The following is a 115343-nucleotide window of genomic DNA, read 5'->3' on the forward strand; positions in this document are numbered from 1 at the left end:
CCACCGGAGAAAGGTTACAGTCTGGTTTCCACCATCAACAAGGAAATTCAGATGGCCGCCCAAGAGGCGATAACGGACGAACTGCGCAGACTCCCGAAGGCAATTACGGGATATGCAGTAGCCATGGAAGTGGATACGGGAAATGTGGTAGCGATGGCGAGTATGCCGGATTATGATCCGAACGATTGGGATTATGACAAAATCAAGTATGTGTTTCGAAACGGAACCACCGAGTCGTTCCCACCGAATGATGCCAAGCCTAGTCGTGCGGAATCCGTAGTACTTCTTGGATCGGTAATCAAACCGCTAAGTGTGCTGATTGGATTGAAAGAGGGATTATTTACAGCAGGACAGACCTATCATGATCAGGGATATGCCATTCTGGGGAAAGATGGACGACAAGTAAAGAACTCGCATTCTGCTTATAATGGTTCTATTACGGCGAGAAGAGCGATCGAGAAATCCTCCAATGCGTTTATGATCGATATGGTAGGTAAACGTTTGTTAAGCAAATATGGCTCGGATAAAGGAATTGATATCTGGGACAAACACATGAAGGAATTTGGCTTGGGTGTGTCCACTGGTGTAGATCTGCCTAATGAATTTCTGGGTAGGCTAGAATATAATAATGAAGACGAATCAGCTCTAACACGTTTGGCGTTTGCCTCATTTGGTCAGCAAGCCAAGTATACCACGATGCAACTCGCCCAATACACGACCATGCTTGCCAATAAGGGCAAACGGATGGAGCCTCACTTAGTGAAGGAAATCCGTGACGCGGACGGCAATGTAGTGAAGGAGATCAAACCTAAAGTACTCAATGAAGTTGATTTTGCCGATGCGCACTGGAATGAAGTGCATAAAGGAATGGTTACCAAAGTAAGTTCATTTGACGGTTTCCCTTACGATTTTGCTCGGAAAACAGGAACGTCAGAGCAGGGGACCGGACCGAACAAAAAAGAGAATGGTGTATTTATCGCCTTTGCACCACGAGATAATCCAAAGCTTGCTGTAGCTGTTGTTGTACCTGAAGGTGGGTTCGGGTCAGTCAGTGCGTCGCCGATTGCACGGAAAATCTTCGATGCATACGATGAAGTGTACGGTCTTGACGGAACACCAAAAGGGAAAAAAGACGAAGCAAAAGACAAAGAGTAACGCAAAGAACATCGCGGGAATCAGCTCTTTTAGCATTGTAACCAAAAGGTTCATGAAGTGAATTAAATGTATATGAGGACAGGCAGGGGAAATAATCCCTTGCCTTTTTTTTTGGCTTCGGATAAAATTTGCACAAGGGAAACATTATTAGTCTTGATTAAAACTTAATACCTTGTACAACAAAATTAGATGTGGACAATACTTTTAGGAGAGGGAAAGGGGACGATTGAATTGTTAATGGTGAAGATGAGGAGTATTCAGAGGGGAGTCATCACGCTAGCGGTTCTGGTGCTGGTTGTCGTACTTTCAGCATGTTCAAGTGATGCGGAGACGAGCAACGACGGCAAGCTGCAAGTAACCGCTACAACGGGCATGATCGCTGACGTAGCACGTGAGGTAGGCGGAGCATATGTTGAGGTTACCGGGCTCATGGGCCCGGGCGTTGACCCCCACTTGTACAAGGCATCCCAAGGTGATATTCGCAAGCTGGAACAAGCAAAAGTCATTTTCTATAATGGACTGCATCTCGAAGGCAAAATGACAGACATTTTGGAGAAAATGTCCTCAAGCAAGCTGGTTACAGCCGTTACAGAGACCATTCCAGTCGAGGAGTTACACTCAGGCAAAGATACAGGCGGCACCGAATATGACCCACACGTCTGGTTTAACGTCAGCCACTGGATGCATGCGACAGAAGCTGTACGCGATACACTCGTGGAGGCGGACCCGGATCATGCGGAAGAATACAAGGCTCAGGCAGAGGCATACCTGGCGAAGCTCAAAGATCTGGATACCGAGGTACGTGAGAAGATTCTGGAGATTCCGGAAGCAAGCCGGGTATTGGTCACGGCACATGATGCATTTGGGTATTTCGGTCAAGCTTATGGCATGAAAGTGATGGGGCTTCAGGGCATTAGTACAGCAGCCGAATACGGTGCAAAAGATGTTAGCGAACTGAGGGATTATCTCGTGGATAACCATATCAAAGCCGTTTTTGTTGAATCAAGTGTGCCTGCCAAAGCGATGGAAGCCATTATTGCCGGAGCAGCTCAAAAAGGGCATACAGTGAACATTGGTGGAGAACTGTTCTCGGATGCCATGGGGGCTGAAGGAACGGAAGAAGGCACATACATCGGTATGATTCGCCACAATGTTGAGACGATTGTAGAAGCCCTGAAATAATGAATCCTATGAAGAGAGGAGTTACAGGATTATGAATGATACAACTTTATCGGAACAAACTCCTACGAATCTGAACAACAGCCACTTGCAGGGAACGCTGCCTACGTCGGCTCCTCTTAGTGTGAGGGATCTGGCCGTGGCCTATCACAAAAAGCCGGTGCTTAGCAGCGTATCCTTCGATATCCCTGAAGGGCAGCTTATCGGAATACTCGGACCGAATGGTGCCGGAAAATCAACCCTGATCAAAGCCGTTCTGGGACTGGTACCGAAGATGCATGGTGAGGTACGGATCTTCGGACAATCGTACCGGGAACAACGTCGTCGCATCGGTTATGTACCCCAACGGGAATCGGTCGACTGGGATTTCCCTACGCATGCACTCGATGTAGTCATGATGGGACGGTATGGTCATCTGGGCTGGTTCCGTCGTCCGGGGAAAAAGGAGCGGGACCTGGCAGCACACTGCCTGGAACAAGTCGGCATGGGCGATTACATGTACCGGCAGATCAGCCAGCTGTCGGGTGGACAGCAGCAACGTGTCTTTCTGGCGCGGGCACTCGTGCAAGACGCAGATCTGTATTTCATGGATGAGCCGTTTGCAGGTGTGGATGCCACCACGGAGAAAGCGATCATTTCCCTGTTGGAGCAGTTGAAGAAACAAGGCAAGACGGTACTTGTCGTTCACCATGATCTGGCGACAGTCGAGGAATACTTCGACCATGTGCTGCTGCTCAATGGACGACTGGTGGCTGGCGGACCGACAAGTGAAGTATTTGTACCAGATACACTGCAAGAGACGTACGGAGGCCGGATTGCCATGATCGGAAGCCGGACGGAGAAAGGCCAGGTGTAGTACATGTGGAACTGGATCATTGCCATCTTGTCCGACCCCAATACCCGTTGGATATTGCTTGGCTGTCTGTTGCTCGGATTCAGTAGTGGAATTATTGGCTCCTTCACCTTCCTTCGTAAGCAGAGTCTGATGGGGGACACCCTTGCTCATGCTGCTCTGCCTGGGATCTGTATTGCATTTATGTTAACGGAAACGAAGTCTGTAGGGTTATTCCTGTTCGGTGCTCTGGTGGCCGGTATCGTTGCTACCTTCGGAATTTCGTGGATTACACGCTACTCCCGGATCAAACAGGATGCGGCGATGGGCATTGTGTTGACCGTATTTTTTGGGATTGGTGTAGTGATGCTGACGCGCATCCAGCATGGAGCGAGCGGAAGCCAAAGCGGACTTGATAAATATTTGTTTGGGCAGGCGGCATCCATGGTCATGACGGATGTGTATGTCATGGGTGGTGTATGTCTCGTATTGCTGATTGCCTGTCTGGCCTGGTTCAAGGAATTCAAACTGGTGAGTTTTGACCCGGGATTTGCACGAGGTATGGGACTGCCAGTAGCCATGTTAGAGCAGCTCATCCTGCTCTTGACGGTGATCGCGGTGGTGGCCGGGATTCAGGCCGTTGGTGTGGTGCTTGTTGCAGCCTTGCTGGTAACTCCGGCAGCAGCGGCACGTTGCTGGACCGACTCACTCGCACTGATGGTGGTGTTGGCAGGCATATTTGGTGCATTGAGTGGAGCAACAGGAACCATCTTCAGCACGCTTGTACCTAATCTGCCGACAGGACCTGTAACCGTTCTTGCGGCTACGGTGTTGTTTGCCGGATCAGCCTTGCTCGCACCGCGTCGTGGATTATTAGCCAGGCGGTTACGTAGTATTCAGGCGAAGTCCGCATATATGCGTGAAGAGCGGGCTACACTTCAGACTCTCGCCACACAGCGGAATCAGCAGGAACGGGGGGAGATGTAATGGCAACATTTTGGATTATCTTGACGGCCGTACTGGTTTCTTCTGCCTGCGCCATCCTCGGTTGTTTTCTGATCCTGCGGCGAATGGCTCTGGTCGGTGATGCGATCAGCCATGCGGTTCTCCCTGGTATTGCGATTGCTTTCCTGTGGAGCGGTTCCAGAGATTCGTTATGGATGCTGCTCGGTGCCACCGTGTTTGGTCTACTGACGGTATTCTTCATACAGAGTTTGCAGGCGGGTGGACTCTCGTCAGATGCCTCCATCGGAATTGTGTTCACAGCACTCTTCGCAGTAGGCGTCATTCTGATTAGTCTAAACGCTCAGCACATCGATCTGGATCTGGACTGTGTCTTGTTCGGCGAGATCGCTTATGTGCAGTGGGATACGCTAACCCTTGGGGGCACAGATGTGGGGCCGAGGGCAGTCTGGATGCTTGGTATCACGTTACTCGTTATCCTCGTCGTCATTGGGCTGTTCTACAAACAGTTCAAGCTATGTGCCTTCGATCCGGCGCTGGCTGCTGCCTGTGGCATTCCAGTAGTGCTGTTCCACTATCTGCTCATGGGACTCGTTTCCATGACATCCGTAGCTTCATTTGAAAGTGTGGGTTCAATTCTCGTGGTGGGCATGCTGATTGTACCTGCGGCGACGGCGTACCTGCTCACAGATCGTCTGGGCAAAATGATTCTGTATGCCGTCTTGATCGGAGCAGCTTCCTCGGTTGGAGGTTACATCATGGCATACGCCCTGGATGCTTCCATCGCGGGCTGCATGGTGGCAGTAGCTGGGATTTTGTTTGTTCTCGCACTGCTGCTGTCCCCGAAACATGGCATCGTATTCCGTTACGCTCGTCGCAAATTCGCAGCACGGTAATTAAAGTTTAAATTGAATTATAGGTGAATAAACAAAATTATAACAATGAGGGTGTCCCATAAGTCATGAATATGACGAGGGACATCCTCATTTAGTGTTATTTTGTTTTAATGAACCTGATACACGCTATTCGCTCCCATTTGCCCAGATCTGAGAACTAACGAACTATAGAAAAGCTATTTCGTCGATTTACTGGTTTTTATAGGTTGGGAAGCCCTGTTATGACGAAATAGCGTTAGTGAGGTTCGTTAAATCTTGCAACCGTTGATGATGCGCCTTTTAAGGTGCGGTAGGTTCGTTAGCACTTGGAGCGAGGCGGCGTTCCTTCTGAGACAGCCCCTTTCTACGTGTCTGGACGTATGACTTCGAAAAGGGCAACCGGATATAAGATATACAATATAAAATGATATTGTAGCGTCATACTGCCGATTACGGGTTATTTTGTTGCATACAGATGATCTGTGGTAAAATGTCGTTAGCTGTGACGTCCGGAGCGTCCGTTTTTACGGGTGCCGGGCGATCTTGTTGTGAAAGAATGTTTACCAATAGATAAAGAGAACCTTCAAGTTGAACTGGAGAACCAATGTGGAACTGAGATGGCAGAAAGGATCTAGAGAAGGGAAATTTGTTTATGAATTTCCTTCTTGATGGTAGGTGTTATGAGCTCTAAATACAAAGGTGATGTAGTGAAGGGGGCGGAATCAATCTGAAGAAGCGATAGCGTGCGCCTGAAAGCTTTCTGCATGAAAGCTGCTTCGAAAGCATACGCTGTCTCCGAATTTCTAACCCTTAAGAAGAGAGAATCTAGAAAATTTGGAGACAAAGCGATCGGAAGACGATCCGTACACGTAACGGTTACCTCGTATAATCTCAATACACTAAAGAAAAAGGTAATTCTAAAACAAAGATACTACGACTCGAAAGGTTTTCTGCCCGCGTAGTGCCTGAATGGATATCCATGAGTTCAACTTGGAGAGAGAGACAACCTAGGGAGGAACTACTGTATGAGTGAACTGAAATACAAATTGCTTGCATTGGATATGGATGGAACATTGCTTAATGATAATCATGAAATTACGCAGGAGACCGCCAAGTGGATTCAGATTGCTATTCGTCGGGGGGTACATGTGTGCCTATCCACGGGAAGAGCCGTATTCCACGCGATGCCTTATGCGGTGCAGCTTGGGCTGGAGACACCAATGGTTACCGTTAACGGCAGTGAGGTCTGGAAAGCTCCGCATGATCTGCATATGCGTCATCTGATGGACCCGGCATTGATTCGCAGAATGCAGGAGATCGGTGAGAAATATAACAGCTGGTACTGGGCATACTCCGTGGAAGAGCTGTTCAACCGTGATCGCTGGACGGACAATATTGAAGGTCTGGAATGGTTGAAATTCGGCTTCAATACCGAAGTGGATGAAGTTCGTCACCAGATTATGATGGAACTGCAACAAATGGGTGGTCTGCAAATGACGAATTCCTCACCCGTTAATATTGAGATCAACCCTGCAGGTATATCCAAAGCTAGTGGTGTAGCGGAAGTCTGCAAGCTGCTGGGCATCGAGATGTCCGAAGTTGTTGCTGTCGGAGACAGCTTGAACGATCTGGCTGTCATTGAGGCGGTAGGTTTGGGTGTAGCTATGGGTAATGCGCAAGAGCAGGTGAAGGAAGCGGCTGATCTGATTGTAGCGAGTAACAATGAAGACGGCATCGTCGAAGTGATTCGTGAACATATTTTGAAGGGGGAGTAACCTTTGCTCGCAACCGTTGCCTGGATTTTAATTGTGCTGCTGTTTGCAGTGGGGATGGCCGGAACGGTATATCCCATACTGCCTGGTGCTGTAGCGATTTTCTTCGCGTTTCTGGTCTACGGCTGGTTCTTCAGTTTTGATCCGTTCGGTGTGTGGTTCTGGATCATCCAGATTCTGATTGTGGTTGTGTTGTTTGTGGCTGATTATGTCGTCAGCGCATGGGGTGTGAAGAAGTTCGGTGGCTCCAAGTTATCGACCACGCTGAGTACCATTGGTGTTATCATTGGCCCATTTGTCATTCCGGCATTCGGACTGGTGTTGGGACCATTTATCGGTGCTTTTATTGGGGAATTGATCGGTGGGTCTTCACCTTCCAAAGCATCGAAAGTTGGATTTGGTTCCGTCGTGGGACTATTTACGAGTACTGTGATGAAAATTATTTTGCAAATCGTCATGATTGTTCTCTTTATTATCTGGGTGGTTAGATTCGCCTAAACGTTCAGGATTAGCTTCAACGGGATGCACGTCCGGTGTGGAGGAAAGAAGGGGAATTCGTTTGTCTAAGAAAGAAACATTCATTAGGGGTACGCTCATTCTGGCAGCCGCTGCGCTAATCGCGAGAGTACTCGGGTTGGTTCAACGGGTGCCGCTGGAGCATATCCTCGGAGATGTCGGTAACGCATCGTTCACCATCTCCAATACGGTATATTTAATGCTGTTAACTGTAGCAACGGCGGGCATACCGAGTACACTTAGCAAAATGGTATCGGAACGCTATGCACTCGGACGCGCGGGTGAAGCCCAACAGATTTACCGTGCAGCCCTGATCTTTGCGGCTGTCGCCGGGGTAGTCATGTCTGCTTTATTGTGGTTCGCTGCACCTTATTATGCCACGTATGTCTCCAAAGTACCGGCATCGGTCAGCGCCATTCGCGCCTTGGCTCCAGCCTTGCTGCTGTTCCCGGCCATTGCAATGATGCGTGGATATTTCCAGGGAAGAGGGAACATGACAGCGGGTGGTATTTCGCAGATTGTGGAACAGTTCGCCCGTGTAGGTACAGCTATTATCGTGGCTTATGTCATGCTGCAATGGAATTATGATGATCAAACGATTGCTGCGGGTGCCTCATTTGGTGGGGTATTAGGAAGTGTGGGTGCCTTTGGTGTCATGCTGTACTTCACCTTGAAGCTGCGTCGTAGCGACCGTGCGGCCCAATTGAATTACGAGCCTGCAAAGCAGCTACCGATGCGAGGTATCTACAGCGATATCTTCAAGCTGTCTATTCCCATTGTGCTGTCCTCACTTGCAGTTCCAGCCATTAACTTCATCGATTCATCCCTTGTGGTTCCGCTGCTCAGTGGCCAGATTGGACTCGAAGAAGCGACAGGCGTTCTTGCGATCTTGGGAGCTAAGGCCCAAAGTATTGCGGGTATCCCTCCGATTCTGGCGATCGCTTTAAGTCAATCGTTGGTGCCTGTTATCTCGGCAGCATTTGCCCGCAAGGATGAAGCGCATCTGAAGAGTCAGGTTACACTTGCGATGCGTATTTCGATTCTAACAGGTATGCCGATTGTCATTGCACTTTGTGCAGCAGCGTATTCGGTCAACGGATTGCTGTTTACCAATCTGGATGGAACGCCGATTATTGCCTTGCTGACATTCGGTACTATTTTCCAGATTACGATGATGACCACCAACTCCATTTTGCTTGGGGTAGGGAAACCGCGGATTACGATGATTAGTGTGGCAGCAGGTGTTGTAGTCAAACTGATCGCAAGTCTGATTCTGGCGCCGATCTTTGGCATTTACGGCATCATTATTGCAACGGCCCTTTGTTTCCTGGTGATCACGTACCTGAATCTGCGGGTCCTTCGCAAAATCGTTGATTTCTCCATTATGGGAGATCGTTGGAAAGGTTTTATCATTACAGTGTTGCTTGCAGCAGGTGTAGGATTTGCAACGAACTGGATTGGGAATACGATCTTTGGACTGTTCCTGCCAGCGCGTGTATCCTTCTTGCTTACCTGCCTTGTGGTTGGTGTGCTTGTTGTGGTGGTGTATCTGGTTCTCATGGTTGTGCTGCGTGTATTACGCAAGGACGAGCTGGGCAGTTACCCCCGTATTCTGCAAAAAATTCTCCGTCCACTTATGCGTCTTCAACGTGGAGCCGGGCAAAGAGGTTAAGAATACACGGAGCATCATTCAAGCTCCAATATGTTGTGAACATCGGATAAATGATAAAAGTTCATGGATAAAAGCTCTGTCTGCTGTTAAGCGGACAGGGCTTTTTGTATCGCGAAGGCGAGCTGCGTGACTGCGTTGAATATTAGCCCAGCAAGCGAGAATTAGCGGTACATTGGGAAATTCACATCATCCGGCTTTACCTGTTCCATATGATCTTCAGCATTAGTGTGTGATGGCTTTCGCATCATGAGCCAGTGCTGTTTTCAACATGCCATACCGATGTTCGTGACTCATCTCAAACAGCCATGGCCGGCGCGGTGCTGTTAGATAACCGAGACAATCCCGAGTCTGAAGCCAGTCTTGTCTGGTAATCGGTTCATAAGGCGTGTCGCCCCATACGGATAGCAGTTCCGGACTATATAATCGTTGCCCTTCTGGAAGCCATTCTTCATCAAGTAGCGCTTGCGCGTATAATGTATGATCACCTGCCTCTTCTTCACGATGGGTAAACAGGCCAGGCCAATATTCGGCCCGTGAACCACGATGGGGAACCGAACGTGCGAACGCCAACACTTGTGTGTGGACTTGCTCCACCCCAAACAACAGAGCATATAGGCCTTTGCCAAACATGATCCGCTCATCCAACTTGCCAAAATGTTCAATGACGCGTCCCGCGAGGCCTGCTCCCCGACCAAGAGGAAAGACGATATGATTAAGCCCCGCCAAATTATGCAGATGGAATGCAGGTTTGGAGAGTACTTCTTTTTGAAAATAAGGATGCTGCACGACCCGGCTCTCGATATAATTCTGCTCATTAATAATTAATGCCACACTAAGCAGTGAACTGCACCGTTCCAGCCAAAAGCGTTCCCAAAACGGCGTCATAAACGCAGATACGTGAAAGTGTGACAAGAGATGGAAACAGCTTCGTCCAATCCGGCGACTGTTCATATATAGCTGTAGCTGGGGATATGCATCCTGGAAAATGAGTGCATTGCATCGCTCCAGCAGCCGATACATATGCTCGCGATCGCTCTGATTCTGCAGATTATGCATTAAGTCACTCTGAAGATCTGTCATGTGATATCCGCCGTTGCGAGAGACCATATGGGCCAGCAGAGCCCAATGCAGTTCAGGGTATTGCTCATAACATTCCAGATAGGCTGACGTGCGGGTAACATTACTTCGGTTATGCTCCTGGGTCAGTGTCTTTATCTCTTCCAGAATGATGCAATCTTCTTCACAGACGAGTGCGCTTTGAACCTGGTCCGCGCGTGCAAAAGACTTGCTGCTGGCAGGTAACAGACGCTCTATCTCAGACTGTATGGCAGCTGCCGTATCGGTATCCCACTCGATGTCACGCAATGGGTGACGAAGCTGTGCTGAGGCTTGCCATGCAGCCTGTTTGCCACGCCAGATTTCCCGGGCAGCACCCGGAATGGAACGGACAATCTGCAAGAGGGATCCGTGATGCTGTTCGCTGGAAGAATCGGTTCTGGTGGAAGTCATGATGTGACATCCTTTCATGATGTTCTGGGTTTAAATTCACAGACCATGTGGTTTATTCTAAGTATGCGCTGATTATTTGACTTCCACTCGCCAATTTGCTTCACTTAGGATAAGACAAGGTACAGAAAGGGAGATGAACCGAATGGAACAGATTACTTCCAAACCGGCTTTTGATGTAGCCATCCAATCCCCACGTTTGACGATTGCCGTATTCAAGGCAGACTGGTGTGGTGACTGCAAATACATCGATCCGTTTATGCCTGAGGTTGAAGAGAAATATGCACGTGAACTGACATTGATTGAGGTCGACGTGGATCAGGTTGGGACGGTTAGTGAAGAGCAGAATATTCTTGGCATTCCGAGCTTTGTGGCGTATACAGATGGGCGCGAACTCGTACGGTACGTGAACAAGCTGCGCAAGTCGAGAGAAGAGATTGAGCAGTTCCTGGATCGCGCAGTTGAAGTGTACAATACGATCCATAAATAATGTTATATACGTTCAAATGATGAATATCTACACAAACACTCCGATGACAGAATAACCTTTTGATCGCTGTTATTGTGTAAATGTTTCATTGAACTTATATAAAAGTATGACAGGTTCATGCTGTAAAAGGGTATACTAGATGAAACGCCATTTCTCTTGAAATAGGGAAATGGCGTTTGTGTGTTCGACATGTTTTATGTTAGAAATTTGATGTACATATCCCCAGTGACCTATGGGTCATTATTTCATCAGACGTTAACATTTTGTCACAAAGCGCGGACGTCAATGAACATTTTATCCGGTATAATGAATTTAGTTGTGAAATAAGTGTCAAAGTATCGAAACAAGCGAAGGATATTCTTCGCCATCTTAAACCAACAGCGGGTGAGAAAAAATTGAAACACTTAACTTTATTTAAATGGTTAACCGTATTAACCTGTCTTGTCATGTTTCTGGCCACTTTTGGTGGAGGCATCGTAACCAAAACGGAATCGGGCCTTGGCTGCGGAACGGAATGGCCTTTATGTAACGGGAAACTCGTTCCGGCACATACTGTGGCTTCACTTATTGAATATTCCCATCGCGCTGTAAGCGCACTGGCTGGATTGTTGTCCATTGCCTCGTTTGTTGCTTTTCTGCTGTTTGGCAAGTCACGTCGTGACCTGCAATTGTTCTCTTTCTTAACCCTGGTATTTGTTATCGTGCAGGGGATCATGGGGGCTTTTGCCGTTGTCTTCTCCCAATCTTCAGCAGTCATGGCACTGCATTTCGGCTTTGCACTGATTGCTTTTGCCAGTTCCCTGATGATGGCGCTGGGCATAAGGCAGGAGGCAAAAGATGGCGGATTGGAGCGCCTGAATAAATACCCTCGGGTGAGCAAAAAATTCAGGAATCTGGTCTGGTTCTCCACCATTTACACATATCTCGTGGTATACACGGGTGCATTTGTGAGCCACACGAATTCTGCTGGCGGATGTTCCGGATTTCCGCTCTGTAACGGGCAGATTATCCCTGAGCTTTCAGGAGGGGTAGCGGTTGCTTTTGCTCACCGTGCAGCAGCAGCGTCGCTCGTTATTGTTATTGCAATTCTGGGTCATTTCGCTTACCGTAATCATCCGGACAACAAGGAAATGCGTACCCTTGGCGTGGTATCCGTTGTTCTCATCCTGATGCAAGTCGTGATTGGTATTTTCATGATGGTGACAATGAACCGTCCGGAAGTATACATGTTCGTAGCTCTCGCTCATATGCTGGATATCGCCATATTGTTCGGAGTTTTAACGTATATGAGTTTCCTGGTGTACAAGCTGCATCGACCGGTTAATCGGTTCTAGATACAGATACAGTTCTCTTGAAGGTACTCGGCCTAATATGAAAGTCCACCATCCAGTGATGTACATCTTTGGACAGGTGGACTTTGTTTGATGTCAGGGGGATCAGGGCAACCTATGGCAAGCAGCAATTACGGAATGGATGAAGTGTTACGGTGATGAAATGTTGATTCGGAAAAGAGGAGGTTAAATATGCTGCGAACGTTGTTGGGGGAAAAACCGCGTATAAACGAAGGTAAATTGAAGGAAGCGATGGACTCCATGGCGCATACACTTGAGCTCTTTCAGCGGCAAATGCATGTGGATCATGATCCCACGCATGACTATCGGAAACTGTATGTGTGGACTCAGGGACTCATCTCCTCACTGGATGAACTGGAGCAAAGCAGCTTCGCTGCAGCTCATTTTCGCAAAAAGGTCGTTGCAGGCTCAACGGACGACATGACGCCGACTGAAAAAGCTGAGTATGCCCGATATGTGTATTTCTACAAAGATGGCTTCATCCGCTGCTTTGCCATTTTGGATAAAGTCGGGACCGTATTGAATGAAATATTCCAGCTGAATACTTCAAATACAAAAGCGCATTTTTCTTATTTTACGGTGTTAAGGCAGTTCGATTTTGCGAGGGAGCATCATGATCTTGCATTGAAATTAATTCAGATCAAGGACTCATATCGGGAGCCGATGAGCAAGCTGCGCAAACGACGTAATATGGAAATTCACTACATGAACTCGGAAATGCACGATGACTTGTGGCAGTTACACCAGACCTTGCAAGGTAAGGTGAAGCTGGAGGATCTGAATCAGCATGTGCAGGAAATGCGTCAGGGCGTGGATATGGTCTGTGAAACGTTAACAGCCTCTTATCGTTATATCAATAAAATATGGCAAAGAAATAATTCCCTTTGACAAATCGGAATACTTGGAATATACTGAGTTTCAATTAGAGTGTTGCAATGACAAAGAATGAACAGATCATCTCAAAATTTACATTCACATTATAAAGCATGAACTACATGAACTTATAAAATCCTACAATAACATATTTCTTATCGAGAGCGGCGGAGGGACAGGCCCGATGAAGCCCGGCAACCGATTTGTAATGACATGATACATGTATCATTCGTTATAGATGTTAGGTGCTAATTCCTACAAAATGGTGCAAGGCACGATTTTGGCAGATGAGAAGGTATATTCTTTCACGTGAAGAGCCCTCTTTGTTTCTGCAAAGGGCTCTTTTTTGTACTTTAAGGGGAGTTTTCCTTTAGATCGGGTAAAGATACATGTAGGTGGTTGGAAAGGGGCAAGTGCGATTGATTGAATTAAAAGGATTAACCAAAACGTACGGCAAAGGAAAAAAGTCTACAACAGCGTTATCCGAGCTGAATTTGAACATCCAAAAGGGTGAAATCTACGGCGTTATTGGCCATTCCGGAGCGGGTAAAAGTACACTGATTCGCTGTATTAATTTGCTGGAGCGGCCTACGGAGGGTGAAGTATGGGTTGACGGGATCAATCTGACTGAACTGAGCAAAACCGAATTGCAGCAACAGAGACGCAAAATCGGGATGATTTTTCAACACTTCAATCTGTTATCCTCTGCAACGGTATATGATAATGTGGCTTTTCCACTAAAGCTTGTGAATACACCCAAGGATGCCATTGATCGCAAAGTGAAGGAAATGCTCAATCTCGTTGGTCTGGAGAACCATAGCAACAAATATCCAGCTCAATTATCAGGTGGACAGAAACAACGTGTGGGGATTGCGAGAGCACTTGCGAGTGATCCGAATGTACTTCTCTGTGATGAGGCTACTTCAGCGCTTGATCCGCAGACGACAAATTCAATTCTGAAGTTATTGCTCGACATTAACGAAAAGTACAACCTTACCATTGTGCTGATTACTCATGAGATGCATGTCATTCAAAACATCTGTGATAAGGTGGCTGTCATTCATCAAGGTGGCATTGTGGAACAGGGACCTGTAACCGAGGTGTTCCTGAAGCCGCAACATGCGATTACGCGGGACTTCATGATGCGTGACCATGAAGCTGGACTGGCTCTGGAAGAGACCGCTCTGGCGAATGCAGGCATTGAATTGCAGGCAGGTGTTGCTTCGAAACTTGTGAAGATATCCTTTCTGGGGAACAAAACATATGAAGCGATTTTGTCCAGAACGGTTCGTAAGACGGGTGTGGATTTTGCCATCCTGCAAGGAACGATCTCTACGATCAAACAGGTTCCTTATGGACAACTGACCGTTCGGTTCGAAGGTGATTCCAATGCGATTGATCGGACGATATCCGAATTGACCGCTGAGGGACTTGATGTGGAGGTGCTTCGTTAGATGGATTTTTCAACAGTTCGTTGGGAAGAGGTTGGTAAAGCTTCCATAGAGACACTGCAAATTTTGGGTGTATCAGGCCTATTCACCGTTATCTTTGGTTTACCACTCGGAGTTCTGCTGTTTATGACAGCCCGATCTGCTTCGATCAAGTCACGGACGGTGTACATTATATTGTCCTTGATTGTAAATATTTTGCGATCAGTTCCATTTATCATATTGATTGTTGCTCTTATTCCATTCACTCGTATACTTGTCGGTACAGCTACGGGGGTTCTTGGTGTTATACCTCCTTTGGTTATTTCAGCAGCTCCTTATTTTGCTCGATTGGTGGAGACAACGTTGCGAGAAGTTGACCGTGGTGTAATTGAAGCGGCGCAGTCAATGGGGGCATCGACCGGACAGATTGTAAGACGGGTGTTGCTGCCTGAGGCGTTACCTGGTCTGGTTGCTGGGATAACCATTACCATCGTTACGCTTGTCTCCTATACGGCGATGGCGGGCATGGTTGGTGGTGGTGGACTGGGAACGCTGGCAATCAACTACGGATATTTCCGTTATCAAAATGAAATCATGATCATATCCGTAGTGTCGATGATTATTCTCGTGCAAATTCTCCAGATGGCTGGAGATCGGTTAGTTACATTTTTCACCAGGAAATAACACATAGATAACATGTTGGCTGTGCAGTCATTCAAACGCCACATGAAAAAATGATTAGAGAAGGGGTTTTACACATGAAAAAATGGTCATTCGCTCTACTTAGTCTTATGTTGATTGCTGTTCTCGCAGCTTGCGGGAACAACAAGGATGCTGATAGCGGTGCAGACAATTCAGCAGGTGCACCACGCACGGTTGAATTGAAAGTGGGAGCTTCACCTACGCCACACGCAGAGATTCTGGAAAGCATCAAACCTGAACTGGAAGCACAAGGCATTCGTCTGCAAGTCGTTACGTTCAATGATTATGTACAACCCAACCAGCAACTTGCTGATAAAAAATTGGATGCAAACTTCTTCCAGCACCAGCCTTACTTGGACACAGAGAATAAAGAACGTGGTTTCAACCTCGTTGCTGTAACACCTGTTCATGTTGAACCTTTTGGCGGATACTCTAAAAAGATTAAATCTTTGGATGAATTGGCTGATGGCGCAAAAGTAGCCATTCCAAATGACCCATCCAATGGTGGACGTGCACTGTTGTTGCTCGCGAAGGAAGGCATTATTACGCTGAAAGACAATACAAATATCACATCTACGATTCAGGATATCACAGCCAATCCGAAGAACCTGGATATCATCGAGCTGGATGCAGCCATGATGCCTCGTCAATTGGATGAAGCGGATCTGGTATTCATTAACGCCAACTATGCGCTTGAAGCGAACCTGAATCCGGCAAATGATGCCTTGCTGATCGAAGATCTGCAAGGTAACCCGTACGCGAACATTCTCGTTTCTCGTGAGGACAACAAGGATTCAGATGCAATTCAGAAACTGGCTGCTGCCCTGCACTCCGAAGAAGTGAAAACCTTCATCAAAGAGCGTTATAAAGGTGCAGTTGAACCTGCAACTGAATAATTTAACGATATGTATGAGTTGAATGTATGAGTTGACGTGAGCTGATAAGAAGAGGATGTCCCATAAGTCATGAATATGACGGAAGGACATCCTCTTTTTGCGTTATTAGCGCTTGTAGCGAGGTGCAATTTTTGAACAGCCACTCCCCAAGTCTGTGCTGAAGCATGGATCAACATAAGTCACAACATAGGTCAAAGTTTCTCTGATGTATCAGCATTGGAGTGATGTCCAGATTGGCGGTAGTAGGATAATTCATTCTGATCAGCATGCTGCTGTTCATCTGCTTCTTGCAGGTACGTCCGCTCGGAGGGAGAGAGTTTTTCTTCATCTCCGTATGAACTTTTGATTTTGTATCTGATCCAGCCGACTAGTCCAAGAACGACAACCAAGATTAAGGCCCATCCTTTTTTGAGCAAAAGAAGAGCGCTAAATTTTTGGGAAGCCGTATACCCGATTCCGCCCATCAGAAGGCTGTTGAGCCCTATGGTCGAAGTTTTGTCAGTCGATGCATTATATTCCTCGTAGGTATGTCCTGCATTGATGTGAAGTTGATTAAGGACGGTTTCCTCGAATGCCTGGCGGCTCTGTTGAAAGTTGGCCGTATCGATAACCAGAATGGCTGTGATGTACCCTTCGCGTGTCAGGAGTTTTACATTGTAATTCACCATGGCTTGCTGATCAGCATTCTTGAAACCTAGGGAGTAGACCAACTGATGTTTGGTCTTATCGTATGCCGGTTCGATTTCCCAACCTGTTATGTACGTTCTGTATTCGGGATCGAGCTCTCTGTTCTCTTCTTCTGTGCCTCGGATATAACTGCTTAACAGTTCTTCGCCATTCAAATTTTGATCATCATCATGAATATGACCTGTCTTCACGTATTCAAATACAACATACCACGAGCCGTATTCACTATTGCTGGTTAGGCTTCCGATTTCATTCCCGTTAGGCTTTCCACCGCTGTTAAGTATTGAGCGTTGGGTATTGGCCTTATCCAGAAAGGAATGACTTTCAGGGACTTTCAGTGTGGCTTTGCCATCGAGCGTTACAGATGCAGGGCCAATAATCCAATCATACTCATCGGGTGATTGATACGTCTCACTTTCTGCTGATACCTGTAAGGCACTAGAGACTGTGAATACACTCACCATTAAAAGTGTAAGAAATGATATCCATCGTTTGTTCTTCATATTCAAGTAGAGGTCCTTTCGGGTTATATCCTCGACAGTACCATAGGTATTCGATTCCGATCAAGATATATTTGGAATTAAAGGTGGATAATCCCTTGTAGATAAGCGAGTTGTAGGAGGACGATAAATCTTTTATACTGGATAGTGACTGCTCTTTGAAGAGGGGGATGAACGTGAAGGGAAAGATTGCCCTCATAACGGGAAGTGCCAAAGGTCTTGGTAAAATGACGGCCCTCAGTCTGGCAGATCAGGGGTGTCATATTGCCCTCAACTATGTACACAGCAGAGCAGAAGCTGAGGCTTTAAGGGCTCAGATTACAGCCAAGGGTGTGCGGTGCATTGCTATCCAGGCGGATATATCGAAGGTAGAAGATATCTCTTCATTGGTTGAACAGGTGGAGGACAACCTGGGCAGCATTGATATTTTGGTGAATAACGCGGGTCCATTTGTCCGTGAACGACGATTATTTGCGGATTATTCTGAAGCCGAGGTCCAGATGCTCGTGCAGGGAAATCTGCTAGGACCGATGTTGCTGGATCAGCGTGTATTGCCAGAGATGAGACGCAAGCAATGGGGACGTATTATCCATTTTGGCTTCAGTCATGCTGGAGAAGCGAGATCTTGGCCACATCGCGCCGTATATGCGGCTGCCAAGGTAGGTCTGGTCTCTTTTACAAAGACACTCGCTGTTGAGGAAGCTCCTTATGGAATTACGGTCAACATGGTATGCCCGGGAGATATTCGTGGTGCCAACAAAGAGAAAACGATTGATGAAATGGCGGGCATCACCGACGAGGAAACGCCAAGAGGACGTCCTGGCAGCGGTGAAGATATCTCACGAGTGATTACGTATCTATGCCTTGATCATTCCGATTTTATAACAGGTAACATTATGGATGTATCTGGAGGGCTTGATCCGATTCGTCCGATCATACAGCGTGAGGATACTTAAGGTGAGTTATAGGACTGGACGTTGAAGACGTTGATGCTGGTCTAGGGACAGATGAAATGGACAGGCTGAATATGCGCACAAAAAAAGAGCCCTCCGCTTCATGCGAAGCGAAAGGCTCTTGAGGTTTATTTCGTGAAGGATTGATTAGAATACTTGTACGACTTCTTGTACACCCTCAACTTCTTCGAGAAGGGCACGTTCAATCCCGGCTTTTAAGGTAATGGTGGAGCTTGGGCAACTGCCGCAGGCACCGACCAGTTTCAGCTTAATGATGCCGTCTTCCACGTCAACCAGTTCCACGTCACCGCCATCGCGTTGCAGGAACGGACGAAGCTTGTCAAGAACATCAGATACCTCATCATACATGGTGTCTTGTGCGTTTTCGCTCATATTTTTCAACTCCTTTCCTTATTATATTATATTACAAATGGCCATAAATTAAAATGGTCAAACAAAGCAGGTGAACCTACATGAGACCGATTATTGAATTTTGTGCCAACAATATGCATTTTGGCACAGATGAAGTCATGGATCAACTGGAAGAAAATCCAGACTATGACGTGATTGAATACGGCTGCCTTACCAACTGTGGCCAATGTTCTATGACTCCATTTGCACTGGTGAATGGTGAAGTAGTCATCACGGACAAAGTGGAAGATCTATATAACGCCATTCTGGCCAAAATTGCCGAAGCCGATGTCTGGGATGAGCTCGATCTCGACTAACCGAGATGGCGCTTGGACATCCAGAGCACACCACTTTTCAAAATACGAGGTACACGTCCCATCATGGACGTTTTGCCCATTAGCCCAAACCCGGACTTCTTGCCGAGTGCACCCAGTGTGCCACGAAGCTTGAGTGGATGTGGATTGGGCTTTTCGCCTTTCCAGAGGGCATGCTGAATATGGGCGATCTGCTCACCCTGTACTTCCGCAGCTTGACCGCTAGGTGCATAAGGTACACTGGCACAGTCACCAACCACATATACATCGGTATATTCCGGGATTTGGTAGTATTCATTCAGGACGACACGACCTTGAGGGTCTTTGGTCACGTCCAGATCCTGTACCACTTTTACAGGCTGAATGCCTGCCGTCCAGACGACAGCATCCGTTAGAATCTGTTCATCCCGGTTATAGATGGCATTGGGCTCAACACGCGAAATGGCGATATGTCCACGTGTCTCTACCTGATGTTCGTTAAACCATTCATGTACATACACGGACAGACGTTGCGGGAAAGCGGATAATACACGTTCACCACGATCCAGAATGCTGATGTTCAGATCCGGTCTGCTCTCACGAAGTTCGGCTGCCATCTCGACACCACTTAATCCACCGCCTACAATGTGCACATTGCCATAGGCTTTGACTTCATTAAGTCGCAGGTAAGTCTCGCGTGTTTTGCTAAAGCTCTGAATGGTACAGCTGTAGTCTTCAGCGCCTGGTGTGTTGTGAAAACGGTCTGTACAACCCAGTCCAATAACAAGTTTATCGTATTCAAGCGGGTCTTGGCCTTCAAATTCAATCTGACGCTGTTCCAAGTCAATTGAAGTAACTTCTCCATAACGGTAAGTGACTTTATCGTTCACTGGAAATTGGATACGCAGGTCATAATCGGATACGGTTCCTGCTGCGAGTGCGTAATATTCGGTCTTTAATCCCTGAAAGGGGCTGCGGTCCACCAAAATAATCTGTGTATCGGATGGAATCTTACCTTCCAGAAGTTCCTTGATGATGGTGAGGCCGCCATAACCGCCTCCAAGAATGACAAAATTTTTCATGACTCGGCTTCCTTTCTGCATCAGTCCCACTGAAATGGGGCTGTAAACTGTGGAGCAGCTATGCAAAAAACATAGCTGCTCCTTTTGTTAGGATTTGATTAGTTGAAAAGTAGGCATTGAAAATTAAAAATATTATTCAGCAGTTTGCACCACTCGAATTCAAACGTCTCCCTATCATGAAAGCTGCGTTCTGGAGTGGTGCGGGTACAATATTGATTGTATTTTGTATTTATATCTTATTCGTACACTTGAATTTCATTGTAGAACGTATCACGTTCTACCGGAATACGTCCTGCACCCTTAATGAGCCATATAAGCTCTTTACGTGTAAGGCCTTCAGGTGTGAGTGCACCTGCCGCATGACTAATCCGTTCCCGAACGATCGTACCGTGTGCATCCGAAGCACCGAAACCAAGAGCGACTTGAGTCAGCTGTGGGCCGATGTTAATGAAGTATGCTTTGATATGATCGATGTTATCCAGCATCAGACGGCTAATCGCAATTGTTTTGAGATCCTCATAAGCCGAGTTACGACGCATAATGCTCGCGTTTTTACTTTTTGGCTGCATGGAAAGAGGGATAAAGACCATAAATCCGTTGGTCTCGTCTTGCAATTCACGAATCTGCACCATATGGTTAACGCGATCCTCATAGGATTCGATCGATCCATACAACATCGTCGTATGTGTACGCATGCCGAGCTCATGAGCTGTGCGGTGCACCTCAAGATAACGGTCCACGTTGGCTTTGTCCACACGCATTTTTTTGCGATATTCATCGGACAGAATCTCAGCTCCGCCACCAGTCAATGTTTTCAGACCTGCTTTTTGCAGCTCTTGCAGAACTTCTCTGATGCTGAGTCCGCTAATCCGGGTGAAGAAATCAATCTCGGCTGCCGTGTAAGCTTTCAGTGTAACATCCGGATATTTCTCGTTTAAAGCGCGCAGGGAATCGACATAATATTGAAAAGGAACATGGTTGTTATGTCCGCCTACGATATGGAACTCACGTACGCCCGGATGAATATGCTGTTCCACATAATCGATCATTTCCTGACCGGATAATGTATAAGAGCCTTCTTCACCCTGGTCTTTGCGGAAATTACAAAAAGCGCAGTGGGCTTCGCATACGTTCGTAAAGTAAAGACTCATGTTCTCGATGAAATATACTTTCTTGCCATTCTTCCGCAGGTTGGCCTCATTGGCCAGCTGGCCCAAAGTCAGCAGATCATCTGTTTCATACAGATATACGCCGTCTTCTACGCTCAGCCTTACGCCGTTCTGCACTTTCTCGACGATTTCAGCCATTCTTTTGTCTGTGAACGGTGTTACCAATGTAGACATATTGTTTCCTCCTGTTCTTAACCGGATTTGAGTCGTGTGTAGGATCTGCATACAGAACTACATAGAAAAGATGCGGTCAACTGCCGCCTTCTTAGTTGGACTAACTCTTATTTACCCGGTGCAGCGTGTGCTGCATATGAAAGCTAAATTTTTTCAAAAAATGGAGTCTGTTGACTCATATATGCATTGGGGACTGCGTTGCAGTCTCGAAATGTGAAAAAAATTACAACTCCAATTATGACCATCGTCTGAATAAGTCATGACAAAATAACGACATTTCAGTGCGACCACCTATTCATTATAAACCTCGTGTCCCGGGGGTTCAATACACTGGGAAGAAAAAGGAGTACAGGGGGAACGCGGAAAGAGGCAAACATGACTTGAGACCCTTGACGGGGTGGAGTATAATTTAAAGAAGAGTTAATGAAAAGGAGAGTGACCTGGCATGATTAACATCAGCGAAACGGCTGCTGACAGATTGAAAGAGATGCTTGCACAGCAAGAGACACCTGGTATGTTCCTGCGTCTTGGCGTAGCACCGGGCGGTTGCACCGGATTTTCGTACGCCATGGGCTTTGATGATAAAGAGTCCGATGAGGACCTGTATATGGATATTCAGAACATGAAGGTTGTAGTCGAGAAGGAAAACCTGAAATATCTGAATGGACTTGAAATTGATTTTGAAGAATCCGGTATGACGGGCGGGTTCACCATTCATAATCCGAACGCGGTAGCTACGTGTGGCTGCGGATCTTCTTTCCGTACGAAGGAAGATGCAGGTGTGCCGGATAAGGATTGTTAATATAAAATTGATTGCAATGATAAGGCACAGTTCCAGCGAAGGACATTCGCTTGGGATTGTGTTTTTTTTTTTTGACATTATGGTAGGGGGAGCTGCGTTCTCTAATTTACCGATTCCAAGATATAGAGGGTATAAAATCATGTATCTTCAGTATTGACATTTTGTTCCAATAGAAAGTATATTATTTGTGCAAACGTTTGCAATAACAAAGGCACAGTATTCCTGCTAAAAAAGCGGTTGTACAGTTCAGGTAACCTAATAAAATCTCTAGAATATCCCCTTTTGTACAAACGTTTGCACGAAATCCACTAAATTTAAACAGCACAGAAGAACACGAAACAACAGGGTAGAGGGAAGGAGATGAGTTGTAGAGATACGAATTAAAAAGTGTCTTGATTCCAGAACATGCTAAAACGTTAAATGGGTTAGAGAGCTTAGGCAAATAACGAAAATTCTTGTTTCCCATAGGGGAGCAAATAAGGGAGGAAGAACATGGATCTTAAGCGCAAGCTCGGCGCATTCCTGTTGGTATTATCGATGATTATTTCTACCCAAAATACAGCAGCTTATGCCGAAATTTCGGCTTCTCATGTGTATCATAACCATATGCCCAATTTCTGGGCCTACTACGACACATCCAAGTATGCTTCTGCACCTGTGGGGTCCCCAATCCGCTACACATATGATGGGCAAGTCATCGATCTGAAAAATAACCCACCGGCAGGATACCCATACTTTTTACCCGGGGGAGCGCCTATGCCACATGATGATCTCGTGGCGTATTATAGTCACCATGCAAAGACAGGTGCTTATCTGAACTGGCCGTGGCAAGTTGCTGGTGACCTGAGGAACAATCACCCTGCTGCAGGGATGCAGGTAACCATGTCAGGGTCGGTATTGAACAATGTGAACAGTTTTATGTATACCAATAATGTAAACGGTTACAACAATAAAGATTGGGGTGCGCCATGGAAGAATGCTTACAATAACCTCAAAACAACGAATGGAGAACGGACGATGGATCTCATTCACTTCTCCGGACACCATTCCATGGGGCCATTGGCTGGCAACGAATATCTGCTAAAGGATTTGATCTACCAGAATGCTGTGCTGGCACAACCTTTTTTTCTGGGAGACAGCTTTAAATCGTCCAAAGGTTTTTTCCCCACCGAGCTGGGTTTCTCGGAACGGATTATCCCGGTCTTGGATCAACTCGGCATTGAGTGGTCCGTAATTGGAAATAATCATTTTTCGCGAACTCTCCAGGACTATCCGCTACTGAACGATCCGGGCAAAGATACTATGGTGTCACCGCCAAACCGAGCGGATTTGCAGAATACGAGCAATGTGGGTTCGTGGGTATCTTCTCCCATGTTCAATGAGAAACAGGTGGTTCATAACAAATATCCATTTGCTTCTACGCCTCATTGGGTGCGTCATGTGAATCCTGAAACTGGTGCTGAGAAAAAGATTGTTGGTATCCCTGTGGCCCAGGCAGAGTCGTGGGAAGAAGGGTATCAGGGTTCAGTCAAGGCAGATGCGCTGAAGCCTTTTGAAGGAATGGTTGATCAGAAGCAGTTCTTCGTGATTGCTCATGATGGGGATAATTCTTCAGGACGTGCAGGATCAGAGGATACTTGGCGCAATGCGGGAAATGTGACTTATGCTCAGCCGGGTGTGAAGGGAGAGAGTATCAATGAATACTTGCGGACTAACACACCAAAAGCCGACGATGTAGTGCATGTTCAAGACGGTTCGTGGATCGATACGCGGGACTCCTCATCAGATCCGACATGGTATCATTGGCGTCTTCCATTTGGAATCTGGAAAGGGCAGTTTGAAGCGTTCAACAAGGCTACAGGCCTTAATCTGGAGCCGAAGAAAAATTTGGATGGTGTACAGGAAGGGATGACCGTATCGTTTGAATATGGATACCATTATCTGGAGCGTAATTTTGCGCTTGAGCAAGCTGCACTGAATTATGCCAAGACAGCTGAACAGATTTGGCTGGACAGCAATCCGAACCATTGGAAGCCAACGACGGCACTAGACCGTGAGATCACTTATGAGGGCAATCAGCTTAATCCTTGGATGATGGCTTACCCGGTAAAAGGAGATCCTGCTAATAATTATAAGGGAGGTGCGAACCCGGCAGAGTTAAGCTGGTATTTCCTCCTGCCTGCACTGGATTCCGGGTTTGGTTATTATGATGAAAATGTGGATGATGGGGTAAAGCCGACGTTATCTTTCAATCAGTCGCTCTTCTTTTCCAAGCCTTATGTAAGTAGTCAACTCGCGAAGGACCGTACTGGACCATCGATATGGTGGCCGCAGCGTTATCCATATAATCCTGGAAGCGCCAATGTCAGCAAGGCAGAAGGGTGGACACTTCATTATTTTGACAATACGTTCGGCATTTATACCTATGCTTATGATGTTAACGGTGTGAATGATATTAAGGTGAAGGTACGGACACATCGGGATAAGCTGGCAGATGCCAAGGACAACACCTTCCGTGTGTACGATCCTGCTGGGCTCAAGGCCAAAGGGGTATCCAACATCGATCCGACGAAAGTGAGTAGCTGGCAAGAATATCCGATGACGAAACGTGATCTTAAATCGGATATGAACGGTGTGGCCTGGCAGCCAAGCAGCACAGATATGTTTAAGCGTGTACCTGCTCAGGAGATCGGGGATATGTATTACACGTATTTCAACGATTTCCAGGATCAACTGGTCGATTATTATATTGAAGCTGTCGATGCGAAAGGCAATGTTACGCGCAGTGAGATACAGACGGTATATGTGGGTATGGGGAAATATAAAAAAGACACATCGGGCAAAATTGTGGAAGATGCGAATGGAACAATCCAGGGCACACATCCGTTCCTGGTGGTCGATCGGACACCGCCTTCAGTGCCAACAGAAGTCAATGCAAAACGTGTGACAGATCGCAGCATTACACTGCAATGGGAAGCATCCACTGATAATGTGGGTGTTGAGGGCTATGATATTTATCGGGATGGGGTCAAAGTTGGAAGTTCGCTGACAACGGAATATACGGATATCGGTCTTGAGCCTAAGAAATCATATGCATACAGTATAAAGGCGAGAGACAAGGCGAATAATGTCTCTTCCGCCAGTTCAACTGTACAGATCCAAACGTTGGCAGCAGATACAGAGCCGCCAACAGCGCCTGCAAATGTAGCTGTACAGAATGCTACCTCATCCGCTGTGACAATTGACTGGTCAGCCAGCGAGGATAATTACGGAGTAGCAAAATATGAAATCTATCGAGACGGTTCAAAGGTAGGGGAATCAACCAAACTAAACTATACGGATGAGTCCCTTGCACCGGCAACAGAATACGTATATACGGTTAAAGCGATAGATGCAGCAGGCAACGTTTCACCTGCTAGTGTGGCTCTTTCGGTACGTACCAAAGAAGGTAATGCGGTAACCATATATTATAAACTGGGCTATCCAAACCCGTATATTCACTATCGTCCAACAGGGGGGACATGGACGACTGCTCCGGGTGTGAAAATGATGGCAGCCGAGATGCCCGGATACACCAAGATGACAGTCAATGTGGGTACAGCGACGGGGCTGGAGGCTGTGTTTAACAATGGTAGTGGCACATGGGATAATAATGGAGGAAAAAATTATCAGTTTCCATTAGGGGTTAGCACCTATAATTCCGGAGTCATTACACAAGGAGCGCCTCAAGTGGATATAACACCTCCAAGCGTACCAACCGGTCTGACCGTGACTGCAAAAGCGGCTGATCGTGTAACATTGGCTTGGAATCCGTCAACCGATCATGTAGGCGTAACCGGGTATGAAGTGTTGCGTGATGGTGTCAAAATCGGCACGAGTACGACAACTGCATATACGGATAATAGCCTGAAGGCATCAACGAGTTACGTTTATACAGTCAGGGCCTTTGATGCAGCACAGAACAAATCGGATGCAAGTGCTGAGCTAAGCGTAACGACCGATGATGCTCCGAAAAGTAACAGTGTAACCATCTACTACAAGCAGGGGTTTGCCCAGCCCAATATTCATTACCGCCCTGCAGGAGGGAATTGGACGACACCGCCAGGCGTTGCCATTCCGGCATCCGAGCTCACCGGATATAACAAAATTACCATTGATGTAGGGACTGCTACGGGACTGGAAGCGGTATTTAACAACGGTAGCGGTACATGGGATAACAATGCGGGAAGGAACTATCTCTTTCCTCTCGGGGTAAGCACATACAATGCAGGTGTTATAACTCCAGGAATACCTGGAAATGTAACGAGTACGAATCTTATTGAGAACCCATCAGCTTTCCTATCTGTTGGAGCGAATGGACTGTCTTTAAAAAGGGAACAACTAATCGCATGACGTAAAAATATTCATGGATGCATAAAATCTAAGCAATATGATGTGTAACGACCACCTATTCATGCTACATCGATAGCTCATTGCTGATACATTTTATAGTTAGGAGGCCTTGTACATCTATGGATGGACAGGGCCTTTCTAATTCGGATTGAAGGACGATAAAAGATAGAAATCCAACTACAAATCTTTTCATTTTACGAGGTTTAAAAGAGAGAAAAGAATACGGGTTGACAAGTTTAGTTGTAACAACTATAGTTACAATATGAAGTTCAAACATAAACAATATTGATAATTTAAAGGAGAGATTACGATGAACATTGCAATCATTGGTGCAACAGGCAAAGCAGGAAGTGTGATTTTGAAAGAAGCAGCAGACAGAGGGCATAAAGTGACGGCAATCGTTCGTAATGCATCCAAACTGGAAGATAAAAGCCTGAATACGCTGGAGAAAGATGTATTCGATCTTACAGCTGAAGATCTTAAAGCGTTTGATGTGGTTGTAAATGCATTTGGTGCTCCAGCGGGGAAAGAGAACCTGCATGTGGAAGTAGGACAAGCGTTGATCAACATCCTGAAGGATGCCCCAAACACTCGTTTGATCGTCGTGGGTGGAGCAGGAAGCCTGTTCACAGACGAGTCCAAAACATTGCGTGTTTTTGAATCCCCTGGATTCCCTGATGCTTACAAAGCAACTGCAACGAACCAAGGCCAAAACTTGCTGGATCTGCAAGCATCCTCAGGTATCCAATGGACATTCCTGAGCCCGGCTGGATTCTTTAATCCAGAAGGTGTACGCACAGGCAAATATCAAGCGGGTAACGACGTTATTCTCGTGAACAGCGAAGGAAACAGCTACATCAGCTATGCAGACTATGCAATTGCTTTGGTGGATGAGATCGAGAATCCACAACACAAAAACGAGCGCTTTACCGTTGTTGGCGAAGTGAAATAACAGGTTTAATTGATAATATGGAACATATAAACGGACGCTGATCTTCACAGATCGGTGTCCGTTTTTTAGGTTATCGAAGAGGGATGTTCTGATAAAGTTAGACAGGTTAGAGGATTATCGTTCAACTTCCGACTATTCCTTTGAATCTGTGTTATATTATTCTAAATATGGTATTTGAATTCGATTATATGGAGGACTACTTTTTCTTAATCAGAATTTCTGCGAGCCTAAAAGTATAAGGGAGTGAACAGTTGTGAAGATGTATTCTAAAGGAATTATACTATTGATGATTGCGGTTTTTATGATGAGTGTATCAAGTGGTTCAGGGTTAGGGTTACCCCAGTATGCAAATGTTAAAAATACGTTGAATCAAATGCACATCACTTCTTTTTATCCAAAAAATCAGAACGGACAGACATATGGTTCTGCCGTATATGCGACATCTCCTGAAACTGAACCTGATTTGATCTTGGCTTTTGGTGTGGATGGTACAGAAGGATACCTGCTGAAAAAAGACATGGAAGGCGAGCTACCTAATACACCTGAAGAAGCTATCGAAATGCAAAACAACAGATCACCAGATGGTTATGATATCCCACTGTATGACAAGGATGGTGAAACCGTCATTGGTGTGTTTCATGTTGGAGGAGAGTGAACGTAACCAAAATAGGATCAAATGTAGCTTTATCCTGAAACGTTAATGAAATGAACACCATTCGGCAGTTGATCAAAAGGGTCGACTGCTTTTTGATTTTAAGATTTATCTAGTTACCTAAAGGATGTGACGGTAATATGAAATACTTCATTGGAATTACCCCTCCAGATGATTATAAAGAAAAGATTGTGGCATTTCGTAATCGTTGGTCAAGTAATCGTCTTAATGATGTAGTCGAGCCTCATATCACTGTAAAAGCGCAGGGGGGTCTTACCGTTGATCTTCATTGGTTAGAAAGCGTGAGACAGACATGCTCTTTAATGCCAAGTTTTCAATTATCCTTATCAGAACCAGGATCATTCGGAAATGCTGTCACATTTCTTAGTGTTGAAACGAGCAAGGTCATTGAGTTACATCGAAAGTTGGTAAAAGTGATTTCTCCATCACAAGAACTTATAGACCGTTACTTTGAAATGGATAAATATCATCCTCATTTAACCTTGGGGCAAATCTATTGGGGGTTGAGCGAGACGCAGATTGAAGAAATGAAGCTCCTAACAATTAAAGAATTGGCTCCTTTTCCAACCTTTGATGTCAAATATGTACGCGTATATAAAGAAGTTGATCCAAATAAATACGTACCATTTTGAAGACATCCAATTGGGAACTGAAAAGTAAAGTGATTCAATTAACAGGAACATTAGCCGCATGGTACCTAAAAGTCCAAGCTAACGGACGAAAGAATATTTACAACATATATCCTTCGACGGATAGGAAACTTAATTGCGCACAAATAGTTGCGATACGAAAACCCGAGGAAACTATACTTTTATTGAGAGGAGGGATGACATGGATTGGCTTATGAGGATGAATCGGGCATTGGATTATATTGAAATGAACTTAGTTGGTGAGATCGAATTGAAGGAAATTGCTCAGTGTGCGTATTGTTCTTCACATCAGTTTCAGAGAATGTTCTCGTTCATTACCAATGTCTCACTTGCGGAATATATACGAAGAAGACGGCTGACTCTGGCTGCAATTGAATTGCAGAATAGTGACAGGAGAGTTGTCGACATTGCCTTGAAGTATGGGTATGAATCACCGGTATCATTCGCAAGAGCTTTTCAATCGTTGCATGGAGTTAATCCAGCGATGGCTCGTGAAGAAGGCATTGCCCTCAAAGCCTATCCTCGGCTTTCCTTCCTTATTTCAATTAAAGGGGAAGAGCCGATGAACTATCGTATCGAAACAAAAGAATCTTTCGAAATATTTGGAATCGAGAAAGTGTTTGAATTAAACGGTGCAGAAACACCGGCAGAACTATGGAAACAAAGCCACGAAAACGGTGAGGTTGAAAGACTTGCTGCAACTGCCGGTAATCTACCGAACTCTTTGAATTCGAATTATCATAAAGTGCATGCTGTATGTAGCTACAAAAAAACTGGGGAGAATACTTTCCCATACATGTTGTGTGCATTTAAAGGTGAGACAAGTAAAGCCGATGGTTACACAAGTATAACAATACCAGCACATACGTGGGCGATCTTTTCGTCTGATCCCTTTCCATGGGATAAATTCGATGAAACCATTGAAGCTTTATATCGAAGATTCTTTTCTGAATGGCTTCCTACGACAGGATATGAACAGGTCGACGGAATGGAATTTGAAATTACTGGTGGTAAGGATGGACTGAATTTTGTTGAGTTATGGTTTGCTGTAAGAAAAATATCCTAGTTTCATTTCTTTTAGATTATTCTTGAATGGTAACTTAATAAAGAAAAGTGGAGCGACCAACTCTGTCCGATTGGTTGCTTCTTTGTTGATCCACCTAACGGCAAAAGAAGATGCAACATTTCTCCTGTTAAACAGGTCAATAAAGATGCACAAAAAACGTCTTGAGAAGAAGGTGGAAAAACTGAAGCTACGTATAATCACGTTGATGTTTTTAATCTCTACCGTGTTTTTTGGTTCTAATGTACAAGATGTTAACGCTTTGTCATGTGCCGAATCGGGAAGTCCCCAAGAAGAGTTAGAAAGAAATACAGGTGCTGTTTAGGGAGAAGTAAAGCAAATAAAGGTGGACTTAAAGCAAAAGGGGGTTACGGGCACAAAAGAGAAAATTAGATATATTTTAGTGGAAGCTGAGAGGAGTTGGAATACTGAAGTTAGCTCTCAACTAATTATCGGAACGAACTATACTTGGGGGTTTGATTTCAAGGAAGGCAACAAATACTTAATCTACTTTAGTGAGGCGAATGGCGAGTTAAGCAGTAGTCCGTGCAGTTCGACCATCGAAATGAACAATATTAATCAAGCAACTGAACTATTCGGGGAAGGATATTCACCCAAACAACAAGTAAACTTAGAACACAAAATGTGGTTTATGTTTGAGCGAGATATGGATATGTATATCGTAGGTATAGTCGTATTAGTGGCGATTTTTATTCTCTTTATAATTGTAAGAAAGAAAAAGGGCAAAGTATAATCTCGCTGTATTAAAGTAAAAATTTTGCTCATAGAAAAGTCAGTTGAACGAGAGCGTGTCTTCCAGCAGGACCTATTACCCCTTTACTAAAACGAGGATGGAGGCGTATAATCCGTTGAGACATTAGAGCAATAAGAGGGGATATCGTTATGAATAATGGATTAATCAACGCAATCATTGCGTATATCATGTGGGGGGTTCTCCCGCTGTATTGGAAGTTGTTTGAGAATGTGCCGGCAGGCGAGATTTTATCGCACCGGGTAGTCTGGTCATTTGTCTTTATGGGGATTTTCGTTGCCGTCCAACGTCGTTGGGGTGACATGAAGCGCATCTTGACCAGTCGTTCGACCCTGCTGTCCCTTACCGCGAGTGGGCTGCTAATTGCTATTAACTGGCTGATCTTCATCTGGGCAGTTAACAACGGTCATGTTGTTGAGACAAGTCTGGGCTATTATTTGAACCCGTTACTGAATGTGCTGCTGGCGGTTGTCTTTCTTCATGAAAAGCCAAACCGTGGGCAATGGCTCGCGATTGCCATCGCTGCTGTCGCGGTGCTTATCATTGCCATCGACTACGGGCGTTTCCCATGGGTTGCGATCTCGTTGGCTGCGTCATTTGGCTTGTACGGTCTGGCGAAGAAAAAAATCAAGCAAGATCCTTCTGTAGGCTTATTTTCGGAGACCGCTGTAGTTCTGCCTATTGCACTCGGCTACTGGATCTACTTGGCCATAGTGGGAAAAGCAACGGCATGGACGCTGCCTGCACCTATGTTCATCGAATTACTTCTAGCCGGCGTGGTGACGGCGCTGCCGCTGTTGTTCTTTGCACGGGCGGCAGCTCGGATGTCGTTGTCCACACTCGGATTTGTGCAGTATATTGGGCCGACAATCATGCTGATCCTAAGCGTGTTTGTGTTCAAGGAAACGGTCTCGCCAGTTCTGCTCGTTGGTTTCGCGCTGATCTGGATTGCGCTTATCGTATATGCAACCGCATCGATGCGTGCCACGCGACTTGCTAAGGTAAGCTGAAGATAGAGGTATTCTGGTATATTCATAGATGGCCCTGTCCGCCGCTCAGGTGGACAGGGCCATTTTTTGTTTGAGCGTGAACGTTAGCTCAACAAAAACTAAAAAGTAGCTGGATTAATGTTGTGGTAAAATAAGGGGTGTTACCTAAAAAGAGTAATCGAAAAACGAGGAGGCAACAGATATATTATGGTCAATGACCTGTGCCGTAAACGTGTTCTGTTCTATACAAAGAATGATGTAGTTCGGACATTATTTCAGTTTTCTATTTCAGCGATCATTGGTGTGATATATGGAGTTATGCTTATCAATGAAATAGTAGGTGGATATATAAATAAATTGCTCCCGAGTACGGATGGTCCTGATGTTCATTTATATTTGCCCGTTGTGGTGACAGTGTTTGTCTACTCGTGCTTTATTCAGAAGAAACAGCGAATTATTCTTGAAAAAATCTCATTTAGTTGTCTACATATTTTTGTTGCCCTGCTAAGTTGTGTTTCTGCAGTTGTCGTGTTATTGGTGATCTAATCCGGATTCCTACGTATCTATACCTTCAGGCCCATCAACTGCATCAATGACACCGACAGCAAGTGTTGTTACCGCAGCAGCAGCTAAAAGATTCTTGGCACCAAGCTTGACTCTGTCCTTATCTTCCTCTTTCAAGCCTACAACAACATCTTTACCGCTGTTATATACATACTTGGCTGATATGGCTACACCTTTTGCAGTATTGGTTACGGCACCTCCAATATCGGCAAGCCCTGCATCTATGGCGGTATCGTCTTTTCGAATGGCACCACTGGCCAGATCATATGTCCCGCTAGCCAGTTGCCCAACGGTTTTTCCTGTATTGATCGTAGCTTTCTCTACGCCGTTCCCAATTTCTTTGATAAAAGGACTGCTTGCAAGTTCACCCACAACCCGCACACTGCCGCCCAATACTTTCCCGGTAACTTCCCCAGCCAATTGACCTATTCCTTTTAAAAAACTCATCCATCTTCCCCCGCTCCAATAAGAAGTTGATCCTATGTGTTATCTCAATAAACTTATTATATTCATATGTAGGCCAAAAGAACATCAGTCTCCAGCCTGAGTGTGCACCCCTCGATTGACCGCAACATGCTTGAGAAGTGCCCGATCCGCCCCCGGAACGCCACACGCTGCCCCCTTAACGCAATTCATCACAAAAAGGCGCCACTCCCACCGGGAATAGCGCCTTCAGCCCTTGTTTTACCTTACTACCTAATCCATTTGACTACACACGGTTTTAGAAGTTTCTCAAGGAGCAGCGACGTAGTGGAGGGGGAGGAATCGATTCTGAAGAAGCGGAGCGTTCTTCAGATCCCCGGATTTTCCCCTAATAAGGGAATTCATTAAAATCTGGGGATAACAGCGATCATAAGAACGATCCGACCCCGGAACGCCACCACGCTGCCCCCTTAACGCACTTCATCACAAAAAGGCGCCACTCCCACAGGAATAGCGCCTTCAGCCCTTGTTTCACCGTACTACTTACTTAATCCATTTGACTACACACGGTTTTAGAAGTTTCTCAAGGAGCAGCAACGTAGTGGAGGGGGAGGAATCGATTCTGAAGAAGCGAAGCGTTCGCCTTTGTATCCTAATTTCAACTTATAAAGAGTTGTTTAAGAAATTAGGATACAACAGCGATCATAAGAACGATCCTCCACCGGAACGCCTACCACGCTGCCCACCAAAACATTTCTACCCACCGTACCTAGTCAATAAATCCTTCCATGACCGCCGTTGGCATCATGTTGGATTGCCATGCGCCTTTGCCATAGCCGCCGTTGTATCCTGGTGTAGCCTGAGGCTCCCAGTAGAAGACACCTTTACCTTTGCCGTTTGGCAAATTGCGGATTTGGTTTTTCATCGCGGCAACAAAACTTTTACCAGCCGCAGCCTGGTTATTGTCCATGCCAATTTCAGAGATGATGATCTCTTTGCCATAACGGTTGATCAGATCTTTGGCATTGTTTACCGTATTGGTCACAGCGGTGTTCCAGCCGGAAGCGGAAGGATAGAGGGACATGGCGATCATGTCAAAGTTGGCTCCGTTATTAATCAGACCACCAATATTCCATACATAGAGGGCGTTATCATCTCCACCTGCCAGATGCACAATGGTTTTGGTGCCACTGCTCAGGGATTTCACTGCGTTATGGCCTGTGTTTACCAGCCACGCATAGTTTTTCATGTTGGTGGATGCTTTGCCATCTTCCCATAACATGCCGTTGCTTGTTTCATTCCCGATCTGTACCCAGTCCGGGGTAACGCCTTTGCTTTGCATCGCCGTCATGACATCACGAGTGTGGTTCCATACCGCATCCATGAGCTGTTGGAATGTGTAATTTTTCCATGCGGCAGGTTTGGTTTGTTGACCAGGGTCTGCCCAAGAGTCACTGTAGTGCAGAGTGAGCATTACGCTCATGCCAGCATTCTTGGCACGTTGTGCGAGTGCAGCTGCACGATCCTTATTCATGTAACCGTTCCCATAATCATTCGACGGATTAACGAATACTCGAATGCGAACGGAGTTGATTTGATAGTCGTTTTTCAAAATATCAATGATGTCGCGCTGTACCCCGTTTTTATCTTTCCATTTGTAGCCTTGGGCTTCCATGCCGGGAACCCAACTGATGTCTGCTCCTTTGGCGAAACTTGGTGCTGCGCTGGCATGCTGACCTGCGGGTAACAGGATGGAGGTAAATAACAAAACAAAAGCCAACATGATGGATGTCTTGAAACCCCTTACATTTTTGAACATTACAAGATGCCTCCTCGGATTTGGGTTGAGTTGCATCTTCATTATAGCCATCCTGGTTTACGCTACTAAAGGGTCTATTTCCAATATTTTGGGTGTTTTCTCAACCTCTCTACAGAAAAAGACAAAACAAAAAGCCGTCCGAAGACGGCTTTTCTACCCGTGGCGCTTTTTGAAACATTGATCCGTATCCCGCGCCTCCACCAGACTCATTTAATTTGAGCTAGTGGATCGGGTAAGGGACACGTTCAACATGTGATTAGAAATGTTGACGCACCTCCTTTCCTTGTGGCAAGAGTATACAACACCTTGTTTCGGAAAGCTAGTCTTTTTTACGTATTTATGCAAAATTATTTTTCAGTCTGGAACATCGTGATATCTCGTGCATAATGACTCTTCGTTCCGTCATTGTTTCGGATGCGTACACTGTCTTCACTGATCCGCTCTACAATGCCACAACCGACCTCACAATAGACGCCAGCCGGGTCTTCCTGCCATGCGCTTACCATACATTGCGATAGTGCCGCCGTGAAAAACTCTATATTTTTTTGTAACGTTCTAGGTTTGTTGGATTTCATTATATACTCCTTTAATCAGATATATTTGGAATGAGAACTAGCAACCGGACCAAATCACACTGTACTTCACTTTACTCTGTCTATTGACCTTTGTAAAGGGATGGAAAAAGTTGCGGCCATGAGGTATCATTTACATAAATTTTACGTAGCGTTTACACTGCGCTGACGCTTGATGTTGATTACGAATAGTACAATTATAGGAGAACTTCTAACGAAGAATAGATATGCAACACATTCGGAGGCCATACATGCATAGAGACGTCAAAACAGGTAACTACGTTAATCGTGATTTGAGTTGGGTTGAATTTAATCGGCGCGTACTTCAGGAGGCCCAGGATCCAACAACGCCTCTCCTGGAACGCATGAGATTTCTCGGTATTGTCGCTAGTAATCTGGACGAGTTCGTCAGTGTAAGGGTGGCAGAGACGAAAGAGAAGATCAAGGCCGGATTCACGCAAAAGGATTTTACAGGATACACGCCTTCGGGATTGTACCGCAGATTGATCAAACGAACCGGGGGCATGGTCGCCGAACAATATAAAACGTATCGTGAACTCATTCGTCTACTCGCCAAGAAAGGCGTAAACATTCAGGAATATACAGATCTTAATGTGACACAACAGCGCGCAATGGACCAGTACTTTCATGATATTATTTTCCCGGTACTCACACCGATGGCGATTGACCAGAGTCGTCCGTTCCCATTGGTGCACAACAAGTCGGTCTATCTGTCCGTAATGCTGCAGAAGGAAGGGGAGCAAGAGGGCGAGCCGTTTATGGCCATTGTCCAGGTACCTTCCAATCTTCCGCGGGTAGTTCAGGCTCCCATTCGGGCGAATAGCAAAAAGAAAACGTTCATCCTGATTGAAGACCTCATCAAACATCATATTCATACACTCTTCAGCGGTTATATCTCGCTTGCTGCACAGGAATTCCGGGTGACCCGCAATGCGGATCTGTTCATTAATGAAGAGGAAGCGGAAGATCTGCTTGAAGCGATTGAAAAAGAATTACGGCGCAGACGCAGAGGTGCTCCTGTTCGACTGGAGGTCTGCAAAGATTTTCGTCCGGATGCCTTATTGGAATTGCAGGAGGAATTCGAAATCCAGGACCCGGTGTACGAGATTGATGGACCACTCGATCTGAGTTTTCTGGCTGGATTCGTGGACAGTCTGGAAAGTTTCTCACATCTGAAATACAGTCCGGTAAAGCCAGTCTATCCACCGGAGTTTCTGCCAAGAGAAAGTCATTTTGAGCTGCTGCGCAAACGCGATGTACTGGTGCATCATCCGTATGAATCGTTTGAACCGGTCACTGATTTTATATTGGAGGCTTCGGAAGATCCAAGAGTGCTGGCCATCAAGATGACATTATATCGGGTCAATGGCGATTCACGCCTTATTCCGGCACTTGCACTTGCGGCTGAGAGTGGTAAGCAGGTTACGGTGGTAGTGGAACTGAAAGCCCGGTTTGATGAAGAGCGTAACATTGCTTGGGCGCGTAAGCTGGAGAAAGCCGGTTGTCACGTGGTTTATGGGCTGGTTGGACTCAAGACACATGCCAAAATCATTCTTGTCGTACGCCGGGAACAGCAGGGGTTGAGACGATATGTTCATGTAGGAACCGGTAACTACAATGAGAGTACAGCCAAAGTGTATACGGACGTAGGCCTGTTCACCTCCAATCCGATTATTGGGGAAGATGCCTCCGAGTTGTTCAATGAGATTACCGGATATTCCGGTCCGAAGGCATTGCAAGCGTTCCGTGTAGCTCCAGATGGTATGAAGGATGAGCTGTTCTCACTGATTCGTCGAGAAACGGAACACGCGCTGAAAGGCAAACCTTCCAGAATCATAGCCAAGATCAATTCCTTATCCCATCAGGATATGATTGATGAGTTGTACGAGGCTTCTCAGGCCGGTGTGCAGATTGATCTGATCGTGCGTGGCGTATGTTGTCTGCGTCCGGGCGTCGAGGGGCTCAGTGAGAATATTCGGGTCATTAGCATTGTGGATCGTTTTCTGGAGCATTCACGGTTGTTTTATTTTGAAAATAGCGGCAACCCGGATGTATTCATCTCCAGTGCAGACTGGATGACACGTAACCTCAATCGAAGAATTGAACTGATGTGTCCCGTTTTCGATCCAGAGCTGAAGAAGATGCTGGTCGATATTCTTAATCTGTCCCTTAATGATAATGTCAAAGCCAGAGAGCTTATGCCTGGTGGCAATTATGTATTTGTAAAAAATGAAAAGCCCCCGCTGAGAAGTCAGACGGAGGCTATGGGAATTATCCCTTGGAAACCTGCTGAATGGAGTACGATAACGTAATTCCCCAGGCTTCCTTCAGATCCTTGACGGCCTCTTCCAGGCCATCAAGTTCCAGTAACGGCTCTGCTGTACAGGTGAACTGCACCTGCAGCGAGTCGTTTTCTTTGGTTGCTTGAATCGCAGCGATGCTCTCGGATCGATTAATCGCTTCGGCTACACGCAGCAAAGAGCCTATACGATGAGCATGTCGCTCATCCGAGTTTTTCAGAATGTCCCGATGCTTATTCAGCAGCTGGGGCGTTCTTTTTTTGGGATGATAATCGGCCGCACTGGCACTAAGGATCGTCTCTCGGTGGGAAAGTCCATAGATGCTTGCATTCATAATCCAATAGGCCGAGTGCTGCGCATAACGGAAATAGTTAATCTGCTTGCCTGCCATGTGCAGCATGGAGGACGCATACAGGATTCGGGCATCTGCCTCATCAGGAGCAGTACCTTCTAGTGCAGTATACAGGGTAACCGCATCCTGATGAATCCGTTGCAGACGTTTCTCTGGAATAGGCGGACCAAAATGGATAAAATTACGGATGCTGTCCTTCAGCGCGTCCGGAACGACCGGCTGACCTCCAGCCAAGTAATCACGCAGCAACCCGTCTCGCAGACCTGCACCACTAACCACATAACGATCTCCCTGTATTAACTGGAAGACGGTTCGCAGGATCAATACGCCGGGCACGATGATGTCTGCGCGATCTTTAGCGAGCCCTGGCACCTTTTTGCGCTGTGCCGAAGTGAGATGTGGCAGGGAGCGAGCAATGTTCTCCATTGCTTGCTCGCTGATCTCATAATGATGGGTGACAGGCAGCGAGTACTGGGTACGCTTCTGCTCCACTTTGGCGAGTGTACGCATCGTGCCGCCAAGTCCGATGAGTGGCAGACCAGGATGCTCATGAATCCAATCCTGTCCACGGAGAGCTTGAATGACTTCATTGCACAGCGCATTCACATTCTCCTCGGTCCACTGATCTTCCCCCCCATAACGGGCATGTGAATTCACTGCACCAATGGGGAGGGAAATGCTATTTAACCTCTTCCGATCCCGAAAGACTGTGATCTCCGTACTGCCGCCTCCAATATCTACGACGAACCCGTCTGTCAGATCAATGGACTGAGTAACACCAAGGAAACCGTAATAGGCCTCCCGATCTCCTGATACACATTCGATGGTAAGCCCCGTCTCTGTCTCCAGCCATTCGATAATCTGCAGGACATTGCTTGCATTACGAATGGCTGCCGTAGCTGCTGCACGGATTAGTTTGGTCTGATACGCTTCACAGGTCGCTTTGAATTGACGCAAGATGGTGATGGCTTTATCCAGAGAATGGCGAAGGATGGTGCCATCCGACTCAACAACGCTGCTCAGACGAGCAGCGTATTTGTCTTCATGAATGATGCGATAGGCTGCATCCTGATCCAGTTCATAGATAACCAGACGAATGGAGTTCGAGCCGATATCAATAATTCCTATGGTTTCATTAGTACGTGTCATAAGCATCTCCTTCTACAGAGGTTCAACTACCCGAAGTGAAGAAGGGCAGCCATGGCTTCCGGTGAACCCGGCGGTGTGGCAGAGAAGGGCGTGGTTAACATAACAACAATGATAAAGACGATGAAACAGGCAAATATAAGACAACTCACGGCAAAGCCGCGATTGCGCTTTTGAATAAACAGTCGAATACCTGTGACAAAGAGAAGTACCGTAACGGCTACCAGAACGATCGACATTGCAAAATAGGCTACGCCATAAAGTGATTTGAAAAATGCTTCCATTTGTTCTAAACGCTCCTTAGATCCTCGTATTTAAGCCCTTCCAAGCCGTTCCTTAGTAGCATACGACAGATTGACTTGTTTGAAAAGCAAACCGGGCGCTTGTTCCCGTTTCCGCCATCACCCTGGGACAAGTTTCATGGAAAAGGGGCCCCTGCCGTGGACAGACATCCAAGAAAGCAAGGCTACTGTTGAGTATGTATAAGGAAGGACTATTGTTCTAGGGAAGGAGATCAACCCATGTCGAGACAGCTTGCAAGCAAGTGGCGGAAGACAGCGGCACTGATGAAATACCCGGTAGCTGCTGTCCATATTCCACAGACCAAGGCGTTCAACTCAGGGAATCTGCTGCACATGCTCAGTCGTTATGGAATGGTGTACGTCAAACCGATTGTAGGTGGCGGAGGTTATGGTGTTATTCGGGTATCGGCGAGCGGTGGGGCTTATCGATACACCCATATGAAAACGACACGTTCTTTCGCCAGTTTCAGCCAGATGTATCGCTCTCTGGTGCGTGTAAAGGCTAGACGCAGGTACTTGATCCAGCAAGGCATTCATCTGGCAACGATTCAAGGGAGACCTGTTGATTACAGAGTCAAAGTTGTCAAAACAGACCGAGGCTGGGTATTCCGTTCCTTGGTTGGACGACTCGCTCGTCCCGGACTTTGTGTAACGAATCTGAGCAAGGGTGGCACCATGTTATCAGGAAGGCAAGCTCTCGGTTTATCCCTGCCCCACATATCTGGCCGACACAAACGCAGGGAGATGCGTTCACTTACACTGACATGCACATACATTATGGAACGTCAGTTCCCTGGTGTTGGTCAGCTTGGATTCGATTATGGACTGGATTATTCAGGCAAGATCTGGATTCTGGAAGTGAATACCAGACCCCAATAGAAAATGAATGGGAAAGCTCAAGAAAATCCAAGAAAAACCGATAATATATAGAAGAAAACAGTATGAAAAAGGTTTGAAATTTTACATTACCGGGTAATTTACTCGCAACAAGTCTTGAAACTATGAATTTATTCCAAAAAAAATACGCAGATAAACGTTCTGACCGTAGTACAACAGGCCTGTGCATAAATATTGTCCACACTATACACGTTGATTACTCTACATTTTTTCCATTTATCAACAAACTATGCACAGGATTTCCACATAACGTTGTGGATAACAAGAACGCTTGTTCTCTATATGAAACTCTGATATGATAGTTTTGAGGAAAAAAAAGGAAAGGTTGTGGCGGGAAATGGCTATGTTATCCGATGAGATGTTGTTGGATTCCTACCATAAAGCGATTGAGTTGAATCTCGAACGAGATTTCATCGCACTGCTGTTGGCAGAAATCCATAAGCGCAAACTGGGTACCGACGTATCTGCCATTCTTCACTAGAGATCCTCATTGCAGGCAATGTTACAGGTTTCCGGACAAGTCCCATAGTGAGACAGGCCATGGCGTGCTCGTCTGACAATGTGGACAGTACAACACATGATTGCAAACGTTTTCGACTTCGTCTGCCGTGTCAGAGGAAGATTGGAATACGTAGGGGCTGTATGGTCCGGTGTAGTCGTCCAATTTGCCGCATTCTAACAGTCCCTGAAGGCAGTGGGGGCAAGCCTGCTCCGGTACAACCAGACCGTTACACAGCGGGCATATATAAGACAAGGGTATCCCTCCTGATCTGGATTCATTCAGGAGTAAGATACCCTTTTTTGTATCAATATATGTTCATTCAGCGAAACTAGCGTTTCATGTTACTGCTGTGTCCTGGGGACAACTTGGCGTCTGGATCGAAGTATACTTTCGCATTGTTGACGGCTGTTGGAGCTTCGCCAAATCCGACAGCGATCAGCTTCAATTTACCCGGGTATGTGGTGATATCCCCGGCAGCGAAGATCCCTGGAATGGATGTTTCCATGCGGGAATCCACAACGATGGAGTTGCTGTCAATTTCGATGCCCCACTCGGCAATGGGTCCGAGAGAAGAGACAAATCCGAAGTTAACAATCACTTCATCCACTTCGATTTCCTGAGTTTCTTTGGTTTTTACATGGGCAAGGGTTACCTTGGTAATGGTGTCATCCCCATGAAGTTCCGTGATTTCGGTCGGTGTAACGACATTCACCTTGGAATTCATCAGATTTTCGACACTGTGCTCATGCGCACGGAACTTGTCCCGGCGGTGGATCAGCGTCACTTGCTCAGCGATGGGTTCGAGCATGAGTGCCCAGTCTACCGCGGAGTCACCGCCGCCACTGATCAGTACTTTTTTGCCCGCGAAGGCATTCAGATCACTGATAAAGTAGTGCAGGTTGCTCTTCTCGAACTTGGCAGCACCTTCAAGCTCCAGGCGACGTGGTTCGAATGCACCTACACCAGCTGTAATAATGACAGCTTTGGCATGATATTCATTCTCATCCGTCTTCACGATGAAATGTTGCTCATCCTTTTTCTCCACTGATACAACCTTTTCTTCAAGGCGGATGTTCGGGTTAAAATGACTCATTTGCTCAACCAGGTTATTCACCAGTTCCTGAGCTGTAACTTTCGGGAATCCGGCCACATCATAGATGTATTTCTCCGGGTAAAGAGCGGCAAGTTGTCCGCCAAGCTGTGGCATGCTTTCAACCAGTGTAACGGATGCCTGACGCATCCCACCGTAAAATGCGGCGAACAGACCCGCAGGGCCTCCACCGATAATAAGTAAATCAGTCATATCATGACTGGAATTCTGTGCAGTCAAGAATCAACAACACCTTTCATATTTTAATAGGTAGTTAACAGGAAAAATGTGCAGGCTACGGATCATAACCGGCATGGGTGCTGAACTGTCTTTCCTATTATAAACGGTGTATTCAGGGTTGCAAAGTTAGCTGTATCACGAATCTGAGAATAATTGATGAAGATCAGATGAGAATAGGATGAAATTGGAAATGAAAGGTTATGAAAAATAACAAAAAAAACCTTGATCTTTACTACAAATACAGATATCCTTGACCTGTACTATGTGTTTTTTTGTCTAATTTAGAGTCAATATGTAATATGAGCACAGATCCCGTGTTTTGTAGAATCTTGTGGTTAATTTCACAACTTGAATCGATAACTTGCGTGCAAACGAATCAATGGAATGAGCTATGAAATTGATGCAAACGTTTAAATAAATTCGCGAAGTTAACATTTGTCGTCATAATGGGCAAGACCTCATCAATATTTGTAAGTATGTGCATTTTGCATCTCAACCAAGATTGGGCTGATGCAAGTGAAACCGGAAGGGGTATAGACATGAGCAGTATTCCCAAAATCGTCATCCTCGGCGCGGGCTATGGCGGGATTCTGACAGCCCAGCGGCTGCAGAAGGAATTGAACTATAACGAGGCCGACGTCACATTGGTGAACCGGCATGATTATCATTATATTACTACACATCTACATATGCCGGCAGCCGGCACGGATACCATTGAGCATGCAAGAGTCCCTATTTCGAAGCTGATTGATGAGTTCAAGATTGATCTGGTTAAATCTTCTGTCAAGGAGATTCGTCTACAGGATCGGAAGATTATTCTGGAGGACGGCACGTTATCCTATGATTATCTGATTATTGGACTAGGCGGTGAGCCTGAGACCTTCGGGATTCCGGGTATGCTTGATCACGCCATGACCATCCGCAGCATTAACTCGGTTAGACTGATCCGAGAACACATCGAATATCAATTTGCGATGTACAAAAACGATAACAAACGAAATCGTATTCGTTTTGTTGTAGGCGGAGCGGGTTTCAGCGGTGTTGAATTCGTAGCTGAACTTGCAGATCGTATTCCACAGCTGTGCAAGGAGTTCGACGTGAATCCTAAACATGTGCACATCTATAATGTAGAGGCAGCGCCTTCGGCCTTGCCTGGTTTTGACCCTGAACTGGTAGAACATGCGATGAACGTGCTGAAGAAGAAGGGCGTTACCTTCAAAATTGGTGTTCCGATCAAACAGTGTCTCCCCGATGGGGTTATTGTGGGTGAGGGTGAAAAGCTCGATGCTGCCACAGTGGTGTGGACCGGTGGTATTCGTGGTAACTCACTGCTGGAACAGGCCGGTCTTGAAGTGATGCGTGGCCGGGTAAAAGTGGATGACTATCTGCGTGCCCCGGGACATGAGCATGTTTATGTCATTGGTGATAATTCACTTGTCTTTAACGCGGAAGGACGGCCTTACCCGCCAACAGCCCAGATTGCGATGCAGCAGGGTGTGAACTGCGCGAAGAACGTCGTGGCATCCATTCGCAAGAAACAGCCACAGCCTTTTGTATTTATGAGCAAAGGCACGGTTGCTTCATTGGGTAAAGGTGAAGCGATTGCTGTTGTAGGCGGCAAGAAGTACAAGGGCTGGAAAGCAGCTCAGTTGAAGAAGCTGGTTGATCTGCGTTATCTTTTCATTATTGGTGGTATTCCGCTAGTCCTGAAGAAAGGGCGGTTTTTTGGATGAGACATTGCAGTGTTCAGGTCCGGGGGTTATTAACGCGTGACGAACTGGATCGGTACAACGCCCTGATGCAGGTCGGTGGTTATCTGGAGGAACAGGATCAATATGATCTGGCCTACATCGTGCAGAAAGAAGTGGATATTCTCATTATGCCCGCGATTGAGCGACTTAAAGAGAAAGGTCGCGACCGTGACCGGGCCACTGCCGAATTCCTCGAATCACTGAAAGCTGTTGATGAAGAGGACGAGGATTAGAGACATAACCTTCCAATCGCTGTTATCCCCAGATTTTTTTGATTCCCTTTTGTTAAAGGGAAAATCCGGTGATAGCGTATGCTTCCGATGCAGCTTTCTTTCAGAAAGCTTTTAGGCGAACGCTTCGCTTTTTCAGGTTTTTTCTGTCCTTTCCGTTTTTGTGTAAATAAATAGTTCAAACAATATAGATCTAAATCAAGCTTGAGGTAGTAGAATATTCATAGATAATAAAGCACCGCTGACAATATCCTTTACAGGAGATGTCGCGGTGCTTTGTGTATGGTGTACTATTTTACAGCTTAAGCATGTCTTCCAACGTTCCTTCGTTCAACAGACTTCCCACATAGAACGAACCGAATTCGCCATAACGGGCGCTAACTTCATCAAAACGCATCTCATAGACGAGTTTCTTGAACTGAAGTGCATCATCCGCAAACAGCGTTACGCCCCATTCCCAATCGTCGAAACCGACAGAGCCGGTAATAATCTGTTTTACTTTACCCGCATAGCTGCGACCAATCATGCCGTGACTGCGCATCATCGTACGACGCTCGTCCATGGACAGCATGTACCAGTTGTCATTCAGCTCACGTTTTTTGTTCATCGGATAGAAGCAGATGTATTGCCGCTGTGGCAGAACAGGTTTCAGACGGGCGATAATCTCTGGATTCTGCATTGGGTCTTCGCCTTCTTTGCCAAGGTAGTTGCTCAGTTCCACTACACTGACGTAAGAATAAGACTTCGTTGTGTACTGGGCAAACATCGTTTTGTTAAACGCGTTCTCAACAGCCTTCAGATCTTCCAGCGTTTCACGCAGGTGCATCATGACGAGATCGGCTTTTTGACCTACAACCGTATAAACAACGGTACTTCCTTTGGATGAGTCCTCGACTTCTTTCCATTCTTTCCAGAATTCCTGAAGCTCGTCCAGTGCTACAGCACGTTCTTCATCATCTGCTGCTTTCCAGGCGGCCCAGTTAATCGAGCGAAAATCATGCAGGGCATACCAGCCCTCCAGTGTTGATGCGGCTTCGTTCATTGGTTGTGTTCCTCCTGCAAGGTATATTTCCAAATCCCTATAAGAGGTTGTTCAAAAGTTTACTTTTTGAACACGCACTATAAGGGACGGGTGAGTGCTTTATCGTTTACATTGTATCCCAACATGAAGGAGAAGGGCAAATGAACAGTGCATAATTATAGGGAAATTTGTCCAGAAAGTTCGTTGCTTCGCCACATTTTTTGCGGTACACTAACTACTATCCAGAAGTGAAACCCGAAAGTGTGAAAGAAGAGGTGAATGTCGCCCGATGCAATTTATACCTGTGTTGGTATTAATGGTATTATTTTTCGTTATGATGTTTGGTATCGGTTTCATTCTGAACATGCTGATGAAGACCACCTGGTTTCCTTCCTATCTGTTCATCATTGTAATTCTGCCTGTTGTTGTATACTCTCTATGGGATCATTCGTCGTCTCTGATGTCACATCTGAGTTCTTTCCAGCTTGTGGACTATATGACGGGCATCGCTGGACTGGCTGGTGCGGTAATCAGTGGCTGGACGATCCAGAAGTTACGTTTGGGTGGGTACAAAATGTTTTAGATTGTTGGAACAAGGTAACACATGCCACTGTAATCGCGTAAAAGTCTTGTCTTTGTCGTAAACGCTTACGAGTACAAAGGTAAGGCTTTTTTGCTGTTCATTTATATTAGAAGGTTTATTGTACACTTGTACTTCATATACATTTGGAGAACATTCTCTTTAGAGAATCCCTTGTATTCTGCGGCTACAGCTTTTATAGTATTCTAGCGGCACTCGACATTTTTATTTTAGAAATTTGCTGAATTCGGCGAAAACGTGAATGATGTCGACCTAGGACGAAACGGAGCGAGAACAGGCCCTCTTTTTACCTGTTTTTGAACATTTGAGGATCAGACATTTATGATAGAATAGATAAACACACATTTGGGGAGAAGGAGATCAGGCTATGCGCATGAAGAATCTGCACCATTATACTGAACATCATCGCTACTGCGTATACAGGGAGTTTGGACTTAGCGCCCTGGATGACCGTATGCTTACAGGAGCATATCAGCCCATGGTAGGTGCTTTTGCGGTTGGCTTGTATCGGCTGTTGTTTCAGCATCTTCCCGGTGAACAGGTCGGTTATTCGCCGCTGGAGCAGCAACGGAGGCTGTTCATGACGCTTGGCCTGGAGCCAAGCGAGAAAGGGCGTAAATATCTGGTAGAGCAGGCATCCAAGCTTGAAGCGGTGGGACTACTTCAGACTTCACGGCTATATATACCGGAGAATGATGATTACATCTACGAATATGAGCTGCAACCGCCGCTCTCTCCGGCAGAGTTTTTCCGGACACAGCATTTGACACTGCTGCTTCGTGACAAGATAGGCAAATTCGCCGTCCTTTCTCTGCGTTCCGGGTTCTCGGCAGTGGAAAATGGGGACGCGCCTTATCCGGCAGCCAACAAAGAGAATATTTCTGTTCCCTTTTACGATATATTTGAATTGAATACTCATGTGATTGATTACGAGTTGGAGCAAGCATTGTCGGAAGTATCAACAACGGCCCAGCGGACAGGCACGAACGATGCAGCGGAAGAAAACAGTTTGAACTATGCAGACATTATTTTGCGTTTCCCGCGCGAGTCGGTCAATCGCCGTCATGTAGAGCAGTTGCGATTCGATCATGAACAACTGGGCATTGTGAATTACGTAGTGAACAAGTTCAATCTTAGTGTGCAGGATGTATGCCGTCTGTTGGATGAAGATGATATCTTCACTCCACAGGGCCAGCTGATTCTGGATGATCTTCAGCATAAAGCGAGCATGCAGTTCAGACAGACGAAGAAGCGCCATGAGCAACAGACTGTACAGGCAGCCAAGGTTGTGGCACTGAGGCAGCATATGGAGGAGCCAGAGCGGAAAGAAGACTCCGGTGAACCACCTGTTGAGCATGGGGTACAGATGGAATATTACGTCGAAGTACCTCCGCAATTCATGACGAAGTGTGATATTCATCAATACAATATGATGTTGCGTAACGAGCCGTATACCCGCCTGTTGCAGACGTTCTTCCCAGGTGCAGTACCGGACAATCTGATCGATATATTTGAGAAAATTGATCTGAGCTACAAGTTGCCTGGTGAAGTCATCAATGTATTGATTCATTATCTGATGGCATTACTTGTATCTGGTGGAGAGCAGCGGATTAACCGTAACTTCGTTGAGGCCATTGCCTCCAACATGTTGCTCAAACAGGTGAACTCATATGAGAAAGCTGTGCAATATATTCGTGATCAGGCCAAGGTCAAAGGTAAACAGGCTGCTGGTGCAGCTGGAACCCGTACCCGTACATACGGCAAAGGAACCAAAGCTAAGCCCGAAATTCCGATTGTACAAGACATAAGCAACGATGGGGATGCCGTATCTGAGGAAGAGTTCGAAGAGATGATGAGATTTGCCCAGCAGATGCAGGCGAGTAAACAAAAAGGAACTTCATAACTCCCTGACCAAGAAGAAGTGCAAATCCACTTTTACCGAAGGAATAAGAGCCATTCGCAACGTATTAATGCGAATGGCTCTTATTTTTAAATCATGCTTTGTATGTTCCATCGGATGGATCTATTCACGGGTTAGTGGATGTTCTAATTCTACATGACCCATTAAACTGTCAGTTGCATCTCCATCAACAAGCAAATCAATACGGGTTACTTCATCAAACTGAAAAAAGGTTCCTTTCAAAGCATCGATCGCTAAGAGTTCTCCGCCAGACCCTAATCTTGCTTCATCCGGAATATGCACATCCAGCGTTAATTTCCCTTGATCCAAAGTAGCAGAAAGTAGTTCAATATTACTCCACAATGGAATTAGTTCGGTTTGATCACTACTTTGAAGGGCTGCATAGGTCTTACTGTATTTTTCGGAGTCATCTTTGAATGTAATTTCCTTCTTACGTTGCTCTACTTGTAATAATTGATCATCTGCGTAAAAAACCTCAATTTCTTGAGATTCTCCATTTTCTTCGCTTGGGTTAGCTGTTGGCGCTGGTGTCGTATTTACAGGATCGGAACCCTGCACTGGACCAGTAGAAGTAGGTTTGGTACCACAGCCTACCGCTAGTATGCTTATGGCACATATTGCGATAGCCACATAGATTCTTTTTTTCATAGAAGCACATCCTCTTGAATTGAATTATTCACTGTCCTATAGCTTCAAATACTCTTTTATCCCATCCACAATGGCCTGTGCTGCTTTATTTTGATTGCTTTCTGACATCATGGCCTCCTCCTCCATCTGGTTGCTTAAGAATCCGATTTCTAGAAGAACCGCAGACATCGTGGTTTCTCGAATGACCTGGTAGTTTCCGTTCTTAACACCACGATCTTTAAATCCCAAGGCATCGATCAGATTTTTATGAATGAGGGTCGCTAGTGCTTTACTGCTCTCCCGTTGGTAGTAATACGTTTCCGTTCCCGATATCTGAGGAGCAGAAGGGACGCTGTTACCGTGTATAGATACAAACACATCTGCGTTGAGATCGTTGGCAAGTTTGACACGTTCCGGTCGTGTAGGGTAGATATCTGTTTCCCGAGTCATTATTAGTTCTATGTCAGGTTCCTTTTCCAAAAGAGCCTGCACTTTTAGCCCTAAAGCAAGGGCAAAATGTTTCTCGGGTTGCTTAGTGTAACTTATTGTACCTGGATCACTTCCTCCATGTCCCGGATCAATAATGACGATTTTTTTGCCGCTGTTCACAGGAGTTGCAGGTGCAGGTTCATTAGCCATACTTAGATCAAGGATAAATTTGCCGGCGATTGTCTGTTGTGTGTAATTCACCGAATTTATATTGTTTAATTCGATTACAATTCGAACCTGAGGAGGATCATTTTTGAAAAGAGAATAACGTATATCAGTAACACTTGGGAATTCGTTAACATCCAGTCTTCCCATGGATCCTCCAGAGGGGACCTGTCCCATATTTCCGAAATTGGTGGATGGGAAATCCAAAATAATCCGTTCGGGATTTTTAAGTGTAGATATGACTGGAGCAACTTCACGGTCCAATGAGACGACGAGTTGATTATTGGCATACGTTATATCATGAACCAGGTTAGTGCCTGCATCATTTCCATGAGAGGGTGAAGCTGGTTGTGATACATTATTGCTGGTTAGCGTAACAATCTTGTCTCTGTTATTCCAGCCTACTCGCAGACCCATCTCTTCACTAACAAAACGTAGGGGAACAACAACCGTATTCTTGATCATTTGTGGAGCGATATTAAGTTGGACGGTGTTGTTCTGGACTGTAGCTTGATCCTTTCCAACGGTCAAGGAGATTGCATTCGAAGCTTGTTCGATATTTACATTTTTTGTTTTTTGATCCCACTTCACGTTGAATTTTAAATTCTCAGCGACTACCCGAATCGGAATCATAATATTGTTTCGTACATTAACGACTTCAATATCATGGGGTAAAACTAGCTCCTGGCCATCTAAAATAATTTTAGTTTGATTCGTAGCTGCATGGGTGTGCATGGGAATTAGCAAGAGTAGCAGCGTACTGAATAGTAACAGGATGATAGATTTCTTCATTTTACACCTCGGTTTTAATTTGCGTAGTACTAGACTTCTAACGGGGAAAAACCAATCACCTCCTGTTTCTTTGATGAAAACCCAAATTTACTATAATATTCTGTTCACTAATATGAACGCTACAAAGGACATGAAAGTCGTAAAGAAAAACGGTTTACTACAAAATATGGACAAGAGAACTGTTGTCAGTAGGTAGGGGACAAGGGAAGGGAGTTAAATAATGATGTTATTTATCTAATTTAAACCACTGCTGAGATTCTTTCCGAGTCATTTTTTTTACAGGTTTAACTTTTTTGCTTGTAGTATCGTATCTGAAAAGAATCCATTGATCTGAAGGATACTCACTAATGTAATCCATACTTTTTCCGTTCTTATGCCATAATATTAAACCGGTGCTAATATAGTTGGTAGCCCGAGGGAGATGAACTAAACGGTCTTTCTTTGTATCGTATATGGCTAAAATGCTCTTCTCCGTATTTCCATAAGCAAATGCAATGATGTCTTCTTTTGGTGACCAATTATAAGATGTAATGGTTTCGACATCTTGTTTACCTGCGTTTTCAAGACGTTCGTTTAAGATGATGTACTTTCCTGTTTTAACGTTCACAAGAATAAGATTGCCGCCGGCACTTTTTTCTGCTCGGATAGCAATCCAGCTATTAGATGGAGATTCAGCAACACTTGTGATATCGATTAATTTCACTCCAAAGTCTTCCGTATGTAGGATGTGTTTTTCTTTACCATGAGCAACTGTGATCGTGTCAATCATGTTGTGCTCAAAGTCGGCAGCAGCATCCTGCTCTACAGTATTTGCAGTTATAGTGGTGTTGTCACCTTTCCAGACCATTTTGTTTGAGCCTATCGTTTTATGGAACTTAGGTATACTCTGGTATGTCGAAGCGTTCACAGAAGTTGTTTTAGCAGCAATGTGTGCTACTTTATCAGAAGCATGAAATGAAATTGGTGCAGTGGATAACGTGCCTAAGTTACCTAAAGCAACGACGCTTGATAATAAAGCATGGGTGTATTTCATGATTATCACTCCTTAAGTGGGGAGGCGGTTACCTGATGTGATTCCCTCCAGATCGTTGTGACAGATGAAAACAAATGGCTCGTAGACTACTCCAATCTTTGCTTAACATGATTAATTTGTAAAGATGTGAAATTTTAGAGATGATTTGAAGTTAGGTTTTAAAACGGCTGATTAGTAACGATGAACGGTTCTCAGTTTCGTTTCTAAACACATTGATCCGTAACGTAACCCTCAAGACTTTAATGTACCTTTCAATGTTCTGAGAAGGAATTGCATCAGAAGATGGTGGAATTTATAAGCAAGTAACCCATACAAAAGTGTATGTTGCCCGGGGGAAGGACCGGGCTTTTTTTAACGTGATTATAGCTATGGTAAAGTACTCTATTAATAAATTGGATTATTTTGTATACTGCATATAAAAAGAGGATTACAGAAGTGTTGATGGGGAAGTTTGAAAAGATTGAGATTTGATATGGCAGGGGTTATTAGGAATGAAGACCGGTCTGTTGATGGGAGCGAGTTAAGAATGGATGAATGTAAAAAATACATATGGAGGTATTAAGTTTGAAAACTCATTACTATTTAAGTTGGTTTAATCATTTTTTCCCAGAGAAACTGGTCCATTGTTTGCAGGAGGATATACAAGACAGAAAATTGCTTGTTATGATTAGTGCTGATCCGTCAGGTTATAAAGATGAGCCAATTAACATGGATGAGATTACTGAATGGACTTGGTTGAATCAGGCTAACATTATTTTTGATGAATATCATTTCATTGATTACCGCATGCAGAAAGAAGATGCTCAGCGATTCATTCAGAACGCTTCTGTCATTTTTTTATGCGGTGGAGATCCTGTATTGCAGAACGATTTTTTGTTGGATTATGAATTATCGAATGCGATTAAGAACAGCCATGCCGTTATCATTGGTGCCAGCGCTGGTGCGTTAAACATGGCTGCAAAATGGTTATCCTCGAAAAACGCTGGCCATAAGGTTGAAACAAATACAATTTATGATGGTATAGGCTTTGGACATTTTGCCTACGAATCTCATGCCAGACTCGACTACGATGCGCTGGTTCAAGGCTACCTGCTCCCCTTGTCCGAGGATATTGATGTTTATGCGGGATTACAGGAGAGTGCTATACGTGTAAAGGACGGCAAAATAGAAATAATAGGTCCTGTATATTTAATTTCCCACTCCAAGATTCAGAAGTTGATTGAGACGCTCTAATTAGGGAGAATGGCTGTGAGTTACATAAGTGATTCCTTTTGATGTATAAAATCAAGACAGGTTTCCCTTCTATAATTGGAATACTGTTTGTAAAAAGATGCAATCTTAATATCCCTAGGACTTATAGTCAGCAGGGTATCAAAGGGATCAATTGCTTATTTCAACTAACGGACTGACAATAGGGATGGTTGCACAAGTGCTAACGATCCTTATTGCTATACCTTTACAGAAAGTAGAGAAGACGAAAATTATGTTAGGATGATGAGTTCCTCATTAAGCTAACGGGCAGGCTAGTTTAATGAAACTATAAGTTGCAATTTGAAGAGTATTTTTCAACCACAATTTGATATACATAAATAAGTTCCTGAATTACTATTCATTTTAGGAGGTGAACCAATGATAAATATTAAGCGGGTCGGGGAGATTATAGCAAGAAACCGTAAAGAGTTATCCATGACGCAAACACAACTTGGTGAGGTTTTAAAAGTTAGTCATCAGGCTGTTTCAAAGTGGGAGAGAGGTGTAAGTTTACCTGATATTGATATATTAGTTCGATTAGCTAAGATATTTAATAATACAGTCGATTATTTCCTAACTCCAGAAGAGAATGATGCTCATACAAGTAAAACGAATATACTTAATAACAAGGATGACCTTTGGAAATCAGTTCTAGAAAAAATAAAAGACCAAATCTCTCAGCCAAGCTTTGATAGGTGGTTTACAAGTACTACAGCAATTCAAATTGACAACACTCTCATTATTTCAGGTCAAGATCCGTTTGCCACAGACTGGTTATATCAGAGGTACTCCCATATGATTTCAAAAACTATAGATGAAATTAGAGGCGATAATGATTTAGAGGTAACTTTTCTTTTTTCTGAAGGTACTGAAAATACAGAACCATAAAGTTTGACTCTTCTTAATCAACGGGAAACGTTAGCTCAATGACAACAAGAAAGATAAAAAATCGTAAGGTAGAGGAGAACTCTGGCAGATACGATTGCGATTAAAAACTACCCATGACGAACATGCGTCATGGGTAGTTTTTAATCGTTTCCATACGTTCAGGAGGGGGCCTTGTGAAATAGAGATGTCTTAATCACTTCGTTGGACAGACAGAGTTTTGTGTAAAAAATGGCCACTGCCCGGGAACGACTATTCTTCGTATACACCTCCGAACCGACTTACTTGACCGGTCCCATCCAGGTTGAAATCGTCTTCTGCTGATGCGGCAACGGCGGTTTCAGCTTCCCGTTATCGATCAAATGCTTCAAAATATAAGCGACAAGCCGGCCTCCGCCGGTGTTGCCTCTCACCATGTAAGCAAGCTGCGGCTCCAGATGCTTCGGCTGATTTTGCAGGAACAGGTTGAGCATTTTGTCGTAGAGCTTGCCGACAGCAGGCGCATACAGAGCGGACAAATCCGGCATTGCCTTGTTCAACCGATCCAACGTTTGCGGGGAGTCCATCCAAACCGCATTGAACTTGTACCCCTCCTTCGTCTTGCGGATGTACCCCTTCTCCAGCAGGAACGAATATTGCTCAGCGTTCTCTTCGTTGTCGGGCAGTTCCCTTTGTTGGAACGCGTGACAAATCTCGACATTCCGATATTCCAGGAAACGCCAATCCATCTGGCGGTCGCTCCAGTACGTATTGAATTGCCACAAGTATAAAGGAGAGTCTTCGACGTAGCGAAGCGACGGACCGAAGGTGACGTAACTACTCATATCAAAACCCGGATCGGCATAGTGGCTCCGATCTAACGCCGCATAGGCAATATATTGACCTCCGTCCTTTCGTATTGGTGCGACCGCATCGAAGTTTTCGCCAGCCGGCATGCTCCGCCAAGATTGCTCTTCGATGTTCTTGGGCAGCAAGGTCCAGAGCAGGAAGTTATAGTCGCCGTCTGGAACGTACACTCCGCTATCCTCGACTTGCCGGCGAACTTCCATTAACGCGTCGAAATGAACATCGGCTACTTCGGCGGCGCAATCTTGCCAGAATCGATGGCCGGCTACGGCCAACTCGAAGAGGTCCCAGACGATGGTATTGCTTTGATATTTGCCGGGGGAGGTTTGGATGAGAAAATTGTAATCGGCCAGGTGCTGGACTTCGCCTTCCAGCAAAGATGGCGGCATTCCGAGCTCCTCCGCGATTTGATGTACGGTACGCGCCTTGTGATAAGCCGCGTAAACGATATTTTGCGCCAAGGCGCGCCCAAGAAAATCGTTGGTTTCGCCCATTTTGCCGGCCGAACCGGAATGACCCATTTCCCCCATGCTGACCGGATTGACACTTAAAGTTCCTGTTGCACGCATACGTTTCATCCCTTTCCGTAACTTCTTTTTAGCCTCGCTCAAATGCCACTTTACCGTGCCTACAGGAATGTCCAGAGCAATCGCGATATCGCCGATTTTAAGCTCGTCGTAGTAGTGCATCACCACGATTCGGCGATGGATGTCTGACAGAAACGCGACTTCTCGGCGCAGCTCGCGTGAAGCTTCGGTTGCCAGCAGCCGGTCAAGCGGCTCCCGAGAAGGGGCGGCAGACAGTTCAGACATACCGTTGATTTCGAACACTTGGGGAGCATGCGCACGCTTTTTCAACCAATTCACCCAAGTGTATCGAGCAACCGTCCAGACGTAAGCGTCAAGGGTTCTAATGTCCCGCACCCCAGAGAAGGATTTCAACAACTGCAGCATAATCTCCTGAGCCAGATCTTCCGCTTCGGCCCGGTGCTTGACCCGGTTTAACGCAAAACCGAAAATCGGTTTCACATAGCTCCGAATCGCTTCTGCGGCTTCTTTTCCGTTTTTACTGATTGAATCCATTGTTTCCTCCATAGTTGCATCTGTAATTCCTGACAATTATATAGTGTGCCAGGCGAAATAAAGGTTGGGATTATTTTTTTTAAAATTTGGACGTCCTACGGATCACTCATACACGTATAATTACAAACATCATAAGTAGGTCATTTCAATGGTTAAAGAGACGTTATGAACTTTTGTTAAGTATATTGGAAAAGAGTTAAACAAGTTGAAGATTACTTTTGATGTAAAGTTCTCACTTTTAGTATATAAAGATACTTTTTCCGTCCAACTATGGGAGGACACAAACTAGAGAGCACGAGCCAAAGTTCTTCTTCGGGTACTTGGGGTACGCCTTCGTTCCGTACTTAACCAGGGTTGATAGAAATGTAATATCAGAAGAATTTATGATTTTAATAGGGGATAGTGATTACTTATTATTCCAGATATATGCTACTCTCTTTTTATTCCATAGTTTTCTTAACGGGTAAATGGAAATATAAATGTTGGGGGTAATTGCTTGCTTCTATCCGAACGATTGCCAATTGCAGCAAGTCTGTACCCTGAGCAACCTGCGTTAATGCGACATGGGCAAACGATGAGTTATGGGGAGCTTAACGGTCAAGTTGAAAGACTGAGCTATGCTCTATATGTTGAAGGACTCCGGGCTGGTGATCGCTTTGCCCTTTTAGGTGATCCAGATCCCCGGCTCGTTGTTGCTTTTATGCAGCAGTTGGGATCGGTGCTATACCGCTCGTACCGTCTCCTATGCTAACAGTGCCTGAACTCGCTGCCATATTACAGGATGCAGAACCACATATGATTATACATGATGACCAACATGCTAACGCAGCGATCGCCACGGTAAAGCTTCTTGGGTATTGTCCAAAACTGTTCACGACAGACGAAGAAGGGACGAATAACAGTTCGCTCGCTGCTCTTTTGCAGCATGAACCTGCGTTCTCTCCACAAGACCAATTCAAACCAAGTGTAGACGATACGGCAGTCCTGATTTATACGGGTGGGACAACCGGCCGACCCAAAGGGGTCATGCATTCGCATCGTGGTATGGCTGCTTGGAATCAACTTACGCCTTCTGCAGGCTTCGGTCATGATCTCAGTCGTCGTGTGTTGGTGCTTAACTTATCCCATCTGGTGGGTCAGTTCCAGTTGTGGGCGACCATGGCTGCTGGGGGCTGTCTTGTATTCCTAGATGAATACCCGGCGGATGTACACCGCATTATGGAACGTGATCAGATTACGCAACTCAGTACAGTAGGCCAACTGCTTCGGGATTTTACCCGCGAGGCATCCGTAGGAGTGAGAAACTTGAAGAGCCTAACGCTTATTGGCTGCGGAGGGTCCATTATTTCCCCGGATACACTACAGGAGGTTGTATCGCAATTTCCTGATGCTACTATTGTGAATAACTACTCACAAGCAGAATGCGGGATGTCCATAAGCCGTCTTTTTCCTGCTCAGCATATGGGGAATTCTCATCGCCTTCGATCCGTAGGTCGTCCAGCCGACCTGGCTGTTCAGGGTGAGCAGGCCTTCGAAGTTCGGATATTAGATACGGACGGAAGTGAGACAATGACGGGTGAGGCTGGAGAAATCGTTGTTCGAGGTGCACAGATCATGATGGGGTATTGGCGTCAATTGGAGGCTTCTGCCGAGACCATGCCCGATGGTTGGATTCGAACTGGGGATGTCGGTTGCCTGGATGAAGAAGGTTACCTGTATGTGTTTGATCGCTTGAAGGATATGGTCATTGTGGGCGGTTCCAATGTGTTCTGTGCCGAAGTGGAGCATGTCATTATGACTCATGAGGCAGTAAGCGAGGCGGCCGTAATCGGACTTCCTCTTCCTGACGAAGGAGAGGAACTCGTTGCTTTCATAGTGTTACGGAACGGTGATAGTCTGGATCTGACACGGATGAGAGCGTTTTGTGAGCCATATCTTGCTCCGTACAAATGGCCGACTCAACTGTTCATTGTGGATAGTTTGCCCAGAACAGCTGTGGATAAAATAGACAAAAAGCAGTTGCGGAAGTATCTATCCTCAATGTTATCCAACGGGGTGTAATCAAAGAAATACGTTAGTTCAAAAAGCACTGAATGTTCAGCAGGTGGATGCGTTCCTATAGGAACAAACAGCCCTTCAACTTCCTTTGGGAAGTGAAGGGCTGTACGTATTTCAACCAGCATACTGGAATACACGAAAATTATATTTATCTCAAAATCGTAGTGGCTTGATTGCCCGCATAATCCTCAATAACTAGCTTCAAAGAGCTGCTGGACGCTGGTGTGAAGGTCAGTTCACTCAGCTTTGTTCTTCCCCGAATGATATACGGGAATTTCTGCGAAACGTAAGTGACGCCGAACTCGCGTGCTACCCCATTTTCATATACATAGATCTTGTACCAGTCCTCCAGATCCGGCAGGGCAAGCGTGTACTTCCCATCTTTTACCGTGACCTTATCCTTGGCGTATGGTGTAATCTGAAGATCTGCGAGCTGTCCGGTATGGGTAACCGGATTCTGCCCGCCAATGGCGATATTCAGTACATAATGTTCACCGTTGGTTGGAAGTTCGGTCAGAACGGCAGATGATTTTCCTTTTTTGACCTGAAGCGACTTGGTGAAGGGTTTATTGGTGTATTCGGTTTCTAGTGTGAGTTGGATAGACTCATTGCCTTTACCCTTGTCTTTATCCTTATCCTTATCCGTATTCTTATCTTTGTCTTTCCCTGTATCTTTTGCTTTCTTCGGGTGGTCCCAGCTTACAATGGCATCGCCATTCTTTTTGAATTTCACATCAATATTCTGAACGGCTGCATTCAGATCATAAGGCAGGACGGTTGCTTCACTTTCGGTACCATCTGCACCAACAGCACGTATGGACAGTTCTCCAGAAGGCTGTTTTAGCGATTTAATATAAAAAGTGGAATCATACACGCCGCCAACATAGGCACCATTTTCATACAAATTGTATTGTTTGACCTCTGAATAGTCCTTCATGTCCCATGCGACAACCAGTTCATTGGTGTTGGTCAGTGCTTTGGCAATATGGAATCCGGTCGGTGCATCCGGCACAGCCGCTGAACCGTCGAACATGCGGATCTCACCAATATTCATTTGATAGTTCTCAATTGCTGCACCATTCGGGTCAAAGGACAATCCCATGGCAGCAATGGTCTTGCCTTGATAGGCACTCAAATCCAGTGTAGCTGTCTTCCAGCCTTCCGTATGCTGACCTGACTGAGGCACTTCTACGTTGACCACGTTAGATGGATCATCTTCAAAGACTAACCCAACATGCAGGGAGGAAGCATCGCTGATGGATGGTTTGTTATACGTCAGTTCCAATTTGGATTGTCCGTTGACGGACAGGTCGGTCTTGTACAAGCGCAGGAAGTTCTCCGCGTTCAATGTACCGTTCACCACAAGAGAGCTGCCGCCCTGGAATGCGCCAATGGAATCGTAGTTGTACCTTGCGCCTTTCTCATAAGATGGGCCATAATCAAAATCGACACTCAGTTTGTCGCCTTCGCTATCCATCCACCATTGCCAAGTGACGGGGATATCCTGAATGTTGATATTGGACCATTCCTTGTCGTTCGAGACAGCGCCGTCTTCATAATATTTCAGACCGTGACCTGTATTGAAGCTTGTCGCAAAATTCGAGCCATTGATGACGGATCGCTCGGTAAGATATGCAGCAATCCCATCCCAGTTTGCGCCGGAAGCATACACATCCGACAGATTGGCAGAAGCGTTACGACGCGCATCCGTAGGGTCCTGATTTGGACCAGACCACCAAGCACGATCGCGCACAAAGGTCATCCATTGATACTGATCCTCCGCACGATGATTCGTACTCCCATCGCCCATCTCTTCATCCAGGGCATTGTGGGTGAAATCTGCACCCAGCGTCGCGATACTATTCATGGGCTGACCGTTCTCATCCAGATTGTGGCGCAGGTCGTAGGATTGCTTCCAGCGGCCGAATCTGTCATGACCACCTTCAACACCTGCAAATACGGTTTCCAGTGGATCAAGTCCCAGACTGAGGGCATGGTCGCGGGAATCGCGTAGCATCTTGTGGTTCCATACGTAGTTCAGGAAGATGGAATCCGAGACTCTGCCGAGAACGGAATCCTCTACAAAGGGGCTATTAAGGCCGTTAAATTGGTTTTGGTATTGAATCTTGCCTGTTGTATTGATGGTGGAATCATACCACTGAACGTACAGGCCTTTATCTCTTAGATATTTCATGAATTTCTTGTAGGAAGCGATATCCTCAGGGGCTACACCCCGGGCAACCTCTTCCTGATTGAAGAAGTATCCATCGTAGTTGTAGTATTCTGCCATCTCGGCAAGTTTCTCGGCTACAGGGAAATTGCCGTTTTCATCCTGAATCAGCATTTGTTTATAGGTTTGTGGCCCACGGTCATTGTCCGAGAAAAAGATGTTGGCAATGGATTTGACGCCATTTTTGTGAGCTGCGTTGGTATAGGCCGGATTCGGGATATTCAAAATGCCAAACTCGAAGTATTTCTCCGTCCACTCCTTACTGGGATCGTATAATTCCTCCGGCACTCCGGCAGAAGCCATGCCATGCCAATAGCTGTAGTAGTCTGTATACTGCCAATAATTAAAGAGATATTGGCTGAATTCATTGGTATAAGGTGTGCTATCGAAGAATGCATTGCCGTAATCGCCACTCATCGTAAATAGCTGGGTGTCTGGACTAAGCTCAGGATAAGCTTGCGTGGCAGCGAACGGTTCATTACGGGGCTGCAAGGGGACATGGGCACGAAGCAGATCACCATGGATGTCACTTTCAGGTGTCCAGTTCAGAATCTGGGCTGAGGTATACCCGTGCTGATAGGGCTGATTCACCCCTTTGGCGCTTTCACCTGTGTAAGGGAGCGTGTCTCCTGCATAAACGGATGATGCAACAACTTGTCCAAGCAATGCCGTAGTCAGTACCATGGCAGTGACCTTGGGAATGATGCCTTTCGGTTTGAGTTTGCGTGTCATGATGTTCCTCCTTCAAGTGGAATGAATGGTTGGCATTCTTTTACACAAAGCTAAACTTATGGTTAACGATAGTGGATGAAAGCGTTTTTAAATAGGGTGAAATTAAAGAAACGCGAGTACAAACTAAAGAAAAGTTACAGGTGACAAGTTAATGTCAGAAGCCGGGTGATATAATTCTATATAAGTTAAACTAATTTTTTACACGATAACGGAGAGGACAGAAGAAACCTGAAAAAGCGAAGCTAAAAGCTTTCTGCAAGAAAGCTACTTCGGAAGCATAAGCTTCGCCTTTATCACCGGATTTTCCCTTGGAAAAAAGGAATCAAAAAATCTGGGGATAACAGCGATTGGAAGGTTATTCTGTCATCGTAGTGTCAGTGTAAATATCTTTAGTTCAACTTATATAGTCAGGAAAACAGCATCGGAGGGAACATGCGACTTGAAAATTGTTAGCGTTTACAATAATTTCTTCAAAAATAATATGTTTATGAAAATGCTCCTGACCTTCTCGATGATATCGATTGTCACGATCATTACATTGTCTTATATCATCTTTCTAACGGTGTCCGACTCCACGATTCGCCGGGAACTGGCGATCCAGAAAGCAGCGATGGAACATGTGGATCGTTATATTCATCAGCAGTATGAATCGGTGCAAAACATGGTGAGGGACATGCATCAGAATGAGGCACTCTCCGCCAACATTACGTATCTGATGAACCACTCCTACGCTGAATATGTGCAGCACATGACGAATGGATATTACGCCAATCAGGACGACTATTCGGCCGATGTGTTGAAACATTTTCAGAACATTATGGATCGTAATTCGCAGATTAACCAACTCATGTTGTATAGCGCTGAGCAGCAGGATCTGTCTGCCTTTAATCAACACAAGCAGTTCCGCAAGCTGGACACCAATGTAGCTCATTCCTATATACCGGACGTGATGGCGATGGAAACGCCCAATATCAGTGCACCCAATTACTGGATTCGCAAAGAGATCAATCAATGGGACCCTGCGCTCTATTCCATCCGCGTACCGATTAATAATACACAGACGCTTCGTAATCTGGGGCAGTTTCTGGTGTTTTTTGACTCGGAGGGAATCGGGAATGCACTGGATAACTACGAGAGTAACCTGAAGGGAGAAATCGTGGTGTTATCGGCCAGAGGAACAGTCCTGTTCGACTCCAACAATCAGTATTACGGGAAAAAGTACCCTTACGTGAATGTGGCCGATTCCCTGTTTGATCAGACGGATATGGATTCGATGAAAAAGGAGCAGAACATGTATGTGAACAAGTTTGTCTCCGCGGATCAGGGTTATGTGGTTATAGGTACTGTTCCGGTGGAAGAGATGGCTGAGACCTATGCGGGGATTCGCAATACCATCATCTCCATCAGTATCGTGTGTATTCTGTTTGCCGTGTTGGTTCCGGCGTTTTTCATTATTAACTTTGCCAAACGAACCCGTCGAATCATTCGCTTTACCCAAAAAGTAAAATACGGCAACCTGACGGCTCGCATCGACGATGCGCGTGATGATGAACTGGGGCAGATCTCGCATAGCTTCAATGACATGCTGGATGAGCTGAATCTGTACATTGAACGCGTCTACAAAGCCGAGATCAAACAGAAGGAGACCGAACTGGTCGCGTTACAGGCGCGTATCAATCCTCACTTTCTCTACAATACGCTTGAAGTGATTCGAATGAGGGCCATATCCCAGGGAGCGAGAGATGTCGGCGAGATGATCTATAGCCTATCCGTATTGTTCAAGAGCCTGGTACAGCAGAAGAAGAATTACACGCTGAAGGATGAGATGGAAGCTTGCCGCTTGTATCTGGAGTTATTCCGAATCCGCTACAAGGATATTTTCATATATACGATCCAGATCGATGCTGCTTATTATCAACACCCTGTGGTGAAACTTTCGCTGCAACCCATTATTGAAAATTATGTCGTGCACGGCATTCAGACGGAACGTTCGGATAACCGATTATCGATTGTTGTGGAAGAGACGGATAATGTGATGCAGGTGGAGATCAAAGATAATGGCAAAGGCATTGATCCTGCACGCCTGACGGAAATCCTTGAAGAACTGGAACGTCCAGAAGAGTCGGGTCAGATGTTCGGACTGCGCAGTGTTCATAGTCGATTGCGCTTTCTGTATGGGCCAGAGTTCGGTATCACCATAGAGAGCACCCTCGGTGAGGGAACACGGATCAGGGTGCGTTATCCACATACAGAAGGGACGGGAGTTTAACATGTACAAGGTGTTTATTGTAGACGATGAGCCGTTCATCATTGAAGGGTTATACGATATTGTGGATTGGTCTTCATTTGGTATGGAAATTGTGAGCCATGCAGGTAATGGGCAGGCAGCGTTACAAGCGCTCTCCTCTCAGCCTGTGGACATCCTGATCACGGATATATCCATGCCACTCATGAATGGTCTTGACCTGATTCGGGAAGCAAGGCGAGTGCAACCTGAGATGAAAGTCATTATCCTGAGTGGTTTCAATGAGTTCGAATATCTGAAGGAAGGCATGCAGCTGGGGATCGAAAACTATTTGCTCAAACCGATTAATGTGGAGGAATTGGAATCCACGCTTAGGAATACAGCGTCCAAGCTGGATCATACAGTGACACCTCAAACCGATGATGCGTATGGCATTCAGATTCTGAAAGATAACATTCTTCATCGATGGCTTACGGGACAGATTGCAGCTACCGAATTTGAGGAACGTGCCCGGTTTATGAACCTTTCTCTAGAAGCCTCGGATGTGGCTGTCGCTATATTGCGTGACAAAGACAAAGGGCAAACATTCGGCATGTTTGAACGTGTGGAGGAGATGCTGAAGGACAAGTCCCATCTGAATGTCTTTCATGACATCGATGGTGATCTCGTCATTGTTGCCAATGTCGAGGGTAACGAGGATGAGGAACAGAAGTTAATGGATGGTCTTCGGGCTTTATCCGATGCCATCTCAGTAACACATCCTGCGGTACGTATTGGGGCGGGCAGGTTGATGAAGGGGATATACCATGCGCCGGCCAGTTATGAAGAGGCAAAAAAGGCGCTCCAATACGTGATGATCTATCCCGATCTGAAAGTCATCGACCATGCCATCCTGGATCGTTGCGGCAACTCGGCAGCGTCCTTCTTCATTGACTGGAGGGATTACACGAAACTGATTCTGTCCCGGAATACAGAACAACTTGCGGAGCGGATTCGTATGGATTTTGAACAGCATCGCAATGGACTTACGCCTGGGGAGTTACAGAATACCGCATTGGAAGTGGTGATTCGCTTCAAAATGGAACTGGAGAGCATCAAACACTCGGATGAGTCTGCCATATACCAACAAGGGCTTCAACTTGTGCTGGACAGTGGCACTTTTGATGAACTCGTGCGGGCGCTTCAGCAAGTTGCGGCGCAGACGATTCAATCCCTATTGCAGGATATGAAGAATCCAATTGTGAACCAAGTCCTTCAGCATATCGACAAACACTACGCAGAAGAACTTTCCCTGAAGCTGCTGGGTGCCCACTATCATCTGCATCCGGTGTATTTGGGACAGTTGTTTCATAAGGAGACTGGAGAAACGTTTGCCGAATACATCAATAAATACCGGATTGAACGTGCGAAGGAACAGCTGCGGAATACCAATCTGAAGGTACATGAGATCGCCCGAAATGTGGGGTATTGGGAGACAGGGTATTTCTATAAACAGTTCCGCAAATATGTGGGAATTTCACCGACGGATTTCAAGGTGTTTGGTTAATTTGGTGACCGGTAGATTCAACTGTACGGACGGAGATCCAAGAGACATATCGGGAACAGGAATGGCAGCATGAAGATCATGCCGTACGTTACCCGGCATGTCTCTTTCATGTAAGCGATTTATTTAAATAGGTACAAAATAGTCGTCCAAGGACGATTTCTCTTTAATTTGTACCTCGAAAACTTAAGTTTATCTTCTTTTTGTAAATGCTTTCATTCGATAAGGTTAAAGCAGTTAGTAAGTAGTGCCTAAGGGAACACGAAAAGGGAGGATCAAAGAAATGAGTAAACAAAGAAAACGCTTCTCACTCGTTCTTGCATTGTTAATGGCCGTTACACTTGTTCTTAGTGCCTGTGGAGGAAGCAAAGATGCTTCGGAATCCGGGGGAGCTGGAGACGACGCGGTAGAGTTGATCTGGTATACCATCGGTACCCCTCAGAAAGACGTCAACAAAGTGATGGAAGAAGTGAGCAAGTATACCAAAGAGAAAATTAATGCCACGGTAACGATGAAGATGGTTGACTGGGGTGACTACCCACAGAAGATGCAGGTTAACGTAGCCTCCGGTGAGCCAATGGACATTCTGTTCACCTCTTCCGGTGGATTCGATTATGTACAAAATGCCAGAAAAGGTGCATTCCTTGAACTGGATGACCTGCTTGCTGAATACGGTCAGGATCTCACCAAGACCATTGATCCTGCATTCCTGAGCGGTTCGAAGGTAGACGGACACAATTACGGAATTCCAGCCAACAAAGAGCTGCCTCAACAAGAGGTATGGCGCTTTAACCAAATGCTGGTTGATAAATACAAGCTGGACACCTCTGGTGTCCGTACGTTAGACAGTCTGGAGCCTTTGCTGAAAACGATCAAGGAAAACGAGGCAAGTGTAACACCTTTTGCCATGGATAAAAACTATGTTCCTTACGTGCCGTATGACTATGTCATTCAGAATCTGCCGATGGCAATCAAGCTGGATACAACGGACTATAAGCTCGTGAACATATTGGAAACACCTGAAATGAAAGAAGCACTTACGACGATGCACAAATATTACAAAGCCGGTTATGTATCGGCAGAAGCAGCTACAACAGGTTCCACGAACGACCTGACAACATCGGGCAACTGGTTCCTGGATCGTGCACAGACACAGCCGCTCGCGGACAACCAATGGTCTGCAAGTTACGGTTATCAAGTTGTTTCAACACCTGCAAGTGAAGCGATTATAACGAATACATCTGTACAAGGTTCCATTATGGCGATCTCGGCTAACTCGGAATATCCAGAAAAAGCGATGGAGTTCCTGAACCTGCTGAATACAGATCCTGTGCTGCGCAATATGGTGGACTCCGGTATCGAGGGCACACACTACAAAAAAGTGGATGACACGCATATGGAAAATCTGCCTGAATCGAAAAACTACGATATGCCTTCATACTCCCTTGGGAATAACATGCTGCTCTATCTGAACAGCAATGACCCGGACAACAAATGGGATGAGTTCAAGAAGTTTAACGCTGAAGGTACCAATTCCCCGATCCTCAGCTTTAACTTTGATTCAAGCAATGTATCTGCCGAACTGACGGCGGTACAGAACGTGAAAGAGCAGTATTGGGCAGCACTGATGACAGGTACACTGGACCCGGCAGCCAATCTGGATCAAGTGATTGAGAAGTTCAATCAAGCCGGACTGGAGAAAGTAATGGCGGAAGCCCAAAGCCAGCTGGATGCCTGGAGAGCGGAAAACAAGTAAGAGTACATCGTAAGGATCGGGCGGCTGCTTATCGCGTCCGGTCCTTTTTCATTCAAGCCTGAAGGAGGAACTCCACAATGACTACATTTTTGAAAAACCTGATTAGAAACCGGGTCATGCTGTTCATGGTGCTGCCAGGCGCCATCTGGTTCTTCTTCTTCTCCTACTTGCCTCTTGTGGGTACAGTGGCTGCCTTTAAGGAATATCGGTTCAGCCGTGAAGGGTTCTGGGCAAGTCTGATGAAGAGCGAATGGGTAGGCTGGGACAATTTCAAATTCCTGTTCAGCACAAGTGACGCATGGCTTATTACACGCAACACCCTCTTTTATAACATCGCCATTATCTTCCTGGGACTGGTATTCGCTGTGGCATTGGCAATCCTGCTCTCGGAACTGGTTAATAAACGACTCGCCAAACTGTATCAAACTGGCATGTTTCTGCCGTATTTTCTATCCTGGGTTATCGTTGGTTACTTCGCTTTCAGCTTCTTGAGCATGGACCGCGGGATGTTGAATCAGATTATTGGCTGGTTCGGGATGGAACCGATTCAGTGGTACTCCGAGGCAAAATATTGGCCGTATATTCTCGTATTCGTAGCGTTATGGAAAACGATTGGTTATAGCAGCGTTGTCTATCTGGCTTCCATTCTGGGGATTGATAAATCTCTCTATGAAGCAGCCATGATCGATGGGGCAAGCAAATGGCAGCAAATTCGCAATATTACGATTCCTTTATTATCACCCATCATTACAATCATGACCTTGCTGGCCGTAGGCCGCATTTTCTATGCCGACTTTGGACTGTTCTATCAGGTGCCAAGGGATTCAGGTACGCTCTATTCCGTTACGAATGTTATTGATACGTATGTATACCGTGGTTTGAAAACGAGTGGTGAGATTGGCATGAGCACAGCTGCGGGATTGTATCAATCCGTCGTGGGCTTTGTACTCGTTATTATTTCCAACTATGTTGTGCGCAAAGTAGATAAAGACAGCAGCCTATTCTAGAACAGGGAAAGGAGTGAACCACCATGGCTCAAGCAGGGCTTGTTAAAAAACGCGACTTCCACCACGTATCCAGCGGCTGGAACGTAATCATGAACATCATCGCCGGTCTATTCGCTCTGATCTGTGTATTTCCTTTTATATTTGTAGTCATCATCTCGTTTACGGACGAGAAAGCACTGGCCCGTGATGGATATCGTCTGATTCCGGCAGAATGGAGTCTGGCGGCATATCAGTTTGTCTGGCAGAGCGGGGACACGCTGCTGCGGGCGTATGGAGTTACCATTTTGGTGACGGTACTTGGTACCATCATCAGTCTGATTCTCATGTCGCTATATGCGTATGCGATTTCACGCAAGAGCTTCAGATATCGGAGATTTTTCTCCATCTTTGCGATTCTGACCATGTTGTTTAACGGCGGGATGATTCCAACCTATATGGTTGTATCCCAGCTGCTTGGACTGAAAGATACGTTATGGGCACTGATTCTGCCCCTGGCGATGAATGCCTTCTACATCATGATCCTGCGTACATTCTACTCCACCAGTGTGCCGGATGCAGTCATTGAATCGGCGAAAATTGATGGTGCCGGAGAATTCTATACCTTTATGAAAATCGTAATTCCACTCTCCTTGCCGGGACTGGCAACCATCGGGTTGTTCAGTACACTTGGTTACTGGAATGATTGGTTCAATGCGCTGTTGTACATCGATAATCCCAATCTGGTGCCGCTGCAATCCATGCTGATGCGGATTGAGTCGAGCATCCAGTTCATCCAGCAGAACTCTGCTAACAGTTCGATGAGTCTGGCAGCCATGCAGTCCATTCCGCAGGATACGTCCCGAATGGCGATGGTTGTGCTTGCCACGTTGCCAATTATATTCGCTTATCCGTTCTTCCAGCGTTATTTTGTACAGGGTCTGACGGTGGGCGCGGTCAAAGAATAAACGGATCTTGCTATAGGATTGGAGAGATGCAGATTGATGACTTACAAGGACCAAAGCAAATCCGTAGAGGAACGGGTACAACACCTGCTGAGCCTGATGACTACGGAAGAAAAGGTAGGCCAACTTACGCAGCCATTTGGCTGGCAGACCTATACGAATGATCAGGGGAACATCACATTAAATGAATCCTTTAAGCAGCAAGTGGAGAATGGCGGCATTGGCTCCCTCTATGGAGCACTTCGGGCAGATCCCTGGACTGGCGTTACACTGGAAAATGGACTATCTGCCAGAGAAGGCGCTGAGGCGGTTAACCTGATTCAACGTTATGCGGTAGAGCATTCCAGACTGGGCATTCCCATCCTGATTGGGGAGGAGTGCTCACATGGTCATATGGCCATTGACGGGACGGTCTATCCCGTTCCCCTTTTACTGGGGAGCACATGGAATGTGGATCTATATCGGGAGATGTGTCAGGCAGTAGCGCGGGAGACACGTGCTCAAGGCGGTGCGGTCACCTATTCTCCGGTACTGGATGTTGTGCGTGATCCGCGCTGGGGGCGTACGGAGGAATGTTTCGGTGAAGATCCGTTTCTCATTGGAGAACTGGCAGTTGCTTCCGTGGAAGGACTTCAAGGTGAAAGTCTGGATCGGGACGATGCAGTTGCTGCTACGTTAAAACATTTTGTCGGTTACGGCAGCTCGGAAGGTGGACGCAATGCAGGGCCTGTACATATGGGCTGGCGTGAACTGCTGGAAGTGGATCTGTATCCATTCCGTAAAGCTGTAGAAGCAGGTGCAGCTTCCATCATGCCGGCGTATAACGAAATTGATGGCACACCTTGTACGGTAAATACCGAACTGCTGGAAGATGTTTTGCGTAAAGATTGGGGCTTTGATGGTCTGGTTATTACGGATTGTGGCGCGATCAACATGTTGGCTAGTGGGCATGATGTCGCGACGGATGGACTGGATGCATCGGTGCAGGCGATTGAGGCAGGCATCGATATGGAAATGTCCGGTGAGATGTTCGGGCAATATCTGGTGCAGGCGGTGGCAGAAGGCAAGCTTGATGTGCAGGTTCTGGATCAGGCTGTCTCTCGCGTGCTGGCGTTGAAGTTCAGACTGGGCTTATTCGAACAGCCTTATGTGGATGCTGATCGGGCAGCAGAAGTGATTGGCAGTGAACAGCATATTCAGCTCGCACGCCAGTTGGCTGCGGAGGGTGTTGTACTTCTCAAAAATGAGGCCGACACGCTACCTTTATCGATAGGAAATTTGGGCCGAATTGCCGTCATTGGCCCCAATGCCGATCAGGCCTACAATCAGCTGGGGGATTACACGTCTCCGCAACCGAAGTCAAAAGTGGCGACGGTACTGGATGGCATTCGCAGTAAGCTGGCTAATCGTATGGATGTGCAAACGGAGAAGAGTTCTGTTGGTTTTGTGACTGATGGCAGCAGTGTAGATCAGGTTCTCTATGCACCAGGATGCCGGATTAAAGGTGATTCAAAAGAAGGATTTGAGCGGGCTATCGAAGTTGCCAGTCAGGCAGATACCGTCATTATGGTGGTTGGTGGCTCCAGTGCGCGTGACTTTGGAGAAGGAACAATCGATCTGAAGACGGGCGCTTCCAATGTATCGGATCACTCATGGAACGATATGGAGTGCGGTGAAGGAATCGACCGAATGACGCTGGGTCTTGCCGGAGTGCAGTTGGAACTCATTCAGGAGATTCACAAGCTCGGCAAAAAGCTTGTCGTTGTCTATATTAATGGTCGTCCCATCACGGAACCTTGGGTGGATGAACATGCCGATGCAATTCTGGAGGCGTGGTATCCGGGTCAAGAGGGCGGGCATGCCATTGCAGATATTCTATTCGGTGATGTGAATCCGTCAGGCAAATTGACGATCTCCATTCCGAAGCATGTCGGCCAATTACCGATCTATTACAACGGCAAACGTTCCCGAGGCAAGCGTTACCTCGAAGAGGATTTGGAGCCACGTTATGCATTTGGGTACGGACTGAGTTATACCACATTCGAGTACAGTGAACCGCAGCTGAGTGATGCATCCATGACAGCGGGGGATTCAGTCACGGTGTCTGTGAATGTGACCAACACCGGCCCTTATGCAGGTGCAGAAGTTGTACAGATGTACATCTCGGACGTGGTTAGCTCACTGACTCGTCCTGCCAAGGAACTGAAGGGGTTTGCGAAAGTGAACCTGGAGCCTGAAGAGACACAGACCGTGGAATTCCGAATTGGAGCGGAGCAGTTGCAGTATATTGGTCGTGATTTGAAGCCTGTCGTTGAACCAGGACAATTCCATATTCATATCGGCAGCAGCGTAAATGATACGCAAATGGCCGAACTGACTATAAGGGAGGCGTAAGACTGTGGAACGTATCAGACGATTGATTCGCGAGTTGTCCGAACATCAGTGGCTGGAGCAATTGCAGCTGCGCAGCTGGGACATTACCCGTGCTTATTACAATGTGCCAGGACAGTATGAGGATCAGGGTGAGTACCCGGAAGGGCAAGATTATGAGCGTTTTCCGAGCAAACAGGGAACGACGTATTTCTTCAGAACACGTTTGGAGATCCCTGCTACATGGCAGCAAGCGCCTTATGGGCTTGTATTTGAAACGGGGGGAGAAGGTTTACTGCGGGTGAATGGACACTCCTACCAGGGATTGGACCGCAATCATACCTACGTCACACTTGATCCGTCTAAAGTCGGGACTAACCCAGAACTTGAGATTGAGATGTTCGATCCAGTACCTGAACCTGTGGACCCCTTGAATCAACAGGCGGTTATTCAGCCGCCGATCACATCGGTTACTAGCTTGCTGGTGAGACCAAATGAAGCCGTTCGCAGTCTCATGTACACCGTCATTATTGTGCGTGATTCGGCTGTGCTGCTGCCAGAGAGTGACTTCAGGCGGGTTCGTCTGCTGGAAGCCATCTATCGTGCGATGGACCAATTTGTAGGCATGTCAGCAGAAGAGATCAAGCAGGGGGAAGGTATTCGTCGGATTGAGCATAATCTGAAGCATCATGTACGTGAGATTGGCGGTAACGCGGAAGGTCTGGAGCATATGGTGGGACAGTCCCATATTGATATTGCGTGGCTGTGGCCTGTGCGCGAGACGGTACGTAAAACGAGCCGTACCTTCTCCACCGTGGATGCACTCATGAATGAATATCCTGACTATGTGTATTCGCAGAGCCAACCCTTGTTATATGCATTTCTGAAGGAGCATGATCCCGAACTGTATGCACGAGTGAAGCAGCGGATTGCAGAAGGGCGTTGGGAACTGGTTGGCGGCATGTGGGTAGAGCCGGATCTGAACATCCCAAGCGGCGAGTCTCTGATTCGCCAGATGTTATATGGTCAGCGTTTCTATAAGGAGGAATTCGGCAAGACATCACAAATTGAATGGTTGCCGGATACATTCGGGTATTGTGCCTCCCTGCCACAGATTTTGAAACATGGCAATGTGGAATATTTCATGACAACAAAGCTGGGATGGAACGACACGAATGTGTTTCCGTACGATCTCTTCCATTGGGTGGGCATTGACGGCACACCGATCCTGTCTTACCTCAATCATGGTGTTAATGAGAACACCTTGCCAAAAGATATTCACGATCACTGGCAGTCCTACCGTGAGAAAGCGGCTCATCCGGAGCATATGCTTCTATATGGACACGGAGATGGCGGCGGCGGGGTAACACGCGAGATGCTGGAGTATATGGATCGCGCAGAATTGATGGTTGGACAGCCTGCAAGTCGATACAGCACAGCCGGAGCTTTCTTTGCCGGAATTGAAAAGGAACAACCTGTACTTCCGAAGTGGCATGGTGATCTGTATCTGGAGTTACATCGGGGAACCTACACGACACATGCTCGCAATAAGCGCAACAATAGGAAAGCGGAGGTTCTGTATCGAGAAGCTGAGTTGTGGAATACACTCGCTCAACCGGATATGGAGGCGAATACCGAAGCTGAAGTGCGTTCAGCACTGCATGACGGCTGGAAATTGATTTTGCTGAATCAATTCCACGATATTATACCGGGATCGGCGATTACAGAGTCCTACGTGACTTCGAATGAGGAATATGTACAGGTATTTGAATTAGGTAGAACCGGACTGCATCAAGGCATTGCAGCATTGACAACGGCTATCAACACCAAGGGACCAGAAGGTTCACTAGCCTATGTTGTATTCAACAGCCTGGGCTGGAAACGGAGTGCAGTCGTTCAACTTTCTGTGCAGGATGGCTTGGATCGCTATGGCGTCGATGAAGAAGGCCAACGCCTGCGGATGGATCGGGAGGATGGCAGCATGTCTATTCTCGTGACAGACATTCCGGCGTTTGGATATAAAACGATCTGGCTGGTACCGGAAAACACAAGGGAAACGAATGTACGGGAAATGACCAACCTTGCCGCACAACCAACCTTTAATGATACATGGGATACCGCTCTTTATCATATACAGTTCAACGAACGCGGGGAGATCACCCGTCTGTGGGATAAGACCGCAGAGCGCGAGATGCTGAAGCCAGGTGAACGTGGCAATCAACTTCACTTCTTCCACGACCGTCCGACACTCTGGGATGCATGGGATATCGACAGTCGTTATGAGGAACAGATTGCTGGCGAAGTGGAACTGTTGGAGAAAAAGCTGGTGCTGGCGGGTACAACGAAGGATGTCCTGCGCTTCCGGTGGAAGCTACATCAATCGGAAATCACACAAGATATCGTCTTTTATCACGACTCACGGCGAATCGACTTCCAGACACAGGTGAACTGGAATGAAGATCACAAACTTCTGAAAGTTGGTTTCCCTATTGATGTGGTGACCTCCAAAGCGACATTTGAGATTCCATTTGGCGCATTGGAACGTCCAACGCATCGTAACACAAGCTGGGAACAAGCCCAGTATGAGGTCTGCGGACATCGCTTCGCGGATGTAGCCGAATATGGATACGGCGTCAGCTTGCTCAATGATTGCAAATACGGTTATGACGTGCAAGGCAGCACGATTCGTTTGTCCTTGTTGCGTGCCCCAAAATGGCCTGACCGCACGGCTGATCTGGGAGAACATGAATTCACATATTCCCTGTACCCGCACGACGGAGACTGGAGAAACGCACACACCGTACGTCAGGCAGCTGAACTGAACACGGAAGTGGTCGTGCAACAAGTAGAGCAGATGCAACAGTCGCAACAAGTTGAACAGATGGAACAGGTGCAACAGAGGGATCAATCACAACAAAGCGCAGGGGCTGAAGTGCATCCAACTGCAGATGCAACGGCAACTGCCGCACAATCTCGTCCAGCAACAGGCTCCTGGATTAACTTGAACAGCAATCACGTCATTCTGGATACCATCAAAATGGCAGAGGATGGACAAGGCACCGTGCTGCGTTTCTATGAATCCTCAGGCAAACGCGAAAGCATCACATTGCAATGGCCACATGCCTTTGAGCAAGCGTATCACTCCAACGCACTGGAAGAACCAATCAAACCACTGGCCCACACGAACGGCCAGATCACACTATCTTTTAAACCCTACGAAATACAAACCGTGCTACTGCGGTAAACCTTTTTGAAATATTTCGAGCTATATATGTCGCGTCGGAGCTCTTTATTCACACGTTAACGGAGAGGACAGAAATAACCAGAAGAAGCGAAGCGTTCGCCTAAAAGCTTTCTGAAAGAAAGCTACATCGGAAGCATACGCTATCCCCAGATTTTACCCTTTAGAAAAGGGAAACAAAAAAATCTGGGGATAACAGCGATCGGAAGGTTATTCTGTCATCGTAGTGGCCTAGTGTGAATGTTCTCAGCTTGATCTTCTATAGCTACACCATTCAATTTGTTTAAGGAGTTGCACTCATCCATGGAACAGTTTAGATTACCCAAAATACCCATGCCGCCTGTTGCTTTGCCACAATCCATTCAGGCCGTGCTCGAAGAAGCAGAACAGAAACTGGCTCACAGGCCAAAGCTGCTACAATTATTCAAAAACTGCTTCCCCAATACCATCGAAACAACCACTAAGTTGATGGAGGACGGTACCACTTTTGTCATCACAGGAGATATTCCGGCTTCCTGGCTGCGTGATTCGGTGGAGCAGGTCGTACACTACATTCCATTTGCAAAAGAAGACGAGGACCTGCAACGCATCATCGGCGGGCTGATCAAACGTCATATCCAGTATGTTCATATCGATCCATATGCCAATGCCTTCAATGAGACGGCCAATGACTGGCACTGGAACACCACGGACGAGACCGACATGTCACCTTGGGTGTGGGAACGCAAATTTGAGATTGACTCATTATGTTTCGTTGTGCGCTTGGCCTATCTATATTGGAAGGAAACTGAGCTGACTGACATTTTTGATTCCAGTTTCAAGGCAGCGATGCGTAAAATTGTGGATCTGTTCAAAGTCGAACAGCATCATATGGAACAATCTCCGTATCGCTTCACTCGCAATAACGGTATCCCGACAGATTCCTTGCGCAATCACGGAAAAGGCATGCCAGTCAACTACACAGGTATGATCTGGTCCGGTTTCCGTTCCAGTGATGATGCGTGTGACTTCCACTACAACATTCCTGGCAACATGTTTGCGGCTGTTGCTTTGCGTCAGATGCAGGAGTTTGCCGAGTGGGTGTTCCGGGATATGGAACTTTTGCAGGAATTGAAGGATCTGGAGCAGGACGTAGATCACGGCATTCAGCTGTATGGTATTTATCGTCATCCGGAATTTGGACCGATCTATGCTTACGAGACGGACGGTTATGGCAACCACTGTCTCATGGACGATGCCGGTACACCGGGACTCATGTCCATCCCCTATCTGGGTTACGTCACGGCGGATGATCCAATCTATCAGAATACGCGCCGCTTTGCTCTGAGCAAAGAGAATCCATTTTACTATGAGGGCAAGGTTGCCAAAGGAATCGGTAGCCCGCACACCCCGCCGAATTATATCTGGCATATGGGATTGTCCATGCAGGGACTGACTGCGCAGTCTGCCGAGGAGAAACTGGAGATTATCCGCATGCTCGAAGCGACAGATGCAGATACCGGATATATGCATGAAGGCTTCCACGCCGATGATCCAACGATCTTTACACGAAAATGGTTTGCATGGTCCAACAGCCTGTTCTCCCAGTTGGTCTATACATCCATGAAGGATGGCCTATTATGAGTATCCAACCTAAGGATCAAAAGTTGATTATCTTCTCTGACCCTGCGTTTCCAGTGGATGGGGCTTTTCCAACTGAGCAGGCTCTGAATACATGGGAAGCAGTCGGAGAGATTCGTGTTGTAAACGCTGATGAACTTGCAGAGGCGTTGAAAGCGACGGCTGGTGAAGGATGTTTCATCAATCTGCATGCACCCTATTTCCCCAAGTCCGCCTGGACGGAGATTGCAGCTTATCTGCATCAGGGAGGGAGTCTGATCAGTGTTGGTGGTGCGCCTTTCAAACGTCCGGTTCGATATGAGAATGGGGCATGGGTTGTAGAGTCCGAGCAGACCGCCTATCACCAGGAGCTCTATATTCATGAGGCGTTAAACGTATCTGCTGACGGTGTCCAATCATTCACTTCATCTGAACAGATCCCGCTTCTGGCCGGAAAAGAAGGACTTTTCGAGATTTCAGATACATGGAATCTAGTTCCGCATACGACCAAAAACAGTGATTTGCCACACCAGATGGGTTCAGCAGGCACGATGAGTACACAGATTCACTCTTTGCTTCGCGGAATCAACAAAGATGATCGAAGCATTGCTGCCCCAATCGTCCTATGGGAGAATTCCCGCGGGACTTTCGTTGGTTCGCGCTGGATGTTTGTACATCTGCCGTTGACTCCTTCATTCTGGGAGCAGGATGGCGCAGGCGAGATGGTGAAGTGGGCACAATTCTGTGCGCAAGGTGTCACCGAGCTAACCCTGAAAACGAATTATGCTTCGTATGAGCCAGATGAGCGGGCAGTTCTCACACTTCAAGGTCAGATTTTACAGCGAGCAGGCAACAGATGTACAGCGTCTGAGCGGTGGACATTCGACATAACAGTGGAGCATGAGAATCGCGCTAATGGCATGGCAGAAAAGGTATGGAGCCATCGACTGGAGATGGAACTTTCCGGTGAACAGCGTTTCGAACGCATACTTCTCCCGGTTTCCATTGAAAGTGGATTGTATCGGATTGTGAGCCGTGCACAGGCACCTGATGGGGAAGTTCGAATCCTTCGGCAAGGCTTCTGGGGACAGGATGCCGCATTGCTGGCAGAAGGGGAAGTAATCACCCGCAGCAGAGATTATTTTGTGAAAGATGGACGACCTCTCCCTGTTGTGGGTATGACCTACATGACCTCGGATGTGGCACGGAAATTTCTGTTTCTGCCGAACGCGGATGTCTGGGATCGCGACATGGCACAGATGGCAAAAGCCGGGATCAACTGGATTCGGACGGGAATCTGGACCGCTTATCGCAATATGATGCAGGTGGACGGTCACATGGCTGAGGACGTGCTGCGTGCCATTGATGCTTTCCTGTTAACAGCGAAGCGGCATGGTTTGCAGGTCACGTTTACCTTCTTCTCCTTTACACCGGAGACATGGGAAGGGACGAATCCGTATTTGGACCCGCAAAGTGTCGAAGCACAGAAACGTTTCATCCGCAGCATCGTTAGTCGTCACACGCATACAACGCATGTGGACTGGGATTTGATTAATGAGCCATCGATGTTTGATCCAGTGCAGATTTTTTCGGCTGGCCCACGCTCCACGAGGGATGCGTATGAACAGCAGGCTTTTGTAGAGTGGCTTCAGCAGCGGCATCAGACGATTGAAGCGTTGCAGGAGGCATGGAACATGTCACCGAAGCAGCTTCCCAATTTTGCAGCAGCGGCCATTCCGGAGGCAGAAGAGATTAATTTTGATGTACAGGATATGCACAAGGCCAAAAAAGGAACACGCTGGCTCGATTATTGTCTCTTTTCTATGGAGATGCACAATGTTTGGGCAAGAGAGCTTGTAGGTACGATCAAGGATCTGGTTCCCGATCATCTGGTCACCGTGGGGCAGGATGAAGCCCTTGGTGCGCAGCGCCCTTCGCCGTTCTTCTATGAACGTGAAGTGGATTATACTACGGTGCATTCCTGGTGGTTAAACGATGATCTGATCTGGGACGGCATTTTCGCCAAAACGCCACATAAGCCCAATCTCATTCAGGAGACGGGCATCATGTATGTGGAAACCCCGGATGGACGAGCCAAACGTACGGAAGAAGAGCTGCGCGGCATTCTCGAACGCAAGTACGCCTATGCTTTCTCGACAGGTGGCGCAGGAGCAGTGCAATGGATCTGGAACACCAACTTCTATATGGATAATGCCAATGAGTCTCATATCGGAGCGCTGCGTGCAGATGGCACGGAGAAGCCAGAGGCGGATGTGTCTTATGATTTTGGCCGATTCATGCATGGCATTCGTGATCTCTTTGAAGACCGCGAGCTGGAGGATATTGCCGTGGTGTTCCCGTATTCCAATGACTTTTCCAATCGTGCTCTAGCCTATGATGCCACAACAAAACTGACTCGCGTGATGTCCTATGATCTGAAACTGCCATTCCGTGCGTTATCCGAATATCATCTGGAAGCGTTGGAGCAGGAGCCACCGAAGCTGGTTATCGTGCCGAGTCCGCATAATATGGACAGCGACGCACTGCATCAATTGCTCACGTTTGCAGAGAAGGAAGGCACGAGCCTGCTCATTACAGGGCCGCTGGGATTGGATGCGTACTGGAAAACAAGTGACCGGGCAGATCATATCGTCGGCCAACGCAGTCTGGGTAACGTGCAGCGGGAAGAGCTGCTGAATATTAATGGCGTGAATCACCGGGTGACCTATGGACGACGTCGGATCGCCGAGGTGGCGAAGGAGACTTTACTTCATGGGGATAAGGGTACACCAGATGAAGTAACTGTTTTGCCTTTGGGTAAAGGAAAATTGATCTGGACCCCACTGCCGCTCGAGTTAAACGGACGGGATGAACCACTTGCTGAATTGTATCGTTATGCCACTGAGATTTCGGGCGTCGAACAGGAGCTGGAATGGATATCCGGTGGGGATATCGCTGGAATCTACGGCCGGAAGTTGAGTTTTCCAAAAGGAAATCTGTATGTATTCGTATCGGAGTTTGCCTTGAACCATGAAGTTCATGTGAGAGATCAACGTACGGGTGTATCGTATGCGTTCCAATTGGAGAAAAATCGTTCGGTGCTGTTTGCCACAGATGCTGCCGGAGAGCTGAAGGCCGTATATCGCCCGGATGAGGTTGAGATTGTACAACATGAGGAAAGAGGTGGCGTAACACGATGATCAACCGGACAAACAAGTCGAAGAGAGCGCACATTATTTCGCATACCCACTGGGATCGGGAATGGTACTTGCCGTATGAGAAGCATCATATGCGGCTCGTTCAGCTCGTCGATTCACTGTTGGATCAGCTGGATGAAGGATCAGACTATAAAAGCTTTTATTTGGATGGACAAACGATTATCATCGAAGATTATCTTCAGGTTCGCCCGGAGCAGAAGGAAAGACTGGAGAAGCATATCCGCAATGGCCGGATTGTGATTGGACCATGGTACATTCTACAGGATGCCTTTCTGACGAGTGGAGAAGCCAATGTACGCAACATGCAGGTTGGACATAAGGACGCCAAGCGTTATGGTACCCCTTCGAAAATTGGTTATTTTCCCGATACATTCGGATTGGTCGGACAGACTCCGCAGCTGATGCAGCAATCCGGCATTGATAATGTGTTCTTTGGCCGGGGTGTGAAGCCTACGGGCTTCAATAATACGGTATCGGATGCCGGATATGAATCAAGCTTCTCGGAGCTGATGTGGGAAGGGCCAGACGGATCGAAAGTACTCGGCGTATTATTCGCCAACTGGTACTCCAACGGGAATGAAGTTCCGGTAGACGAGGCTTCGGCCCGAAAGTTCTGGGAAACCAAGCTTGCCGACGCGGAGAAATATGCATCCACGAATGAGTTGTTATACATGAACGGATGTGATCACCAGCCGATTCAGCGAGACCTGCCGGAAGCGATTCGTATGGCTGAGCAATTATATCCCGATATCGAGTTCATTCACTCGAACTTTCCAGACTATCTGACTGCCCTGAGAGCATCGGCTGAACATGAGCTGTCCACGGTCAAAGGTGAACTGCGCAGCCAACGTACCGATGGCTGGGGAACTCTAGTGAACACTGCCTCGGCTCGTGTGTATCTGAAACAGATGAACCAGCTGGGCCAGACCATGCTGGAAAAGGTGGCTGAACCCCTGGCATCCTATGCCTATCTGCTTGGGCATGCCTATCCACATGATCAGCTGACATATGCCTGGAAAACGCTTATGCAGAATCACCCGCATGACAGCATCTGTGGATGCAGTGTGGATGAGGTGCATCGCGAGATGGTGACGCGATTTGATAAGAGCCGCCATGTGGCAGAAGCATTAATTGAGGACAGCACCAATCAGATTGCCACAGCCGTGGATACCTCCATCTTTGCACGCTATGGCGAAAGTGCTCGACCTGTTGTGGTATTTAATACAACGGGCTGGGAACGTAGCGGTGTGGTTCAGATGGAACTGGATGCGGCTCGGTTATATTTCCGGGAAGGATATACGCTGGAAGAGATGGCGGTGCAGATGAAAGCTGTTGACCTGTCAGATCGTATCCTGGTAGATGAAGAGGGGACGCAGATTCCATGTACGGTGGAGGATCTGGGTCTGCAATTCGGCTATGATCTGCCGGATGATCGCTTCCGCCAGCCGTATAGCTGTCGGCGTGTTCGTATTCGTTTTGAAACAGAGAATGTAGCTGCATTTGGTCTGAAGACGTATGCATTGGTCAACTTTACGGATGCCGCAACGAGTGGTATTCCATCACAAACGACTACCTTGTTGCGTGGTGAACGTGGCATGGAAAATCAACATATGATCGTCACGATAGCGAACAATGGTTCATTCACCCTCACGGATAAACGGACAGGCCGGACTTACAATGACCTTGGCGTGTACGAAAATGTGGGCGATATCGGTAATGAATACATGTTCAAGCAGCCAGAGAACGAAGTGGCGCGAACAACACGCGACCTTCAAGCAGAGATTCGGGTTCTTGAGGATACATCCTACTCGGCCTCGTTCGAAGTCATTCATCATTGGGAAATACCGGAGTCAGCGGATGAAACGCTGGATCAGGAACAGAGAGAACTGATTTATTATCCACATCGCAAAGCCCAGCGTTTAACTAAAATGATTCCCCTCCAGATCCGTACGGTTATATCATTAAGCCGTAGTGGAAAAGGAGTGCAAATGGAAACCACCTTCAACAATCAGGCGAAGGATCATCGGGTGCGCGCACTCTTCCCAACAGATCTTGTATCTGCTGTTCATCATGTGGACTCCATGTTTGAAATTGCGACACGTGATAACACACCTGCACCGGAGTGGCAAAATCCAAGCAATACACAACATCAACAGAGTTTTGTGGATGTGAGTGAAAAAGATGCGGGATTAGTCGTAGCCAATCTGGGTCTGAACGAATATGAGGTTCTTCAGGATGGACGAAACACCATCGCCGTTACGTTGCTTCGTGCTGTGGGCGAACTTGGAGACTGGGGATTGTTCCCGACACCGGAAGCACAATGCCTTGGTGAACATACATTTCAGATCGAGGTTATTCCTCACGATGGCAATGGTGCAGCGTCAGGTGCGTATAAGGAGGCCTACCAGTTCCAAGTTCCATGGACATTGGCACAGACGGAAGTACATCCGGGTTATCTGACACCTAGCAGCACACCATTGGCATGGCAAGGAGACGGCTTGGCTTTTTCTTCACTCAAGGTGAATGAAGACTCCGGGGATGTGATGCTCCGTTGGTACAATATGACCACCGAGTCCGTTAACTTGAAGCTTGCTGCATCGCAAGCAAATCCGCAACCATTCGAATTGGCATATAAGAGCAACATATTGGAGGAAGAGGGCGAAAGGCTCCATACCCACAGCATAGAAGAGGCATCAACATTATCATTTGCCAGTAAGGAATGGAACATACAGGCTGATTCATGTGAGATCATCACTGTCGGCTTGCGCCGCTAAACGAGGTTGAAAAACAGATTTTTGGACATGCACTAAAAGGTACAGGACTACTAGTATGCGATGAATCAGGTATTACGTATGGTGATGGAAGGGGTACGCTATTTACCAGATGTATCTGTTGAGTTATTGGTTGTTTTTCTATAGAATGAACAGTAGAATTGCAAACGATCGAAAGTTCCTATGCCATCAACATGGCTAGGGAGCACTTCAATTGTTCATTCTATATTGAAACATTAAGGGGGCTTGAAGCCATGGAATCCTTGGGAGGACTGCTTCAGCAGCTGAACCCTGCCTTTCGTGAGCAATCGCGGCGGATTGCGGCGGAATTGATGGAAAATCCGTACGTACGCGAATTCCGTGCAGGTCATCCTGAACTGCAAGATGCACAGCTCATGACCGATCTGAGCAAGCTGTTTCAGTACGCCAAAGACTCAAAGAACTGTGCGAATTGTCCGGGACTCGACAACTGTCCTAACGATTTTCAGGGCCACTTTTGCAAACTGGAAGTAGAACATTTTAACGGTAAACCCGAAATTATAGATATAAAAGCACCTTGTTCCAAACATGTCGCCCGGCAAAATGAACATATCATTAAGCAACGCATTCGCAGTTTCTATGTGGATGAGCGTGCGCTAAGTGCTGGATATAACGACGTGGAGATCATGGGCAAGGATCGGATGCGTGCTCCGGCAGTGAATCAGGTGCTTCGTTATATTAGGGAGACCAAGGAGAACGGATTATCTCCGCAAGGACTATTCCTGGAAGGGACATTCGGGACAGGCAAGACGTTTTTGATGTGTTATCTGCTGCATGAACTGGCGGTGGCAGGCCACACGGGTGTCATTATCTACATGCCTGACTTTGTGGAGGATCTGAAATCCATGATCAGTGAAGGGCAGAAGCTGAAGGAAATGACGGATGTTCTGAAAAGTTGTGATCTGCTCATCTTTGATGATATCGGGGCAGAGAATCTGAACCCTTGGGTTCGGGATCATGTGATGGGGTCTATTCTGAACTATCGGATGAATCGCAAACCAACGTTCTATACGTCCAATTACAATCTGGATGGGCTTGAAAAACATCTTAGCTTCACCAATCGGGACGGCGAGGAAATGAATAAAGGCCAGCGTCTCATGGACCGGATTCGTCCATTCGTGGATGTCATCTCCGTTCGGGGTGAGAATCAGCGCGGCAAACGTTAACCGGTAATTCTTTTGGTCTGATCGGCAAAATGTACTTTTTACATTATAAGTAGTCCCAAAAAAAGCCTGGCTTTCGCATTGTCGCGAAAACCGGGCTTTTCTGGTCCTGCGTGAGCCTGAGCAACCTATTCGGTGAGGAATTTGAAGATGACCATACCGAAAAAGATCACTGTCATCAGGCCGGCCATGCCGGCAACACCCGCGATCAGATCAAATAGATCGTTGCGAGGTTCCTCGTTCACATGTTCACGCGGGTCGCTGATCCGCACATTTGCATCCATGTTATTGCCTCCTTATGGGGAATGACAGCTTGGCCTGAAGCGGCTGCAAACCCGGAGTAATTTTAGTATACTTGGAAAAGAAAGCGTTTGTAAAGATTTTGCAGTGGGTATGCCACATCCTGTAATTGTGAAGATTTGATGTTGGGAAGATGAACATTGCAGCGTTCAATTCACAAGTTTAATGTACCTGTGTTATACTGGAAGTGTCGTTCACGACGTTACAGGTTAAAATAAAACCGTAAGTATATATAAGGAGGACAATTTCATGGCTATTGTTAACGTATCCGATCAATCCTTCAACGCTGAAGTAGAAGGCGAAGGAACGGTTCTTGTTGATTTCTGGGCGCCTTGGTGTGGTCCTTGTAAAATGCTCGCTCCAATCCTGGAAGAGCTGTCCACAGAAGTTGGCGATGCAGTGAAAATTGCTAAAGTTAACGTGGATGAAAATCCGGAATCTGCTTCCCGCTTTGGCGTAATGAGCATTCCAACGTTGATTTTCTTCAAAGATGGTCAACCGGTAGATAAAGTGGTTGGTCTGAACTCGAAAGATGCGCTCAAAGGAATTATTGAAAAACACCAATAAGTTACAGGCTTAAACATACGCCTCCGGTTTACATACCGGGGGCGTTTTGCGTCGAATACCTTTATATAGGACAATATAAAGTATACTATTTATATAAAATGAAACTGGAAGTTTACATGTTAACGGAGAAGACAGAAATGATCTCGGCAAAGCATAGCCATTGCAAGTTTCATCCGAATTTCAGTTGTAATATGTATTAGACTAATTATTTACACTTTAGCGGAGAGAACAGAAATAACCTGAAGAAGCGAAGCGTTCGCCTTTATCACCGGATTTTCCCCTTGTAAAAGGGAATTAAAAAAATCTGGGGATAACAGCGATTGGAAGGTTGTTCTGTTATCGTAGCGTTTGTGTGAATTATTTGTAAGGTGAGGATTTAAGCTTTTTCGGGAAGGAGGATTCACCGAATTATGGATCAATTCATGAATGATTTGCAGGATCAGGAGAAGGCATTGGAGCAGATTCGCCACAAGCTCGCTTTGCTGCCAGATATGTCAGGTTGTTACCTGATGAAGAACAGTGAAGGCACGATTATCTATGTCGGTAAGGCCAAAGTGCTGAAGAACCGCGTACGCTCTTATTTTATCGGCAGTCATAACGGAAAGACTCAGCGTCTGGTGTCCGAAATCCGTGATTTCGAATATATCGTGACGGGCAGCAATATGGAAGCACTCATTCTGGAGTGTAACCTGATCAAGAAACATATGCCGCGTTATAACGTGTTGCTTAAGGATGACAAGACATTCCCGTATCTTAAAATTACGAATGAAAAGCACCCCCGTCTGGAAGTAACCCGGCGTGTGCTGAAAGATAAAGCCAAATACTTCGGACCTTATCCGAACTCGTATGCGGCACACCAAACGAAAAAATTGCTTGATCGTATGTATCCACTGCGTAAATGTGGTGTAATGCCCAAAGAAGTGTGCCTGTACTATCACATGGGACAATGTCTTGCCCCTTGTGTGAAGGAAGTGGAGAAGGAGCAGTATGACCAGATTTCACAAGAGATTGGTTCATTTCTAAGCGGTGGTCACGAAGAGATCAAGAAGGACTTGCAGCGCAAGATGCAGGAGGCCGCGGAGGATCTTTATTTTGAACGGGCCAAGGAACTGCGCGACCAGGTGATCGCCATCGATGCGATGATGGAAAAACAGAAAATTACGATGGCCGATGCCAGAGACCGGGATGTATTTGGGTTTGCCATTGATAAAGGCTGGATGTGTGTCCAGATTCTATATATGCGTCAGGGTAAAATGATTGAACGTCACGTATCCACTTTCCCGTTTTACGGTGAGGCGTATAGTGACTTCATGTCCTACGTTACGCAATATTACAGTGATAATCCGGCATTGCCACAAGAAATTTTGTTGCCGGAAATGCCCAAAGATATGCCGACCGGTGATGACAGTACGGATACGAGTTCTGATGCTGATGGATCGGTGCCTGCCGCAGTTACGGTAGAGTTTGATCAGGCGCAACAAGCGGAGCAAAGTACCGCTAACCAGCCACTGGTTGCTGAGACCCGTGCAGCTTATGGAAGTTCCGCGGAGTCAGAAGGTGAACAGCCTGACAGTATGCAAGAGGATGCTCTTACAACGGATACAACCGCTTCAACTGAAAAGCTCCCAGCAGGTCTGGAAGACCCGACTCAGGTTGCTGCTGCTTTACAGGAGTGGTTGGAGGTCAAAGTGCTCATCCCGCAACGTGGATTGAAACGCCAGATGATCACCATGGCTGTGGATAACGCACGTGTAGCATTGGAAGAGAAGTTCCGCCTGATTGAGCGAAATGAAGAACGGACATCCAAAGCTGCTGAAGGACTGGGACGTTTTATTGGACTGGATCAGCTTCACCGTATCGAAGCGTTTGATAACTCGAACATCCAGGGTACAAACCCGGTATCTGCCATGATCGTATTTACCGATGGTAAACCGGATAAGAAGGAATATCGGAAGTACAAGGTCCGTTCGGTTGAAGGACCGGATGATTATGAAACCATGCGGGAAGTCATTCGTCGCCGTTACGAGCGGGTATTAAAAGAAAACCTGACCCAGCCTGACCTGATTGTGGTCGATGGTGGTAAAGGGCAGATCTCGGCTGCGGTCGATATATTGGAAAATGAGCTGGGGCTGTTTATTCCGGTATGCGGACTGGTGAAGGATGCGAAGCATAAGACTTCACAGTTGATGATCGGTAATCCACCGGAAGTCATCTCCCTGCCTCGGGATAGTCAGGAATTCTACCTGTTGCAGCGGATACAGGAAGAGGTCCACCGTTTTGCGATCTCGTTCCACCGGGAACAGCGTGGCAAATCAATGGTGACATCACGTTTGGATGCCATTCCGGGGATCGGAGAGAAGCGGCGTAAACTCCTGTTGAAGCATTTTGGCTCTTTGCGCAAAATAAAAGAGGCCAGCGTCGAAGACTTCCGGCCTCTATCTATTGGTGACAAGTTGGCAAATCAGATTATTGCAGCACTTCGGGATGAGGAGTCGTAACATACGGCTTCTCTTTTTGTTTTGGATTGAATTTGTAGACAAGATATCCAACGATGGCCGGGAGTACAATCCAGAAGAGTCCGGCAGCCATATTCAGGGCATCTCCCATAAAGACCAGGCTGAGTCCCATCAGTAAGCTGTCGAAGATCACATGGGCGAATACAACGGCAATGAAGCCGTGACGCAGCATGATCAGACTGAACAGCAATCCAATGACCATCAGCTCAATGGGCCGGGTTATGACCGGGTAGATCGGATATAACGTATGTCCAAGTGCCCAAATGATCGTTGGGATCAGACAGGCAATAAACGTGTTACGCACAATCTTCTGCATCATGCGAATGCCGAACAGTCGATAGACGGCTTCTTCACCAATACCGGCCATCCATGCCATGATCGGGAAGAGCCAGGCATAGGTCATGTTAAATGTAGATTGATCTGCTGACGTCGTTGACCATGTGCCGATGCTTCGCTCCAGAATGAAAAACAGGATGGATTGAACACCCAACAGAATGAATGCCCACAGGTAACCGGCAAACATACTGTGAAGTACATATTTTCCGTATCCCGGTTCTTTGGCACGAGGCCAAGGATTCAGACCTATTTTACGCCACATGCCGTCACCGGCAACGAGGGACAGATAGATGGTTGCACTCATGACCAGTGTAATACCTGTCTGCAATAACATCAGGAACGCTAACATGAAGCTGGAGAGCCCTTGTGCCTGAAAGAGTGGAATCATGTTCAGCGTACCAATAACCGATGCTGCAAAATACACCAGCGAGAGAATGATCCCGCGTTTGAAGGACGTATGTGCTCGGGTCAGAATGCTATAGATGATGGCGAGCACGCCCAGAACAAAGGTCAGGAATGCATAGCCACCATACGTCATCCAATTGGCTTGGCGCGTTTGAGCTTTTACATAGTCGGTATGGGATTCAGGGACCGAGAAGCCAGGATCGAATGATCGTACGGCACCATCTTCAAACGTGAAAATCAGTTCAAGTTTGGAATCTCCAATGACTTTTGAAGGATCTGTATACTTCAGTCCCGCTTCACCATCGCGAGTATCCAGTTGAAGTGTGGGCACTTCATAACCGAATTCGGTCAGAACGCCAGCCGCCAGCTGTTCTTTCTCGTCCAGTGACATATTGCCTTCGGCAAGTACTTGCGATGTGGTCACTTTCCCGGTGCTCTGCTCCGCCTCAATGGCGGTGTAGAGGGAAGAAGGCAGTTCCCGTTTGAAGCCGACCACTTTTCCTGTTTTCATATGTACGTCAACATGAAGATAACCGCCTCTGTCCTGGTCAGGCAAACGAACGCGGTATACATCGTAAGGATAGCTTGTTTCCCATTTCTGGTTATAGGTATCAAGTTGTTTGGTTTTGGCCATATACCCGTAGATTTCGGAATGTGTCTGGTAGGTTACCAAGGGTTTTCCACCATCATTTGGCAAAGTATAGTCATCCACAGAAGCTGCGAATGATCGTGCGGCTTGCGTCGCCTGCTCCTTGCTTATGAAGGACGTGGACGAAATTTCGGTTGTTTGCGATGAGGTAGCAGGAAAGATCTGAAATACAAAAAATAGAATCAGGCCAATCGCCGCAAGCAACCCCAGACGCTTGAAGTTAGCCTTGAGTAGCAAAGGCTGCCCTAAGGGATTCATGTAATGTTGTTCCTCCTTATTTAATAGAGGTTGTTCAAAAAGTTTCTAGCTTCATCCCATCTTCTTGGTACTGAAAACCGTCCTTTTTGAACACGCACTAATATGGATATTAAGTTAACATAGCACAGGCCATACACCGAATGCCAATGATGTAACGAAAACTGGTGTAAATCCTTGAAAATGAATGAAAAGGATCGAAAGAATCTGATTCATTCGTCGTCATATCTGAGTTTTTCCCTTTTTGGCTGAATTCGATGCTATTTACACAAAAACCGTTTTGTCTACAAACGCTGCAGCGCTTATAATTTTGAAGCAAATGTGCAACGATTCGCATGTCTTTCGCCCAACAAGGGAACGAATAGAATATATTCCAACTTCATTATATATGTCGTTTTAATCTGATTCATACATGTTTAACGTTTGGCAACAGCATTTCAGATGAAGAAGGCTCCACGGGTGTGGAGTTATTTTCATTGCAGAAGAGGTGGAAGATACTCAAGTGAAACTGAATGTTCAATGGATGCGATTATCGCCACCCCGTATTCTTGTGTTAGGGTTTGCTGGCATCATTTTGGTAGGCACATTGCTTTTAATGCTTCCGGCATCCAGCCGTAGCGGCGACAGTCTTGCGTTTATTGATGCGCTCTTTACAGCAACTTCGGCCGTTTGTGTCACGGGTTTGGTTGTGGTGGATACTGGAACTCATTTCTCAGTGCTGGGTCAGGTTGTCATTGCAATCCTGATTCAGATTGGCGGACTGGGCTTCATGACGATGTCTACATTGGTTGCCATTGCGTTCAAACGGCGGATTTCGCTTAGAGAACGGCTGATTCTGCAGGAAGCGATGAATCAGAGCACGATGGAGGGCATTGTCCGGCTAATTCGCAAAGTTGTGATCTACTCGCTTATTATCGAAGGCATATGTGGCACGTTGTTTGCGATTCGCTGGTCATTTGACATGCCGGTCGGACAGGCGATCTATTATGGATATTGGCATGCCATCTCTATGTTCAACAATGCCGGATTCGATATGTTCGGTGATTTTCGCAGTTTCACTGGGTTTGTATATGACCCGCTGGTGAATTTTACAGCGATGTTCCTGATTGTCTCTGGCGGTATCGGTTTTGTAGTGCTGTCAGACCTGGTGGATTACCGCAAAACGCGAAAGCTGTCCTTGCACTCCAAAGTTGTCCTGTTAATGACTGGATTGTTGATTGTGTTTGGTGCACTTGTCATTTTCGTATTCGAATTCAGCAATCCGCGGACACTGGGTGGCCTGAACTGGGGTGGCAAAATTCTCGGTTCATTCTTCCAGTCCGTTACGCCGCGAACAGCAGGAGCTAATACGGTAGATATTGCCGGGCTCAGACAGGCAACGCAGTTCTTTATGATCATCCTGATGTTCATTGGGGCATCACCGGGCTCTACCGGAGGCGGGATCAAAACAACGACATTTATGATTATGGCTGGTGCCGTCATCGCGATGATGCGTGGACGTGAAGATATCGTGTTTTTCCGCTATCGTCTCGTACAGGAACGGATTTTCAAGGCACTTACCATTACATTACTGGCGCTCTTGTTCATCATAGCCGTAACAATGGTGCTGAGCACCACAGAAGAAGCCAGTTTTATGATGATCCTATTTGAGACAACTTCAGCCTTTGGCACCGTGGGATTATCGCTCGGACTGACGCTGAAGCTGACCACTCTGGGCAAGCTCCTGATCTGTTTTACGATGTTTGCAGGAAGGCTTGGACCTATTACATTAGCGTATGCACTTGGGCAGAAAAAGGGTAAGGAGTTATACAGGTATCCGGAAGGCAAAATGATTATTGGATAAAATTTGGTGAGTTATGAATTTGATTTGGATAAGGGGTTCGTGAAGAACAATGAAAACACAGCAGTTTGCGGTGATTGGGCTTGGGCGTTTTGGCTCCAGTCTGGCACAGGAATTAATGGAACTCGGCTACGAGGTACTCGGTATCGATAAAAATGAAGAAGTCGTCGAAGACATGAGTGAATTGGTTACCCATGCCGTTGTAGCCGATGCGACTGATGAGGAAGTGTTGCGCTCTCTGGGTATTCGCAATTTTGATTGTGGTATCGTAGCTATCGGGGATGATATTCAGACGAGCATTCTCACCGCGATCCTGTTAAAAGAACTGGGCGTCAAGACGGTCGTAGCCAAGGCCATATCCGTTCTTCACGGAAGAGCACTGGATAAGCTGGGGATTGATCGTGTGGTTTATCCCGAGCGGGATATGGGGATTCGTGTTGCCCATCAGCTGGTTACCCCGAACTTGCTGGATTACATTGAATTATCCAATGATTATAGTATTGTCGAGATGAAGGTTCCCGCCTGTCTGCACAACAAAACATTATCAACCCTGAATGCACGTGTACGCTTTGGTTGCAGCATTGTGGCGCTACAGAAAGAAGCCGGAGTCATTATTGCTCCGACAGCACTAGACTCGCTTCAGATGGGGGATATCATGGTCATTATTGGTAATAATGCAGATATCGACCGATTTGAAGAAGAGGTTATTAGCCAGGAGAGCTGATAATCATCATGAGTTAAAAATGAAAGCCAGACGTTGGAGCCTGGCTCATTCAGATCAAAGCTAAGGCGTCGTAGTCCTCCGTGAGGGCAATGGCGCCTTTGCTGTAAAGAGTGCAACCGTCTCCTTGACCCATTGTCTGGAGGTCTCGCTGAGGCCCTCTTTATCCCCATAGATCATGCAGGTTGTTCTTCGGGTCTGCTGTAATTGTGGCAAATGAACAGAAACAAGATCATTGTCCGCGAGCAATTGTGGACGAAGATATGACTTGGGCAATAGCGCAGCAGCTTTGGCGGAAGGCAGAAGTCGGATGATCGCTTCGAAGGAATCAATCTCCATGCGAATATCCGGCATTACGGCACAGCGCTGAAAGAGGTCGTCCGTTAATTTGCGATACCAGGTACCTTTGGAGAACGTGATCATTGGAAGATCCTGCAAGTGCTCCATCCCGGCTTCCTTACCGGACAGGGGGTGTGTGAGCGGCACAACCAGTTCCAGGTGATCATCAAAGAGCGGCACACAGTTAAGCCCCACTTCACTGATGGAGGAGGCGACAATGCCCACATCGGCTTTTTTGTCACGCACAAACGAGACAATCTCATGTGTTTTTCCCGTCAACAGTTTTAGTTCGGCATTTGGATGTTTCTCCATAAAGGCATTGACGAGAGGTGGCAACGTGGTTTGAAGCGTCGTCAGACTGGCTCCGAGTGTAATGGTGCTCTGTTCTTCGTCTTTATACTGGGCGAGCATGGTGAGGAATTTCTGTTGCTGCTGCTTCTGTTCAACCGCGAAGGTATAGGCGAACTGGCCCACACTGGTTAACTCCAGTCGTTTGCCGCGGCGGTGGAAGAGAGCGACCCCGAGTTCATCCTCCAATTTGGATATTTTGCGTGAGAGTGCGGGTTGGGACAAGTTCAGTAACTTGGATGCACGGTTCAGGCTGGACTGCTCCACAACCGCTGCAAATGCATTTAACTCCTCGAACATGAACAATGACCTCTTTTCCTGAGTGTGATTCTTGCCCTTGATTAATCGTTTTCCATGTTGTATGGCCTGTAAACCCAATGTTTCACTACTTATACCTATAGGTTATAACATTTAATAATTATATTGCAATTCCCTTATAAGAAAAAAAGGAGTAACATGAAGCGTGACACAAGTTGTTCACACCTGGGGAAAACGGAACAATTTGTCGAACCTTTTCATGGAAAAGGATTCGTGTCATGATAAGTAAAATTATTTATGAAAACGTTGTATTTAGCGAAAGGGGATCGACATTTTATGAAAGGGTTTTACTCCAGAAAGCTGCACTCCTTGCTTGGCGTCATTCCGCTCAGTTTGTTTTTTGTTGAGCATTTGGTGACGAACTTCTCGGCAGTTGAAGGCGGCAAAGAAGCTTTTGACGGTGCTGTTGCATTCTTGAACAGTCTGCCACTGGTTATTGTTTTGGAAACGCTCCTTATCTGGTTACCGTTGTTCTATCACGGTGTATACGGTCTGTATATTGCTTATCAGGCCAAGCCTAACGTGGGACGTTATGGCAATGAGCGCAACTGGCGTTATACGTTGCAGCGTGTCAGTGGTGTCATTACGTTTGTATTCGTTATCTGGCATGTATGGGAGACGCGGGTGCAGGTTGCGTTGGGTACAGTCACCCACGAACAGCTAGGCGGTGTTATTCACGATATCGTGATGAACCCGGTAACATTTATTCTATATCTGATCAGTGTAGTTGCGGCATCCTACCACTTTGCCAACGGTCTGTGGTCGTTTCTTGTTAGCTGGGGAATTACCGTGGGTCCGCGTGCGCAACGTGTGTCCTCTTATGTATGCATGAGCTTGTTCGGTATTATCTCCATTATGTTTATTGCTTCCTTGTTCGCTTTCCGGAGCATGGATTTCCAAGCAGTAACTTCAATGGTTGACGTAGTAAAAACAGTTCTAATCTAAGCATTTATCGAGTTAAATGCTGACTTATAAGGGAGTGAACATCAATGGCATCAACGAATGTAATTATTGTGGGCGGCGGTCTCGCGGGCTTGATGGCGGCGATCAAATCGGCTGAAGCCGGAGTCCATGTTCATTTATTTTCACTGGTTCCTGTTAAACGATCCCACTCTGTATGCGCACAAGGCGGCATTAACGGAGCGGTAAATACCAAGGGTGAGGGTGACTCCCCATGGGTACACTTTGACGATACGGTATACGGCGGTGACTTCCTTGCGAACCAACCTCCGGTTAAAGCGATGTGCGAAGCAGCACCTGGTATCATTCACCTGATGGACCGTATGGGCGTAATGTTCAACCGGACACCGGAAGGTTTGCTTGATTTCCGTCGTTTCGGGGGCACGAAGCATCACCGTACGGCATTTGCCGGAGCGACAACAGGACAACAATTGCTCTATGCATTAGACGAGCAGGTACGTCGCTGGGAAGCAGCGGGCCTGGTTACGAAATATGAGAACTGGGAGTTCCTGCAGGCGGTTTTGGATGATGAAGGCGTATGTCGCGGGATTGTAGCTCAGGATCTGAAAACGATGAAGGTACAGACCTTCCCGGCAGAAGCGGTTATTCTGGCGAGTGGTGGTCCGGGTATCATCTTCGGTAAAACGACTAACTCAGTCATTAACACAGGTACAGCGGCAAGTGCGGTGTATCAGCAAGGTGTAAATTACGCTAACGGGGAGTTCATTCAGATTCACCCAACAGCCATTCCAGGGGATGACAAGCTGCGTCTCATGTCCGAATCCGCGCGTGGTGAAGGTGGACGGATCTGGACGTACAAAGACGGCAAGCCTTGGTACTTCCTCGAAGAAAAGTATCCTTCCTACGGAAACCTGGTTCCGCGTGATATTGCAACACGTGAGATCTTCAGCGTCTGCGTGGATATGGGGCTGGGCGTGAACGGCGAGAACATGGTTTATCTCGACTTGTCTCATAAAGATCCGAAGGAACTGGACGTTAAACTGGGCGGAATCATTGAGATCTATGAGAAGTTCATGGGCGATGACCCGCGTAAAATCCCAATGAAAATCTTCCCGGCAGTCCATTATTCCATGGGCGGCATGTGGGTAGATTACAACCAAATGACCAACATTCCAGGGCTGTTCGCAGCTGGTGAATGTGAATATCAATACCATGGTGCAAACCGTCTGGGTGCCAACTCATTGGTATCCGCGATCTATGGTGGTATGGTGGCTGGACCAAAAGCGGCTGAATATATCAAAGGACTCAAAAAATCGTCCGCGGATATCCCTTCTTCCGTATTTGAGAAACACACCAAACAACAAAGCGATAAATACGAAGGCATCATGAAAATGCAGGGTACAGAAAATGCCTATGTTATTCATAAAGAGCTTGGCGAGTGGATGACAGCCAACATGACGGTTGTACGCTACAACGACAAGCTTGAAGCCACGATTGGCAAGATCAAGGAATTGAAAGAGCGTTATGGCAAAATCAACATGTACGATAGCTCCGGTTGGAACAATCCGGGTGCAGCGTTTACCCGTCAATTGTGGAACATGATTGAACTGGCAGAAGCAATGACTCTCGGCGCTCTGCTCCGTAACGAAAGCCGCGGCGCGCATTACAAACCGGAATTCACGGAACGTAATGACGAAGAGTTCCTGAAAACGACCATCGCAAGCTGGTCGAAGGAAGGCCCGAAAATCTCGTACGAGCCAGTAGACGTATCCCTGATCCCACCACGTATCCGGGATTACTCCAAGGATTAAATATCACGGATTTATTTATATGGTTAAATGTTAAACACCTGAACAGAAGGCAGGAGAACTTTGGAGAAGCAGAGCTTCTTCAAAGTTACTGCCATCAACGTGAGGGAAATACCCAGAAGAAGCAAGCGCCTAGCAATGCTTCAGCACTTCAATACTGCCCATCCAGCATGAATGGAGTGCAGTTTCCAGCAAAGTGACTCAGTGCACGACGTAGCGGAGGAAGCGGAAATGCCCAGAAGAAGCAAAGCGCTCGCCTTTATCACCGGATTTTAACCCTGTGAAGGGGTGATCAAAAAAATCCGGGGATAACAGCGATCAGAGGGGCGTTCCGCTGACGAAGCGTCTCCCGTGCACCAAACCATTTTGCGCATCAGCAATACAATCATCGTCACCAGAGGAGGGGACAACGATATGGCGGAACAAGCTACAGCCAACAAAACCGTCAAGTTTATCATCACCCGTCAAGACAGCCCGGAGTCATCTTCGTACAACGAAGAATTTGAGCTACCGTACCGTCCTAACATGAATGTGATCAGCGCCCTGATGGAGATTCAGCGTAATCCGGTCAATACAGATGGCAAATCCATTGCTCCTGTATGCTGGGATTCCAACTGTCTCGAAGAAGTCTGTGGTGCCTGCTCTATGGTTATCAACGGCAAGCCACGTCAAGCATGTGCAGCCCTGATCGACAAGCTCGAACAGCCCGTTCGTATCGAACCGATGAAGACCTTCCCGGTGGTTCGTGACCTGGTCATTGACCGTAGCCGGATGTTTGGCGCCCTGAAACGCGTAAAAGCATGGATTCCAATCGATGGTACCTATGACCTCGGTCCAGGTCCACGGATGCCAGAGAAGAAGCGTCAGTGGGCATACGAGCTGTCCAAATGCATGACATGTGGTGTATGTCTTGAGGCATGCCCGAACGTTAATGAGAAAACAGACTTTATCGGTCCAGCAGCACTGTCCCAAGTGCGCCTGTTCAATGCTCACCCAACAGGGGAGATGAACGCCGACGATCGTCTGGAAGCGTTGATGGAAGACGGAGGCATTGAGGGCTGTGGTAACTCACAGAACTGCGTGCAATCCTGTCCAAAAGGCATTCCATTGACAACCTCCATTGCGGAAATGAACAAACAAACAACCAAGCATATGTTCAAACGCTGGTTGGGTGTATAATCTCGTCATAACAGGTGCAGAAGTGTAATCTGCAACATAGTAGAAGTCGTGATCCCGTGCAGCAACATGCCGGAGATCCCGGCTTCTTTTTGTGCTGAAGCAGAGGAACCGGGCTACCCATGAAGAATATGATATACTAAGGGGATGGATATGGAGCGTAGAAGGAGGGGGAGATATGGCAGAGACACCGCGTCAGGGTAGCAAAAACTCGTCGTCCCAGCGCACGTACAAGTCACCAGGTTCAGAAGAGTCTGTATTTCCTGGAGAGGAAAAGGATCATGATCCCTCTCGCCGAAGTTTCTTATTGCGCATGATTTTGATGACGGCGGGTGCGAGCTTGCTCACCGGGGGTTATGCCTGGCTTTGGGAGCCACGTCGTCTGGAAATCAAGCAAGTGGAACTGAAACTTCCGAAGTTCCCAAAGGCGTTTGACGGATTGCGTGTAGTTCAGTTCAGTGATGCCCATCTTGGTTTTCATACCGGAGTGAAAGAGATGAGAAAGCTGGCGGCAACGATTGAGGAGCAGCAACCGGACTTGATTTGTTTTACCGGAGACATAGTCGAGAGGGAATCAGAGCCGATGCGTGAATGTATTCCGGTACTCGCCTCCATGCAAGCCAAGTATGGCAAATTTGCTGTTTTGGGGAATCATGATTATCGGGGCGGACAGCAGAATGAAGTGGCTGCCATGTTCCATGAAGCAGGGTTCAAGTTGTTAAGGAACGAACATGTGGTGATTGAACAAGGGGGCGAACGTCTGGCCATAGCTGGTTTGGATGACGCACTTACAGGCAGGCCTGATCCTGCCCAAGCCATCAAGGGATTGAATCAAGATGTGTGGAAATTGCTGCTTATGCATGAACCGGATTATGCCGACATTGCCACGCCCTATGGTTTCGGATTGCAGCTTTCCGGTCATAGCCATGGTGGACAGGTACGATTTCCATGGGTAGGGGCACTGACAACTCCCCGAGGTTCACACAAGTATGTTCAGGGGCTGTATTACACGAATGTCCAGGGGGTATATTACTCCACTCAGACACAGATGCCCGTGTATGTGAATCGTGGTTTTGGCATGACCCAACTGCCCATTCGTTTTTTGTGCAGACCGGAATTAACAGTTTTTGAGCTTAAAGGATTAACCACATAAAAGGAATATGAGATCATATTAGTTCAACTAAACTTTTTACATGAGAACAGAGAGGACAGAAATAACGTGAAGAAGCGAAGTGTTCGCCTAAAAGCTTTCTGAAAGAAAGCTACATCGGAAGCATAAGCTATCTCGGGATTTTCCCTTTGAAGTAGGGAATCAAAAAATCTGGGGATAACAGCGATCGGAAGGTTATTCTGTCATCGGAGTGGCAAGTGTAAACGTACAACAGTGAACGATTCAACATGAATGGAGGTTATCCAGATGGAACGAATTGCGATTGTATCCGACATTCATGGCAACATGACTGCCTGGGAAGCAGTGCTGGAAGATATCAAAAGTCGCGGCGTAAAGCGAATCTTTTGTCTTGGTGACCTCGTGGGCAAGGGACCAGAACCGGTGCAGGTTGTGGATGGGATTAGAGCGGCGTGTGAAATTGTCATCCGCGGTAACTGGGATGAACTGGTTGCGGTTAACCAGGACAACGAGAACTTTACGTGGCAAGCAGAACGGTTGGGTGAGGAACGATTGGCGTATTTGGCGAGCCTGTCCTTCAGTCATCAATTTCAACTGAGCGGTCGCACCATCCGTTTGGTCCACGCATCACCTCAAAGTGTGTACCATCGTGTGCAGCCTTGGGACGCAATGGAAAAGAGATTGGCGATGTTTGATTCTCCGACTGATGAGTCTGTGCAAGGTGTTGCAGATGTTGTAGGTTATGGGGATGTGCATAATGCATATTTGCAGTATATGAATGGAAAATTACTGTTTAATGCAGGCAGTGTCGGTAATCCGCTCGATCTTCCCCAGGCTTCCTACTGTATTCTGGAGGGTGAAGAGAGCAACGATAGCAATACCCCGTTCAATGTTCAATTTGTGCGGGTACCTTATGATATTGAGCGAGAAGTACAGATTGCGCAGTCCGCGAATGTTCCGGCACTGGATTTCTATATCCGTGAGATTCGTACGGGCATCTACCGCGGGTTGCAGGAGTAGTCAACACCTAGGCTCTTTAGCGTTAGGAATTGAATGATGCAATATGTTAATACTATAATGCGAATACTAAAGTTCGTGGACTAGTTTATATGATATTACGCCGGATCACCTTCAGAGCATGCTTGTCTTACCGGACTCAAGCCCGTTAGGCAAAAGGAGCGATTGTCATGCTTACCCGAAAAATGCTGGTTCAAGGTCTGCCGGCTTTGTGGACAGAGCGTCTTGTCCTGCGAGCATTGCGTCAAAGTGATTACAGCACATTATCGGAACTTTTTTCCGATCCTCAAGTCATACGATATGTGAATCGGGGAAGCCAGCCCACACCGATCAGGGCGAGACGGTTATTGAACCAGATACGAAGCAGCAGTGCCAAGCTGGATTCGTTACATTATGGGATCTGCTGGAGAGGTAAGGAACAGGTCATTGGGATTACCTCTTTCCAGCACTGGAATGATCAGAATGGTACCGCACAGATTGGTTATATCCTGAACAGGTCCTGTTGGGGCAGAGGTGTGGCTACCGAGGCGGTACAACGGCTGCTGCAGTTTGGATTTGACGATCTTCATCTGTGGAGGGTGGAGGCACGTTGTTATGAGGCCAATGTTTCGTCACAACGGGTGCTAAGCAAAATAGGAATGACTTACGAACGGAGTCTTCCCTCATTTGGATTGCATGATGAGGATGACGAAGGATCAGAATCTCTGATGGATGTTAAAGTGTATAGCATGTATCGGGAACAATACGTACGTCCGCTTCAGGAGAAAGACTTGCACACACTGGTATCTGACAAGCCGCAATGACATAGATTAAGAGTAGTAGAACGTGGATGAATCGAACTTCAATCATTTGTTACACAATTGAAATATAGCTGCAATTGAACTCTAACAGACAGGGGGTAAACTTATCTCATGACCCCCTTTTTGATAATAGATAATGCTGTTGGGACCCGCGCGAGCGGGTTCATTTTTTTTGTCCATATAAGTTAACTATGGGGTAATTACACTGGCTACTCCGATGACAGAATAACTTTCCGATCACTGTTATCCCCAGATTTTTTGATTTCCTTTTGAAAAGGGTAAATCTGTTGATAGCGTATGCTTCCAATGCAGATTTCTTTCAGAAAGCTTTTAGGCGACCGCTTCGCTTCTTCACGTTAATCAGTCCTCTTCGTTATCGTGTAAAATTTAATTATATTTCCTTATATAGGGCAATACAAAACCCCCACGGCGTAAACAAGCGCGCTGTGGGGGTTACCTGTGGTTCTATATTTTTTACAGTGATACAACCTGCATCTGTTTCTGCTTAAAATACACCCATTCAGTGAATCCGATCTCCAGCAGACGTGTACGAACATCATCCAGCTCATCTGCAACCCGCTGTGGTTTATGAGCGTCCGATCCAAAAGTCACCTTCACCCCATAATGATGGGCGCGTTCCAGAATGGCATCTGAAGGGTACCAGCCACCGCTGAGTTTGGTTTTGCCAGATGTGTTAATTTCGATCGCTACATTGGATTCTGCAATGACCTGCAACGTTCCATCAATGGCCTGATCCGCGATAATTTCGGAGAACGGTGGATAATTTCCTTTCATCGCGTCAATGTGTCCAAGAATCTGGAACATGCCGCTGCGTGCCGATTGCCGGATTAATGAATAATAGCTTTCTTTCACTTCAACTTTGCGAGCATCGCTCAGTCCGTTCCACCGCGTTTTGTTGAAGATGCTTACATCCTCGGTATGATGAACGGAACCAATAATATAGTCAAAAGGATACTGTCCCAGTGTGGTACGGTACAATTCTGCATGAACAGGGAAGTAATCCGATTCAATGCCGAGTAACACATCGATTTTACCAGCGTACTCTTCTTTCAGAGCAAGGACTTCTTTCACATAATGCTGCAATTCAGACTTGCCCATTGCGATCCGTGGAAATGCCTGCTCAAGCTCACTGCCAAAGTATGGCGTATGATCCGAGATCCCGATGGCCTGAAGCCCTGCCTTAATACCTGCCTCTATATAATCGCGGATGTTGCCGTCTGCGTGACCACAACGAAAATGATGGGTATGAAGATCAAATTTCATATGGAATCCTTCCTTTCTCATGGCTCATTGTCATTCTGAACTGATGAATTGGGTTTCCGGCATGCCTTTGAGGTCACTTATGAATTGCTGCATCGCGGAGTTGAGGTACCGGCTGGATTTATAGATGACACCAACAGGATGACTGACCTCCAGCTCACTTAAGGGTATCATTCGCAATGTACCTTGACGCAACTCATGCGCAACCGATTGTTTGGAGATGACAGCTGCCCCGAGATCAATTTCGACCATCCGTTTCACTTCTTCGCTGCTGGACAACTCCATTACAATATTGGGTTCAATATTATGTTTCTTGAAAATGGTTTCCGTAAATCGTCGCCCTACGGTATCAGGAGACAGCAGAATCAATGGAGTGCTCCGGAGTACATCCACTGCAGCATGTTTTTTCTTCGCCAGCGGGTGGGAAGGAGATACCACGAGTTCAAATGTGTCATAGTACAGCACAGACGTATTCAGGTTGGGATTACGCTCCGTGAGATAACCGATACCAATATCAACCAGACCATTTTCGACCTGGGTATAGATCTGTGATGAAGGAAGGGATTGAATACTGGTTTTGATGAGCGGGAATTGATCTTGGAAATAGGATAACACCCTTGGCAAGATCTGAATAGCAATGGAAGTCGTTGTGCCTAACACAATCCGTCCCTGAGGCGTTTCATCGAGATCGGATAATTTTTGTTTCAACTCATCAACGATGTCGAGCATCCGTTCAGCATGTTCCAGAAATACCTGTCCACGGTCTGTGAGGGTAACGGGTTGGTTACGATCCACAAGAACGGTGCTGAATTCGTCTTCGAGGCTTTTGATCTGGGCTGAGACGGCAGGCTGAGTCAAGTTGAGAAGTTCACCCGCTTTGCGGAAGCTCATCGTTTTGGAAATGGTAATTAGTGTCTCCAGTTGGCTTATGTTCATAGGTGGCCTCCTTGCAGGAAAAGTATCTTCGATATGTAGATGTGGTGTGATGAAATCCCGTAACTGGTTATTGTTCCGTTATCTTAAATTATAGGTGATTCAGGACAGCAGAGCAATGAAGGGAATTATCGGGAGTAAAAGTAGTTCAAGAGACTGTGAAAAAAACGTGAATACAAGAATTTGATTTTTTTAACAGTTATGAAAAAGCAGTAATAAAGTCCTAAATGCCTTTTACCACGCACGATGATCGAAATGCTTTCTTCAAAAGAAGTGAAAAGCTCCGTTTATTCGCTAGAATCAGCTATAAACATTTGCCCCACGGATGACGATAAATTATAGTACACATGATTTAACGAATTCTTAATGAATTCTTGTACGTGATAAAGTATAATAAATTTAATGAATATGGGACTTTTGGTGTGTGACCAATAACCCAGTGTGAGGGGGACATAGACAGTGAAAGCGGAAGTGATTAATCCTTTCCTGGAATCGGCACGGAACGTATTCGAACAGCTCATCCAGGTTTCGCCTTCCACCGGGAGTCTTGGCGTGAAAAATGTAGAGTTCATTGCAGACCATGTCTGGATCGTGATTGGAATGACTGGACAACTTAGCGGAAACATAGTATTTGGAATCAATGAACAAGTTGCATTGAAAATTGTATCTGCAATGATGGGCGGTTTTGTCATTACAGAGATGGATGAAATGAGCAAAAGTGCAATTTCGGAACTGGGTAATATGATCAGTGGTAATGCCAGCACCATCCTGTCGAACCAGGGTGTTGTAGTTGATATTACACCTCCACAAGTGATGAAGTCCGAACATCTGACCACATTTAGTGCAACGAAAGCACTGAGCATTCCTTTGCTGATGGATGGCATTGGTGAGATGGATATTCAGGTCATGATCTCGTAGAATAGAGCCATATGCCTCAAGAGGCAATATGTGTTTAATACGGGAGGACATCGGGTATGCTGAAAGACCAGGTAGTGTTTATTACAGGTGCATCGAGTGGTATCGGTGCGCTGTGTGCGCAGATGCTGATAGAAGAAGGAGCCATCCCGATTCTGGCTGCCCGTTCGCGGGACAAGCTGGAAGAGATTGGTGCTTCGCTGAAAGGGCCGCATGAATTACTCACACTTGATGTTACGGATAGTGAGCAGGTTCAGGCAGCTGTAGAGGCAATATTGCATAAATACGGACGAATCGACATTTTGTTGAACAACGCTGGTTACGGGAAATTCGCGGCAATGACGGAGATGTCTGTACAGGAATTCAATGAGATGATGGACGTGAATTACATGGGCATTGTCCGCTGCACCAAAGCAGTGCTTCCACAAATGCTGGAACGGGGCAAAGGTCAGATTGTGAACGTGGCCTCGATGGCTGGCAAAATCGGTACAGCCAAATCCGCTTCCTATACAGCAACGAAACATGCTGTACTCGGATTTAGTAATGCGCTTCGTCAAGAGCTTCGCAAGACTGGCGTCATGGTGACAACGATTAATCCAGGTCCGATTGATACACCATTCTTCCAACGGGCTGACCCATCTGGCAACTATGTGAATAATGTACGTTGGATGATGTTGAAACCGGAAGATGTTGCGGGTCATATGATTCGGGCAATGAAAAAGCGCAAGGAAGAAGTGAATCTGCCAAGACTTGCTTCTGCTGGCATATGGCTGTACCAGCTATTTCCTCGTCTTGCAGATCGATTGTCGCACGGTGTAATGAATCAGAAGTAAATGTGATACGAGGCATCATATACGGGATGAGAGAAAGGCTCCGCCGAGGGGCTTTTCTTTTTTTTGGCGTGTTTACATACAATCCTGGAATAAGATTTGGTACACGGGCTTTTTTCGCATATAATGAAAGGTAATGTGATGACAGGCTTCGGTTATATCCGTACAAGCAGCTTATATGTTCAACTAACATTTACACAATAACGGAGAGGACAGAAATAACCTGAAGAAGCGAAGCTAAAAGCTTTCTGAAAGAAAGCTGCATCGGAAGCTTATGCTTCACCTTTATCAACGGATTTTTCCTTTTAAAAAAGGAATCAAAAAAATCTGGGGATAACAGTGATCGGAAGGTTGATCTGTCCTCGAAGTGTCAGTGTAAATAATGATTAGTTGAACTTATATAACATCAAAATGAATAATTTAAAAGGATGGACATACATGACGAATCAAACATTTGCTTCAATTGGCGTGGAACAGGATCTGGAGGCCGTTTTGGCGAAACATGGCATTAACGAACCTTCACCTGTACAGGCTCAGACCATACCAGTTATTCTGGAAGGCCGGGATGTTGTATCCAAATCCCAGACGGGAACAGGGAAAACGCTGGCATATCTCCTGCCAATGCTACAATCCATCAAAATGGATGTCAAAGGTACGCAGAAACTCGTTATTGCACCTACACAAGAGCTGGCGATGCAGATTGTACGTGAGGCACAGCGCTACGGGGAAGAACGCAAAATTGGTGTATTGGGTCTGATTGGTGGCGCGGCGGCAAAACGTCAGATCGAGAAGCTGCGTGAGCATCCACAATTGGTTGTGGGCACACCGGGACGACTGAAGGAATTGATTACACTCAAAAAACTGAAAATGCACAACGTCTCTACGATTGTTATCGATGAAGCGGACCAAGTGTTCCAACTTGGCGGCGTAAGTGACGTAAACTTTGTACTCAAGAGCGCATTGCGGGACCGTCAGTTGATCTTCCTTTCCGCAACGATTGATGAGCATACGGCTGGACTCGCAAAGCGTGAGATGAAAGAGCCTGTTCAGATCGGAATCGAACCGGATCGCGCTACGGCTGCGGGCCTTGAGCATTATTATTTTGTAGAAGAAAACCGTAACAAAATCGACATGCTGCGTCGTCTGGTTAGACAGTATAATCCGGATCGCGCAATCGTATTTGTGAATGCAACCGAAGATATTGGTGAAGTGGAAGCAAAAATGAATCATCTGGGCTTGTCCGCTGCTGCACTGTATGGGGATGCTGACAAAGTGACCCGAAGTAATGTATTGTCTGCCTTCCGTAATGGAAAACTGCAATTGTTGATCGCCAGCGAAGTTGCTGCCAGAGGACTGGATATCGAAGGATTGCCAATGGTCATTAACTATGACCCTGCCTTTGATTCGGAGCATTATGTTCACCGCGCAGGTCGTACAGGCCGAATGGGACGTTCGGGTATTGTACTCTCCATTGTGGATGAAACTCAGATTTTCATTATGCGCAAATTCGCTCGCGAGCTTGGAATCGAACTGTCAGAACGTGTACTCTTCGGCGGTAAAGTATTGGAGGCTGATCCGCGTCCGGATACGCGCCCGGAGGGACATTCGTTCTCCAGAAAACCAGGACAATCCAGAGATCGTAAACCAGGTCAGGGCAGCCGCAATGGCGGTACCCGAGCTACGATTTCCAATTCGCGTCCATCGGGCAGCAAACCTGCTGGCAATACAGGACGCACGGAGCGAGATCAGGATCGTAAAAACAAGGGAGCACCCAAGTGGAGTAAAGACAAAACGCCACGCTCCGAAGAATAGAATCTGACGAAAGGGGTGCAGGGATAGATGGAAAATGTTCAATCGCCTGTTCTGCAAATCAGCGGGCTAAGCGGAGGTTATAGTGCCAAACGGCCGGTCCTTCACGGCATCGATCTGGAAGTCGGACGTGGAGAGATGGTTGGACTAATCGGCTTAAACGGTGCTGGCAAAAGTACAACCATGAAACATATTCTCGGCTTGATGACACCTCAACAGGGTGAAGTACGAGTGATGGGCAAGAAGCGGGACGAGGATGCCCAGATCTATCAATCGGCCATGGCATTCGTACCGGAATCACCTGAACTGTATGATGAGATGACGGTAATGGAGCACCTGGAGTTTACGGCAAGAGCGTACAATGTGTCGGAGGCTGACTTCAAGCAACGTACGGAGAAATTGCTGAAATTATTCCGTATGAATGAAAAAAGTACAAGTCTGTCGACTCACCTGTCCAAGGGCATGCGGCAAAAGGTCATGATTATGTGTGCTTTTGTGGCAGGACCGCCACTGTACATTATTGATGAGCCTTTTCTGGGGCTGGACCCGCTGGGTATTCGCTCCTTGCTTGATTTTATGCTTGAGATGAAAGCTTCGGGATCATCCATCCTGCTGAGTTCACACATTCTGTCCACGATTGAAAATTACTGTGATCGTTTTATTGTTCTGCACCGCGGACAGGTGATTGCTCAAGGGACGTTGCATGAATTGCGCCTTCAATTCGGGGAATCGGATGCCACGCTGGAGCACATGTTCTATTCCCTCGTACAAGGCAGGGATTGAGCATGGATCTCAAGCTGCTATGGAAGCAAAGACGCACAGGATTCTGGAACGGAATTCTTCCTTATCTGGGATATGTCATCCAGAGCGGTGTAGCTATGGTCTTTTTATTTCTCGTCATTGCGTTCTCCGCCTGGTATACATCGTTTGTTCAGAACATTCCCGCAGAATTCCCGATTCGCTGGATTGCATTGTTACTGCTGGCGCCACTGGTGCTGTTTAGCAGTTATCGTACATATCTGCTTCCGGCAGATATTGTGTTCCTGCGACCACAGGAATACCGGATGCAGGAATATTTGAAGAACAGCTTTGCCCGGGGCATCATCTATAAAAGTCTGGGTCTGCTGCTTGTGTTTGTTACACTGTGGCCTCTCTATGTTAGAGCAGATCTGGATGCACGGCCATTTGGCTGGTTCATCGTATTCCTGCTGCTGTGGAAAGGATTGTCCAGTTATGGAGCATGGCAAGAGCTAAGAATGGTTCAGGTCGGGGCATCAAGAGCATATCGTCTCTTGCGTTGGGCTCTGTCAGTGCTGGCGGTTGGCGCATGGCTGTGGCAACCACCACAGCGCAGCATATGGTTCCTGCTGTTACTGGCTGTCGTCTATATCGTCGCCTTGCGTATACCGGTGAAACATAGGGTGGCGTGGGAACGACTGATTCAGGTGGAGCAGGGGCAGGCTGGCAGGGTGATGCGGACGCTCGGCTGGTTCGTGGATGTACCTTCATCCGGACAGAAAGTAAGTTCGCGTCGTTGGCTTAGCAAATGGGGGAGCGGTCTTCCATGGAACGCGGGGAAAGCTTACCGTTACTTAATAACCAAAACGTTTATTCGAACCGAAGTGTTCTCCATCGTGTTGCGCCTAGTTGTATTGGGCATGTTACTATCCTGGTGGACAGCAGGCAGCTACTTTGGTGTAGGCGTGTATCTGTTCTTCCTGTTGCTTGCAGGTGTACAGCTTGGTGCGCTGCGCCGCAGTCATAGTGAATCGTTCTGGATCATGATCTATCCGATCTCGGGAGAGAGTCGTCGTTCTCAGGTGTTGGGGTTCATATTCCATCTGCATGCGCTGGCTGCGTTGTTCATGTGGCTGCCTATGCTGGCTGCCGGAGCGAGTGGACTGACTGTCACCGGAGTAGCCCTTATTTTGGGCATACTGGTGATTGTGATTATGCGCCGTTCGCAAGGCAACAAGTGGTTGAAGGAAGAGGAAGATGAGTGAATGAATGATTGAACCTAACGTACCTCACTCCAGCCCAGATGGTGGTTGAGTTGGACGGTGATCATTAATAGAACAACAAAGAAGGGTATTCCGGGCTGTGTCCCGGAATACCCTTCTTCATGTTGCCATCAGATCACTTGCTTCTCCGCGCATGTGTGTGTATTTAGTACTAACAGAGGAATGATTTCGTGATAATAACGAGCAAGATGAACAGAACAAGAATGGCACCTGTGTTCGTAAATCCTCCGTAACCGCCGCATCCATAACCGCCTCTTGTATCTTCAACTCCAGACATGGTCATTCCCCTTTCAAGTGGTTGTTTGGCACGCCCTTGCGTACATCGTATACTATGTGCCTTGGGGGTGGGCTGATTGGGCCGATGCCCGGTAAAGCCAGAATTTCGAGCTTTTGGGCAGCTGTCCGGGTGTAGCAGTGATATCTGGCGAGTTGTAAAACACAAAAAGAACCAAAAGAACCCTCTATATATTCGGAGACATGTAACGTCGTCCCGGCATACAGAGGGTTCTTATATCATTCAGGGTTCAGGTCTGTTTTAACTAAGTCGTCCGCAGATCCTGAACTCCACGATAGACGGTTTCATACAGATCTTCCAATCCGGATTCTTCAATACAGGAGAATGCGATGCGCAGATCCGCTTCACCAAGCGCGATTGTACCCACGCCGTATTTGTGAAGTAGATGGCTCCGAAGTTCTTCAGCGCCAACTTCTTTCAGCTTCAGGCACATGAAGTAACCGGAGTTGAACGGATAATAATCCCATGCATCATCATACTTTCCGCTATCGAGAATGGCCTTCACTTTATTGGCGCGGCCTTTCATAATCTCGAACTTCTCCTGTTTCTGTGCTTCAAACTCCGGTGCTTTGAGTGCATCCAATACAAAAGTCTGGGAAGGATGCGGGCCGCTGGAGATCGTTGCCCGGATAATACCGAGTGTTTTTTGTTCCAATGCATGCAGAACGGCTACATCTTCATGGGCATACGTAATGAATCCAACGCGGAAGCCCCATACGAACTCTTCCTTGGTTGCACCATCCACTTTTACGGTCAACACACGTGGATGAATGTTGGCAAGCTTGCCAAACAGGGATTCATGAATGGAATCTTCGAAGAACAGCCCAAAGTACGCATCATCTGTTACAGCAACCACGTTCACGCCAGCTTCAGCTGCCTGATGAATCGTGTTTACAATGGCATCTGCTTCTTTGGCTCCAGGCGTATAACCTGTAGGGTTATTCGGGAAGTTGAGCAGCACGATGGCTTTACCTTTGTCCTTTTGATCAAGCAACGCCTGAAGCAGACCGTCACTGTTGAAGTTCAATTGATCATCGAACAGGGGATAATGAACCAACTGGCCATGACGACGGATGCCGAAGGTCAGCTCGTAATTTTCCCAGTTTTTATCCGGATATATGACAGCGTCCCCTTCATCGGTGAACAGGTCGGCTACGATACTTAGTCCATGGGTTAATGCATTGGTTACAATCGGATTGCCGAATGTTTTGCCTTCCAGGGAAGGTGTCTCCTTCAGCATCTTGTCTCTCCAGACGGTCCGCAATTCAGGTTTGCCTGCAGGTGGAGCGTAAGGATACAGATCCTTTGGCTGGAATGCAGACAGCTTCTCCTGAATAACCTGGAGATGCATCGGCACACCACCCTCCAGGGCGATACCAATCGTGGCATTATGGGTCTTGGCCAAGCTTGCTGCTTCAGCAGATTGACTCAAAATCCCCTCTTTTGGAAAATAAATTTCTTTGCCAAGCTGTGACAGCATGGAGTAGACGTGACTGCTGCCTGTCTGAATACTTTCGTTCAACTGTTCAGCCAGTGGATTCATTCTTTTCATCCTTCCAAGTCTTTGTGATTCAACTGCCTAACATTATATCACCTTGACATGCCCCCGTCACGGAAATTACGCAATATGACAGTTATATCACTTTACCGCGTTGTTGCAGAGGGTTTCGAGGTGGGAATTAGCTGAATTTATCCTTGGATGAATCCTCTGAAAATGAAATTTATTGCTGATGAAATGGACAATATTTCCGCATCATCTCAGCAGTTTCAGCATCTCGTCCCTCATTGCGCTGTTCCAGTTCACCCCGTATATGATCCAAGCGTTCAATGGACCAATTTTGTCCGAATTTAAATTTGGCAGTGACTCGTTCGGGGATGATCCTTACAACGGCTACAGCTTTGAGGTTGCCTGTGTAACGCGGGTCAGTAGCATCAATCGGTACATATCCGCCTTGCGGCTGGAGTTTTTCCATAAATCGTTGCAGTACCTTAGCCTTAATGTCCAGATCCTTAACTGGTTCTGCCTGACCGAAGGCCATGACACTTTTGAAGAATGAAGTCGCCGGACAAGCAAGCTCGGGATCACTGAAATAGGATGGAATCAAGGAGAATTCTTCAGCTACCGTGAAACTGACCGACGAATCCTGTTTGATCTGTTTCATCTTCTCGCCAGCCAGACTGCCGTGGAAATAAAAGCAACCGTCCATATAAACGAAATTCAGTGGCGTAACCCGTGGTTGTGCATCCGGACTGACCGTCCCCAGAAACCCGAAGGAGCACTGATCCAGAAATGCCGTAATTTCTTGTTCTTCATCTACTATAAATTCTTTCCGTCTCATCTGTATTCCCCCATCAATGAAATGTATAATAGAACGCCATATCTTATGGATAACAATAGTTCATACATTGACAATGAAATAGATCCAATTTAGATTCACTTTAGTAGGCCAATTGGTCAGGATACATAATGAAGACGAATGAAGAGAGGTGCATGATGGAATTGTGGCTGCCGATGGATACCTATGAACTTCAGCATCGATACAAGTATGAGGCATTGTACCATGCGTTACGTGATGCCATTCATGCAGGCACATTGGTGGGAGGCACAAGACTTCCTTCCACCCGTGAGTTGGCAAGGCAATATGAGATGTCACGTGGTTCGGTAGCTCAGGTATACGACATGCTGCTTGCGGATGGTTATGTCCATGCGCATCGGGGAAGAGGTACCTTTGTAACCGAAACATTATCCGCCCAGGAAAATGAGAAACAGGAAGCCGTTCTCAGTCTCTCTCCCTGGGGCGAGCGGGTACAGAGGTTGAATACGCAACATGAGGTCCTGCGGACCACAATGTCTTCACCGAAGCCGTCCGTCATTGATTTTCAAATGCAGCGCATGCCTGCCGAACATTTCCCGCTAGGGGAATGGAAGAGTGCGCTCGCTGCTGTTCATCGCAGTGGTTGGCGAGAATCGAGCGGTGCAGCTGGTGATCCGGAACTGCGTGAGGCCATCGCCTCCCATCTCAGATGGACTCGTGGCATCCAGGCTGAAGCAGCTCAGATTGTATTGTTCAGTGGGTCAATGCAAGGCATAACCTTACTGTCTCAACTGCTGATTACGGAGAATGCAGCAGTTGTATTGGAGAATCCGGGTTATCCGGGTATCGCCCATGCCGTCAAGTCCTGTGGTGGGTACATCATCCCGGCAGATGTGGATGCTGCAGGCATTATTCCGCAGCCTTGGGAGGCACAGACGTTATTCGTCACCCCTACTCGTCAGTTTCCAACAGGTGCCGTGCTGGGGTTGGACAGAAGACGTGCCTTGCTTGCGTGGGCCTCGAAGCGGAATGCGGTCATTATCGAAGACGATTATGACAGTGAATTCCGATGGGGCGGAAGACCAATTGAACCCCTCAAAGTGCTTGATCGTGAACAGCGTGTCATCTATGTCGGTTCATTCTCACAAACGATGGTTGCTTCGTTCCGACTTGGCTATGCCGTATTGCCACCTGGTCTGGTGGAACCTCTCCTTGCTGCCAAGGCCCTGTATGAGCCGGTACCTCCCGCGCTGTTGGAGCAGCGCGCACTGGCCAAATTTATGACCAGAGGGGGTTACCTGAGGCACTTACGGCGGTTAACCCGGTTATACGGGGAACGGCATGATTTTTTTGTCCGAGAGATGGAGCTACAGTTGCCGGAAGCATTCAAGATGCAGCTTGGTGATGCAGGACTGCATATCTACGCTACCTGGAATGGCGATGCAGACAGTTATCAGCGGTTTAAAAAGTTCGCTCGGGAGGATGGCATACTGTTTCGGGATGCAGAGCGATATCGGCTGACTTCAGGTCATCCGGCGGCCTGCTTTGCTTTTGCACATCTGGAGAAAGAAGAGATGACAGAGGGAATCCGGCGAATGCGGATAGCCTGGGAGAAGTGCACATTTTCGTTTCGGTGAATTCCGCTGTATAATAGGATAAGACATTTCGCTCCTGTAAGAGCAGAGATCATATATGAGCAAGTTGGATTGAATGATGCTAGATGCTGAAATACATATGGCCTTGATTGAAGATGTGAGATTCAGATCAGAATGATGCCATATGCAGAGAGATTAACTATCAAGGGGGAGTGGCGACATGCTGCAGGCATCGCCGTCATCATTTGTTATTTTGCCCGCTGTCGCCAAAATTGTCTGTGAACCGGGCTGGAAGTGGCAGAAGCGGGAAAAACCGATGCAAAACTATGATTTATTTTATGTATGGAGTGGTGAAGGAACGCTTGTACTGAATGACCAGTCGTATGAAGTTGGCAAGGGGAGTTGTTTTTTATTCAGGCCAGGAGATCATCCTACTGCAACACATAATAAACAAAAACCGTTGGTACTTACGTATATTCACTTCGATGTTGACGGACCTGTGACTGATGTGCCTCAGTCCTATCGTGAGGTACAGGAAACGGTGGAATTTGAGCACTTGCTGGCACGTTATGTAAGACTGTTCTTATCGGATGTGTACGGACGTGATGAAGAGAGTCGATTGATTCTGAAGCAGTTGATGATTCATTTGCTGCGCGCCGATACGGAAGAACCTGTGGAGAAAAAGGTAAGCAACCAGTTGTCCGATGTTATCCAGGAGGTCGCCAATTATGTGCGTCAGCATCCAGGGATTACACATCGGGTGGAAGATCTGGCTGCCCGAGCGGGCTTATCGCCCCGGTACTTCTCGATCAAGTTCAAGGAACTGGTCGGATCATCGGTGCAATCTTATATTATCCGCATGCGTATTGAACGGGCGGAACATCTGCTGGTGCATACCGGCATGAATGTGACCGAAGTGGCAGATGCTCTGGGATACCGGGATATTTTCTTCTTCAGTCGTCAGTTCAAGCAGTATACAGGCAAAAGCCCGTCCGAGATTCGTTAAAATTCGGATGGGAAGAACATGACAACGTTTCAAGTCTGGAACGCAAGGGTAAATATCTAGCATTCCAGATGACCAAAAGGGGGAACTTGTGATGAACGGAAAACGTCGGGTCCGCAACCGGGGATGCTCTACGAAGGGATGCAATATTTTCCGGAACCGTCTGCGTCGCGTCAAACCGGCAGAAGACTTGCAAGATGTGTGGTTTTGAGGAGAACTCAGCAGACCAATAATGACGGAGCGAAGCTTCGTATTGCATGTATACATGGATCGATATGAAGACATAAAGAGGATGGCGCAATACCTGGTTACAGGTGCTGCGCCATCCTCTTTATTTGCGTATGGACCATTAATTCTTCGGTTTCAAACGTCCAAGCAATGCACCCATTTTGACCGAATCGCCTGGCTGTAGGCCTGGTTTTGGTTCAAATGTACCACTCTGCGTGAGCAGAACAACAGTGGAACCGAATTCAAAATAGGCCAGATCATCGCCTTGTGCCCAGGTACTTGTGTCCGCGTTAGCATACTGTATGCTACTCACGTTCATTGCACCCACTTTGACAACCGCCACTTCACCGTAATCGTGTGCGATATACGTAATGAGCCGCTCGTTTCGACTAAGCACGGATTTCATATGGGTCAGCCCAAAGTCATTCACGGGATAAACTTTGCCCTTGATGTGTTCGCTCTCTATTTTGCGGCCGCTGACAGGTGCATGAATGCGGTGATAGTCGCGAGGGCTGAGATAGAGAACGAATCCGTATCCGTGCTTGTACTTCTCCAAATGGGGAGAATGGTTTAATAATTCAGCAAGTGTATAATTTTGTCCCTTAACATTCAGGAGTGTCCCTGCAGATATTGGACCGGCTGCCGTAATCTTGGCATCTACCGGGCTGATCAGTGCATGCTCTGAAAGTTCCAACGGGCGCATGCCCGGCTTTAACTTGCGGGTAAAGAAATCGTTCAGTGAACGGTATTCCTTCCAATCTTTCTCGGCCTCCTGAACAGGGATGTCGTAGGTCCGGACAAAATAAGGGATAAATGCCTTACTTCCCCGGCTTTTGGAGAAGGCTCCCACAGTCCGGGAGATCCATTTGCGCGAAGAAAGCTCGGTCATTAATCGCAACAGCGTTTTTGCCATGAATATCCCCCTTAGGGTTAATGCGAACTTCAAGGCCGGCAAGACCGGCCGTTCTGCATAATATTGACACAGAATGCACACGAAATCAATATGATCTCCTATCGTATGTCTGCGGTTGTCTTGGAATTCTCGAATTCTGTTCCAGCAGCAGACGACCATAAGCCATGGGATTGCTGTACGTTGTCTTCCATTGTTCCGACATTCCCGCCTTGCGAAATCCATAACGCTGGTCGCGTCCATTACATTCAATAAAATAGATCTGGCCATTGCGCGTTATCCCGAGATCAAGGCCCAGATCAGCCAGATGTGGAAGACTGGCCGCTAATATACGGGCAATTCGGAGTGCAACGAATTCAATTCTGTGCTCCAGTCGGGCTAGATCGAATTCGGATTCCACTGCCCCACCAAGAGCCTCTGCAAGTTTCATGACTTTACCGCCTTGGGCGATGTTGGTGACAAACGTATGCGCAGGAGCCGCTTTGGCAAACATGCCTGTAATTCCCCACAAACCATCACCGCCACGCTGTACGGATACCCTCAGATCGACCGGTCTGCCCTCATAACGCACCAGAGGGATACGCTGTTCAATGAGGTAGGCATGACGAAAGATCCGCCTTAGGGTGGAGGAAGGAAGCTGTCCTTTGCTCAATCGGAAGGTTGCCCATCCTCTACGTGCAGCCTTCGTCTCACAGGTTAGTTTCCACTGTCCATCTCGTTCAAAGACACGCATAATACCATGACCGATGCTACCGCTGCATGGTTTGATGACCAGGTCATCATAATGTTCCATCATATAGGCCAGAGATTCTGGCGTAGCTTTAACGGCATGGGGCAGGTGTTCTCTTAAGATGAGATCCTGATGAAGCATGTCATGAATATGATCTTTACGGTACCGGTTGCGAACGTTGAATACCTGAATGCCCTGCAACATCAGCTTGCTGATCTGATGCTGTTCTGTCCGTCGAAGCTGAAGTGAACGGTTATGAATGACGGAGGGCAATAACATGCGCTCGCGAACATATCTGCCTTCTTTTTTTACATAGGCTAAACATGTTTTTTGATCCGAATCAATATCTTCCAGCCGCAAAAAGCAGGGGGTTAATCCATAACTGGCCGCTGCCTGTTCATAATTCGCGAGTGATTCCTGACCGGTCCTTCCGGCCGGTATCCCCCGGTACATGCGTGAATCGAACATAATACCGATCGTTTCTTGGAGCATGACCGTTCCTCCTTCGATGTTATCGCGACCATGGATCGTCCATTCATGGAATGCCGGCCTGTCACCGCATGGCTCAGACATCGCGATAACGCAGACCGGTGTGTAAGTGCATCGCTATGCACGAGCGTTAGCTTAGGTCATGACTGAAAACTCCGAAGGAAGCAGGTTTGGCCGAATTTTCGTTCCAAGCAAGGGAAAGTGCCGCAGCACGGGGAGAAAAGACGGTGAACGATGTACTTCAGGAGTTCTCAGACACGACATAGACATAATATTCTATGACATGATTGGGACGGGGGCGTGGACAGCCGCCTTTCCTCTACCATCCTGACACGCCTATTTCCACGAAGTTCATCGAACCTTCCTGTCTTGATGCCTATACATTGGTGCTCTGGCATTCGCAAAAGTCATAAATGAAGTGGCAGATGCCCATATGGAAGCATATGATGCCGGAGATGAACGTTTGAGGAAGGAGCAAGCTGCATGAGTAAAAATGGCAAAAAGAAGGTTCCGACGCCGAAACTGCGGCATGTGAGCCCAAAATTCAAGGAATTGGAACTGACGGATCGCAGGGCAGATAAGATGAATTCAGGTTTCACTGTGAATAGGGAAGAGCGATTGAGTACGAATAAAAGGGATTCGAGAGCTGTTCAGGCTTCGGAAGAATTCCTGCTAGAATCAACAGAACTACCTGCAACAATGAACGAGTTGGTGGAGCTAGAGGCCGAAGCCGAAATCAAGACGGACCACGTAGCGTCTGATAGTAAGGAAGTTGAGACGCAAGATGACTCCGAAAAGCAGCTTCAGGTTAGCAGCGTGGCTCCGCCCGCTCTGGTAGAAGAGCAGGACATTAACAAGCAGGACATCAATAAACAAGAGATCACAAACAGGGATCGGCTGCAGATCCTGAACCAGAACCAGATGCCGGGTCATACCGGACATTACATCTACACGGATGATTTGAGTGAATTTGCTGTTACGGAGAGCAAACTGGCTCCTTTCTCTGTGGATGCCTCCAAGCTGAAACCGGATGCGGTTGGCAGTGAAGCATTGCAGGATTATGCAGTGACCAGCATTCATATTGCAGACGGGGCCATTGTTTCCGCGAAACTTGCAGAAGCGTCGGTATCTGAGGAGCACTTGATTGACGGTTCTGTATCTGGTCACAAAATACGAAATGCTTCTATTGCCGGCGAGAAAATCAGAGATGGCAGTATTACTTCTCAGAAGCTTGGCAATCAGGTCATCGATTCGACCAAAATTGCCGATGGTTCGATCGGCACAAGACATCTCAGCCGCATGCTGGTAACGGAAGAGTTAATCAAGAATCATGCCGTAACTGGAGACAAGATCGCGATTAGCGGCGTGGATACAAGGCACCTCACCGGAGGAGCAGTGCATACTTCCAAACTGGCTGATGATGCGGTGACTACATCCAAAATCCGTGAAGCTGCTGTCACAGGCAGCAAAATTGAAGAACTATCCATCGAGTCTCACCATATTCAGGCAGGTGCTGTTAAACAGACTCATCTGGCAGAAGGGGCTGTCGGCCGTTCACACCTATCGAGTGGCAGTATTGGAAGTGACCAGATTGAGGATGGGTCCATACAAACTAGACATTTGGCTGAGGGTTCACTAAGTGGAAGACATCTACTAGACGGTTCAATCGGTTCAAGCCAGATTCGTGCTCATGCCGTTGGCAGGGAACAGATTGGCAATGGAGAAGTGGGCAGTGAGCATTTGACGGAAGGTGCAGTAACCAGCAGCAAGCTGGCAGACCAGTCTGTTGGAACAGCAAAATTGCTGGAGCAATCCATTACGGCTTCCAAGATCGCTGATCAAAGCATCATTTCTTCCAAAATTGCGGATGAAGCCGTACAGGGTAAACATCTTGCCAAAGGCTCCATTCGTGCGGAACACATTGCAAATCGGGGAATCACGCCAGTACATGTGGATAATTCCGCAATTCATTCCATTCATATTGCTAGTGGGAGCATCGAGGCAACTCATCTGTCGACAGGAAGTGTATCCGGAGATGCTCTCGCAGATGGCGTAGTATCTGAGCGGCATCTTGCAGAGACCTCCGTAGGTACGTATGAATTGCAGGATGCTGCTGTTACAGATGTTAAGCTCGCGGATGGAAGTGTGACAACAGAAAAGCTTGGAACGGCATCGGTGAGCAGCAGAGTGCTTGCCCCGGGAAGTGTTAGTTCCTCGCATCTTGCGAACGGTGGAGTCACAGGTACACATCTCGCTCCAGGGAGCGTGGGTTCCGAGGCCCTGAGGCCGTATGCAGTGAAATCAGATCATCTGACAGAACATGCCGTAGGCGCACCTCATCTTCAACCAGGCAGTGTTGAAACAGATGCTATTGCACGGGCGGCGGTCACAACGGAAAAATTGGCTCCTGGCAGTATAACTTCAGCCCAGTTGGCTGGCGGGTCCATTTTTCCACCTCATCTAACCGATCATGCGGTTACCTCACCGAAGCTCTCACCAGAGAGTGTTGCCACAGATAAACTGGCGGATTTTGCAGTTACGTCAGCTAAACTGGCAGACGGGAGCGTGACTTCTTCCAAAATTATGGCAGAAAGTATTAACGCCAAACATATTCCAGCCGGAACGATTCGCGGATATCACCTGAAGCAGCATGCCGTTTCCCTGGAACATTTGTCGGAGGAAATACGCACACCGGAATTATTTGCTGATGGAAGTATTACGGGGAACAAACTTCGGCACGGGTCCGTAAGTGCGGAACATTTGGCAGCAGACTCGGTATCCGGGACAGAACTGCAACAGGGTGCTGTAGGTAGCGAGCACTTGCAGCCATCTGTAGTACAATCCGTGCATTTGGCTGAAGGCAGCGTGAAAGCTGAACATTTGGGAACTCAAGTAATAAGCTCACAGCATCTGAAGGCAGACATCATTCATGCG

General features: G+C 46.8%; 91 protein-coding genes, 1 pseudogene and 1 riboswitch (2 of these 93 cut by a window edge). Of the genes and pseudogenes, 64 read left to right on the forward strand and 28 right to left on the reverse strand.

What is annotated here, in order from left to right:
- From ACX9NY_RS29025 to ACX9NY_RS29060, 8 genes are all read left to right on the forward strand, one after another.
- Positions 1-1155 carry the 3' portion of a peptidoglycan D,D-transpeptidase FtsI family protein gene (locus ACX9NY_RS29025; RefSeq protein WP_472476454.1) on the forward strand. Its footprint begins 822 nt before the window's first position, so only the last 1155 of its 1977 coding nucleotides appear in the window; its start codon lies beyond the left edge, outside the window; it ends in the stop codon at positions 1153-1155.
- A 237-nt stretch (positions 1156-1392) separates the two neighbouring features.
- A complete protein-coding gene (locus ACX9NY_RS29030; protein WP_339243203.1) occupies positions 1393-2337 on the forward strand; it encodes a metal ABC transporter solute-binding protein, Zn/Mn family in 945 nt (314 codons plus the stop codon).
- A gap of 31 nt (positions 2338-2368) precedes the next feature.
- Entirely contained in the window at positions 2369-3190 is an 822-nt protein-coding gene (locus ACX9NY_RS29035; protein ID WP_253440698.1) for a metal ABC transporter ATP-binding protein, read from the forward strand.
- A 3-nt stretch (positions 3191-3193) separates the two neighbouring features.
- Positions 3194-4153, forward strand: coding sequence for a metal ABC transporter permease (locus ACX9NY_RS29040; RefSeq protein WP_339237544.1), 960 nt, complete (start codon positions 3194-3196; stop codon positions 4151-4153).
- Entirely contained in the window at positions 4153-5025 is an 873-nt protein-coding gene (locus ACX9NY_RS29045) for a metal ABC transporter permease (protein ID WP_047841304.1), read from the forward strand. The genes ACX9NY_RS29040 and ACX9NY_RS29045 overlap by 1 nt, the downstream gene beginning before the upstream one ends.
- Positions 5026-6029: 1004 nt before the next feature.
- A complete protein-coding gene (locus ACX9NY_RS29050) occupies positions 6030-6779 on the forward strand; it encodes a Cof-type HAD-IIB family hydrolase (RefSeq protein ID WP_339237542.1) in 750 nt (249 codons plus the stop codon).
- A gap of 54 nt (positions 6780-6833) precedes the next feature.
- Complete coding sequence (locus tag ACX9NY_RS29055; RefSeq protein ID WP_047841365.1) at positions 6834-7274, forward strand: DUF456 domain-containing protein; 441 nt, start codon at positions 6834-6836, stop codon at positions 7272-7274.
- A gap of 61 nt (positions 7275-7335) precedes the next feature.
- Positions 7336-8964 carry a putative polysaccharide biosynthesis protein gene (locus tag ACX9NY_RS29060; protein ID WP_339305765.1) on the forward strand — a complete coding sequence of 543 codons (1629 nt, stop codon included), beginning with the start codon at positions 7336-7338 and terminating at the stop codon, positions 8962-8964.
- Between the two features lie 222 nt (positions 8965-9186).
- Here the strand turns inward: ACX9NY_RS29060 and ACX9NY_RS29065 are convergent, their stop codons facing one another.
- Positions 9187-10473 (reverse strand): DUF2515 family protein, encoded by a 1287-nt coding sequence (locus tag ACX9NY_RS29065; RefSeq protein WP_472476458.1) that lies wholly within the window; start codon positions 10471-10473, stop codon positions 9187-9189.
- A 142-nt stretch (positions 10474-10615) separates the two neighbouring features.
- Between ACX9NY_RS29065 and ACX9NY_RS29070 the strand changes: the two genes are divergently transcribed.
- The 6 genes from ACX9NY_RS29070 (at position 10616) to ACX9NY_RS29095 (ending at position 16213) form a co-directional block, all read left to right on the forward strand.
- Entirely contained in the window at positions 10616-10960 is a 345-nt protein-coding gene (locus ACX9NY_RS29070; RefSeq protein ID WP_017692403.1) for a thioredoxin family protein, read from the forward strand.
- Between the two features lie 395 nt (positions 10961-11355).
- On the forward strand, positions 11356-12294 hold the full coding sequence (locus ACX9NY_RS29075) for a COX15/CtaA family protein (protein WP_339237535.1): 939 nt from the start codon (positions 11356-11358) through the stop codon (positions 12292-12294).
- A gap of 189 nt (positions 12295-12483) precedes the next feature.
- Positions 12484-13200 carry a Cthe_2314 family HEPN domain-containing protein gene (locus ACX9NY_RS29080; RefSeq protein WP_339237532.1) on the forward strand — a complete coding sequence of 239 codons (717 nt, stop codon included), beginning with the start codon at positions 12484-12486 and terminating at the stop codon, positions 13198-13200.
- Between the two features lie 137 nt (positions 13201-13337).
- Positions 13338-13479: riboswitch (SAM riboswitch) on the forward strand.
- Positions 13480-13604: 125 nt separating this feature from the next.
- Positions 13605-14639 carry a methionine ABC transporter ATP-binding protein gene (locus ACX9NY_RS29085; RefSeq protein ID WP_339237530.1) on the forward strand — a complete coding sequence of 345 codons (1035 nt, stop codon included), beginning with the start codon at positions 13605-13607 and terminating at the stop codon, positions 14637-14639.
- Positions 14640-15299 (forward strand): methionine ABC transporter permease, encoded by a 660-nt coding sequence (locus tag ACX9NY_RS29090; RefSeq protein WP_339237529.1) that lies wholly within the window; start codon positions 14640-14642, stop codon positions 15297-15299.
- A 74-nt stretch (positions 15300-15373) separates the two neighbouring features.
- Positions 15374-16213 (forward strand): MetQ/NlpA family ABC transporter substrate-binding protein, encoded by an 840-nt coding sequence (locus tag ACX9NY_RS29095; RefSeq protein ID WP_253440683.1) that lies wholly within the window; start codon positions 15374-15376, stop codon positions 16211-16213.
- 191 nt (positions 16214-16404) lie between these two features.
- On the opposite strand, the gene ACX9NY_RS29100 is transcribed toward ACX9NY_RS29095, so the two are convergent.
- Positions 16405-17403 (reverse strand): DUF2167 domain-containing protein, encoded by a 999-nt coding sequence (locus tag ACX9NY_RS29100; RefSeq protein ID WP_472476462.1) that lies wholly within the window; start codon positions 17401-17403, stop codon positions 16405-16407.
- Between the two features lie 173 nt (positions 17404-17576).
- On the opposite strand from ACX9NY_RS29100, the gene ACX9NY_RS29105 reads away from it, so the two are divergent.
- A complete protein-coding gene (locus ACX9NY_RS29105; RefSeq protein WP_472476464.1) occupies positions 17577-18356 on the forward strand; it encodes an SDR family oxidoreductase in 780 nt (259 codons plus the stop codon).
- A gap of 144 nt (positions 18357-18500) precedes the next feature.
- On the opposite strand, the gene ACX9NY_RS29110 is transcribed toward ACX9NY_RS29105, so the two are convergent.
- The gene (locus tag ACX9NY_RS29110; protein WP_062837977.1) at positions 18501-18746 is read right to left on the reverse strand and encodes a NifU family protein; all 246 of its coding nucleotides are present in this window, start codon (positions 18744-18746) and stop codon (positions 18501-18503) included.
- A gap of 80 nt (positions 18747-18826) precedes the next feature.
- Between ACX9NY_RS29110 and ACX9NY_RS29115 the strand changes: the two genes are divergently transcribed.
- Positions 18827-19081, forward strand: coding sequence for a YuzB family protein (locus tag ACX9NY_RS29115; RefSeq protein ID WP_036605750.1), 255 nt, complete (start codon positions 18827-18829; stop codon positions 19079-19081).
- Here ACX9NY_RS29115 and ACX9NY_RS29120 read toward each other — a convergent pair.
- Positions 19078-20139 (reverse strand): NAD(P)/FAD-dependent oxidoreductase, encoded by a 1062-nt coding sequence (locus ACX9NY_RS29120; RefSeq protein ID WP_253440680.1) that lies wholly within the window; start codon positions 20137-20139, stop codon positions 19078-19080. The genes ACX9NY_RS29115 and ACX9NY_RS29120 overlap by 4 nt on opposite strands.
- Positions 20140-20375: 236 nt before the next feature.
- Positions 20376-21482, reverse strand: coding sequence for an aminofutalosine synthase MqnE (gene mqnE / locus ACX9NY_RS29125; RefSeq protein WP_091020813.1), 1107 nt, complete (start codon positions 21480-21482; stop codon positions 20376-20378).
- Positions 21483-21927: 445 nt separating this feature from the next.
- On the opposite strand from mqnE, the gene ACX9NY_RS29130 reads away from it, so the two are divergent.
- The 8 genes from ACX9NY_RS29130 to rarD all read left to right on the forward strand — a co-directional run bounded on the left by ACX9NY_RS29130 (position 21928) and on the right by rarD (position 31796).
- Complete coding sequence (locus ACX9NY_RS29130; protein ID WP_062837974.1) at positions 21928-22284, forward strand: HesB/IscA family protein; 357 nt, start codon at positions 21928-21930, stop codon at positions 22282-22284.
- A gap of 492 nt (positions 22285-22776) precedes the next feature.
- Positions 22777-26676, forward strand: a complete 3900-nt coding sequence (locus ACX9NY_RS29135) for a carbohydrate binding domain-containing protein (protein WP_472476467.1) — start codon at positions 22777-22779, stop codon at positions 26674-26676.
- Positions 26677-26986: 310 nt separating this feature from the next.
- Positions 26987-27628, forward strand: coding sequence for an NAD(P)-dependent oxidoreductase (locus ACX9NY_RS29140; RefSeq protein WP_472476469.1), 642 nt, complete (start codon positions 26987-26989; stop codon positions 27626-27628).
- 259 nt (positions 27629-27887) lie between these two features.
- A complete protein-coding gene (locus ACX9NY_RS29145) occupies positions 27888-28283 on the forward strand; it encodes a peptidase M56 BlaR1 (protein WP_472476471.1) in 396 nt (131 codons plus the stop codon).
- A gap of 137 nt (positions 28284-28420) precedes the next feature.
- The gene (locus ACX9NY_RS29150) at positions 28421-28933 is read left to right on the forward strand and encodes a 2'-5' RNA ligase family protein (protein ID WP_472476473.1); all 513 of its coding nucleotides are present in this window, start codon (positions 28421-28423) and stop codon (positions 28931-28933) included.
- Between the two features lie 199 nt (positions 28934-29132).
- Positions 29133-30017, forward strand: a complete 885-nt coding sequence (locus ACX9NY_RS29155; RefSeq protein ID WP_472476475.1) for an AraC family transcriptional regulator — start codon at positions 29133-29135, stop codon at positions 30015-30017.
- 343 nt (positions 30018-30360) lie between these two features.
- Positions 30361-30768, forward strand: coding sequence for a hypothetical protein (locus tag ACX9NY_RS29160; protein WP_472476477.1), 408 nt, complete (start codon positions 30361-30363; stop codon positions 30766-30768).
- Between the two features lie 149 nt (positions 30769-30917).
- On the forward strand, positions 30918-31796 hold the full coding sequence (rarD, locus tag ACX9NY_RS29165; protein WP_472476479.1) for an EamA family transporter RarD: 879 nt from the start codon (positions 30918-30920) through the stop codon (positions 31794-31796).
- Between the two features lie 534 nt (positions 31797-32330).
- On the opposite strand, the gene ACX9NY_RS29170 is transcribed toward rarD, so the two are convergent.
- From ACX9NY_RS29170 to ACX9NY_RS29180, 3 genes are all read right to left on the reverse strand, one after another.
- Positions 32331-32786, reverse strand: coding sequence for a hypothetical protein (locus ACX9NY_RS29170; RefSeq protein WP_472476481.1), 456 nt, complete (start codon positions 32784-32786; stop codon positions 32331-32333).
- A gap of 745 nt (positions 32787-33531) precedes the next feature.
- Positions 33532-34581, reverse strand: a complete 1050-nt coding sequence (locus ACX9NY_RS29175; protein WP_445252919.1) for a glycoside hydrolase family 53 protein — start codon at positions 34579-34581, stop codon at positions 33532-33534.
- A gap of 347 nt (positions 34582-34928) precedes the next feature.
- Positions 34929-35156 (reverse strand): hypothetical protein, encoded by a 228-nt coding sequence (locus tag ACX9NY_RS29180; protein WP_017692425.1) that lies wholly within the window; start codon positions 35154-35156, stop codon positions 34929-34931.
- 248 nt (positions 35157-35404) lie between these two features.
- Between ACX9NY_RS29180 and ppk1 the strand changes: the two genes are divergently transcribed.
- On the forward strand, positions 35405-37486 hold the full coding sequence (gene ppk1, locus ACX9NY_RS29185; protein WP_339237486.1) for a polyphosphate kinase 1: 2082 nt from the start codon (positions 35405-35407) through the stop codon (positions 37484-37486).
- On the opposite strand, the gene ACX9NY_RS29190 is transcribed toward ppk1, so the two are convergent.
- Together ACX9NY_RS29190 and ACX9NY_RS29195 are read right to left on the reverse strand one after the other, a co-directional pair.
- Positions 37446-38975 (reverse strand): Ppx/GppA phosphatase family protein, encoded by a 1530-nt coding sequence (locus ACX9NY_RS29190; RefSeq protein ID WP_472476484.1) that lies wholly within the window; start codon positions 38973-38975, stop codon positions 37446-37448. The two genes, ppk1 and ACX9NY_RS29190, sit on opposite strands and share 41 nt — an antisense overlap.
- 26 nt (positions 38976-39001) lie before the next feature.
- On the reverse strand, positions 39002-39256 hold the full coding sequence (locus tag ACX9NY_RS29195; protein ID WP_062837940.1) for a hypothetical protein: 255 nt from the start codon (positions 39254-39256) through the stop codon (positions 39002-39004).
- Positions 39257-39493: 237 nt separating this feature from the next.
- Between ACX9NY_RS29195 and ACX9NY_RS29200 the strand changes: the two genes are divergently transcribed.
- Both ACX9NY_RS29200 and sda read left to right on the forward strand, forming a co-directional pair.
- Positions 39494-40153 carry a YheC/YheD family protein gene (locus ACX9NY_RS29200; RefSeq protein ID WP_339237480.1) on the forward strand — a complete coding sequence of 220 codons (660 nt, stop codon included), beginning with the start codon at positions 39494-39496 and terminating at the stop codon, positions 40151-40153.
- Between the two features lie 355 nt (positions 40154-40508).
- Positions 40509-40652: a sporulation histidine kinase inhibitor Sda gene (sda, locus tag ACX9NY_RS29205; protein ID WP_017692430.1), complete on the forward strand. Its 144-nt coding sequence runs from the start codon at positions 40509-40511 to the stop codon at positions 40650-40652.
- A 21-nt stretch (positions 40653-40673) separates the two neighbouring features.
- On the opposite strand, the gene ACX9NY_RS29210 is transcribed toward sda, so the two are convergent.
- Together ACX9NY_RS29210 and ACX9NY_RS29215 are read right to left on the reverse strand one after the other, a co-directional pair.
- Positions 40674-40925, reverse strand: a complete 252-nt coding sequence (locus ACX9NY_RS29210; protein ID WP_339237478.1) for a hypothetical protein — start codon at positions 40923-40925, stop codon at positions 40674-40676.
- Positions 40926-41001: 76 nt separating this feature from the next.
- Positions 41002-41976 carry an NAD(P)/FAD-dependent oxidoreductase gene (locus ACX9NY_RS29215; RefSeq protein ID WP_472479439.1) on the reverse strand — a complete coding sequence of 325 codons (975 nt, stop codon included), beginning with the start codon at positions 41974-41976 and terminating at the stop codon, positions 41002-41004.
- Between the two features lie 566 nt (positions 41977-42542).
- Between ACX9NY_RS29215 and ACX9NY_RS29220 the strand changes: the two genes are divergently transcribed.
- Positions 42543-43736 carry an NAD(P)/FAD-dependent oxidoreductase gene (locus tag ACX9NY_RS29220; protein ID WP_472476487.1) on the forward strand — a complete coding sequence of 398 codons (1194 nt, stop codon included), beginning with the start codon at positions 42543-42545 and terminating at the stop codon, positions 43734-43736.
- Complete coding sequence (locus ACX9NY_RS29225) at positions 43733-43987, forward strand: hypothetical protein (protein WP_339237475.1); 255 nt, start codon at positions 43733-43735, stop codon at positions 43985-43987. The genes ACX9NY_RS29220 and ACX9NY_RS29225 overlap by 4 nt, the downstream gene beginning before the upstream one ends.
- Before the next feature lie 292 nt (positions 43988-44279).
- Here the strand turns inward: ACX9NY_RS29225 and hemQ are convergent, their stop codons facing one another.
- Entirely contained in the window at positions 44280-45026 is a 747-nt protein-coding gene (gene hemQ, locus ACX9NY_RS29230) for a hydrogen peroxide-dependent heme synthase (protein WP_062837936.1), read from the reverse strand.
- Positions 45027-45294: 268 nt separating this feature from the next.
- On the opposite strand from hemQ, the gene ACX9NY_RS29235 reads away from it, so the two are divergent.
- Together ACX9NY_RS29235 and ACX9NY_RS29240 are read left to right on the forward strand one after the other, a co-directional pair.
- Positions 45295-45588: a YuiB family protein gene (locus tag ACX9NY_RS29235; RefSeq protein WP_339237474.1), complete on the forward strand. Its 294-nt coding sequence runs from the start codon at positions 45295-45297 to the stop codon at positions 45586-45588.
- Between the two features lie 385 nt (positions 45589-45973).
- Complete coding sequence (locus ACX9NY_RS29240; RefSeq protein ID WP_253440624.1) at positions 45974-47509, forward strand: replication initiation and membrane attachment family protein; 1536 nt, start codon at positions 45974-45976, stop codon at positions 47507-47509.
- A 120-nt stretch (positions 47510-47629) separates the two neighbouring features.
- Here the strand turns inward: ACX9NY_RS29240 and ACX9NY_RS29245 are convergent, their stop codons facing one another.
- From ACX9NY_RS29245 to ACX9NY_RS29255, 3 genes are all read right to left on the reverse strand, one after another.
- Positions 47630-48175 carry a GerMN domain-containing protein gene (locus ACX9NY_RS29245; protein ID WP_472476490.1) on the reverse strand — a complete coding sequence of 182 codons (546 nt, stop codon included), beginning with the start codon at positions 48173-48175 and terminating at the stop codon, positions 47630-47632.
- 36 nt (positions 48176-48211) lie between these two features.
- The gene (locus ACX9NY_RS29250; protein ID WP_472476492.1) at positions 48212-49600 is read right to left on the reverse strand and encodes an N-acetylmuramoyl-L-alanine amidase; all 1389 of its coding nucleotides are present in this window, start codon (positions 49598-49600) and stop codon (positions 48212-48214) included.
- A 226-nt stretch (positions 49601-49826) separates the two neighbouring features.
- Positions 49827-50633 (reverse strand): hypothetical protein, encoded by an 807-nt coding sequence (locus ACX9NY_RS29255; RefSeq protein WP_472476494.1) that lies wholly within the window; start codon positions 50631-50633, stop codon positions 49827-49829.
- Between the two features lie 564 nt (positions 50634-51197).
- On the opposite strand from ACX9NY_RS29255, the gene ACX9NY_RS29260 reads away from it, so the two are divergent.
- Complete coding sequence (locus tag ACX9NY_RS29260; RefSeq protein WP_472476496.1) at positions 51198-51866, forward strand: type 1 glutamine amidotransferase family protein; 669 nt, start codon at positions 51198-51200, stop codon at positions 51864-51866.
- Between the two features lie 396 nt (positions 51867-52262).
- Positions 52263-52772, forward strand: coding sequence for a helix-turn-helix domain-containing protein (locus ACX9NY_RS29265; protein WP_339257215.1), 510 nt, complete (start codon positions 52263-52265; stop codon positions 52770-52772).
- A gap of 278 nt (positions 52773-53050) precedes the next feature.
- Here the strand turns inward: ACX9NY_RS29265 and ACX9NY_RS29270 are convergent, their stop codons facing one another.
- The gene (locus ACX9NY_RS29270; protein ID WP_472476498.1) at positions 53051-54697 is read right to left on the reverse strand and encodes an RNA polymerase sigma factor; all 1647 of its coding nucleotides are present in this window, start codon (positions 54695-54697) and stop codon (positions 53051-53053) included.
- 574 nt (positions 54698-55271) lie between these two features.
- Here ACX9NY_RS29270 and ACX9NY_RS29275 point away from each other — a divergent pair.
- Positions 55272-56266: pseudogene (locus tag ACX9NY_RS29275) on the forward strand (AMP-binding protein); the annotation flags it as partial.
- Between the two features lie 171 nt (positions 56267-56437).
- Positions 56438-56758, forward strand: coding sequence for an AMP-binding enzyme (locus ACX9NY_RS29280; RefSeq protein WP_472479441.1), 321 nt, complete (start codon positions 56438-56440; stop codon positions 56756-56758).
- Between the two features lie 145 nt (positions 56759-56903).
- Here the strand turns inward: ACX9NY_RS29280 and ACX9NY_RS29285 are convergent, their stop codons facing one another.
- Positions 56904-59717 carry an endo-beta-N-acetylglucosaminidase gene (locus tag ACX9NY_RS29285; RefSeq protein ID WP_472476501.1) on the reverse strand — a complete coding sequence of 938 codons (2814 nt, stop codon included), beginning with the start codon at positions 59715-59717 and terminating at the stop codon, positions 56904-56906.
- Between the two features lie 439 nt (positions 59718-60156).
- On the opposite strand from ACX9NY_RS29285, the gene ACX9NY_RS29290 reads away from it, so the two are divergent.
- The 11 genes from ACX9NY_RS29290 (at position 60157) to dnaI (ending at position 81613) form a co-directional block, all read left to right on the forward strand.
- A complete protein-coding gene (locus ACX9NY_RS29290) occupies positions 60157-61986 on the forward strand; it encodes a sensor histidine kinase (protein WP_472476503.1) in 1830 nt (609 codons plus the stop codon).
- A gap of 1 nt (position 61987) precedes the next feature.
- Positions 61988-63508 (forward strand): response regulator transcription factor, encoded by a 1521-nt coding sequence (locus tag ACX9NY_RS29295; protein WP_339257208.1) that lies wholly within the window; start codon positions 61988-61990, stop codon positions 63506-63508.
- A gap of 280 nt (positions 63509-63788) precedes the next feature.
- The gene (locus ACX9NY_RS29300; protein WP_124117530.1) at positions 63789-65261 is read left to right on the forward strand and encodes an ABC transporter substrate-binding protein; all 1473 of its coding nucleotides are present in this window, start codon (positions 63789-63791) and stop codon (positions 65259-65261) included.
- A gap of 77 nt (positions 65262-65338) precedes the next feature.
- Positions 65339-66268 carry an ABC transporter permease gene (locus tag ACX9NY_RS29305; protein ID WP_339237455.1) on the forward strand — a complete coding sequence of 310 codons (930 nt, stop codon included), beginning with the start codon at positions 65339-65341 and terminating at the stop codon, positions 66266-66268.
- Between the two features lie 23 nt (positions 66269-66291).
- Positions 66292-67212 (forward strand): carbohydrate ABC transporter permease, encoded by a 921-nt coding sequence (locus ACX9NY_RS29310; protein ID WP_062837930.1) that lies wholly within the window; start codon positions 66292-66294, stop codon positions 67210-67212.
- A gap of 36 nt (positions 67213-67248) precedes the next feature.
- Positions 67249-69603, forward strand: a complete 2355-nt coding sequence (locus tag ACX9NY_RS29315; protein WP_472479443.1) for a glycoside hydrolase family 3 N-terminal domain-containing protein — start codon at positions 67249-67251, stop codon at positions 69601-69603.
- 4 nt (positions 69604-69607) lie between these two features.
- A complete protein-coding gene (locus tag ACX9NY_RS29320; RefSeq protein WP_472476506.1) occupies positions 69608-72823 on the forward strand; it encodes an alpha-mannosidase in 3216 nt (1071 codons plus the stop codon).
- A 300-nt stretch (positions 72824-73123) separates the two neighbouring features.
- On the forward strand, positions 73124-74443 hold the full coding sequence (locus ACX9NY_RS29325) for a glycoside hydrolase family 125 protein (protein ID WP_472476508.1): 1320 nt from the start codon (positions 73124-73126) through the stop codon (positions 74441-74443).
- Positions 74440-77619: a beta-galactosidase gene (locus ACX9NY_RS29330; RefSeq protein ID WP_472476510.1), complete on the forward strand. Its 3180-nt coding sequence runs from the start codon at positions 74440-74442 to the stop codon at positions 77617-77619. The genes ACX9NY_RS29325 and ACX9NY_RS29330 overlap by 4 nt, the downstream gene beginning before the upstream one ends.
- Positions 77616-80411: an alpha-mannosidase gene (locus ACX9NY_RS29335; protein ID WP_472476512.1), complete on the forward strand. Its 2796-nt coding sequence runs from the start codon at positions 77616-77618 to the stop codon at positions 80409-80411. The genes ACX9NY_RS29330 and ACX9NY_RS29335 overlap by 4 nt, the downstream gene beginning before the upstream one ends.
- Positions 80412-80662: 251 nt before the next feature.
- A complete protein-coding gene (gene dnaI, locus ACX9NY_RS29340; protein ID WP_253440604.1) occupies positions 80663-81613 on the forward strand; it encodes a primosomal protein DnaI in 951 nt (316 codons plus the stop codon).
- A gap of 125 nt (positions 81614-81738) precedes the next feature.
- Here dnaI and ACX9NY_RS29345 read toward each other — a convergent pair whose 3' ends face one another.
- Complete coding sequence (locus ACX9NY_RS29345; protein ID WP_017692450.1) at positions 81739-81894, reverse strand: hypothetical protein; 156 nt, start codon at positions 81892-81894, stop codon at positions 81739-81741.
- Between the two features lie 265 nt (positions 81895-82159).
- Between ACX9NY_RS29345 and trxA the strand changes: the two genes are divergently transcribed.
- Together trxA and uvrC are read left to right on the forward strand one after the other, a co-directional pair.
- Positions 82160-82477 carry a thioredoxin gene (gene trxA / locus ACX9NY_RS29350; RefSeq protein ID WP_036605788.1) on the forward strand — a complete coding sequence of 106 codons (318 nt, stop codon included), beginning with the start codon at positions 82160-82162 and terminating at the stop codon, positions 82475-82477.
- 410 nt (positions 82478-82887) lie between these two features.
- Positions 82888-84975, forward strand: coding sequence for an excinuclease ABC subunit UvrC (gene uvrC, locus ACX9NY_RS29355; protein WP_339237441.1), 2088 nt, complete (start codon positions 82888-82890; stop codon positions 84973-84975).
- Here uvrC and ACX9NY_RS29360 read toward each other — a convergent pair.
- Positions 84944-86641, reverse strand: a complete 1698-nt coding sequence (locus ACX9NY_RS29360; RefSeq protein ID WP_342570981.1) for a CPBP family intramembrane glutamic endopeptidase — start codon at positions 86639-86641, stop codon at positions 84944-84946. The two genes, uvrC and ACX9NY_RS29360, sit on opposite strands and share 32 nt — an antisense overlap.
- A 520-nt stretch (positions 86642-87161) precedes the next feature.
- On the opposite strand from ACX9NY_RS29360, the gene ACX9NY_RS29365 reads away from it, so the two are divergent.
- Positions 87162-88481: a TrkH family potassium uptake protein gene (locus ACX9NY_RS29365; protein WP_445252619.1), complete on the forward strand. Its 1320-nt coding sequence runs from the start codon at positions 87162-87164 to the stop codon at positions 88479-88481.
- A 49-nt stretch (positions 88482-88530) separates the two neighbouring features.
- Complete coding sequence (locus ACX9NY_RS29370; protein WP_091020848.1) at positions 88531-89202, forward strand: potassium channel family protein; 672 nt, start codon at positions 88531-88533, stop codon at positions 89200-89202.
- A 60-nt stretch (positions 89203-89262) separates the two neighbouring features.
- Here ACX9NY_RS29370 and ACX9NY_RS29375 read toward each other — a convergent pair whose 3' ends face one another.
- On the reverse strand, positions 89263-90186 hold the full coding sequence (locus ACX9NY_RS29375) for a LysR family transcriptional regulator (RefSeq protein WP_339237432.1): 924 nt from the start codon (positions 90184-90186) through the stop codon (positions 89263-89265).
- 294 nt (positions 90187-90480) lie between these two features.
- On the opposite strand from ACX9NY_RS29375, the gene ACX9NY_RS29380 reads away from it, so the two are divergent.
- From ACX9NY_RS29380 to ACX9NY_RS29405, 6 genes are all read left to right on the forward strand, one after another.
- Positions 90481-91149 carry a succinate dehydrogenase cytochrome b558 subunit gene (locus ACX9NY_RS29380; RefSeq protein ID WP_315937826.1) on the forward strand — a complete coding sequence of 223 codons (669 nt, stop codon included), beginning with the start codon at positions 90481-90483 and terminating at the stop codon, positions 91147-91149.
- 44 nt (positions 91150-91193) lie between these two features.
- A complete protein-coding gene (gene sdhA / locus ACX9NY_RS29385; protein ID WP_253440597.1) occupies positions 91194-92936 on the forward strand; it encodes a succinate dehydrogenase flavoprotein subunit in 1743 nt (580 codons plus the stop codon).
- A 411-nt stretch (positions 92937-93347) separates the two neighbouring features.
- On the forward strand, positions 93348-94112 hold the full coding sequence (gene sdhB / locus ACX9NY_RS29390; RefSeq protein ID WP_339237426.1) for a succinate dehydrogenase iron-sulfur subunit: 765 nt from the start codon (positions 93348-93350) through the stop codon (positions 94110-94112).
- Positions 94113-94287: 175 nt separating this feature from the next.
- Entirely contained in the window at positions 94288-95262 is a 975-nt protein-coding gene (locus tag ACX9NY_RS29395) for a metallophosphoesterase (protein ID WP_342570980.1), read from the forward strand.
- A gap of 264 nt (positions 95263-95526) precedes the next feature.
- Complete coding sequence (locus ACX9NY_RS29400) at positions 95527-96258, forward strand: metallophosphoesterase family protein (RefSeq protein ID WP_472476518.1); 732 nt, start codon at positions 95527-95529, stop codon at positions 96256-96258.
- Between the two features lie 167 nt (positions 96259-96425).
- On the forward strand, positions 96426-97058 hold the full coding sequence (locus ACX9NY_RS29405; protein ID WP_339237419.1) for a GNAT family N-acetyltransferase: 633 nt from the start codon (positions 96426-96428) through the stop codon (positions 97056-97058).
- A gap of 471 nt (positions 97059-97529) precedes the next feature.
- On the opposite strand, the gene ACX9NY_RS29410 is transcribed toward ACX9NY_RS29405, so the two are convergent.
- Positions 97530-98339, reverse strand: a complete 810-nt coding sequence (locus ACX9NY_RS29410) for a histidinol-phosphatase (RefSeq protein ID WP_472476520.1) — start codon at positions 98337-98339, stop codon at positions 97530-97532.
- A 30-nt stretch (positions 98340-98369) separates the two neighbouring features.
- A complete protein-coding gene (locus ACX9NY_RS29415; protein WP_036605798.1) occupies positions 98370-99272 on the reverse strand; it encodes a LysR family transcriptional regulator in 903 nt (300 codons plus the stop codon).
- 456 nt (positions 99273-99728) lie between these two features.
- On the opposite strand from ACX9NY_RS29415, the gene ACX9NY_RS29420 reads away from it, so the two are divergent.
- From ACX9NY_RS29420 to ACX9NY_RS29440, 5 genes are all read left to right on the forward strand, one after another.
- Complete coding sequence (locus ACX9NY_RS29420; RefSeq protein ID WP_062837913.1) at positions 99729-100187, forward strand: chemotaxis protein CheX; 459 nt, start codon at positions 99729-99731, stop codon at positions 100185-100187.
- A gap of 56 nt (positions 100188-100243) precedes the next feature.
- Positions 100244-101017 (forward strand): SDR family NAD(P)-dependent oxidoreductase, encoded by a 774-nt coding sequence (locus ACX9NY_RS29425; protein ID WP_472476523.1) that lies wholly within the window; start codon positions 100244-100246, stop codon positions 101015-101017.
- Positions 101018-101452: 435 nt separating this feature from the next.
- Positions 101453-102826: a DEAD/DEAH box helicase gene (locus tag ACX9NY_RS29430; protein ID WP_339237413.1), complete on the forward strand. Its 1374-nt coding sequence runs from the start codon at positions 101453-101455 to the stop codon at positions 102824-102826.
- 27 nt (positions 102827-102853) lie between these two features.
- Positions 102854-103606 (forward strand): ABC transporter ATP-binding protein, encoded by a 753-nt coding sequence (locus ACX9NY_RS29435; RefSeq protein WP_472476525.1) that lies wholly within the window; start codon positions 102854-102856, stop codon positions 103604-103606.
- A gap of 2 nt (positions 103607-103608) precedes the next feature.
- Complete coding sequence (locus ACX9NY_RS29440; protein WP_342570975.1) at positions 103609-104826, forward strand: ABC transporter permease; 1218 nt, start codon at positions 103609-103611, stop codon at positions 104824-104826.
- A gap of 169 nt (positions 104827-104995) precedes the next feature.
- Here the strand turns inward: ACX9NY_RS29440 and ACX9NY_RS29445 are convergent, their stop codons facing one another.
- The 3 genes from ACX9NY_RS29445 to ACX9NY_RS29455 form a co-directional block, all read right to left on the reverse strand.
- Positions 104996-105121: a YjcZ family sporulation protein gene (locus ACX9NY_RS29445; RefSeq protein WP_206759599.1), complete on the reverse strand. Its 126-nt coding sequence runs from the start codon at positions 105119-105121 to the stop codon at positions 104996-104998.
- Positions 105122-105383: 262 nt separating this feature from the next.
- Positions 105384-106682: an aminotransferase class I/II-fold pyridoxal phosphate-dependent enzyme gene (locus ACX9NY_RS29450; RefSeq protein ID WP_472476528.1), complete on the reverse strand. Its 1299-nt coding sequence runs from the start codon at positions 106680-106682 to the stop codon at positions 105384-105386.
- Between the two features lie 178 nt (positions 106683-106860).
- Positions 106861-107478 carry a pyridoxamine 5'-phosphate oxidase family protein gene (locus ACX9NY_RS29455; protein ID WP_472476530.1) on the reverse strand — a complete coding sequence of 206 codons (618 nt, stop codon included), beginning with the start codon at positions 107476-107478 and terminating at the stop codon, positions 106861-106863.
- A 155-nt stretch (positions 107479-107633) separates the two neighbouring features.
- Between ACX9NY_RS29455 and pdxR the strand changes: the two genes are divergently transcribed.
- Both pdxR and ACX9NY_RS29465 read left to right on the forward strand, forming a co-directional pair.
- Positions 107634-109091: a MocR-like pyridoxine biosynthesis transcription factor PdxR gene (gene pdxR / locus ACX9NY_RS29460; protein WP_472479445.1), complete on the forward strand. Its 1458-nt coding sequence runs from the start codon at positions 107634-107636 to the stop codon at positions 109089-109091.
- Between the two features lie 178 nt (positions 109092-109269).
- Positions 109270-110055, forward strand: a complete 786-nt coding sequence (locus ACX9NY_RS29465) for an AraC family transcriptional regulator (protein ID WP_105601246.1) — start codon at positions 109270-109272, stop codon at positions 110053-110055.
- Between the two features lie 346 nt (positions 110056-110401).
- Here the strand turns inward: ACX9NY_RS29465 and asd are convergent, their stop codons facing one another.
- Together asd and ACX9NY_RS29475 are read right to left on the reverse strand one after the other, a co-directional pair.
- A complete protein-coding gene (gene asd / locus ACX9NY_RS29470) occupies positions 110402-111193 on the reverse strand; it encodes an archaetidylserine decarboxylase (RefSeq protein WP_339237400.1) in 792 nt (263 codons plus the stop codon).
- An 85-nt stretch (positions 111194-111278) separates the two neighbouring features.
- Entirely contained in the window at positions 111279-112412 is a 1134-nt protein-coding gene (locus ACX9NY_RS29475) for a YheC/YheD family endospore coat-associated protein (RefSeq protein WP_339237397.1), read from the reverse strand.
- 480 nt (positions 112413-112892) lie between these two features.
- Between ACX9NY_RS29475 and ACX9NY_RS29480 the strand changes: the two genes are divergently transcribed.
- Positions 112893-115343, forward strand: partial view of a WIAG-tail domain gene (locus ACX9NY_RS29480; RefSeq protein ID WP_472476533.1) — the start only. 2799 nt of this gene lie beyond the right edge of the window; only the first 2451 of its 5250 coding nucleotides appear in the window; its start codon is at positions 112893-112895; the stop codon falls past the right edge of the window.

It is taken from the genome of Paenibacillus sp. CB74 (genome assembly GCF_055687625.1).

Bases quoted from the DNA above. Each gene is read 5' to 3' on its own strand.
- ACX9NY_RS29310 (WP_062837930.1), top strand. From the start codon at position 66,292: ATGGCTCAAGCAGGGCTTGTTAAAAAACGCGACTTCCACCACGTATCC.
- ACX9NY_RS29380 (WP_315937826.1), top strand. From the start codon at position 90,481: ATGAAAGGGTTTTACTCCAGAAAGCTGCACTCCTTGCTTGGCGTCATT.
- ACX9NY_RS29235 (WP_339237474.1), top strand. From the start codon at position 45,295: ATGCAATTTATACCTGTGTTGGTATTAATGGTATTATTTTTCGTTATG.
- rarD (WP_472476479.1), top strand. From the start codon at position 30,918: ATGAATAATGGATTAATCAACGCAATCATTGCGTATATCATGTGGGGG.
- pdxR (WP_472479445.1), top strand. From the start codon at position 107,634: ATGGAATTGTGGCTGCCGATGGATACCTATGAACTTCAGCATCGATAC.
- ACX9NY_RS29040 (WP_339237544.1), top strand. From the start codon at position 3,194: ATGTGGAACTGGATCATTGCCATCTTGTCCGACCCCAATACCCGTTGG.
- ACX9NY_RS29245 (WP_472476490.1), bottom strand. From the start codon at position 48,175: ATGAAAAAAAGAATCTATGTGGCTATCGCAATATGTGCCATAAGCATA.
- mqnE (WP_091020813.1), bottom strand. From the start codon at position 21,482: ATGTCTACATTGGTAACACCGTTCACAGACAAAAGAATGGCTGAAATC.
- ACX9NY_RS29295 (WP_339257208.1), top strand. From the start codon at position 61,988: ATGTACAAGGTGTTTATTGTAGACGATGAGCCGTTCATCATTGAAGGG.
- ACX9NY_RS29140 (WP_472476469.1), top strand. From the start codon at position 26,987: ATGAACATTGCAATCATTGGTGCAACAGGCAAAGCAGGAAGTGTGATT.
- ACX9NY_RS29475 (WP_339237397.1), bottom strand. From the start codon at position 112,412: ATGCTCCAAGAAACGATCGGTATTATGTTCGATTCACGCATGTACCGG.
- ACX9NY_RS29030 (WP_339243203.1), top strand. From the start codon at position 1,393: ATGGTGAAGATGAGGAGTATTCAGAGGGGAGTCATCACGCTAGCGGTT.
- ACX9NY_RS29255 (WP_472476494.1), bottom strand. From the start codon at position 50,633: ATGAAATACACCCATGCTTTATTATCAAGCGTCGTTGCTTTAGGTAAC.
- ACX9NY_RS29115 (WP_036605750.1), top strand. From the start codon at position 18,827: ATGAGACCGATTATTGAATTTTGTGCCAACAATATGCATTTTGGCACA.
- ACX9NY_RS29325 (WP_472476508.1), top strand. From the start codon at position 73,124: ATGGAACAGTTTAGATTACCCAAAATACCCATGCCGCCTGTTGCTTTG.
- ACX9NY_RS29435 (WP_472476525.1), top strand. From the start codon at position 102,854: ATGGAAAATGTTCAATCGCCTGTTCTGCAAATCAGCGGGCTAAGCGGA.
- ACX9NY_RS29265 (WP_339257215.1), top strand. From the start codon at position 52,263: ATGATAAATATTAAGCGGGTCGGGGAGATTATAGCAAGAAACCGTAAA.
- ACX9NY_RS29445 (WP_206759599.1), bottom strand. From the start codon at position 105,121: ATGTCTGGAGTTGAAGATACAAGAGGCGGTTATGGATGCGGCGGTTAC.
- ACX9NY_RS29330 (WP_472476510.1), top strand. From the start codon at position 74,440: ATGAGTATCCAACCTAAGGATCAAAAGTTGATTATCTTCTCTGACCCT.
- ACX9NY_RS29130 (WP_062837974.1), top strand. From the start codon at position 21,928: ATGATTAACATCAGCGAAACGGCTGCTGACAGATTGAAAGAGATGCTT.
- ACX9NY_RS29220 (WP_472476487.1), top strand. From the start codon at position 42,543: ATGAGCAGTATTCCCAAAATCGTCATCCTCGGCGCGGGCTATGGCGGG.
- ACX9NY_RS29145 (WP_472476471.1), top strand. From the start codon at position 27,888: ATGTATTCTAAAGGAATTATACTATTGATGATTGCGGTTTTTATGATG.
- hemQ (WP_062837936.1), bottom strand. From the start codon at position 45,026: ATGAACGAAGCCGCATCAACACTGGAGGGCTGGTATGCCCTGCATGAT.
- ACX9NY_RS29170 (WP_472476481.1), bottom strand. From the start codon at position 32,786: ATGAGTTTTTTAAAAGGAATAGGTCAATTGGCTGGGGAAGTTACCGGG.
- ACX9NY_RS29300 (WP_124117530.1), top strand. From the start codon at position 63,789: ATGAGTAAACAAAGAAAACGCTTCTCACTCGTTCTTGCATTGTTAATG.
- sdhA (WP_253440597.1), top strand. From the start codon at position 91,194: ATGGCATCAACGAATGTAATTATTGTGGGCGGCGGTCTCGCGGGCTTG.
- ACX9NY_RS29360 (WP_342570981.1), bottom strand. From the start codon at position 86,641: ATGAATCCCTTAGGGCAGCCTTTGCTACTCAAGGCTAACTTCAAGCGT.
- ACX9NY_RS29215 (WP_472479439.1), bottom strand. From the start codon at position 41,976: ATGACTGATTTACTTATTATCGGTGGAGGCCCTGCGGGTCTGTTCGCC.
- ACX9NY_RS29200 (WP_339237480.1), top strand. From the start codon at position 39,494: ATGTCGAGACAGCTTGCAAGCAAGTGGCGGAAGACAGCGGCACTGATG.
- ACX9NY_RS29100 (WP_472476462.1), bottom strand. From the start codon at position 17,403: ATGAAGAACAAACGATGGATATCATTTCTTACACTTTTAATGGTGAGT.
- ppk1 (WP_339237486.1), top strand. From the start codon at position 35,405: ATGCATAGAGACGTCAAAACAGGTAACTACGTTAATCGTGATTTGAGT.
- ACX9NY_RS29365 (WP_445252619.1), top strand. From the start codon at position 87,162: ATGCGATTATCGCCACCCCGTATTCTTGTGTTAGGGTTTGCTGGCATC.
- ACX9NY_RS29070 (WP_017692403.1), top strand. From the start codon at position 10,616: ATGGAACAGATTACTTCCAAACCGGCTTTTGATGTAGCCATCCAATCC.
- ACX9NY_RS29110 (WP_062837977.1), bottom strand. From the start codon at position 18,746: ATGAGCGAAAACGCACAAGACACCATGTATGATGAGGTATCTGATGTT.
- ACX9NY_RS29080 (WP_339237532.1), top strand. From the start codon at position 12,484: ATGCTGCGAACGTTGTTGGGGGAAAAACCGCGTATAAACGAAGGTAAA.
- uvrC (WP_339237441.1), top strand. From the start codon at position 82,888: ATGGATCAATTCATGAATGATTTGCAGGATCAGGAGAAGGCATTGGAG.
- ACX9NY_RS29250 (WP_472476492.1), bottom strand. From the start codon at position 49,600: ATGAAGAAATCTATCATCCTGTTACTATTCAGTACGCTGCTACTCTTG.
- ACX9NY_RS29190 (WP_472476484.1), bottom strand. From the start codon at position 38,975: ATGACACGTACTAATGAAACCATAGGAATTATTGATATCGGCTCGAAC.
- ACX9NY_RS29455 (WP_472476530.1), bottom strand. From the start codon at position 107,478: ATGAGACGGAAAGAATTTATAGTAGATGAAGAACAAGAAATTACGGCA.
- ACX9NY_RS29195 (WP_062837940.1), bottom strand. From the start codon at position 39,256: ATGGAAGCATTTTTCAAATCACTTTATGGCGTAGCCTATTTTGCAATG.
- ACX9NY_RS29240 (WP_253440624.1), top strand. From the start codon at position 45,974: ATGCGCATGAAGAATCTGCACCATTATACTGAACATCATCGCTACTGC.
- ACX9NY_RS29305 (WP_339237455.1), top strand. From the start codon at position 65,339: ATGACTACATTTTTGAAAAACCTGATTAGAAACCGGGTCATGCTGTTC.
- ACX9NY_RS29035 (WP_253440698.1), top strand. From the start codon at position 2,369: ATGAATGATACAACTTTATCGGAACAAACTCCTACGAATCTGAACAAC.
- ACX9NY_RS29425 (WP_472476523.1), top strand. From the start codon at position 100,244: ATGCTGAAAGACCAGGTAGTGTTTATTACAGGTGCATCGAGTGGTATC.
- ACX9NY_RS29090 (WP_339237529.1), top strand. From the start codon at position 14,640: ATGGATTTTTCAACAGTTCGTTGGGAAGAGGTTGGTAAAGCTTCCATA.
- ACX9NY_RS29055 (WP_047841365.1), top strand. From the start codon at position 6,834: ATGGCCGGAACGGTATATCCCATACTGCCTGGTGCTGTAGCGATTTTC.
- ACX9NY_RS29280 (WP_472479441.1), top strand. From the start codon at position 56,438: ATGGTCATTGTGGGCGGTTCCAATGTGTTCTGTGCCGAAGTGGAGCAT.
- trxA (WP_036605788.1), top strand. From the start codon at position 82,160: ATGGCTATTGTTAACGTATCCGATCAATCCTTCAACGCTGAAGTAGAA.
- ACX9NY_RS29405 (WP_339237419.1), top strand. From the start codon at position 96,426: ATGCTTACCCGAAAAATGCTGGTTCAAGGTCTGCCGGCTTTGTGGACA.
- ACX9NY_RS29440 (WP_342570975.1), top strand. From the start codon at position 103,609: ATGGATCTCAAGCTGCTATGGAAGCAAAGACGCACAGGATTCTGGAAC.
- ACX9NY_RS29345 (WP_017692450.1), bottom strand. From the start codon at position 81,894: ATGGATGCAAATGTGCGGATCAGCGACCCGCGTGAACATGTGAACGAG.
- ACX9NY_RS29315 (WP_472479443.1), top strand. From the start codon at position 67,249: ATGACTTACAAGGACCAAAGCAAATCCGTAGAGGAACGGGTACAACAC.
- ACX9NY_RS29410 (WP_472476520.1), bottom strand. From the start codon at position 98,339: ATGAAATTTGATCTTCATACCCATCATTTTCGTTGTGGTCACGCAGAC.
- ACX9NY_RS29375 (WP_339237432.1), bottom strand. From the start codon at position 90,186: ATGTTCGAGGAGTTAAATGCATTTGCAGCGGTTGTGGAGCAGTCCAGC.
- ACX9NY_RS29285 (WP_472476501.1), bottom strand. From the start codon at position 59,717: ATGACACGCAAACTCAAACCGAAAGGCATCATTCCCAAGGTCACTGCC.
- ACX9NY_RS29370 (WP_091020848.1), top strand. From the start codon at position 88,531: ATGAAAACACAGCAGTTTGCGGTGATTGGGCTTGGGCGTTTTGGCTCC.
- ACX9NY_RS29050 (WP_339237542.1), top strand. From the start codon at position 6,030: ATGAGTGAACTGAAATACAAATTGCTTGCATTGGATATGGATGGAACA.
- ACX9NY_RS29400 (WP_472476518.1), top strand. From the start codon at position 95,527: ATGGAACGAATTGCGATTGTATCCGACATTCATGGCAACATGACTGCC.
- ACX9NY_RS29335 (WP_472476512.1), top strand. From the start codon at position 77,616: ATGATCAACCGGACAAACAAGTCGAAGAGAGCGCACATTATTTCGCAT.
- ACX9NY_RS29095 (WP_253440683.1), top strand. From the start codon at position 15,374: ATGAAAAAATGGTCATTCGCTCTACTTAGTCTTATGTTGATTGCTGTT.
- ACX9NY_RS29395 (WP_342570980.1), top strand. From the start codon at position 94,288: ATGGCAGAGACACCGCGTCAGGGTAGCAAAAACTCGTCGTCCCAGCGC.
- ACX9NY_RS29415 (WP_036605798.1), bottom strand. From the start codon at position 99,272: ATGAACATAAGCCAACTGGAGACACTAATTACCATTTCCAAAACGATG.
- ACX9NY_RS29270 (WP_472476498.1), bottom strand. From the start codon at position 54,697: ATGGATTCAATCAGTAAAAACGGAAAAGAAGCCGCAGAAGCGATTCGG.
- ACX9NY_RS29120 (WP_253440680.1), bottom strand. From the start codon at position 20,139: ATGAAAAATTTTGTCATTCTTGGAGGCGGTTATGGCGGCCTCACCATC.
- ACX9NY_RS29430 (WP_339237413.1), top strand. From the start codon at position 101,453: ATGACGAATCAAACATTTGCTTCAATTGGCGTGGAACAGGATCTGGAG.
- ACX9NY_RS29155 (WP_472476475.1), top strand. From the start codon at position 29,133: ATGGATTGGCTTATGAGGATGAATCGGGCATTGGATTATATTGAAATG.
- ACX9NY_RS29175 (WP_445252919.1), bottom strand. From the start codon at position 34,581: ATGTTCAAAAATGTAAGGGGTTTCAAGACATCCATCATGTTGGCTTTT.
- ACX9NY_RS29150 (WP_472476473.1), top strand. From the start codon at position 28,421: ATGAAATACTTCATTGGAATTACCCCTCCAGATGATTATAAAGAAAAG.
- ACX9NY_RS29225 (WP_339237475.1), top strand. From the start codon at position 43,733: ATGAGACATTGCAGTGTTCAGGTCCGGGGGTTATTAACGCGTGACGAA.
- sda (WP_017692430.1), top strand. From the start codon at position 40,509: ATGGCTATGTTATCCGATGAGATGTTGTTGGATTCCTACCATAAAGCG.
- asd (WP_339237400.1), bottom strand. From the start codon at position 111,193: ATGGCAAAAACGCTGTTGCGATTAATGACCGAGCTTTCTTCGCGCAAA.
- sdhB (WP_339237426.1), top strand. From the start codon at position 93,348: ATGGCGGAACAAGCTACAGCCAACAAAACCGTCAAGTTTATCATCACC.
- ACX9NY_RS29450 (WP_472476528.1), bottom strand. From the start codon at position 106,682: ATGAATCCACTGGCTGAACAGTTGAACGAAAGTATTCAGACAGGCAGC.
- ACX9NY_RS29135 (WP_472476467.1), top strand. From the start codon at position 22,777: ATGGATCTTAAGCGCAAGCTCGGCGCATTCCTGTTGGTATTATCGATG.
- ACX9NY_RS29180 (WP_017692425.1), bottom strand. From the start codon at position 35,156: ATGAAATCCAACAAACCTAGAACGTTACAAAAAAATATAGAGTTTTTC.
- ACX9NY_RS29045 (WP_047841304.1), top strand. From the start codon at position 4,153: ATGGCAACATTTTGGATTATCTTGACGGCCGTACTGGTTTCTTCTGCC.
- ACX9NY_RS29465 (WP_105601246.1), top strand. From the start codon at position 109,270: ATGCTGCAGGCATCGCCGTCATCATTTGTTATTTTGCCCGCTGTCGCC.
- dnaI (WP_253440604.1), top strand. From the start codon at position 80,663: ATGGAATCCTTGGGAGGACTGCTTCAGCAGCTGAACCCTGCCTTTCGT.
- ACX9NY_RS29065 (WP_472476458.1), bottom strand. From the start codon at position 10,473: ATGACTTCCACCAGAACCGATTCTTCCAGCGAACAGCATCACGGATCC.